Below are 94660 nucleotides of genomic sequence, written 5' to 3' on the forward strand. Positions count from 1 at the left end.
GGGCCGCGTGCGGATGCGGATGGGGTTCCACTGGAAACCTGTCTTCGTTCGGCGGCGCGCGCCTCACGGCGACGTGGCAGCGTGCCCGGATTGCGGCCACATCATCACCGACCTCGACGGCGAGCCGATCAACCCGGTCGAGCTGGAAGCCGAGGAGTCCCGCCGCAAGTGCAGCCACTGCCGTGCACCGCTGTGGACGCTGATCCGTCCCAGAGGTCTGTCCGCCAGCGACCAGTCCTCGACCGTGCTCAAGGCACTGAAGCGTATTCCAACCATCGGCGAAGTCACCGCGCAGAAGCTGATGCAGAAGTTCGGTGACGCCTTCCTCGCGTCGATGCTCGGGGACAACATCCACGAGTTCATCAACCTGATGGACGACCGCGGCGAACTGGTCTTCTCGGATCGGCAAGCCCACCGGATGGAACGCGCGATGGCCAACATGGAGTTCGGCTTCGGCGAGGGCGGCTACCAGCCGTCCGAGTTCATCAAGAGGCAGCTTCCCCAGGGCACGTTCGACCTGCTCATCGCCGACGAGGCACACGAGTACAAGAACGGCGGCTCCGCACAGGGCCAGGCCATGGGGGTGTTGGCGGCCAAGGCGCGCAAGACGCTGCTGCTCACCGGCACGCTGATGGGCGGCTACGGCGACGACCTGTTCCACCTGCTGTTCCGAGCCCTGCCGGGGCGGATGATCGAAGACGGCTACCGGCCGACGAAGAGCGGCAGCATGACGTCGGCCGCGATGGCGTTCATGCGCGATCACGGTGTCTTGAAGGACATCTACTCCGAGAGCACCGGCACGGCGCACAAGACGGCCAAGGGCACCAAGGTATCGGTACGCACGGTCAAGGCGCCGGGTTTCGGTCCCAAGGGCGTGCTGCGTTGCGTTCTGCCGTTCACGGTCTTCCTCAAGTTGAAGGACATCGGCGGCAATGTGCTGCCGCCCTACGACGAGGAGTTCCGCGAAGTCGCGATGGACACGGCGCAAGCCGCGGCCTACCGCGATCTGGCGGGTCGGCTGACCCAGGAGCTGAAGCAGGCCCTGGCGAAGCGCGACACGACACTGCTCGGCGTGGTCCTCAACGTGCTGCTGGCCTGGCCGGACTGCTGCTTCCGGTCGGAGACGGTGGTGCACCCACGCACGCGCAACACCTTGGCGTTCGTACCGGCTCAGTTCAACGAACTGGAGGTGATGCCCAAGGAACGCGAGCTGATCGAGATCTGCAAGCAGGAGAAGGCAGAGGGTCGCAAGACCCTGGTCTATTCGGTCTACACCGGCACGCGCGACACCACGTCGCGCCTGAAGGTGCTGCTGGAGCAGGAAGGCTTCAAGGTGGCGGTACTGCGCGCGAGCGTGGATGCCTCCCGCCGCGAGGACTGGATCGCCGAGCAGTTGGACCGTGGCATCGACGTGCTCATCACCAATCCCGAGCTGGTGAAAACCGGCCTGGACCTGCTGGAGTTCCCGACCATCGTGTTCCTCCAGAGCGGGTACAACGTGTATTCGCTGCAGCAGGCCGCCCGGCGCTCCTGGCGCATCGGCCAGAAGCAGCCGGTGCGCGTGATCTACCTCGGCTACGCCAACTCCTCGCAGATGACCTGCCTGGGGTTGATGGCCCGGAAGATCATGGTGTCGCAAAGCACGTCGGGCGACGTGCCGGAGTCCGGGCTCGATGTCCTGAACCAGGACGGTGATTCCGTCGAGGTGGCATTGGCACGACAGCTCGTGGCGGCATGATCCATGCCTTGCATGCCGGCGGCCCTATGGTCGCCGGCATTTTTCCTGGCAAATCGGGAGCCGACGGATTCGCTTTGTTTGCTGCGGCAGAGGGCCGGCGCGGCGATGGTGATGGCTCGTTGTTCAGGACACCGATCCATGCGCCCATCCCGCCAGCCCTTCCGTATCGCCGGACGCAGCCATCTGATCCGTTTGCCCGGCTTGCTCCTGGCCGCCATGGCCAGCGGCTGCGCGACGACGAACGCCGTGCCTCCGGCACCCGCATCCGAAGCCATCGACATCGCGCCCGAAGCCGTGACGGAGTTCGTGCCGGTGACGCGGTATGGCCGCTACACCCTGGTTGAACTCGCGCCGACGGCGGCCCAGCACGACCTGTTGCTGCAAGTGGTGGATGTGGATATCCCCGGCACGCTGGGCGCCACCGTCGGGGATGCCCTCCGGCACCTCGTCCTGCGTTCCGGCTACCGACTGTGCGACGAACAGTCCGCCGATCTGCTGGCCTTGCCGTTGCCGGCGGCTCACTACCGGCTCGGCCCGCTCCTGCTGCGCGACGCGCTCTTGACCCTGGCCGGTCCCGCCTGGGATCTGCAGGTCGACGACGGTGAGCGGAAGGTGTGCTTCATCCGCAGACTCAGGGAGGCTCGTACGCAGCACGAGCCCAAGCCACCGGAAATCAACCGTTCGGCTGAGCCCGCTCCGCTGATCCAGGAGGTTGCGCCATGACCATCCGGGACTCGGCGACGGGCCAGCGCACGACGCTACTGCGGGTCGCGGCCGCAACCTGGTTGTTGCTCGTCAGCGCGGTGGTGCTGGTGGATCACATGGCCTTGTCCGGGCTGGCTGAACAGACCCAGGCCTTCGCGCCCACCGCGCAGGTGTCCCTGCTCGAATCCCGAGTGGATGGCCTCTCGCATCGGATCGAACAACGCCATACTGAGCCCGCCGCCTTGCCGCAGGCGCGCTACGAGCAGGACACCGCGGCGTTGGACCAACGGCTGGCGGCGATCGAGCTGGCGCAGGCCCACTACGCCGCCACCGATGCGCTGCACGCATTGGAAAACCGCGTCACGCGACTGGAAGCCCGCCCGGTCTCGCGCCAGCCCAAACTGCCCGCACCACGGCCGTCCCAACCTGTGACGGCCCAACCCAAGCCTGTTGAGCCTTCATTCCGCCTGATCGGAGTGGAACTGCGTGCGGGAGAGCATTTCGTGTCGGTGATGCCTGTCGGTGGCACCGGGCTGGCCGATGTCCGCCTGCTGCGCGCCGGCGAATCGGAGGGTGGCTGGCGGCTGGACGGCATCGAGCGCGATGGCGCCGTCTTCCGGCAGGGTGACGAGATCCGCCGGCTGCCCATCCCGCCCCGATAGGGAGGCCCATGCCGATGGTCCCGCGCTACTTGATCCCGCCATTGATGGCCGTGTTGCTGGCCGCTCCCGCCATGCAGGTGGCACTTGCCCAGCCCACCGGTGCAACCACCGCGGCCAGGACGGCGCCGAGCCGTGAAGCGCCTGCGGCCATCGCTCGCAGCGACGAACAGCGGGCGCAGGACTGGGGGCTGCGCACGGACGAATGGACGCGCTACCGCGAGTTGATGCAGGGGCCGCTGGGCGTCTACTCGCCCAGCCTCGACCCGCTCACGGCCCTCGGCATCGAAGCACGTTCCGACGAGGAGCGCCGCCGCTACGCGGAACTGCAGGTTCGGGCCGAAGCCCGGCGGGTCGAGAAGACGCTGGCCTACCAGCGTGCCTACGACGCCGCCTGGCAACGGATCGCGCCGGGCATGGCGCGGGTCAACCTGCCCGGTGCCAAGCCGACCGGCGCGGGCACCGCCATCGCATCAGGCGCCGACCGAATCGCCGTCTTCGTGAAGGACGGCTGTACCGCCTGCGACCAGGCCGTGCAGCGGCTGCAGGCGTCGGGCGTCGAGTTCGATGTCTATGTCGTCGGCAGTCGCGCCGACGACGCGCGCATCCGTGAATGGGCACGCCGGGCCCGTATCGACCCGGCGAAGGTGCGCGCCCGGCACATCACCCTCAACCACGACGGTGGCCGCTGGCTGTCCCTCGGCCTGCAGGGCGAACTGCCCGCCGTCGTGCGCCAGGTCGGCGGCCAATGGCAGCGACAGTAGGCCTCGCGCGTCTCGCGCTCGCGCTGCTGGCCTGCTGGTCACTCGGCCAGGCGAAGGCGCAGGAGGTCCCGCCGCCGGCCTACCAGTTCGCGGCACAGCGTGCGGGCATTCCGGCGGCGGTGTTGTACGCGGTGGCCTTGCAGGAAAGTGGCACCCGGTACCACGGCCGCCTCGTGCCCTGGCCCTGGACGCTCAACGTGGCCGGGGCATCGCATCGGTTCGCCACCCGCACCGAGGCCTGCGCCGGTTTGCACCTGGCATTGCGCGACGTGCCGCGCACCCGCATCGACGCCGGCCTGGGCCAGATCAACCTGGGCTACCAGCGTCACCGCTACGACCACCCCTGCGAACTGCTCGATCCCTATCGGAACCTGGCGCTGGCCGCGCAGATCCTGCGCGAGCAGCACGCGCCTGGCCAGGACTGGCTGATCACGATCGGCCGCTACCACCGTCCCGCTGGTGGCGCACCCGCTGCGCGCTACCGCCAAAGCGTTGGACGCCACCTGGCCCGCGTACTGGGCGAGCCAGCGCGGGGCTCGGATAACCGGAGAACCCTGCCATGAAGCCTCGAATCTTCCGTCCGGCTGTGCCGTGGCTGATCGGCTTGCTGCCGCTCGTGTCCGTGCCAGCCGCTTTCGCACAATCGCCGCCCTTGATCGTCGTCGAGGATCGCGGCGGTGCCTCCGCGCTGCCTTACTACCAGGCCCTGGACCTGCAACCGCGCACCGGAAGCAGGCCATCTCCCAGGATCGAGATGCCACGCCTGCCCGAAGGGCCTTCTGGCGAGGCGGCCATGCTGCCGGTGCGTTCTGCCCATTTGACCCCTGGCGATGTGGCTCCCCGGGCAATCCAGGCGCCGGGGCTCACGCCGATGTTCCTGGTTGGTGATGACCAGCGCTCCCGTGCCTGGCTGCGCCAGCGTGCCCCGGCGCTGCGCGAGCTCGGGGCCGTGGGGTTGGTGGTCCAGGTCGAGTCACCGCAGGCACTGGCGTCACTGCGTGCCCTGGCGCCCGGGCTGATGCTGGCACCGGCGTCCGGGGACGAACTGGCCGGGCGCCTGGGGCTGCGCCACTACCCGGTGCTGGTGACCGCCACCGGCATCGAACAGTGAGAACTGCCCGATGGCCCAGCCGCACGCCGTCGAAGTCCTGCTGCGGCCAGCGGTGGAGCTATACACCGTTGCCGTATGCGCAGGCGCCGCGGTGGTGTGCGTGGCGGCACCGTGGTCGCTCGCGTTGAATCCGGTACTCGGCCTCGGCAGCGCGCTGGCCTTCCTGGCCTTCGGCGCGGTCCGCCTGCGCGACGCCTGGGCCATCCTGCGCTACCGCCGCCACATCCGTCGTCTGCCACGCTACGTGATGACGAGCCGTGACGTGCCAGTGAGCCAGTACCGCCTGTTCGTTGGGCGTGGCTTCCGCTGGGAGCAACGACACACCCATCGGCTGACGCAGACCTACAAGCCCGAGTTCCGGCGCTACGCCGAACCGACGACGTTCTACCGCCTGGCGCGCCGCCTGGAGGAGCGGCTGGAGTTCGCGCCGCCGCCGCTGCCCAGGCTGGCGCGGGCATTGGCCTGGGACAGCCCGCTCAACCCGGTCCGGCCGTTGCCGGCAGTGGGTGGCATGCCGCGCCTGCATGGCATCGAGCCGCACGAAACCGACGTCACCCTGCCGCTGGGCGAGCGTGTGGGCCACACCCTGGTGCTCGGCACCACGCGCGTGGGCAAGACGCGCCTGGCCGAACTGTTCATCACCCAGGACATCCGCCGCAAGGTCCATGGCGAGCACGAGGTGGTGATCGTCTTCGACCCCAAGGGCGATGCCGACCTGCTCAAGCGCATGTATGTCGAGGCCAGGCGCGCCGGACGCGAAGGCGAGATGTACGTCTTCCACCTGGGCTGGCCCGACATCTCGGCACGCTACAACGCCGTGGGCCGGTTCGGGCGCATCTCGGAAGTCGCCACCCGCATTGCGGGGCAGCTTTCCGGCGAGGGCAACAGCGCCGCGTTTCGCGAGTTCGCCTGGCGCTTCGTCAACATCATCGCGCGCGCCCTGGTGGAACTGGGGCAGCGGCCAGACTACCTGCTGATCCAGCGCCACGTCGTCAACATCGACGCGCTGTTCATCGAGTACGCCCAGCACTTCTTCGCCCGAACCGAGCCCAAGGCCTGGGAGGTGATCGTCCAGCTCGAAGGACGCCTCAACGACAAGACCATCCCGCGCCACATGGTCGGGCGAGAGAAGCGGGTGGTGGCACTGGAGCAGTACCTGTCGCAGACACGAACCTACGACGCGGTGCTCGACGGCCTGCGCTCCGCGGTGCGCTACGACCGCACCTACTTCGACAAGATCGTCGCTTCGCTGTTGCCGCTGCTGGAGAAGCTCACCACCGGCAAGATCGCGCAACTGCTCGCGCCGAACTATTCCGACCTGTCCGACCCGCGCCCGATCTTCGACTGGATGCAGATCATCAGGAAGCGGGCCGTGGTCTATGTGGGACTGGATGCGCTGTCCGACGCCGAAGTGGCGGCGGCCGTCGGCAACAGCATGTTCAGCGACCTGGTGTCGGTGGCGGGACACATCTACAAGCACGGCATCGACGATGGACTGCCGGGGGCATCGGGCAATGCCAAGGTCGCCATCAATGTCCATGCGGACGAGTTCAACGAACTGATGGGCGATGAGTTCATCCCGCTCATCAACAAGGGTGGCGGTGCAGGCATGCAGGTCACGGCCTATACGCAGACGCTCTCGGACATCGAGGCGCGCATCGGCAATCGCGCCAAGGCCGGCCAGGTCATCGGCAACTTCAACAACCTATTCATGCTGCGGGTGCGGGAGACCGCCACCGCAGAACTGCTGACACGACAACTGCCGAAGGTGGAGGTCTACACCACCACCCTGGTCAGCGGCGCCACCGACAGTTCCGACATCCACGGCCCGACCGACTTCACCAGCAACGCGCAGGACCGCATCAGCACGTCGAGCGTGCCGCTCATCGAGCCCGCGCACGTGGTCGGCCTGCCCAAGGGGCAGTGCTTCGCCCTCATCGAAGGCGGTAACCTGTGGAAGATTCGCATGCCTTTGCCGGCGCCCGATCCGGACGAAGCCATGCCCCGGGACCTGCAACAACTGGCCGGCTACATGCGCCTGCACTACGCCGAGGCGGGCGAATGGTGGGAGGGCAACCGGCAGCCCCCGTTGCACGACGACGACGCGCTGCCAGCGGATCTGGCCGAGGAAGTGCAAGAAGGCACGCCGGATAAAGAGGCCCCATCGTGAAAGAGCCCGCCGCGACCGCCGAGCGACAGCAGGCACGCCAACGCGGCCTGGTCGCCAGCGTGGTCACGCTGCCGTGGCGCCTGTTCGGCGTACTGGTCGCCTCGCTGCTGCTGTCCATCGTCATCGAATGCGTCGGCATGCACCTGTTCTGGCCCGACCAGGGCTGGCGCCACGCGCAAGGCATGCTCGACTACGAACTGAACCAGCTCTCCACCCATTTCACCCGGAGCGCCGTCGTGCAGGAGCCGGGACGCACCGCGCGCTGGCTGGTGGAGGGCACCTACGAGTGGGTTTTCGTGAAGACGGGCTTGTTGGACTGGATGCGCGACGCCTCGGCGCAGACTAGCGCCGGCAGCCATCGCCCGACCAAGGATTTCCGCTATTACATCGGCTTGGTCTACGTGAGCGTGGAGAGCTACCTGATCGCGGCGGCCTACACGACGCTGGTCTTCCTCGTGCGGCTGCTGGTGCTGTGCCTGACCCTGCCGCTGTTCCTGATGGCCGCCTTCGTCGGCCTCGTGGACGGCCTGGTGCGCCGGGACATCCGCCGCTTCGGCGCGGGACGCGAATCGGGGTTCATCTATCACCGTGCCAGAGCCAGCCTGATCCCGCTGGCCGTGCTGCCGTGGGTGACTTACCTGGCGCTGCCGGTCAGCGTGAACCCGCTGCTGATCCTGCTGCCCAGCGCCGCGTTGCTCGGCGTGGCGGTGTGCATTGCGGCGGCGACGTTCAAGAAGTACCTGTAAGAACGCGCGAATGGCGTATAGGAGTAACCTCCTTGCGGTCGTGGCCGTGATCGCTTTTCAGCGGCGCCTGCTTCGCCCCGGCCATGGCAGTTCTCCCGTCAGTTCAGCCAAGCCTCCATCGTCTTCGACACGTGCGCCGAAGCGGTTCACCTCAACCTCCGGCAAATCGTCGCTGTCGAACCATAGCAAGGAGATGGTGGTATCGGTGCGCTGGTAATGTCTTGAAAGTTCCCAGAGGTCAAGGCCCTTTTCCCAGTTGTCGAACCAGACGTCCTGTGAAACTTCCCCCGTATCAGTGGAGCTATTCCCTGAAGAGCGGATTCGGTGAGCCACGGAGCCTGCTGGAATGACCGACCTGGGAGGTATCCAGGCCCCAGCTTGCCGCAAGGCCGTTGAGCGTGCGGCATACCGCACCGCACCGCGCTCCATGGTGACGAATGCGCACGGCATGTCACTAAGACTGGCAAACCTTGACGCCGCTGCAGGGAATGATGTGCCGAACAAGTCGGCCATGTGTTGGATGAGATCCAGGGAGGGCTCTTCCTTGGGAACAGCGGAGAGCCATTGCTGATAGGGCATCAGCAGTTCAGCGGCAAACGTGTCGCAGGCGATCTCGTTCGGATGTCGCTTTGCATAGGACCATGACGGCACCTCGTCGTGACTTGATTCCAAGCCGAGCACGATATGAGCTATTTCGTGGCAGACAGTGAAGCGCTGGCGCTCTTCGGTTTCCAGCGAATTCACCGTGATGATGTGCTTCCCGTTCGGCTTGGTAACGGTATAGCCGGACTCCCCATCGCTAAGCTCATCCTTCTTGACCTTGGCGTTAGCCGCGGTCACATACGGGGACAGGTCTTCTCGGATGTTCGAAACATCGACTCTCGCGACAAACGCGCGCGCTCTCTGCCTGACATCCGCCTCGTCCATGTTCAGTCGTCCTCGTCGTCGTCGAAGGCCTTCTTGATTCGGGCGATGAGCGTCGCGGGATCAGGCCTTGCATTTCCCCGATGCCTGACTCCAGCCGCGGCCGAAAAAACATCGATGCTGATCGAGGGATCTTGTAGCACGAATTCAACAAGGCTTGGATCAGCATCTGCGTGGTCAACCAGCCACATCACGAGTGCGGCATCTCTTTCCCCCGGCTTGAGAACCTTCAATAGCTTCTCAACCAAGTCTTGGGATGGGTTTGTCTTCTCGCCTGTTTCGAGACGGTGGACATAAGCATGATCAACTGACGATAGCTGGCCGATCTCACGCAGGGAAAGGGTTCTGCGTTCGCGTAGCGTCTTGAGGGCGACGCCTAGGCCTGTTTGCGGCATGAGTTCTGATCCTTGCGGTTGCGGGAAGAAGGGCCAAGCCCTCTGTTGCCCCTCCACATCCGGTTGATGTTCAAAGGCGCACACCGCACGCCCAGTTGCACCGGCGCACGCGCTCTGATACATTGTTGTCCAGCCAGACAACAGATGTAGGCTTTACGCCTGCTCCAGGTTGGATTGGCTCGGCCTTCCTGTTGTCTGCGTGAGCAACGAATTGTGCTACAGCGGGCGGCCGTTGACAACCTAGCCGAGCGGCTGGGACTTCGATAGTTCCACTGTAGGAGAGTCATCATGGCAGGCAAGAATCAGCATGTTGTTCCTCATCAGGACGGTTGGGCCGTGAAGGGAGCCGGCAATCAGCGGGCGACCTCCGTGCACGACACGCAGCAACAGGCCATTGACGCAGCGAGGGATATCGCACGCAACCAGCAATCCGAACTCGTCATCCATCGTCCGGATGGCCGTATCCGTGACAAGGACAGCCACGGCAACGACTCCTTCCCGCCGAAGGGCTGAAGTGCCATGACGGGCATCCCTACCTACCATGTGCTCGCCCTGTCAGGGGGCGGTTATCGCGGCCTGTACACCGCCACGGTTCTCGCCGAACTCGAAACCGTGCTGGGCCGTCCGATCGCTTCGCACTTTGATCTGATTTGCGGCACATCGGCAGGAGGGATGCTGGCTTTGGGGCTGGCTGCGGAAATTCCGGCCTACGAACTCAAGGCACTGTTTGAAGAACAGGGCAGCCGCATCTTTGGCTGCCGCAGCCTGCCGCGGCGGCTTCTGGGATTCTGGCTGACTGCAAAGCATGACTCAGCGGGATTGAAAGAGGTACTGACCGAGCGCTTCCAAGGGACCACGATAGGTGACCTGAAGCATCGTGTTCTTGTGCCGGCAGTCAACTACTCGACGGGACGCGGGCAGTTCTTCAAGACACCGCACCATCCGTCCTTTGAGCTGGATCACCGCATGAAGGTCGTTGATGTGGCGTTGGCGACAGCCGCCGCGCCCGTCTACTTTCCTCTGGCGCGCAACGACCGCGGTGTCTTCGCGGATGGGGGGCTGGTGGGCAACGCCCCGGGCCTGTTCGGGTTGCACGAAGTCAAGACGTTCCTGGCGCCGAAGCAGGATGCGCTGGTTCGGGTCCTCGCCATCGGCACGATGACCATCGGTGCGACCGTTCGTGGCGGCGCCAGCCTCGACCGCGGATTCGGCAAGTGGCGCGGGGGACTCTTCGATCTCGTGATCTCCGCCCAGGAGTCGTCGGTGGACTACATGCTGCGGCAGGCGTTGGGCAACAACTACTTCCAGATCGACGACAAGGCGACGCCGGATCAAAGCAAGGACGTGAAGGCGCTGGATCGGGTTTCCATTGGCGCCACGAATACGCTCAAGGATCGCGGCAACCACGCGGCGCAGCGTGCGCTCGGCGATCCTCTTTTCCAACCATTTCGAGCGCACCAGGCCGGCGCTCCCATCTTCTATCACGGCCCCAACAAGAATGTTCCGGAGGCCGCATGCTGAACTTGAGCCCACTCTTCTTCACCACCCTTGATGACGAATCCTGCATGCACGACGAGCTGGATCTGACGCCTGGGCAGCGCGCCTGGATCGCCAGCGCACGCACTGACGTCAGGGACTGCCTGCGCACAGGCATCCCCCGCGTGCTTAGGGCAAACGGATACACGGAAGACGTGCCGCAGCCGCGCTTCTTCACGCAAGGGTCGTGGGCATACAAGACGCTGAACGCCCCGGCACAACACCCTCAGCAGGCGGATGTCGATGATGGCTGCTATCTGCCAATGAGTTTCGTCTCGCAGACGAAGCGTCCCAGCACTGCGGCGACGGTGTTCTTTGCCGCTGCGGAAGAAGCATTGAAGCCGCTGGTCGAGGAAAGGCGGTGGAAGCTTGTCACCGACAAGCCGACCTGCATCCGCATCGTCATTGCTGCGTATGCTCACATTGATATTCCTCTGTACGCCATTCCCGACGAGGAATTTGTCACGCTCGCAAAGGCTTCGATGGAGCGATATGGCTACGACTCGCTGACGGAAGCGGTGAACATGGCAGAGCGCGATGCCTGGACCGCGCTGCCGGCTGACAAGGTTCTCCTGGCCCATCGTGAATGCAACTGGATGTCCTCTGACCCGAGGCCCGTGAAGGAATGGTTCCTGGGCGAAGTGGAAGCCAAGGGGGAGCAGTTCCGCCGCGTGGTTCGTTACTTGAAGGCGTTCCGCGATTGGAAGTGGTCCAGCGGAGGACCTGCCTCGATCCTGTTGATGGCCGCCGCGGCCCCGCTCTTTGAGAAACGCGATAGGCGCGACGACCTCGCTCTGCTGGATGTCGTCGCGGCACTGCCAGCCCGGTTGCGTGGGGGAGTGAACAACCCCGTGGAAGAGTCCGAATCGCTCACGGAGCGACTTGGCCAAGCGGGTGTCGAAGATGCGGCCAAAGCATTCGAAGAGTTTGAGAAGGTGCTTCGCGGAGCAACCGGCGCCGGCAGTCCTTCACAGGCCTGCATCTGGATGCGAGGCGAATTCGGCCCGCGTTTTCCGAACGAGCCGGATCGGGTCAAGGTGGTGTCCGTTGCCGCCACCATTGCCGCGGCTCCCGCTACTGCTGGTCCTAGCGAACTCATCGGACGAACGAAAGCTGGATGAGCAGCGCCGCAGCGGTCGCAGACGTGATCGAGGCCTTCAAGCAGCGAGGCTTCGCGTTTGTTGGCAAGACGGATGACGGCTGGTTCAGGCTGCACGGGCGGTTGACCTCGCCCCAAGCGGACAAGGGTTGTCCGTGCGAAGTCCAGCTCGACCCCACGTTCTTCGACTTGCCTCGCATCCGGCTGCTGGAAATCCCTCCTGAGCTGCCCGCAGCGGTTCCTCATCTTGGCGCAGATGGCGGGCTTTGCTATCTCGCCAAGGGCACCGTCGTTCTGGACATCTACGATCCTGTCGGACAGTCGCTGGCGTGCCTGCAACGCGCGGCCGTCGTGTTCGGGCAGATCATGCAGGGGGAGATGATCGAAGACCTCGCGGAAGAGTTCTTCGCCTATTGGCACGGCTGGCATTGTTTCGTGGACATGCAAGGCGAGGATCTAGGGCGACAGAACTGCATCGTCGCGCATGCCAATGGGTGCCCCTTGTGGTTCATCACCGACAACGAAGATCGAACAACTGAAAAGCTGAAGTCGCTCGGCTACCAGGTCACCGATAGAACGGTGCTGACTTACCGAGTAAAGACCGGTGCTCAACCGCGCCCTCTGACTAGCAATTGGCCTCCTGAAACAGTCGGGGATATCCTGGCGTGGCAGAGCACTCTTGATCCCCGGTGCCGGCGCAAGATTCACGAGCGTATCAAGGAGGGGGAGAGGAAGAAGGCCAACGGAGTTCTGATCGTCATCGAGTCTCCGCTGATGACCTATGGCTTTGCGGTTCTCTACGACCGCCAAAGTCTTGTCCAAAAGAGCAAGCTCATAGATCGCAGGGATTCGAGCTATGGGTTGAAGGTGATGCCCATTTCGGTGGTCAGAATTGACGATCGGTACCTTGCCCAGCGGAACATGCCGAACTCAAAGACGCTTGCAGGGAAGAACATCGCCGTCGTTGGATGCGGCACGATTGGTGGCTATCTGTCGGACATGCTTGTCAAGGCTGGGGCGGGGACATGTGGCGGAAAACTCACATTGGTGGATTTCGATTGCCTTCTCCCGCAAAACATCGGGCGCCATCGCCTCGGATTCCCGGACCTGCTGTCGAACAAGGCCGAGGCGATGGCGAAGGAACTCAAGCGCTTGGCGCCAGGCGCCGAGATTCGCGCGCTGCCCGTGGATGTCAGGCATGCCCAACTGGGAGAGCTGGACCTGCTCATAGATGCCACCGGGGAAGAATCTCTCGGGCATTGGCTGTGCGGCCACTATCCGCCTCCGACGCCCATGCTTTCGGTCTGGATCGAGGGGCCGGGAACGGCTGTCCGTGCGCTCCTGAGGACGAAAGCATCTGATGCGTGCTATCGATGTCTTTGGCATAGCAACAGAAGAGGCGAGTTCCGTTCTATCACTGATCCTCTTCCTGCCATTCTGGCGGGGCATGGATGCGAAGGCTTGTACGTGCCATTCCCCGCTTCGGTGTCGGTGCACGCTGCCAGCCTGGGCGCTGAGATGACCCTCGATTGGGTCAACGGCGTTTATACCCCCGCGTTACGAACCAGGTTGATCGACCGCGCCCAGCAGCTTGCCACACCCGATTGCGATCCGCCGCGGGATCGGGAGTGCCCATTATGCAATTCATGAGTTCTTGGGCGGCCGACGACAACAGAACGCTGCTGCATTTTTCGAAGTCCACGCTGGAGACCTTCCGCCAGCATGTCCAGGCCAGTGATTCTGACTGCGAAGCTGGCGGGCTGCTACTCGGTTCGGTCCATGGAACTCACATGCTCATTGAGCATGCAACGGTTCCCACGGCATGGGACAAACGGTTTCGCTACCTGTTCGAGAGAATGCCATTCGGCCACGAAGCCATTGCACTGGCTCGATGGACGGCGAGCCAGGGAACCATCCGCTATTTGGGCGAATGGCACACCCATCCGGAAGACAACCCCAACCCGTCGGGCCTCGATAGATCGGAGTGGAACCGTCTGTCGGCCAAGCGTCGGGATAAGCGACCAACGCTCGCTGTCATTGTTGGCCGAAATGCCCTGTATATTGAGTTGGTGCCAGGCTCAGGCCAAGGATCAGTATTCTCCCCTGTGGAATAGCGGCACACAAACCAATGTCGTCGCAGCGTGCCGCCTTCGTCGGGCTGGTGGACGGCCTGGTGCGCCGGGACATCCGCCGCTTCGGCGCGGGCCGCGAGTCGGGGTTCATCTATCACCGCGCTAGGGCCAGCCTGATCCCGCTGGCCGTACTGCCGTGGGTGACTTACCTGGCACTGCCGGTCAGCGTGAACCCGCTGCTGATCCTGCTGCCCAGCGTCGCATTGCTCTGCGTGGCGGTGTGCATTGCGGCGGCGACATTCAAGAAGTGTCTCTAACCGATCACTGGACTGGCGCTACACACTACGAGCTTCATCGACCCCCGGGTCATGGCGACGTAGAGGTTCTGCGCACTCATGCCCTCGATATTTAGCAGCACCGCGACTTCGGCTTCCAGCCCCTTGAGCAACAGCGTGCTGCCGACGGCGCGCTTTGGTAGCGGGCGCCCCAACAGCCGGTTCTCTTCCCGCACGCGCCGGGCCGCTTCTGTTAGAGGGACGGCCCCCGACGAGGCTTCTCGGAGCGCCTTGAGCACCCCGTAGAGGATGGCCGGCCGATGCACACGCACGTTCGGCAGTGCCCGCAGCTCCGACAACAGCGCGGCGGCCGCAGCGAGAGAGGGCGCGCGCCCGAACGCCAGTGCGCGGCTTTCTGCCTCGTTCGGAGGATTCCTTGCAGTTCCCTTTGCCAACGACTCCAGGCGCCGCGTCAACTCCGCCACGCCCACATTGGTCATGACGCTCTGCGCCAGCGCCAGTAACTGCGCGAGGGCATTCGGTGCCCCCGCATCAAAGTTGCTGGCGAAGGCGATGAGGTCTTGCAGATCGACGGCCTCGACCGTCGAAGCGCCCGGCGTCTGGCTCGCAAAGTTCTGCTGTGCTGCTCGGTTGCGGCTATCGGCGATGATGAGCACGCGCCCGTCAGCGGTTGGCGATGCCGTCCTCGCAGCGGCTAGGCGCTGGGCATGGTCGTTGGGTGGTACGGCCTGCATCCAGGTCACATGCTCCGGTGGCCCACTACGCAGATCCACCGACTGCCCCACCGCCAACAACCGGCGGGCCTCCAGCAACCATTGTCCCAGCGCTTCCGCGCCGGCGTTGCGCCATCGCCAGGGCGTTGCCAGTTCCCCGACGACAGGAAAATGCGCGCACACGTGCTGGTTCCAGTCGGCCAGCGCATTGCCCCGGAACCCGAAGATCGCCTGCATGGGGTCGCCCAGCACGCAGGTCGGCAAGATCAACGAGAGGAAATAGACGATGTAGTGCTGAGGCACCGAACAATCCTGGTACTCATCCACGATCAGATGCGCATACGAGGCTTTCAGCACCTCATTGACGTGCCCGGCTTGCAGCAGCTTCCAGGCGGCGTCGCGGATTGCCGGGTAGTCCCGCGCAGGTGCTGCCAGCCGCAGAATCTCCGGATCGTGGGCGCTGCGGCCGGGAAAGGTCGAGATGAGCCGGATGGCCCAGCCATCGATCGTGCTCAATCGATAGGCGCTGGCTGGCACACCGGCGCGGTCCAGCCGGCCACGCAGGGCCGCGACCCCGGCGTTCGTGTGTGTCAGCACGAGGATGGGCTTGTTGCCCCGATGACCGGAAAGCGCGTGGGCAATCAACTGTGTTTTGCCGCAGCCGGCCGGTGCGGTGACGGTTCCGCGTTCGATTGCACGAAGGTCGATTTCAACGTGGTCCATCAGCGGCCCACCCGAATACCTGGTCCATCAGAGCACGGAAGCCCTGATCGCAAAGATGCAGGTCCGGTGCAACGATGGTCCTCGCCACGTCCTCCATCCACGAGATTTGCTTGAACCAGCCCGCCTTTCGGATGCGCGCCGCCTGACCAAGAATGGCCCTGCGTTCGGCCGACAGGTGGCCGGTGTTCTGGATCTCGTCCCAGACCTGCTGGAACGTGAGCATGTTGTTCGAGACGGTGCGCAGGTGTTCGACGATCAGGTCGCCATGCAATTCGTTGGCGTAGCCGATCAGCCTCTGGCAGGCAACCGGCGTGAGACTGCCGAACAGCTCGTCCTCCAGCGCCCGGCCCGCGCGGTAGGCGACGACGGTGCCACCGTTCTCGACAAAAGCCTGCTCGACCGCAGATGTGGGCTTCTTGTCGTCGTCGCGCAGCACCATTACCCGGTAGCCCAGAGACTGAAACGCTGCGGCCCGGGCATATGGTCGATCCGGCTCCCCGCCACCGCAGTCGACGAGGGCCACGCCCAATGCAGCCAGTGACGCATTCCCCTGGTCAAGCCTGTACAAGTCCAGGCCGCGCAGCAGGCCGATCTCGCTGGCTCCCTCGCACACGACCACGGAGCCAGCCAGGAAGGCCTCGGGGTAGAGGCGGATCGTGCTCTGGATGTCATTGTCGGCGCCGACCAGGCGAGCCTCGTGGCCGAGGGGGCCGCGGCGCAGCACGAAGAGCTGGCCGCCCGACAGTTCTCTCAGTGCCACGGGTGAGTGGGTGGTGAGAAACACCTGCAGCGGAGCAGCGGCCTCCTTGGCACCGAGGGAGCCCAGGAACCGCGCGATGCGGTGGGGCTCCAGCCCGTACTCCAGTTCGTCCGAGAGCACGATTGACGCCTGACCAGCCGCCTTGCGCTGCAGGCCGGCGACAAGCAGACGCGTGGAACCGACGCCCAGGCTGCGAAGCGGGATGCCGCTTTCGTTGTGCAGGGAGATGGTGCCGCCGCCGAACGACACCGAATGCGAATCCAGCAGCGCCTTGGCCTTGGCGCCGATGTTGACGCCCAGTTCCTGAGCAGTGGTGGTGACGATCCCTAGCGCTTCTCCCAACTGTTGTTCGGCCTGGTCTCCGAAGGCACTGCGCGCATCCCTTGCGGCCTTGACCAGAGCGGCTGAAGCGTCGGCTCGCTCCTCCGAGATGCGGTTCAATACGGAGCCGCGCTGCCATCCCAGATTGAAGTCCGCCAGTGCGCCGATGCGAGTGGGCGCCAGGGCGACGCGATCCTTCCATGCGAGCGTCTTGACGATGCCTTGCTGTGCGGCGCGGTCGGAGACAAGGGTCCACGACGGCTCCAGGTCACTGGCGACCGTCAGGTTCAGGCAGAGCACCACCTCCGCGCCGGCAGAGGGTTCGTCTTCGATGACGCCAGTGTTGGCGTGGTATCCGCGCAGGAATGCACCGAAACTCTCCAGCGTCCTCATGCTGTCATCGAGATCGCCGAGCGTCAGCGTGATGCTGATTGGGTTCGTGATGTCCAGGCCGAAGAAGTCCGCATCCGAGAACTGGGCATTGCGCCTGGCCCCCAGGCATAGGTCGATCGCGTCCAGTACCGTGGACTTGCCGCTGTCACCCGGGCCGATCAGGCAGTTGATGCCAGGCGTCGGGTACCAGGTCAGCAGCTGGATGCCGCGGAAGTTGGCGATCTCGATTTTTCTGATTCGTGCCATGCCTATCCCCGCGCATTGAAGCCGATGCCACTGCAATCGCAGCACCTCACTATCGACTCGGGCCGCCTGCCGCAGTCCAGCATCAAGCGACGCTACCTCCCAACTTATGCCTTCGCAGCCTCCACCAGCACGTCCTCCACCGAACGCGCCACGACGTACTTCGCCGGATTCTCGCCAACCGCCAGCGCCTCAAAATGCGCCTCGCCGCAGGCGATTTTTGCGCGCTCCTTGTTGCGCAGGTCGTCAGTGAACAGGCTGCCTTTGGTCTCCACCACGAAGTACAGTCGCTGCGCTCCACCTTCCTCCACCAGCACGGCCCAGTCCGGGTTGTAGGTTCCCAGCGGCGTGGGCACCTTGAACCAGCCTGGCAGCTTGGCGTAGAGCTTGATGGCGTCGTTCTTTTCCAGCGCGTCGGCGAAGTCGCGCTCGGTGGTGGAGTCGTAGACCACGTGCTCGTAGATGGACTTGCCCGTGTCCATCAGCATGTTCTTCAGGTAGCCGGTCAGCTCTTCCTGCTCGAACAGTTCCTGTGCATAGACGTGCTGATCGCCAAGCTTCTGGTACTTGATGCCGTCGACCAAGGCCAGGCGCTTGCAGCGGTTGATGGTCTCGGCGCTCAGCTCGATGAACTGCTGCGGGTTGCGCTTGAAGTCGTCCAGCCGCCCGCTGCCGCTCAGGATGGTGGCGATGCTCCGGCGGGTGAGTTGGGTGCGATCCTGGAGGTCGGTGAGCAGGTCCGGCAGTTCGATGTCCGTCTCATCCAGGACGACGGTTGCCGCGCCCGCTTTCTCCGTCGCCTCCACTCCGGCCTTGCCGATGGCGATGTCGGCCTTGCGCCATTGCAGGCGGGCCCTGGGGATGGCCGGGGCTTGGCGGAGCGAATCGATGCAGTTCTGGATCAGTTTCTCATTGTCGAACTGCACCCGGTAGGTCGTCTTGTGCTTGATGCGATCCCAAAGCTCCTTGAACTCCGGGCTGAGATAGACGCCCTTGCGCACGGCAACCTGCTTGCGCTCGTCGGCGTTCTTGATATCCAGGCGGCCCGACACCTTGCGCAGTACATCGGCGATCTGACTGCGCTGCGCGTCGAACTCCGTAGGCAGCGCCAGCGTTCCATCCTTCAGCGCCGTCTTCAGCGAGTCCTGCACCTTGCCCTTGGCGTCGATGTGTCCCGCAGCCTTCAAGTGCTCCCATAGCACCTTCGACTGTTCGACACCCAGGGGCACGGTCTGGCCATCGGCCGCCGTCACGGCGATAGCAGCGAACTGGTGTTGCTCGACGATGCCAAACCGGATGCCGGTGTCGGCCTCGATCTCCTTCTGCAGGTTCTCGGCGAATTGCTCGTAGCTCTCGGTGGCGATCACGGTCAGGGTGTTGACCTCGAAGCCGCGCACGCGCTCCCCGTCCTGGTTGACCGCGAGGCGCAGCCCCCGGCCGATGGTCTGCCGGCGTTCGCGCTCGGTCTGAATGTCGCGCAGCGTACAGATCTGGAAGACATTGGGGTTGTCCCAGCCTTCCTTGAGCGCCGAGTGGGAGAAGATGAATTTCAGCGGCGTATCGAAGGACAGCAGCTTTTCTTTCTCCTTCATGATCAGGTTGTAGGCACGCTCGGCGTTCTCGCGGTTGCTCGCGTTGTTTTCGCTGGTGTCGGTCCAGCCGCCCTTCTTGTCGATCGAGAAGTAGCCGTTGTGGACCTCCTCGGCGGCACTCGCCAGGTCGATCTCCCCGAACAGGCTCTGGTAAGCGGGGAGCTTGGCCGCACGGCGATACTCCTCCTCGAAGATGCGCGCGTAAGGCCCTTTGACGGGGTTTCCGTCCGCATCGTAGGAGCGGTACCTGGCCACCTCGTCGATGAAGAACAGCGACAGCACCTTGATCCCGAGTGGGCGCAGCCGTTTCTCCTTGTCGAGGTGCTCCTTGATGGTGCGGCGGATCATCTCGCGCTGCACGGCCAGGGCATCGACATCACCATGCGCTTGCCCCACCCTGAGAAAGGTTTCGCCGCCGGGGTAGCGCAGCTCCAGAAACTCTTCGTCCTTGGCGGTACTGATCTCGCCGACGCGAAAATCGGCGTAGATGGCGCGCTTGGCGACCTGTTCCAAGTCATCGCCGTCGGAAACGGGGACTTCTTGCCGTTTCACGCCACTGGGGGTTGCCACGTCGAGTTCCACGCGGGCGGAGATCGTCCCGCGGCGGTTGGCAACCGACACCAGCCGAACGAACGGTTTGTTGTGGGCGTCCTCAACGGTGGCCGATGCCACTTCGATCTGCTTGACTAGCCTGCGCTCGTAAGCATCCACGGCGTCGAGGCGGAACACCATGTGGTGCTTGTCCACATGGGTTGCGGAATAGCGCAGGGTGCACAGCGGATTCATTGCATCGAGTGCGGTCTTGCCAGCCCCGGTCAGACCGCCGTCCACGCTTTGCGGCTCGTCGACGATCACGACCGGGCGCGTCGCCTTGATCAGATCGATGGGCTTCTCGCCGCCGGTCTTCTCGCTGTCCTTGTAGAGGTTGTTGACGTCCTTCTTGTTGATGGCGCCAACGGTGACCACCATGATCTGGATGTTCGAGCTGGTGGCGAAGTTGCGCACCTGGCCGAGCTTGCTGGAGTCGTAGAGGAAGTAGTCGAAGGGCACGCCGGCATAGAGCCCCTTGAAGTGCTCCTCCGTGATCTGCAGGGTCTTGTAGACGCCCTCCTTGATCGCCACCGACGGCACCACGATGACGAACTTGGTAAATCCGTAGCGCTTGTTCAGCTCGAAGATGCAGCGCAGGTAGACGTAGGTCTTGCCAGTGCCGGTTTCCATCTCGACGGTGAAATCGCCCGAGACCAACGCCCCGGAAGGCGGCAATCCCCCACGCAACTGGATGTCGGCCAGGTTCTGGTACAGCTCGTCGTCCAGCAATGTGAGGCGGTTGCCGACGCCCAGGTCCGACTCGGCCACGCCGAGCGTCATTTGCTGCGGCCCTGTGCCGGTGGCTGGATCGCCCGCAACGGGTGCCTTCATGGTCACCGTGAACTCAGTACGGCACACCTCCTGGCCGCGAAACAGATCGCAGACCGCCTCAATGGCCTGAAGCTGGTAGTCGAGGTTGGGCTCGAAATGCAGTTTCATTACCACGCCCTTACAGACTGCGCACGTTCTGGATGCCGTGCTGCTCCAGGATGGCGGCGAGGTTGGTCTTGGCCACGTCGTCGGCGAAGGCGCTGTCGCGGAACACGCAGGTGGTGTCGCCCGCCGGCTGAAGCTCCTCGTGCCAGGCGACGATGCCTTGCGCCAGCGGCTCCACATCGTCGCGGGTGATGTGCTCGGCGAGGCAGGCCATGAGCACACCGGCGCCGACGGAATGCACGGTCTTGCCGGCAACCTCGCGCTGCTCGATGGGTACACACAGATCCAGGCCCAGCTTGAGCAGCAGTTCGTAGAGCAGGTCGGCCTCGCTGCGGCCTTCGAGGATGTGCTCCTGATGATCCAGCAGTGTGGCTTCCAGATCCTCGGGCTGTGGGTTCCAGGCGCGGATGTTGGAGGTGTCGAGCTTGAAGACGCGGAAGCCGGTGTCGCCCTGCCAGTCCGGGTTGTCGGCCTTGACCTTGGCGGCGGCGCGGCGCAGGCGTTCCTTGGTTAACTCGGAGATATTGCGGAGCTTGCCGAGTTTATTGCAGAAATCCCAAGCTACCTTCTGATCCGCAGTCATCGGGTCCAATGGCTCCGGGAGTTGTACCAGTACGAATCGTCTATTGCTTGAGTCAGCAGCATTTCGAAGCAAAGTCGCATGCCCAGAGGTTCCTGAACCCGCAAAAAAATCCAAGATGATGTCTTCTGCTTCCGTAGCCTGCTCGATAATGCTAGCTACAAGCCCTGTTGGCTTGGGGAAGGAAAACACTCCAGGACCCAAGAGACCATTAACGTCTCTCGTTCCATCCGCCGTGCTGAATTCTGTGATAACGGAGCTCATGTTCTTGTAAAGACTGCGCATCTCATTCAAGAACAACTTGTGACGGGGCCGCCCGTTACCATTTGAAGGGAACAATATCCGATCTTCGTTTATCTTTTCGGACATTGTCGATCTTTCGTAGCGCCACCCTTTTGGTGGGCATCCATAATTGATTCCCGTTTTGGGGTCGATCAGGTCATAGTGAAGATTTGGCCGAGACTCCTTCGTGGCGAGTCCGGTAAGGTCAGCGCTTCGCCAAGGCCCTCTAGGATCTTTGTCTGGATTGGAAAATTTATCTACATCCTTTTCAGATCCACGAAGAGCAACTTGATCACCCCGTGAGTAGCAGACGATGTACTCATGGTCTGTTGAAACACCTGTTTTTGCGCGCGTATCTTCACTCACCCGAGACTTCCATACGAGTTGCGCAACGAAATTTTCTTCTCCAAAAATCTCATCGCACGCTCTACGTAGATTCTCCACCTCACCGTCGTCAATGCTGATGAAAATAAATCCATTGTCTTTCAAAAGATTTCGGGCCAACTTCAACCGTGGATACATCATATTCAGCCAGTCCGTATGAAACCGCCCACTGGCCTCGGTGTTGCTACTGATCTTGCGTCCGCCCTCCACCTGCCCGGTCAGTTCCAGATAGTTTTTGATGTTGTCCTGGAAGTTGTCCGGGTACACGAAGTCCTTGCCCGTGTTGTAGGGCGGATCAATGTAGATCAGCTTGACCTTGCCGGCATAGCTCTTCTGCAGGAGTTTGAGCACTTCGAGGTTGTCGCCCTCGATCATCAGGTTTTGCGTGGTGTCCCAGTCCACGCTCTCCTCGGGGCAGGGGCGCAGGGTGCCGGTCGAGGGGGTGAGCGCCAGTTGCCGCGCGCGCCGCTTGCCATGCCAGTTCAGGCCGTACTTCTCGTCAGCGTCGGTAACGGTGGCATCGCCGACCAGCGCCTTGAGCACGTCCACGTTCACCGCCGTGCCATTCTGCCCCTCGGTGATGAGCTCCGGGAACAGCGCCTTGAGTTGCTCGATGTTGCTCGCCACAAGGTCTGCGGACTGGGCCTCCGGGCTGGTCGCGTCGATTTTCTGCATCTTATTCTCCGTCATTCTTTCAATCTTCATAGCTGTTCGCGTGCTGCGGCCAATTCCACCAGCACGCGCTTGAGCGCGAGGTTCAGCTCAACCTGTCGCGCCAGTTGTTTTTCCTTGCCGGCCTGTGCGCGCAATCGGGCCGCCTCGGCCTCCAGCCGCGCGCATTTCTGCAGGGCAAGGCGGCGAGCTGCAGCCTGCTCCGGGCTGTCGGCGGCCTTGAAGGCTCCGGTCGTCTTCGCCGCCAACAGGGCCTGCACAGCGTCCATCCACCCCTGATACAAGGCGAAAAGCGTGGATCGAGGTTGGCTGGTCAAGACAATAGCCTGAAGGAATGCCTTCAGCGCATCGAGAGACGGCGCATCCTCGGGGAGAGACACGACCACGAGGTTACCGTCCAGCACCACCTTGCCCGCTTCGTTCTGCGCCCAGCGCTTATGTGCGAGGGATAGAGCAAGGCACTGCTCAGAACGCAACAGCAGCAGAACCGGATAGGGGACCGCACGGTGCAACAGTTCGGCGAGGCGGGCGGCGTTCGCTGGTTTGACTTTGTCTTGCCCGGGCTGGCTGCGCAGCGTCACGGCAAGCACCGCGATCTCCAGGTACTCGCGCAACTTGTCTCGGTAGTCAGGCACGCCGATGGTGTTCGGCTTGAGCGCCGCGACCCACTGTATCTCCTCGACGGTATCGGCGATCAGTCGCTTGTCGGCGGCCGTGGGGGCTCCGTTCTCCAGCAACATCTTCTTCGGCACGCGCTGATCGACTCGGCAGCCGTCGGGCAGACCGAGCGAGGCGATGAATCCTGGTACGTCCAGCGGCATGGCTCGCATCACACCCTCGCACGAGCACGCGCCTGGACGCGAGCTTCAAGTGCGGCGCGGACATGGGCGTAAAGCTGGGCATTCGCCTGCTCGCGGTCGGCGAGCACTGCGGCAAGCGCATAGGGTTCTTCGCCATCGCGGCCGTTTGACCATGGGCTGTCCTGGCGAGTCACCACCACGAAGACCTTGTTGCCGTTCGCAAGCGCCTGTCTGAAGCTCCAGCGAGAAACCTGCAATGTGCCGTTTTTGCGTGCGTCGTTGGACAGCCAGCGACCGTTGCTGCGCTCTCCCATGCCTTGCTCACGGTTCCGACGGAAAGCCTGAGTGACCTCGTCCAGGCCACTCGCTGTAACCACGGAGAACCACAGCTTGCTCATGCGGTAGTCCAGCCGCGTGGTACGGACGGCTGGACTGTGCGCCAAGGCAACCGTTATCTCCCGCGTACGGCGGCCGCCCGCCCAGAAGCTGTCAGGCAGCGGCAGCTCGAAAAAATGGTGCTGGTCGTTGCCGATGCGCTCTTCGGTCAGCAAGGTGACGGTGTGATCCAGCGAACGAAAGAGGGCGGCATCCTCGACACACCCGTAGCCGATCAGACGCAGCAGCTTGTCGCGCCCTTCACCGTTGCCGTCGGGGTCGAGCAAGGTCTTGCAGGCTTGTGGCCAGCTGGCATGCGCGCCGATCAACGCACGCAGCAGGTTCGGGGTGGCATCCGGCAGTTCCGCCAGGATCCTCGCCGCCTTATGCGCGACGACCGGGGCAGCATAGCTCGTCCCAATGTCCTCGCTGAACCCTGACCCGCCGGCAAAGCCGCCGTTGAGCGAGACTACGCCCAGCCCTGCATGCCGCGGACGTGCAACCGCCCGCATCAGCGCGACATTGCCGGCGTGCTCGACGACATCAGGTTTGATCGCGCCATTGATCGACAAGCCGCATCGCGTAAGCGGAAACGGCTGGTCAGTTCGGGCCAATGGTTGATCCTCAAGGGTGTTCGGATGCCGCTGCGCGTCCCTCGTCGCTTCGTTCTGTGCAATGCCGCCTACCGTGAGCGCGTTCAGGGCAGTGGCCGGATCGAGCAAGCGCGCGGAGTCGGCAAGCAGATAGTCGGGATAGCGTTCTCGCGCGTCGTCTGGCAGCTCGGAAAGCTGCAGGTTGCCGGTGGGCACCACGAACAGGACACCGAGCTCTCTCGTCAGGCGATCCAGGGTGTAGGCCAGGCCGCGAACGTGGCGCCCGTCATAGACCTTGTTGAGATCGCCATAGCTCAGATTGAAGACACGACACCCGTACTGGCCGTGCAGCTCGCGCACAGCCTCCTCCACCGCCTTCTCGACGAACTCGGTCTGGTCGTTGCCGTCGTCATTGAAGACCTTCCCGGAGAACAGTCGGAGCTGCGGGACGAAGCGCCCGTCCCGGATCGCAGCCGCCACGTCCCCATACAGCGCCAAACCGGCGACAAAAGTGCCGTGCCAGGGTTGATCGTCATGCGCGGCCCGATGGGGAGAAAGGTAGCCTTGTGCATCGCCCACTGCCGGCCCCAGCAAGGGATGTCCAGGCGTCAGTCCCGAATCGAGTACCGCGACGGACGGAGCATCACCATCTGGAGGCAAGACAGCAGGAAACTGGTTGACGTCAGTGAGCAACAACTGGACGGCAATGCCGAGTCGCGGAGGAAGGTCGACCGTGCGCACGTCGCGGTGCCGCAGGACCCGATCCGCCTGCTCTCGGGTACAGCGCATCCGCACCATCAGGAGGGAAGGCTGCGTGAGGCTATCCAGCCGCTCAATGCCATGTTCTTGCAACCAGTGGGAAAACGCCTCCATAAGCGCCTGGCGTCTGTCTTGCCGCTCCTGGGGCCACAGTTCGACGTCGAGCGTGAAGGGTTCCTCGGTGGGAAACCCCTGCTCGCGCAGCGCTGCGCCGGTACGATCCTGGGGCGACCAGTGGTCGAAGTCCTCGATGACGAACAGAAGCTCCTTGCGCGTCACTACGCCGTCGCGGGCGAGTGTGCTGAGACGACTCTCGAACTCGGCGAGACCTTCTTCTGTGGCGAAGGCCAGCACGATGGACTCGTCTTCTTGGCTGACGATCTCAACACCGGGAATCGCGTCGAATGCAGGAACGCTTTTGTCACCGGCATGCAGCTGAATCTTGAGAAGCTTTCGATCGTCGAATCCACCCAAATCTTCTTCGCCGATCCGTTCCCGCGCCACGACGAGCTTTTGTGCCAGCATCGCGCCGTGGGCGCGGGGGTCGGCCGGCGGCCGAACACCGGGATGTCGTCTTGGATGCCGTTCAGTCGACGGCGCCTCTCGCTGCAGGCGCAGGTGCTCGTAAGCCACAGTCTCTTCCCCCCCCCCAACTCAGCCCTTATGGCGGTATTCGCGAGCCAGCGCGGTATCGATGTGGGCCTTCTCGAGGAACTCCCGTCCGGACAGGATCATTTCCTTCACGGCCCGGCGCAGTACGCGCTCGATATCGGCATGGGACATTCCTTTGAACTGCGAGGCAACTTGGCCGTCGTCCGCCTCGAAATTTCGTCGAATGCCGGACAGCTTCAATGACAGCAGGCGTTTGATCTGCTCCAAACTGGGCGGCTCGAAACGCAGAACCTCGTCGAAACGCCGCCACACCGCCTTGTCCAGCAGAGACTCGTAGTTGGTCGTGGCGATGAGGATGCTCTCCCCACGGTAGCCGTCCATCATCTGCAGGACTGCGTTCACGGAACGCTTCAGCTCGCCGTGATCGGCGCTGTCGCCACGATCCTTGGTCAGCGCATCGAATTCGTCGAAGAGCGCCACCACCGGCTGACTCGCCACATAGTCGAACACTTTGCGCAGATTGGCCGCCGTCTCACCCAGGAAGGACGAAATAAGCGAATCGAGCCGGACCAGAACCAGGGGCATCGACAAGCTGTGCGCGATGACCTCCGCAGCTAGCGTCTTGCCGCAACCCGGCGGCCCACAAAACAAGAGCTTCTGCGCGGGATGCATACCGAAGGATCGCAACACATCGGCACGGTTGTGCTCCATCAGGATCTCATCTAGCGCCGACTTCGTGGCGTCAGAGAGGATGATGTCCTTTTCCTCTCGAATCACTGCACGCTCTTCGAGCAGCGCCAGACCATTGTCCTTGTTCGTGGGCAGATCGGTCACGGCATGCAGCCTGCGGGAGCCAGGACCGGCTTTGGCCTGATCGCCGTAAAGCAGGTGCTCGAGATCGTTGGCGAGCAGATGATGGTTCTTCTCGCGCTCTTCTTTGATGACCGCTTCGGAGGCGGAACGGAATCTGGCGAGATCCCCTTGTACGCCGGATTTGATCAGTTGCCTGAGCAATTTTCCGCTAGCCATAAATGTTCCCTAGATTCTTCAACGCATTCTCTCGGTATGTTTCCTGTTCACTCTTGGGACAGCACTACCATGAATGCCAACACTTCAAAGTCATTGCTTCCGGCGAACTCGCCTTTGATGGCATGCGTGCCGCCCGGCGAAAACAGACTGGCCACTGCGCGTTCCTCGTTCTTGCCAACCACCGACGCTACGCTTGCTGCGAGCAGCTTTTGCGCATGGCGCATGTCTTCGCCGTGCTTGGTGGCCTTGTCGAAGCGGGCGCAGGCGCCAGCGTCGGGCAGGTCGCGACCCAGCGCCAGGCGCTTGAGCCGGTCGAGAATGCGTTTGGCCTGGGTGTAGGGCAGCAATACAGCGCCATCGTCGCCGACGTGGACGAGGTAATGGGGTGCCAAGGGGTAGTCCGATTCCTTGGCTTTGTGTGCGGCCGAGCCCTCGGCGCGCAGGCAGAAGATCACACCAGGCGGAATGTCGGCGTCGATACTGGTGGTGACCGCGTAGGCCCCCAATGGCTGGTTATCCAGCTTGCCGGGATGCGCCTTGAGGTGTTGGGCCAGATCGATGCGGAAGTTGGTGAGCGTCAGGTCGGTAATTGATACGCCGGTGGACAGGTCTTCCAGGTCGATTACCGTGTCCTGCAGCTTGAGTAGCTGCTTGCGCCGGTACTCCAGATCGTTCATCGGGTTGCCGGACTGTTGCTCGATGAGGTTTTCCTCACCGGTGGCGGAGACGTCGAGCAGCACCATGCGGCCGCTGACACGCTGTTCCAGATTGATGTATTCCTCCAGCTCCATGTTGGGCCAGAAGTTAACCAGCTGGATGCGTTCGTTGGGCGAGCCGATGCGGTCGATCCGGCCGAAGCGCTGGATGATGCGCACCGGGTTCCAGTGGATGTCGTAGTTGATCAGCCAGTCGCAGTCCTGCAGGTTCTGGCCTTCGGAAATGCAGTCGGTGGCGAAGAGCAGGTCTAGCTCGCCCTCGTCGGCCAAATCCGCCGGCCGCTCCTTGGAGCGCGGCGAGAACGCCGTAAGGATGGATGCCAGGTCCTTGCGCAGATGTGGCAGCGTGCTCTGATTTCGGCCCGCACCGGTAACGAGCGCCGACTCGATGCCAAGCGTGGCCTTCGCCCACGGCGCCAGTTGCGCGTAGAGGTATTCGGCGGTGTCCGCGAAGGCGGTGAAGACGATGAACTTGCGGTTGCCGGCATTGATCGGGTTACGGCATTTGTCCTCGATCATGTTGCGCAAGGCGGCCAGCTTGGCGTCCCGATCAGCATCGACCTGCTTGGCTGCGGCCAGCAGGGTGGCCAGACGGTTACGGTCTTCGATCAGGTCTTGTTTCCAACGGATGAGGTCGACGTCGCTGAGCAGTACCTTGACCTTGCGCCCGACAAGCAAGGTCTCGAAGGCGGGGTCATCGATGTCGACGTCGGCGATGTCGATTTCCTCGATGTCGGCAGCAGACGCCTCAATGCGTGCGAGCGTGGTCTCCACGTCGCGAAGCTGGCGCTCGACGGTCAGGGCGAACGAGGACACTGCGCTTTCCATGCGCTTGAGCACGTTGACTCGCAGCAGGTGGATCAGGCTCTCTTCGCGGTCCACCTGGCGGAAGAAGCTTTCGCCCCCGCGGATCTGGGTGCTGTACTTTGCGTCGTAGGCGGCTTGTTTGTGGGGCAGGACGTAGCGCAATGGCGCATAGCTGGCCAGATTGAGCCGCCGGATTTCGAGGTTGATGTCCCGGATGCTGCGGAACTCGCCGGCAAGGTCCACATCGGCCTTGATGTTGATCGGTGGCAGACGATCCGGGAAGCGGCCCGTCTCGCTGGTGCCGTAGTATTTCTCGATGTGTTTGCGCGAGCGGGCGATGGTGAGGTGATCCAGTAGGGTGAAGTAGTCGAAGCCCAGCATCTCGACCAGCCTCGCGGGTGTCTTCTCGGACTCGTCGAGGTTCAACCAGCGGTTGAACTGGGTCTGCGCCTTGCGCGTGGTCGCCTCGATGCTGGCGATACCGTGTTCCAACATGGCGGTGTCGTCGCCCTCCGTGACGAAGGCGATCTGGTTGCGCAGGTCGGCCAAGCGGTTATTGACGGGGGTGGCCGACAGCATCAGGACCCGCGTCTTGACGCCTTCCTTGATGATCCGTCGCATCAGACGGTCGTAGCGGGATTCCTTGCCCTTGTGCGTGGCCTTATTGCGGAAGTTGTGGGACTCATCGATCACCACCAGGTCGTAGTTGCCCCAGTTCACGTGCGACAGATCGATGTCGCCAGACGTGCCGCCGTCGCGCGAGAGATCGGTGTGGTTCAGGACATCGTAGTTGAAGCGGTCGGCTGCCAGGACGTTGCGCTTGTCGTTGGCCTTGTAGAGCGTCCAGTTGTCGCGCAAGCGCTTGGGTGCTAGTACCAGCACGCGATCGTTGCGCAGCTCGTAGTACTTGATGATCGCCAGGGCCTCGAAGGTTTTTCCGAGGCCCACGCTGTCGGCGATGATGCAACCGCCGAAGCGGTTGAGCTTGTCGATGGCACCGACCACACCATCACGCTGGAACTTGAAGAGCTTCTTCCACACCACAGTATTACGGATACCCGTGGCGGACTTGACGATGCGCTCCTCGTCCATTTCGTCGCCACTGTCGCGAAACAGGTGATGCAGAATGAGTGCATACAAGGAGAAGGGGTCGCGGTGCTCGCCAATCGTGCGCAGTGCTTCGAGCAGAGCTTCGCGCCCGCTACTGGCGTCCGTGGATTGAGTTCGCAGAGCGGACCATTGATGGTCGAACCACTTGGCGAGCTGCGCAGCTTCGTCGGCCGACTCGGAAGCCTGGATCAGGCTCAAAGGGTTTCCCGGAGTCACGCCGAGTCCATCGGTGCTGAAGGCAAAGGAACCGAGGACCGCCTGCTCCGTCAGCCCATGACCATTCCGTATGACTGCTGCCCCTTGCGGCACTGGGCCCGCAGCTCGCCGCAAGTCGACCTTGTCGCCGATCCATTTCGCACACTGGTTGGCCAGCCACCGGACCTGTAGGCGGTTGCGTGCGGCACGATCGCCTTCGACACCCAAGAGCCCCAACTCAGCGTCGCCGGAAGGCAGAACGAGCTGGACGCGTTCCAGCGCCGTGAGCGAATCTCGCAGCTCTGCAAACGCGAAGAGGGAGAACGACGGGGTCACGCAGCCGAGCTGGTTGCCTTGCTTTAGGTGGGGGCGCATCAGGTCGATCACGCGGTCTGCGCCCGTGTTGTGGATCAGTTTCATGACCGGCGCCCCCCTTTCAACAGATCATCCCCACCTTCTTGCTGATCGCCTGACGACTGCTGCCTGATCCAGCCGTCGATGTCTGCACGGGAGAAGCGCCATATCCCGCCCACCTTAAAGGCCGGAATCTTCTTGGCTGCTGCCAAGCGATAGACCGTGCGCTTGCCCACCTTGAGATAGGCAGCCACTTCATCGAGGGTCAATATCTGTCCGGGCTCGTCTTTCATTGCTTCCCCACCCGGTGGGGGTGGCACAGGCGGTAGTGACAATCCTGGCAAGTGTAGAGCAATCCGGTGCAGTTCTGAACAGCTAAATGCGCAGTTTGCCGGCGCGAGGTCATCCAGTCCGAGGGGATAGCCCCACCACGGGGGCGAGCGCCACGTCGCGTCAAGCCGCCACCGCGGTGACGACCTCGGCCAGCGGAGAGAAGTAGGAGCACCGCGCCAGCAGGGTTTCCACATAAGTGGCCGGCCCGTCTTCCTCTAGCAGCCAGGTCTTGGACTACCGGCCTTTGTCCGGAAACGACGCTGCGCCAACTATCGAGGCAAATCCGGTGCTCCGCCCGTTCCGATTCTTTGCGGCACAACCCGGCCCCACGCCGCAGCATCCCGCCATCCAGACGACTGCGAAACGGCGTGATGACACCCCTTGGCACCCCGACGACTCCCTGCCGCCGCGTGCCGGCCCTGGCCTTGGCTCTGACCATCGCGCTGGCCGGCGCATCGCCCACATCGGCCGCCGACGGCCTCGCCTCGGAGCGTGAGCAACTTGCCGCGCTCGCGCGCCAGATCGATCTGATTGACCGCCAGGCCGAGCACGCCGCCCATACCGCTCCGCAGCAGCGCGCCCGCTACCACTTCGACCATGCCCGCCTGCGCAAGGACCTCCAGCGCGTCCGGGCGGGCATCCAGGACTACCTGACGCCGCCGCGCGCCCAGCCGCGTGATCCGGTCGAGCTGTCCGGTGACTACCGCCAGTCCAGCCCGCGCTCCGGCCAGGAGGCACCTCAGTGAACGCCGCCCAGGTCAGTGCCTTCCAGGCCAATGGCGGCTTCGCCCCCGCTGCCGTGGCCACGGTGGTGCTCGGCCTGGTGTTCGCCGTCCTGCTCCTGTGGGGCGTGTGGGCGATGCGTACCGCCTACACCGGGTGGGCCGAGCAGCGCCTGTCCCAGCGTCAGTTCCTGGGTGTCGTCGTGCGCTTCGTCGCGATGTACCTGGTGCTGACCTATTTCCTCCTGTCCTGACCACCACGAGAGGCCCTACCGCCATGAAGACCCATCCGATTCCCCATCGCGTTGCCACCACCATCCTCGCGCCGCTGGCGCTGATGGGCTTGCCATTGGCGGCCCTGGCGCAGGGCCTGCCAACCATCGAGGACCCGTCGCGCGGCCAGGGCAGCGGCATCATGCAGACGCTGCAGAACTACGGCTACGACATCGTGCTGCTGATCGCGCTCCTCGTGGTCGCCTCGATGTTCGTCGGCGTGTGCTACCACGCCTATACGCGCTACTCGGAAATCCATACCGGTCGCGCCACCTGGGGCCAGTTCGGTCTCACCGTGGCCGTGGGTGCGATCCTGCTGGTGGTCGGCATCTGGCTGCTGACCAAGGCCACCGGCGTGCTCTGAGCGGCGATGGCTGCCTTGAACGATATCGCGCGCGACGGGCTGGTCACCTTCCTGCCGCACAGGCTGAACCGGCAGCCCGTGGTGGTGAGGGGCCTGACCGCCGACGAACTCTGGATCTGCGCCGGCCTGTCCGCGGTGGCGGGGTTCATCGCCGGCGTGCCGCTGGCCTGGGCCACGCACAGCGTCGCCATGGTGCCGACCCTGATCGTGGCCGGCGTGGCGGCTGGCGTGTTCGGTGGTGGCGGCTTCCTGCGCAGGCAGAAGCGCGGCCGCCCGGACACCTGGCTGTACCGGCAACTGCAGTGGCGCCTGGCGCTGCGCCATCCGCTGGCAGCGTCCTGGCTCGGTGGGCACCGTCTCATCACGCGTTCGGGGTACTGGACCACCCGGCGCACACGCGGAGCAGCCGCCTCATGAGCCGTTTCAGGAACGAAGTCCATCACCTGCAGGCCCATGTGCGCACGCTGCGCCTGGGCGCCGGTGCGTTGTTCGTGGTGGCGCTGCTGCTCGGTTTCGGCTGGTGGAGTGCGCCGAGGCAACTGACGATCCACGTGCCCCCCGATCTGCGCTCGGGCAGCACCCGCGCCTGGTGGGATGTGCCGCCCGAGAATGTCTATGCGTTCGCCTTCTACGTCTGGCAGCAGGTCCAGCGCTGGCCGACGGATGGTGAGCAGGACTACCCGCGCAACCTCCACGCGCTGTCGGCCTATTTCACACCGGCCTGCCAGGCCTTCCTGCGCCAGGACTACGAGCACCGGCGCAGCAGTGGCGAACTGCGCCAGCGGGTGCGTGGTATCTACGAGATTCCGGGGCGCGGCTTTGGCGACAACCCCACGATGCGGGTGAAGACGGTTTCAAGCCGCGACTGGATCGTCACGCTCGACGTCAGCGCTGACGAGTACTACGGCGCCGAGCAGGTCAAGCGGGCCCTGGTGCGCTATCCGCTGAAGGTGGTGCGGCTGGACGTCGATCCCCAGCACAACCCCTTCGGCCTTGCGCTGGACTGCTATGACGGCGCGCCGCAGCGGATTGAGGCACCGTCGCCGGCAGTGCCTCCGTCCGGCACGCCCGACGGCGGCCTTTCGCAGGGAAGCAACCCATGAAACACCACGTCTTCACCATCGTGGCGAGCCTGGCCCTCGGCTTCGGCCTGGTGCCGGACAGCCATGCCATCGAGATCCTGCGCTGGCAGCGGCTGCCGCTGGCCGTCCCGCTGGTCGTCGGCCAGGAGCGCGTGGTCTTCATCGACCGCAACGTGCGTGTCGGCCTGCCCCCGAGCCTGGGCGAGCGGCTGCGCGTGCAGAGCGCGGGTGGCGCCATCTACCTGCGCGCCAGCGAGGCCATCGCGCCGACGCGGCTGCAACTGCAGGACGTGGAATCCGGCGCCATCGTGCTGGTCGACATCGCAGCCACGGAGGCCCGGGAAGGCGAGCCGCCGCTGGAGCCTGTACGCATCGTCCTGCAGGACGCCGCCGAGGAAGCCAGCGGTGACACTGCCGCCGGTCCAACCCAAGCAGCGCAACCCGCCAGGCGTCGGCAAACGCCGGTAGCCGTTGTCCTGACGCGCTACGCGGCGCAGAACCTTTACGCACCGCTGCGCACCGTCGAGCCCGTGGCCGGCATCGGGCGCGTGCCGCTGCGGCGCCCGCTCGCGCTGGACACACTGCTGCCAACGCTGCCGCTCAAGGCGCGGGCGCTGGCGGCCTGGCGACTCGAAGACCAGTGGGTCACCGCGGTGCGCCTGACCAACACCTCGCCTCACCGGATCGATCTCGATCCAAGGGTGCTGCAAGGCGACTTCGTGGCCGCGACCTTCCAGCATCCCGACCTGGGGCCGGCGGGCGCTTCGACCGACACCACGGTGGTCTACCTGGTCACGCGCGGCCGTGGCCTGGCCGAGTCCCTGATGCCAGTGCTCGGCCCCATCGATGCCGGTACGAACCTGCCGCCGGCCGCCGCTGCGGGGAGGACGTCCGATGAGGAGTAATCCCCTGTTGAAGTGGCTGCTGATTCCGATGGCATTGTTGCTGGTGTTCGTCGGTGCCAGGTTGTTCTCGGGCAGCGATGCCGCACCTGGCCAGCCGGATGTCCCGGGGCAGCTCACTCCCGAGGAAATGAAGGCGCTCGGCATCGCGGGCGACACCCCGCGCGATACCGTCGCCACCCTGGTCGCGCAGGTCAAGCAGCTCCGCACCGAGTTGCAGACCGCGCTGAGCGACAACCGCCAGCACAAGGCCGAAAACGAGCGCCTGCGTACCCGCGAGGGTGCGATCGACCAGCGCATCCAGAACGCCCTCGACAGCGAACGCCGCCGCCTGGAACAGGAGCGCATCCAGGCCGCCAGCGACCGGCAGCAGACGCAAGGGCTGATGCAGGAATTGCAGCGCCGCCTGGACGGGCTGTCCGGCAAGGGCGGTGCCGCCGACCTGCCGATCGGCCTTGGACTGGACGGGCATGACGGCGGGCCGCTCAAGGAGGGCGGCATGCGCTGGATCGAACCGGATGACGCCCGGCCCGATCCGAAGGGCGGTTCGAGCAGCCTGCGCTTGCCCGCCTTTCCCTCCAGCTTCGGCCTGGCCTCGCCGGAGCTGACGGCCGCGGCGGAGACCGTCAGCGACAGGACGGCGCAGGCCGATGGCGGCACCACCCGGGCGGTCTATACGGTGCCCACCAATGCCACGCTGATGGGCTCGGTCGCCATGACGGCGCTGATCGGTCGCATCCCCATCGACGGCACCGTCAACGACCCGTTTCCCTTCAAGGTGCTGATCGGGGCAGACAACCTGGCGGCCAACGGCATCGAGATTCCCGACGTGGCCGGTGCGGTGGTCAGCGGCACGGCCTCGGGCGACTGGACGCTCTCGTGCGTGCGTGGGCAGGTCCGTTCCATCACCTTCGTGTTCAGCGACGGCACCATCCGCACGGTGCCGGAGGACGACGGCAAGCGCAGTCGAAGCCAGAACAGCACCAGCTTGCTGGATGGCCTGGGCTGGATCAGCGATCCCTACGGCATCCCGTGCGTCTCGGGCGAGCGGCGCAGCAATGCCCAGCAGTACCTGGGATCGCAGGCGTTGATCACCGCGGCCGGCGCAGGCGCCGCTTCGCTCATCAAGTCCGACAACGGCAGCGTGGCCGTGGTCGCCAGCAACAACGGTTCGCTGGGCACGGTCGGCATTTCGGGCAACGAGGCCATGGGCCGCATCCTTGCCGGTGGCGTGCGCGACATGGCCGACTGGGTCAACAAGCTCTACGGCCAGGCCTTCGCTGCGGTCTACGTGCAGCCCGGCGCCAGGGTGGCCGTGCACCTGGAGCAGCCGATCGCCATCGACCACGACGCCAAGGGGCGCCGGGTGAATCACCTCATGGGAGAAGTGCATGCGCCGGACCTGGATTGACCGCCCCCTTGTCCTGCTCGCCGCCGCCGTTCTCGCGGGTTGTGCCACCAGTTCGGAAAAGCTACTGCCCCGGGGCGAGCACACCATGCTGGACATCTGGCAGCACGAGACTGGCGGCTACAGCCGAGGCCAGGCCGGCCGCCTGCTGCTCGACGCACGCCAGGACCTGCGCCGCCCGCTGACCGACGCTGACACCCTCGCAGCGCCCGCCCGGAACGCGGCCTACACCCGCACTGCAGCGAACGAGATCCAGCGACAGTTCCATCGACTGCCGAACCCCGATCTGGTGATGTACGTCTTTCCGCACCTGGCCGGCACCGACCCAGTACCGGTGCCCGGCTACAGCACCGTCTTCCCGCTCTACCAGCGCGTGCAGTACGCGATGCCCGGCGAGCGGCTGGAGGACTACTGATGGGCTGGCGACTGCCGTGGCCGCGTCGTCCGGCCCCCAGGCCAGTCCAGGCCGACATCGAGCCGGACGCCTGGACGCGGCATGTCGACCGCCTCGCTGCGCACGGCATCGACGCACCTGGCGCCGCCCTTGGGTCGAATCATCGGCGACCCGCGACGCGGGCCGACCACGCGGCGCTCTACGACGTGGCGCCGTCTTTCGCCGACCTGCTGCCCTGGGTCGAGTACCTGCCGGCCACGAAGTGCATGCTGCTCGAAGATGGCCAATCGGTGGCGGCGTTCTTCGAGTTGCAGCCGATCGGTACCGAGGGGCGCGAGACCGCCTGGCTGTGGCAGGCCCGCGATGCCCTGGAGAACGCGCTGCAGGACTCCTTCGACGAACTGGACGAGAACCCGTGGGTGGTGCAGCTCTACGCGCAGGACGAAGCCGATTGGGACCACTACCTGCGCACCCTGGGGGCGTACCTGCATCCACGCGCGCAGGGCAGCGCGTTCAGCGAGTTCTACCTGCGCTTCTTCGGGCACCACCTGCGCGCGATCGCGAAGCCGGGCGGCCTGTTCGAGGACACCACGGTCACACGCCTGCCGTGGCGCGGCCAGACCAGGCGCGTGCGCATGGTGGTTTATCGGCGCACCCCGGACGCCGCATCGGCCCGGCGGGGGCAATCGCCCGAGCAGGCCCTGGCGACGATTTGCGACCGCCTGGCCGGCGGCCTGGCGAATGCCGGCGTCAAGGCCCGGCACCTTGGCGCGGCGGACATCCACGACTGGCTGCTGCGCTGGTTCAACCCGAATCCCGGCGCGCTGGGCAGCACGGCCGAAGACCGGGAACGCTTCTACGCGCTCGCCCGCTACCCGGAGGAACGGGAAGAAGGCGAGATCGAGCTGGCCAGCGGCGACTTCGCGCAACGCCTGTTCTTCGGCCAGCCGCGCTCGGATGTCGCGAACGGCCTGTGGTTCTTCGACGGCATGCCGCACCGGGTCATCGTCATGGACCGCCTGCGCTCGCCACCCGCGACCGGACACGTGACCGGCGAGACGCGCAAGGGCGGCGACGCGATGAACGCGCTGTTCGACCAGATGCCCGAGGACACGGTGATGTGCCTGACCCTGGTCGCCACGCCGCAGGACGTGCTGGAGGCGCACCTCAACCACCTGGCCCGCAAGGCAGTCGGCGAGACGCTCGCCAGTGAGCAGGCGCGCCAGGACGTGCAGCAGGCCCGCGGCCTCATCGGCAGCGCGCACAAGCTGTATCGGGGCACGCTGGCGTTCTACCTGCGCGGCCGCGACATGGCGCAGCTCGACGCCCGCGGCCTGCAACTGGTCAATGTCATGCTCAATGCGGGCTTGCAACCGGTGCGCGAAGAGGACGAGGTGGCCCCGCTCAACACCTACCTGCGCTGGCTGCCCTGTCTGTTCGATCCGGCGGCGGACAAGCGGCAGTGGTACACGCAACTGATGTTCGCGCAGCACGCGGCCAATCTGGCGCCGGTGTGGGGGCGCAGCCAGGGCACTGGCCATCCGGGCATCACCTTCTTCAACCGGGGCGGCGGGACGATCACCTTCGATCCACTGAACCGGCTTGACCGGCAGATGAACGCCCACCTGTTCCTCTTCGGCCCCACCGGCTCCGGCAAGAGCGCCACGCTGAACAACATCCTCAACCAAGTCACGGCGATCTACCGGCCCAGGCTGTTCATCGTCGAGGCCGGCAACAGCTTCGGCCTGTTCGGTGACTTCGCCGCTCGGCTGGGCCTGAGCGTGCATCGCGTGAAGCTGGCACCCGGCGCGGGCGTGAGCCTGGCGCCATTCGCCGATGCCTGGCGCCTGGTCGATACACCGGGTCAAGTGCAGACGCTGGACGCCGACGCCCTGGACGAGGACGGCGACGCCCATCCGGCCGACGACGGGGATGACCAGCGGGACGTGCTCGGCGAACTCGAAATCACCGCCCGGCTGATGATCACCGGCGGTGAGGACAAGGAGGAAGCACGCATGACGCGCGCCGACCGCAGCCTGATTCGCCAGTGCATCCTGGACGCCGCCCAGCGCTGCGTGGCACAGGCGCGCACGGTGCTGACCCGCGACGTGCGCGACGCGCTGCGCGAACGCGCCCGCGACGCCAACCTACCGGATGCCCGGCGCGCGCGGCTGCTGGAGATGGCCGATGCGATGGACATGCTCTGCCAGGGCGCGGACGGCGAGATGTTCGACCGTCCGGGCACGCCCTGGCCCGAGGCGGACATCACCATCGTGGACCTGGCCACCTTCGCGCGCGAGGGCTACAACGCGCAGCTCTCCATCGCCTACATCTCGCTGATCAACACGGTGAACAACATCGCCGAGCGCGACCAGTTCCTGGGTCGGCCGATCATCAACGTCACCGACGAAGGCCACATCATCACCAGGAACCCGCTGCTTGCACCCTACGTGGTCAAGATCACCAAGATGTGGCGCAAGCTCGGTGCGTGGTACTGGCTGGCGACGCAGAACATCGACGACCTGCCCAAGGCCGCCGAGCCCATGCTCAACATGATCGAGTGGTGGATCTGCCTGTCGATGCCGCCCGACGAGGTGGAGAAGATCGCCCGGTTTCGCGAACTGTCGCCCGCGCAGAAGGCGCTGATGCTGTCCGCTCGCAAGGAGGCGGGCAAGTTCAGCGAAGGCGTCATCCTGTCCAAGTCGATGGAAGTGCTGTTCCGCGCCGTGCCGCCCAGCCTCTATCTGGCCCTTGCGCAGACCGAACCGGAAGAGAAGGCCGAGCGCTACCAACTCATGCGCCAGTACGGCATCGGCGAACTGGATGCCGCCTTCAAGGTGGCCGAGAAGATCGACCAGGCGCGTGGCATCGCATCGCCGCCGCTGTCCCTGCCGAAATGACCGGAGCGCGTCATGTCCTCGAAGCGAACCACCTTGCCGGGCCGGGCCCAGGCCATTCGCAAACGCGCCGGGCGCCTGCCACGGCTGCACTGGATGGTGGCTGGCATCCTGGCTGCGGGCCTGCTGGGATGGCTCCTGTACCGCACGCCCGGTGCGCCGGCGCCGCGCACGGGTCCCGAGGTCGCGCAGGCACATCTCGCCGGCCCACCCTGGCGCCACGGGCCAGCGGATGCGCGCTTCACCTTGACGCTGTACGCCGACCTGGAGTGTCCGTTCTGCAAGGCCTACTACCCGACGCTGATGGCCTGGATCGATGCCCATCCCGAGGCCAGCCTGCGATGGCATCACCTGCCGCTGGCGATGCACGATCCCGAGGCGAGTCGGCTGGCCCGCGTGGCCGAGTGCGCAGGCGAAGCGCAAGGCCACGAGGCTTTCTTCGATGCCATCGCATGGCTCTACCAAAACACCCGGGGCGATGGCCAGGGGCTGCCGGCAGACCTGACCTGGCCAGGCATGACCACCGCCATCCAGGCATGCCTGGACAGCGAGCGCCCCGCAGCCATCGTTCGCGCGCAGGCCGACGAGGCCCTGCGCAGCGGCATCACCGCCACGCCCACCGTGCGGCTTGACGACGGCCTGACCGGGAAAACGCTGCTGCTGCACGGCCTGGTCGAGGGCGATGCGCTGCTGTCGGCGCTCGATCTGGTCGCGTCGCCGGACAGGCCGGACGCTCGTTCATTGGGGGCCGCCGACGCCGCCGGCACGGCGGTCCATGGCCGCCGTCATGGCCTCGCCGAGGCCCAGTAGTCGCGGAGCGCGCGCACGCTGTCCGATGGCGAAGGCATGTAGCCGCTCAGGTTGACGAGCCCGACGTTCATGCCGCGTTCGTCGGTGGTGCCCCTGAGCATCAGCCGTTGGAAGCGGCCGGTGTCCAGGCCATATCGATGCGGATCATCGACTTTCAGCGCCAGTAGGTGCAGGTGCGAGTTCCAGATGCGGAACTTCGCATGTTCGATGGCCCGTATCGCCTGCCAGGGAACGAAGACCCGCTGGGGGCCTTCGCGCGTGAGGCCGAGGGCATCGGCCACGAGGTCGGCGGGTGGGTCGAGGCGACGCAACCGCCGCACGAGTGTTCGCACGATCGCACGTGTGAGCGCCACGGCCAGGATGACGCCGCCCAGCGCAAGAGCGAGCACGACAGGGTCCGTCTCGTGGATGTCCTTGACGAGGGGCGGCAGCACGACGACCAGCAGAGGGAACACGATCCCCATGCCCATGACCAGCACTTCCCACCACGCGGCGCGCGCGATGGGAATGCGCAGCGTCGCCGGGAAGCGGGGCAAGGGCATGTGCCTGCCTCGCCAGCGCAGGCGGCGTCCATACTGTCGGACCAGGATCATGAGCCCCATGACGGAGGTGACGAGGAAGACGGCGGCAGCCAGTCTGGCGGGGCCAGGGTCCGCGCGCAGGGACGATAGCAACGCAAGCACCAGCGTCACGCCCGACACCAGGAGCACCGGCTCCACCACGAAGACGTAGATCCTTGTCCACCAAACGCTCCCTGCCTGCTGCTCGCTCATGGCCCTCCGTCCCGATCCCGCTTCGATGCCGCTCCCATCCTGGTCATCCACTCGCTGCGGTCGAAATACACTTCGTTGCGGCGAATCTTGCCCGCATGGTCCAGTTGTACCAGGCATACGCCGACCACGGTCAACACCTCGCCACCGACCGGGATGTCGGCACACCATTTGTTGAGGAAGCCATCCTGCATGGGGATGCCCTCGACCTGCGTCCAGACCCACGCCGGATTGCGCGCCAACAGGCGCTCGAAATAGCCCAGCAAGGCGGGCTTTCCCCGCAGCCCTTGGGGTACGGCAGGGTCGAGATAGAAGGCATCCTCCGAATAGAAGGCAGCCAGCCGCTGGGGATCGTTGCCGGTCCAGGCAGGCAGCCACGCCTGCGCAAAGCGCCGCGCCTGCTCCGCATCGAGGGCGTTCATCATGATGTGCCGGGCCGGTCGGGGACGCGCATCATCGGTGCGCCGCCTTGCGGGTACCGCTATCGATGGCCTTGAGCAGCGCAGCGCCAAGCACCGACTTGAGCACGCCGCCGAGGACGAAGGGGGCCACGCCCACGGCGATGGCTTTCTGAACGCCAACCATCGCGGCCAGCCAGGCGCCGCCGAGCAGCAGGCACAGGGCGTTGCCGATCAGCATCGCCGCGAAGGCCAGCACGACGCGCCCGCCATGCCAGCCGCGTTCGACCAGCCAGCCGGTCAGCGCGCCGGCCACGGGAAAGGCCAGCAGGTAGCCACCCGTCGGTCCCAGGAAGCGCGCCAGGCCTCCCGTGCCACCGGCGAACACCGGCAAGCCGAGCGCGCCCTGGGCCAGCCAGACGAGGATCGTCAGGCCACCCAGGCGCCAGCCATACAGTGCGCCGACCAGCGTGACGGCCAGCGTCTGCATGGTCATTGGTACCGGCACCATGGGCACGCTGACGTGGGACGACGCGGTGAGCACGAGGGTGCCGAACAGCACCGCCAGCACCTTGGTCGCGTTGGACTGTCCGCGCAGCCAGCGGGTTGTGTCGAGGGTCCCGAGGGTTGGGGTCGAGGTTGGGGTCATGGGTTCTCCTTCATGAATGGCGGAACTGGCCGCCGGGCGCATCCTTGCGCGGACACCGGAAACGTCATCGATCCTGCTTGCCCTGCAGGCAGATCAGGGTCTGCTGGCCGAGCGCCACCTGGGCTCGTCCCTGCTCGGTGACGCCGAAGACTTCGAGCTGGCAGATGGTCAGGGTGCGTCCGGAGCGCACCACCGTACCGACCGCTTCGAGGTAGTCGCCCTGCGCGGGGGCCAGCAGGTTGATCTTGAACTCGACGGTCAGCACGGAGCTGTCCGGTGGAAACAGCGTGAAGCCCGCGTAGCCGCCGGCCGAGTCGGCGATGGCGCTGGTGCCGCCGGCATGGAAGTAGCCATGCTGCTGGGTGAGGGTTTCGCGGAACGGCAACCGGATGCTGACCCGTCCGCGCGCAACCTCGTGCAGTTCGGCGCCCAGGTGGTGCATCAGGCCCTGGCGGGCGAAGCTGTCGCGGACGATTCGCTCGACCTGGGGATCGAGCGGCAAGGATGGGGCGGCTTGGGTCATGGTGCGGAGGTTCCTTCTCGCTGTGGGGACGCCTCGGGGTGGCGGCGGCCGATGAGGTTCATGGCCTTGAAGCTCGCGACGACTTCGCCCTGCTGGTTGATCCCCTCGACCAGGGTATGCACCATGCCGCGGTCGGGCTTGGAGCGCGATGGCACCGCGTCGGCGATGGTCAGCCGCAGGTGCAGTTGGTCACCCGGGCGCACCGGCTTGAACCAGCGCACTTCATCGACGCCCGGCGAGGCCAGGCTTGCCACCGACGTCAGGTAGTGGTCGACGAACAGCCGCATCATCAGGCCGATGGTGTGCCAGCCACTGGCGATCAGGCCGTGGAACGGCCCGCGGGCCGCCGCCTCGGGATCGATGTGCATGGCCTGGGGATCGAATTGCCGCGCGAACGCGATGACTTCCGGCTCTTCGACCCCGATGGGGCCGTACTCGAACGATCGGCCCTTTTCGTAGTCCTCGAAGTAGCGTCGATCCCTCGGTGTCTTGAAATCGGACAGTGGCATGGCAAGGCTCCGGTGTCAGGAATGGGGGTTGAAGCGAGGCGGCCGCTTCTCCAGGAATGCCCGCATGCCTTCCTCGCGGTCGGGCAGCGAAAGGGTGCGGTGGAAGGCGGCCCGCTCGCGGCGCAGTCCTTCGTCCATGGGCAGGCTGGCGCTGGCACGCGCGGCCTGCTTGATCAGGACCAGCACCTCGCCCGACAGCGACGCCATGTCGGCGACGAGCCGGCGGCCCTCTTCGAGCAGGTGATCGGCGGGCACGATGCGCGAGACCAGCCCGCTGCGTTCGGCCTCGCGGGCGTCCATGCGGCGCCCGGTCAGCAGCAGGTCCAGCGCCTTGGCCATGCCGAGCAGGCGCGGCAGGCGCTGCGTGCCGCCCGCGCCGGGCATGGTGCCGACGCGAACCTCCGGGTGGCCGAACACGGCGTTCTCGGCCGCCAGCACGATGTCGCACATCTCGACCAGTTCGCAGCCGCCGCCAAGCGCGAAGCCCTGCACCAGCGCCACCACGGGCTTGGGGAACGTGCCCAGCGGCGCGCAGCAACCGGCGAAGTCGGTGGCCCGTGCCTGCTCCGCGCTGATGCCCAGCATCTCCTTGAGATCGGCACCGGCCGCGAAGTGTTCGCCTTCGGCGCGTAGCAGGACCACTCGCACGGAGGCGTCGACCGCCAGCCTGTCGAGGTGCGCGGCCATCGCATCGGTCAGTGAGCGGCACAGGGCGTTGCGGGCTGCCGGCCGGTCGATGACCAATTCGGCATAGCCGTCTGGGTGCGACGCGCATCGAATGAAATCGGAAGACATGGGTTCTCCTGCGAGGAACCACCCGAAGTGCCGGGCCGTCATCGATTCGGCAGCGCCGGGCAGTAACTGCGAAGTCTGCTGCGCGATGACGCTTGCGGCCAAGCGCGAATATCTCAGGTGCGATTGAAAATTTCTCGCTGGAGCAGTTGCCGACGTCTTTGAAGAATGCCGGCCAACACATCGACAACGGAGGCGATTCCATGAAGGTTGTCCGTGGCCGGGAGGTCACCACCGGCAGGCCCTGGGGTGCTGTCCCCATTGCCGAACTGTCGGGCCTGTCCGTGAAGATTCACTGGACCGACCAGGCCTATCGCTGGCACATCAACGACGGCGGGGAGGTCTTCGTGGTCCTGGACGGCACGGTGGACATGCACCATCGAGTCGATGGGCAGGAGCAGGTGATCGAGCTGGGCGTCGGCGATGTCTTCTTCGCGGAAGCGGGATGCGAGCACCTCGCGGTCCCTCGTGGCGAGGCACGCATCCTGGTCGTCGAAAGGGTGGGCAGTCCGTAGGTGGAGCCGGACATCCACAGAAATCTCAACGCCGGCTGAAAAAAACTCGCTGGAGCCAACGCCTTGCCCGTCCCAGAATCGATTCGCGGACGGACCTCGTCTTTCCCTCAATGCTCCAGTACTCCCCGTCCCAGCGAACTCCCATGGAACATACCGCCCTCGTGGCGCTGATCGTCTACGCCTTCGTCATGTCGATCACGCCCGGCCCCAACAACGTGATGCTGATGTCCTCGGGCCTGCTGTTCGGCCTGGGCCGAACCTGGCCGCACCTGCTGGGCATCCCCGCGGGCGTGATGGTGCAGCTTGGGATTACCGGCGCCGGCCTCGGTGCGGTGTTCGCCCTCGAACCGCGCCTGCAGGTCGCATTGAAGGTCGTGGGCAGCCTCTACCTGCTCTGGCTGGCCGGCCTATCGGCTTCATGCAGGCGCTGGCCTTTCAGTTCGTCAATCCGAAGGCCTGGCTGATCTCGGTGACGGTGGTGTCCACCTTCCTGCCGCCGGGCGAAGGCTACGCACTGCGCCTGCTGGTGGTCAGCCTGGTGTTCGCCGCCATCGGACTGCCCTGCATGCTGGTCTGGGCCGCCTTCGGCGCCGGCCTGCGGCCCTGGCTGCGCGACCGCGCCGTTGCTCGCGCGATCAACCGTGCGATGGCGACCCTGGCCGCCCTGACCGTTCTTCTCTTCTGGATCTGATGCCATGACGACACTCTCCCATGATCAACTCCGGGCTCATGCGCTGGCCTGGATCGACGACTGGAACCGGCGCGACGTGTCGGCGGTGCTGGCGGCCTATGCCGACGACGCACTGTTCGTGAGCGCGCTGGCGCAGCCCTATACCGGTGGCACGCGGGTACAGGGCAAGGACGCGCTGCGCCGCTACTGGCTGGCCGCGCTCGCCGACAGGCCGGACCTGCGGTTCGAACTCATCTCGGCCATCTGCGATGTCGAGGCGCAGACCGTCGTCGTCCATTACGTGGCGCAGGCCGGCGGCAAGCGCACGCACATGTGCGAGATCATGCGCTTCGAGAGCGGGCGGCAGGTCCATGGCGAGGCCCTGCACGGCGTCCCTGCCGAGGAGGGAACGCCATGACGGCACTGCTGCGCGCCGTCCGGACCGACGACGGCAACCGCTATGACTGGGGCGGGGTCTGCCTGGGCTGGCGACTGCTGGAACTGCAACACATGCAGGTGCGCCAGGAATGGATGCCCGCCGGCGGCGCCGAGGCACCCCACTGGCACGCCAGGGCGCACCAGTTCTTCTACGTGCTCGGTGGTCACCTGCGCCTGAGCACGCCCGACCAGGACGTGCTGCTGGAAGCCGGTCAAGGCGTGCATGTCCCGGCCGGCACTCGCCACATCGCCGCCAATGGTGGCGACGAGGACGTGCAGTTCCTGGTGTTCTCCAGCCCCAGCACGCAAGGCGACCGCGTCGAATCGACCTCGGCCGCCGAACCGGATCGCCATCGCGACGAGGAGTCTTTGTCATGACCGTTTTCGCCATCGCCCAACTCACCATCCACGACCGGACCGCCTACGACCGCTACCAGGCCCGCTTCATGGAGGTGTTTCGCCACTACCGGGGACGTCTGCTGGCCGCGGACGAGCAGCCGCGCACCATCGAAGGCACCTGGCCGCACCAGAAGCTCGTGCTCATGTCCTTTCCCGACGAAGCCGCCTTCCATGACTGGGCGGAATCGGACGAGTACCAACGCATTGCCCAGGATCGCAAGGCCGGCGCACAGGCCGTGGTGCTGCTGGTCCAGGGTCTCGCTGTGAATGGCTGAGCCCATCGACATTCGCGCCGCCGACGGCTATGCCCTGGGTGGATTCGCCTGGCGCCGTCCCTGCGATCCACGACGCCCACATCCGGTCGCGGTCATCAACGCGGCCACCTCGGTGCGCTGCCGGTACTACGCGCGCTTTGCCGACTGGCTCCACAGCCACGGATGGGACGTGGTGACCTACGACTACCGCGGCATCGGCGAATCGCGACACCGTGGGCTGCGTCGGCTGCAGGCCGACTGGATCGACTGGGGGCAGCACGATTTCGAGGGTGTGCTGCAGTACCTCGCCTGGCGATTCCCCGGCCAGCCGATCGACGTGGTCGGCCACTCCGCCGGGGGCTTCGTGATCGGGCTGGCCGCGTCCGCACACCGCGTGCGGCGCATCTTCACCATGGGGGCGCAGTACGCCTACTGGCGCGACTATGCGCCCGCCGCGCGCCGCGCCATGTTCCTGCGCTGGCACGTGGCCATGCCGCTGCTGGCGCGGGTGCTTGGCTACGTGCCGGCCAAGCGCCTGGGATGGATGGAGGACACGCCCAAGGGCGTGGCGCTGGACTGGGCACGCATGGGTCCCCGCTTCGAGGGCACGGTGCGCCGAGGCCGGGAGACACTGGAAGGCGAGCCCGAAGCCGAAATGCTGGCACGGCGCTTCGGCCAGGTGCGCGCACCGATCCTGGCGCTGGGCATCGAGGACGATCCATTCGGCACGGTACCGGCGCTGGACCGCCTGCTGGATTACTACACCGGCAGCGAGCGTCATCACCTGCGCTTGGCTCCCGCGGCCATCGAGCAGGCCGAAATCGGCCATTTCGCCTTCTTCCACGAGCGCTTCCGCGAGGCGCTGTGGCCCCTGGCGCTGGACTGGTTGCGCACCGGCGAGCCACCAACCCGCCCCCTCGGCGTACTGAGGCATCGACCTGCGGACGATCCGCAAGCAGCGGGAGCCACGACATGAGCACGAACCTCGCCCCCTCGACAGCATCGGCAAACGAGCGCCGATCGCTCTGGATTCCGATCCTGGCCGGCGGACTGATCATGGGTCTGGCCCTCGGTGTGCGGCACGTGCAAGGCTTGTTTCTGCTGCCGGTGACGATGGATCGCGGTTGGTCGCGCGAAATGTTCGGCTTCGCGATGGCGGTGCAGAACCTGACCTGGGGTCTCGCTCACCCCTTCACCGGGATGATTGCCGACCGCTACGGTTCGGCCAAGGTCATCGCGGGCGGGCTCGTGTTCTATGCGCTGGGGCTTTTCTTCATGGTTCAGGCGCACAGCCACGTGGCCTTTGTTCTGGGCGCTGGCGTGTGCGTCGGCATCGCGCTGTCGGGCACGGCATTCGGTGCGATCTACGGCGCGCTCAGCCGCCTCGTGCCGGCTGAGCGCCGCAGTTGGGCACTGGGGCTGGCCGGTGCCATCGGTGGCCTCGGGCAGTTCGCCATGGTCCCGGTTGCGCAGGCCTTGATCGGTGGTTGGGCCTGGACGGGTGCGCTGCTGATTCTGTCAGTGGTCATGGCGTTGCTGCTTCCGCTGGCCTTCCCGATGCGCGACGCAAGCATCTCGAACGCGGTGGTCGGCACGGAGCTGTCGATGAAGGCGGCGATCGGTGAAGCTTTCCGCCACCGCGGCTTCTGGCTGCTGAACCTGGGCTTCCTGGCCTGTGGCTTCCAACTCGCCTTCATCGCCACGCACCTCCCAGCCTACCTGCTGGACCGGGGCATGGCCGCCACCGATGCCGTCGCCGCGCTGGCGATCATTGCGCTTACCAATGTGGCCGGCACCTACTTGCTGGGGCTTTGGGGTGGCACGCTGCGCAGGAAGTACCTACTTGCAGGCCTCTACCTGGCGCGCACGGTGGCCATGGCCCTGTTCGTTCTGCTGCCGCTCAGCACATGGGGCGTTTACCTGTTCGCTGCAGTGATGGGGTTCCTCTGGCTCGGGACGGTTCCGCTGACCAATGGCCTCGTGTCTCAGATCTTCGGCGTGCGCTACATCACCACATTGTTTGGTTTCGTCTTCTTCGGCCACCAGTTGGGATCATTCTTCGGTGTCTGGCTTGGTGGCCGCATGTTCGAGGCCACTGGGTCGTACCTGAGCATCTGGCTGCTGGCGATTGCGCTGGGCCTGCTGGCGACGGTTCTGCACTGGCCGATCGACGACAGAACCATCGTACGCGCCGATCCACGGTTGGCGACTTCATGAGGCAAGGCCGCGAATGGTTGAAACGTTGGGCGCCGCTGGCTGTGCTGCTGGCTGCGGGTGTGCTGGTGTTTCGCGCCTGGCTGTCGATGGAGCTGCTGCGGGTGTGGTTGGAGCAATGGTCCTTCTGCGGGTGAGCGGAACCTGACGGGAACTTCGCACGACCATGAGCGCTGATCGTGTCGCTGACTGGCCTAGGTCAAGTGGCTGGCTGTTGCCTCAACCACTCGACGACATCGTTGGCATTCCGGTCAGGCGGGAACACCGGATAGAACACATGCTCGATCACGCCATCGCGCGCAATCAGGGTCAGTCGCTTGAGCAGTGCCAGGCCTTGCACCTCGAAGACCGGCAGACCGAGCGCGGTTGCAAATGAAAGGCGATGGTCAGACAGCAAGGGAAAAGGCAGGTGCAGGCGCGCCACCGCCTCGCATTGGTACGCGGTGTCCTGCGTGGACACGCCGAACAACTGGGCGACGCCCAAGGACTTCAGTTCGGCGAAATGATCCCTGAAGGCGCAGGATTGCGGGGTGCAGCCCCGTGCCCCTGGGATCTCGTCCCAGCCTGGAGGCAGTGCGGCATCCGGGCGGCCCGTCATCGGGAAGAGATACAGCACCGTGCGTCCGTGCAGGCGTGAAGTATCGACACCGCCGCCATCCGTCGATGCCAGTTCAAGCGTGGGCAGGCGCATGCCCTTCAGGTGGCGAGCCCCTCCATCGTCCTCCGGCTGCGGAAGACGCGACCAATCGACCTGCTGCAGGTTGTTCATGGCTTCACCACCGCTCGTTACCGGCCAGCCAAAGCACGTAGCTCTTCCAGCCGGCGGGCTCGGCGAAGCGCGTGTAGGCCCGGATGGCATCGGGGTTGTCCTTGGGGACCAGCCAGCGCAGATGAATCCAGGTGCGTGATCGCCCGGTATCGGCGATGGCCGTGATGAGCCGCTGCGCGAGTCGTTTCCCACGCGCGGCGGGCAGGACGTACAGGTCGTCGAGCTGGCCCGAACGCCCTCCGGAGATCGCCTCGGGCAGATCGAAGAACACCGCGAAGGCGACGAGTTCGTCGCCGAGAAAGCCACCCAGCACTTCCGCGATCGGATCGGCGATCAAGGCATTAGCACGGGCCAGTGCATTCGCCCCGGCTCCTTGCCCGTGGCGCATTTCGTCGCCATAGGCGGCCAGCAGGGAGGCAAGCGCAACGGCGTCCTCGGCAACGAGCCGTCGAAGCGTCACACCGTCATCCGACAGGGCGTGCTGATCGCGCTGGTGTGCGGCTTTCATGTGTGTCATGTCGTCAAAGCCTTCGGATCGTCGGCGTCATCCACCGGTGGGCAGTGTTCGCGTAGCCAGGTGCGCAAGGCGCCGAGGCGCCGGTCCTCGCCCAGGGCGGGTGGATACACGAGGTGGAAATCCCCACCGGCCGGGACCTCATGGTCGAACAAGGGTTCCAGCAAGCCTGCCCGCACCGAGCGCTCGGCGAGTTGCGCCACCACCAGACACAGCCCCGTTCCTTCGCTGGCCGCCTGCAGCGCGAGGCCGCAGGAATCGACCTGGGTGATCAGGGCGGGGTGTTGCGGACCGGCCGGCAGCGTCTGCAGCCATTGCTCCCAGTGCAGGCCATAGCGGGAAACGAACAGGTGCGCCTGCGCCAGTTGCGCCAATCGTCCCTCGGGAGTGGCGGCCAGCGAGCCGGCCCTGGCATAGACACCCAGGGTGCCGGCAAACAACGTCTCCGAAACCAGCCCGGGCCACGGCGGCTCGCCGAACCACAGGCCCACGTCGGCGGTGCCCGCCGCGAGATCGGCATGGCCTTGGACGGTGGTGATGTCGAGCGCGGATTCGGCGGTCCCGAACGGATAGGCGGCCAGCCGCGGCGCCAGCCAGTTGATGGCGATCGCCGGCAGCGTGTGCAGCCGCAGCGGGCCGTCCAGCCGTTCGTCCCGCAGCGTCTGAACCGAGGCGGCGATGTGGGAGAAGCCCGCATTCAGCGTCGGGGCCAGGCGGCGGCCGGCGTCGGTCAGCTCCACGGCGCCACCGACACGGCGCAGCAACTCGACGCCCAGCAGGTCTTCCAGCGTGCGCAACTGGTGGCTGACCGCCGAGGGCGTGACCGCCAGTTCCAGGGCGGCGTCCTTGATCGACAGATGGCGTGCGGCGGCTTCGAAAGCGCGCAGGGCATTCAGTGGTACGGGGATGCGCATGGGCCCCTCATCTTCCGCAAGGCGTCGGCGTCATCGTTCTGTCCCGCCGCATCCGGCGACGGCGGCGGACTGCCCCGCCGGGGCCGGGTCCCGCTGTGGGCGCCGCAGGTACCAGGCCAGCGCGGCAATGATCAGCGCGCCCCCGGCCAAGGCACCACTCCCGGGCGCCTCGCCGAAGGCCAGCCACACCCAGAGCGGCCCCAGCACCACGTCCAGCAGGCTGATCAGTCCCGCTTCTCCCGCCGGAATGCGCCGGCCTCCTTCGAGGAACAGCAGGAAGGCCAGGGCCATGGCGACGATACCCAGCAGTGCCAGGCTCGACAGCGCCTTCGGGTCCGGAACCTGCCGCGACATGAAGGGCAGCGCCGCCACGGCGCAGAGCAGGCACCCCAGCGTGTTGACCTTCACGATGTCCAGCCCAGGATGGCTTTTGACGATGATCAGGAGTCCACCGAACGCAGACGTCATCAGCAAGGCAAGCACGCTGCCGAGGAAATGGCCACTGCCGGTCGGGCCCCCCACGACGATCGCCACACCTGCCAGGCAGCATGCGCCAGCGGCGAGAACGCGCGGGGAAAGTGGCTCGCCCAAGATCAACCGCGCCAGGCCGGCAGCGACCAGGGGCAGGCAGGCGTAGATCAGCAGGACGTTGGCTACCGTGGTCAGTGTCAGCGCGGCGATGTACGCCACCGTCGCCGTCGATACGAGGAGGGTGGCCCCCCATCCAACTGCACCGAACGTTCCGCCTCGTTCGCCGCGTCCGCGCAAGGCCAAGACCGCGGCCAGCGCCAGGCCCGCGAACAGGGAACGCCAGCCGACGATGGTCCATGCGTCCAGGTCCGTCAGCCGGACGAACAGCCCGGCCGAACTCCAGCAGACCGCCGAGAGCACAACCATGACGAAACCGATCCATCGACGAGACACCCCAGTTCCTCCCTGTCAGGACATTGAAGCCACCGGGCTCGTGCAGGCGGCAGCGGATCGAGGCTTCGCCGCCGGCGACGCGGTGCTTTGCGCGGGCCCGTCCTTGGCACTGCCCGTGTCGGCCGTCGTCCGTTCTTGCCCTCCGTGCCGGGCTTGCTCATCGACCTGCTCGCGCAGCCAACCGCGCAGGTTGTCCAGCCGTCGGTCCTCGGACAGCGCCTCGGGATAGACGAGCCAGAAGCCGACGCCCGCGCTCACGGGGTGGTCGAAGACCGAGGCCAGGCGTCCGAGCCGGACGGCACTCTCGGCCAGTTCGCAGACAGCGATCGACACGCCGGCCCCATCGGCGGCCGCCTGCATCGTCAGGCCGCCCGAGTCCACGCGGGTCACGACAGCCGGCTCGAACGGTCCACCGGGCAGGCTGTCCATCCAGCGCCGCCAGCTGAGGCAATGCCGTGACACGAACAGGTTGGCGCGCGCGACCTGCTTGAGGCGTTCCCGGCGCGAGCCGGTGGCAAAGCCCGGGCGCGCGTACAGGTCGATGGTGGCCTCGAACAACAGGTCAGCCCGCAGACCGGCCCACTGGCCGTCGCCATACCAGATGCCAGCATCGGCCACACCGGCGGCCAGATCCACGTCGTCCTGCGTGGTGGAGATGTCCAGCGAGAAGCCGCGCCGCTCGAACGGATACAGGCTCAGGCGGGGCGACAGCCAGTTGGTCGCGAAGGTCGGCAGCATGTTCACGCGCAGGGGCCCGTCGCGCCGCTCCTCGCGCAAGCTGCCCACGCCCTCGGCGATCAGGGCGAAACCCTCGTTGAGGCCGGGCGCCAGCCGGCGGCCGGCGCTGGTCAGTTCCAGCCGCGTGCCGATGCGGCGCAGCAGTTCGACGCCGAGCATGTCCTCCAGCGTGCGCAACTGGTGGCTGACCGCCGAGGGCGTGACCGCCAATTCCAGGGCCGCGTCCTTGATCGAGAGATGGCGTGCCGCGGCCTCGAAGGCGCGCAAGGCATTCAACGGGACAGGGATGCGCATGGGGGACTCACCCTCCTGGAAGTCATTGGTCGTTCATGGACCCATTAAACCGGAAATCGTCGTCTCCACGCTCGCCGGCGCGAGGACCAAAACTCAGCATCGTCTGAGATTTACTCACTCGTGCCGACGGCGAACCGGCCGCACACTGACGCCATCGACAACCTGTACAGCGGTGCGCACCATGCTCAATTCCCTTGACGATCGCGATGGCCTGATCTGGCTCGATGGCGAACTGCTGCCCTGGCGCGAGGCGCGCCTGCACGTGCTCACGCATGCGCTGCACATGGGCGGGGCCGTCTTCGAGGGCATGCGCGCCTATGGCGGCCATGTCTTCCTCAATGCGCCTCACCTGGAACGCTTCCAGCAGTCCGCCGCGCTGCTGGACTACCACCTGCCGTGGTCGCAAGGCGAGCTGACACAGGCCATCGAGGCGGTGCTGTGGGCCAACCAGCTCGACGACGCCTACATCCGCCCGGTGGCCTGGCGCGGCGCGGAGAGCGTTTCCATCGCTTCGCCGCGCGCCCGCATCCACGTGGCCATCGCGGCCTGGGACTGGCCCACGGCGGCGTCCCAGGGCCGCGCCGAGGAAGGCATCCGGCTGCAGCTGGCGAGTTGGCGGCGTCCCCGCCCCGACACGGCACCCACCGCGGCCAAGTGCTCGGGGCTGTACATGATCGGGACCCTTGCGCGCCATGCCGCCGCAGCGGCGGGCTGCGACGACGCACTGCTGCTCGACAGCGAAGGCCGGGTCGCCGAGACCACGGCAACCAACCTGTTGATGGTCCATGACGGGGTGCTGGCGACCCCATTGCCGACCTGCTTCCTCGACGGCATCACCAAGCGGCACGTGATGGGACTGGCGCGCCAGCGCGGGCTGCGGGTCGAGGAGCGGACCGTGACGCTGGACGAACTGCGCGCCGCCTCCGAGGTATTCACCGCCGGCACCTCGGTCGAACTGCAGCCGGTGGTGGCGCTGGTCGAGGACGCGGCGACCACCGAATGGCCCGTGGGGCCGGTGACGCGACAACTGATCCGGGACTTTCGCGCGTCCGTGACCGAGGCGAGCCAGGTCGGCCGGACGCTGCGGGAACGGGAGACCGGCTTGTCGGAACGGCGCCCGTGGCCCGCTCGCGTCGCCTCCGCCTTGCAGGCGCCGTAGCGCGCCATGGACCGGTACGCAGACGGACCCGCGAGAGGACAGGCAAGATGCCATGCAGACTGGCTTCATACACGCCCCAGACAGTCGCGCAGTTGCGCGGCAAAGCGCGCCGCGTCCCCGGGTTCGAGCGTCGAGACCGTGACTCGCAGCGCGGGGGCCGCGGGCGCGATCGCGAAGGCATCGCCGGTTCGCACGGCCCAGCCGCAGCGTGCGAGGCTTTGCGCGGTGCGGTGAACGTCACGGTCTTCCGGCAACGGAATCCACACATTGAACCCGTCGCAGGGCTGCCTGGCGGCGATGCCCACGGCGCCGAGTGCATCGATCAGGGCCTTGCGACGCATGGCGTAGGCGGTCTTGGCCGCATGCAGGCGCGCCGTGGCCGCGTCGGATCCGAGCAGGCCGCGCACGGCCGCCTGCAGCAGGTGGCTGACCCAGGTCGTGCCGGGAGCCAGTCGCATGCCGAGCCTTGCGGCGGTCCCCGCATCGGTAGCGATGAAGGCCAGCCGCAGGTCCGGGCCGAAGCCCTTGGACACGGAGCGCACCAGCGCCCGCCGCGTGGTGGCCGCGGGCGCGATGGAGAAGTACGGCGTCTCGGCCAGCAAGGCGAAGTGGTCGTCCTCGATCACCAGCACGTGCGGATGGCGGGCGAGCACGCGGCGCAGTTCGCGGGCGCGCTGCTCGCTCAGGCCGCAGCCGGTGGGGTTTTGCGCCCTTGGTGTGCACAGCACCGCCTGGGCGCCATTGGCCAGCGCCGCTTCCAGCGCCTGCGGGCGCATGCCGTGCGCATCCATGGCCACGGGCACCGCTGCCAGGCCCGTGCTGTGCAGGATGTTGAGGCTGCCGAGGAAGCACGGGTCCTCCACCGCCACCTTGTCGCCGGCGACGAGGTAGGCAGCCAACAGACGCTCGATCGCATCGACCGCACCATGCGCCAGCACCAGACCGTCACCCTCCCGGAGATCCGCTCCGAACCACTGCCGCGCCAGCCGTTCGAGTGCCGGGTCGAGTACAGGCTGGCCATACAGCGCGGGCCGGTAGCCGCTGGCTGCCAGCGCCTGCAATGGATCGGGCAGCCAGGCCGGGTCCGGATTGCCGCTGGCCAGATCCGCCAGCGCCGAGCCGGGCTGCAGGCCCTCCTGCTCACCGAGACGCGCCGCTGGCCGGATCACCGTTCCGTTGCGCCCCAGCGTCTCGGCAATGCCTGCGGCCACCAGCTTCCGGTACGCGGCGGCGACCGTGTTGCGGTTGACGCCCAGTTGATCGGCCATCTCGCGCACGGACGGCAGTGTCTGGCCCGCGGCAAGCCGGCCCGCATGTGCCTCGCGGCGAATGCGCTCAAAGATGCCCGATGCGGTCTTTTCTGCCATTCCCGTTTGTCCCGTGACAATGTATATTTTGTCCTATGACAATGTTAGCGGCACGGAGAACCCCTTGTCCATGAACGCGCAGACGCATCCCTGGCCCACCGCACACAGCGTCGAGGACTTTCGGCGCAATCTGGCGGCGGTGCATCGGCGCATCGCCGATGCCTGCTCCCGCGCGGGACGCGATCCGTCCGATGTGCGCCTGCTGCCGGTCAGCAAGACCGTGCCGGAGGAGCGCATCCGTTTGGCCTACGCCGCCGGCTGCCGCGACCTGGGTGAGAACAAGGTGCAGGAGGCGCAGCGCAAGGCCGAAGCGATGGTGGATCTCGCCGACCTGCGCTGGTCGGTCATCGGCCACCTGCAGACCAACAAGGCCAAGGTCGTGGCACGCTTCGCCAGCGAGTTCCAGGCCCTGGACAGCCTGCGTGTGGCGGAGGCGCTGGACCGTCGCCTGCAAGCCGAAGGGCGCGCACTGGATGTGTTCGTGCAGGTCAACACCTCGGGCGAGGCCAGCAAGTTCGGCTTGCCGCCTTCCGAAGTGGCCGGCTTCGTCCGGGCGCTGCCGGGCTTCTCCACCCTGCGCGTGCGAGGCCTGATGACGCTGGCACTGCTGTCGGCCGATCCTGTACGAGTCCGTCCCTGTTTCGTGCTGTTGCGCGAACTGCGTGATCGGCTGCGCCAGGAGGCGCCGGCGGGCATCGGCATGGACGAACTGTCGATGGGGATGTCCGGCGACTTCGAGCTGGCCATCGAGGAAGGCGCCACCGTCGTGCGCGTCGGCCAGGCCATCTTCGGCGCTCGCGCGACGCCGGACAGCGATTACTGGCCCGACGACGACCGGGCTGCGACATCGACCGCATCGGAGCAGACCGCATGAAGACAGCCCTGGCCCTGCGCCACATCCATTTCGAAGACCTCGGCACGCTCGAACCGCTGCTGCGCGAGCGTGGATTCGACGTGCGCTACCTCGACCCCGCGACGGACGAGCTGGCCCGTGAGGAGGCCGCGGCAAGCGATCTTCTCATTGCACTGGGTGGGCCGATCGGCGCCTTCGACGAGCGGGTCTATCCCTTTCTTGCCGACGAACTGCGTCTGCTCGAACGGCGCCTGGCCAGCGGCCGGCCGCTGCTCGGCATTTGTTTGGGCGCGCAATTGATCGCGCGCCTGCTCGGCGCCGCCGTCGCCCCCATGGGCTTCAAGGAGATCGGCTTCGGCGCGCTGACGCTGACGGATGCGGGCCGCCGCTCGGTGCTGGCACCGCTGGCCGGCGTGCCGGTGCTGCATTGGCACGGCGACCGCTTCGAGCTGCCTGAGGGCAGTGAACTGCTGGCGAGCACCGAAAGCTGCGCGCAGCAGGCCTACGCGGTCGGCGACCGCGTGCTGGGTCTGCAGTTCCACCTGGAAGCCGATGCCAGCCGAATCGAACGCTGGCTGGTCGGCCATTGCTGCGAGCTGGGCCAGGCCGGTATCGATCCGCGCACGCTGCGCGCGGATGCCGAGCGGCATGGGGCAACGCTGAAGGCTGCGGCCCACCGCACGATCGGCGCGTGGCTGGACCGACAGCAGGACACGGGGGGTGCGTCCTGAATGACAGTGACCCAACCTGTGCCCATCGATGTCATCAGCATCCAGTCCCAGGTGATCTACGGGCGGGTCGGCAACAACGCGGCGATTCCCGCGTTGGAAGCCTGCGGGCTGCTTACGATCGCGGTGCCGACCGCGCTGCTCAGCAACACGCCGCACTATCCCTCGGTCCATGGCGGCGCGGTGCCCGACGCGTGGTTCGCTGGCTGGTTGGATGACCTGGAGGCGCGCGGCATCCCCGCGTGCGCTCGCGTTGTGCAGGTCGGCTTCCTCGGCGCGCCGTCGCAGGCACGGATCCTCGCATCCTGGTGGTCGACGATGCGCGAGCGCCACCCGCAACTGCGCCTGCACCTGGATCCGGTCATTGGCGACTACGACCAGGGCGTGTATGCGGCGGCCGGCATGGCCGAGGCCTGGCGCACGCTGCTGATTCCAAAAGCCCACGGCCTCGTCCCCAATCGGTTCGAGCTGGAACAGGTCACCGGCAGAACGCTGCAGGGTCTGGCGGATTGCCGCGAGGCTGCCCGTGCGCTGTTGCGCGGCCCCACCCAATGGGTGGTAGTGACCAGTGTCCAGGATGATCCCGAAAGCGCCGTCGTCCAGACGCTGCTGGAGACGCAAGAGGGGGTATCGCGCCTCTTCGAGCATCCCCACGTGCCCTGCGTGGTGAAAGGGGCCGGCGACTACTTCGCCGCGCGCCTGACCGGCCATTGCCTGCTTGGCATAGAGATGCCTCAGGCCGTCGAGCGCGCCTGCGGCGATACTGCCGAGCAACTGATCCGCACCCGGCGCCTGGGCTGGGAGGAGATGGCGATACACGCGATGGACGGGAGTGTCCGGCCATGAACGCCTACCGCCTCGTGATTTCCCGGCATGGCCGGCTACTGGGTCAGTTCGACAGCGAAACGCCCTGGGCGGGCGACGCGATCCGCGACCTGCTACAGCGACTTCCCGAATGCGATGGCTATCGCACCGAACTGTTCATCGCGCGCGAAGAGCGCCGATTGCTCGAAAGCGGTCCTGGCGGCCTGAAGGTCCTCGGCCGCGAGCCCTTGTTCCAACCCTTGCCGATCACGGCGCTGCTGTTCGGCACGGCGCCCGAGGAGCCGCTCGCGTGAATCAAGCTCCCGGCCTCACGTACGCGTAGGTGGCGCGATGGAGCTGCGACACCTGCGCTGTTTCGTGGCAGTGGCCGAGGAACTGCACTTCACGCGTGCGGCGGTGCGGCTCCATATCGAGCAGTCTCCGCTGTCGCGCACCATCCGGGAGTTGGAGTCCGACCTCGGCGCCACGCTGTTCGAGCGCAATCGGCGCGGCACCCAGCTCACCTGGGCGGGCCAGGTGCTGCTGGAGGATGCCCGCCGCGTGTTCGCGGTGCTGGAACAGGCACGAACCAATGTCCGGGCCGCCGCCACGGGCTATCGCGGCATGCTGCGCATCGCGCTGTCGGACGGTATCGCGCAGACACGCCTCGCGGCACTCCTGGCCCTGTGCCGGGAGGAGGAGCCCGATGTGGAGATCCGCCTGTTCGAGACGCCGCTCGCGTCACAAGTCCGCGGGTTGCGCGACGACACTTTCGATGCCGGATTCGCGCAGTCCGACGAAGCTGGAGAGGGCATCCTGTGCGAGGCGATCTGGTCCGATCCCATCCTGGTGGCCATTCCGACTCGCCATCCTTTGCTGGCCTTCAGGCAGGTCCCTCTGGATGAACTGCTGCGCTATCCCCTGATCAAGTGCCACCCGGAAGCTTGCGAGGGCGCGTACCGGCAGATCAAACGGCTGCTCCGCACGGCCGCCATCCAGCCCCGGATTGCCGAGCGGGTCGCGACACTGGAATTGATGTTGACGCTGGTGGCCGCGGGCTACGGACTGGGTCTCGCCACGGCGGCGCAGATTTCGGTCTGCCGCCATCCCGAGATCATCGCGCGGCCCCTGTCGGACCCGTCGGCATGCATGACCACCTACCTGTTGCGGCCGGACAGTGAGCCATCGGAACCGCTGCAGCACTTCATCGAACGCGCCATGCTCTCGCGCGACGAAAGTCCCACCGTCGACCCGATCTAGTCCTGGGCAACTGCGTTCGTCGCAGCGCAGGCCTTCGTCGGGGACGCCGCACAGGTGCCATGGCAAGCCATGGGCGATCGAGCGGCTGAACGTGCCGCCGCGTCTACAGATGCAGGGTGCCGCTGGCGACGGTCACGGCCTGGCCACCGACGCGCACCGTCAGTTCGTCGCCGTTTCGGGTCCATTCGACGTGGATCAAGCCATCGCGTCCCATCTCGATGCCTTGCTCCGCAAGGTAGCCACCCTTGAGAGCCGATGCGTGTCGGTGCCTTGCCAAGAATGCCGCGACACACCCGTTTCCAGACCCGCAAACGGGGTCCTCGGCCACGCCTTCGCCTGGCGCGAACGTGCGCAGGCGCAAGCGTACCGGCGCGTCGGCCTCGTGTTCGGCAAAGACGGTCACGCCGACGGCACCCGATGCGCGGCAGCGTTCGGCGATGCGAGGCAGGTCGGGACGCAGCGACGCCAGGGCGGCGACGCTGCGCAGTTCGGCGATCAGCCACGGGATGCCGGTGGAGACGACTTCCACCGGCATCGCGGCCAGCATGTTCGCATCGCAGCCCAGCAGGGTCGACATTTCCCCCGGATCGATGGCCGTGTCGCGGAACTGCGGGCTGGCCTGGGTCATCCAGTAGATCGGCGAGCCCTCGGTCGGAACGACTTCGACAGGCACGATGCCGATGCCGCAGGCCTGCCGCAGCAGACTTGCATCGGCCAGGTCGCCACGGTGCGCACGCACCGCGCTCGCAGTGGCGATGGTGGGGTGCCCCGCGAACGGCAACTCGCTGGAGGGCGTGAAGATGCGCACCCGATAGTCGGTGTCGGGCGATTCCGGGGCCAGCACGAAGACCGTCTCGGACAGGTTCATCTCGCGCGCGATCCGCTGCATGGTCCGCGCATCGAGGTCGTCGGCATCGAACACGACGGCAGCCGGGTTGCCCCTGAGCGGCTGGCTCGTGAACACATCGACTTGCAGGAAGGATTTGTTCATCGCTTCTCCAGGTTCGGTCGCACCGCCTGTGCTCGGTTGCGTGCGCGTGGCCGGGGACGAATCACGCGGCCAGGGCCTTGGCGCCGCTGGACGGTCTCCACAAAAGAATCCATGCGGCGAATCCGAGGAAACCGATCCCCGCCAGGCGCGTGCAGCGCTGGCGCCAGACGGAAGTGCCCAATGCTCCCCGCACCCGGCTTGCAATGGCGGCATAGCCGGTCAAGGTGGCGCCGCTGAGGATCACGAAGATCGCGGTCAGGCCCATGAACTGAGGGATGAGAGCCTGGTCGGCCCGGATGAACTGGGGGAAGAAGGCGGTGAAGAAGAGGATCGACTTCGGATTGGATGTCGCCACCAGGAATCCTTCCTTCGCCAGCGCGAAGGCCTGCACCGGCCCTGCGTCATCGGCACCGGGGTCCGGCGGCCGTGTGTGTCTGCCCTGCACAAGCAGGCGAAGACCGAGGTACGCCAGGTAGGCGGCGCCGGCCAGCCGCAGCGCGGTCATCGCGTGGGCGGATGCAAGCAGGAACAGGCCGACGCCCCACGCGGCCGCCGCGGAAACCACGAGCAACCCCAACATGTTGCCCAGCGTCGACCACAGGCTCGCGACCACGCCCTGGCGAGCGCCATTGCGCATCGCCAGCAGGATGGCCGGACCGGGCGTAAGGATGGACAGCCAGGCCGCCAGGACGTAGGAAATCAGGAGCGGGATATCAGACATGGCGAACTCGGGGGGCTTCTTCGTCGGTTGTGAAGGAAGTGCACTTCGACGATAGCCAAGGCCATTCGAGCCGACCATTGAGCTTTTCTCGACGCTTGCTGAGACCTTCTCACTCGGCAATTCGACGCATCGGTCTTAAGGTTTCCAGCCAGACAACCTCACCCCGGATATCCGCGCACGCCACCATGAGCCACCTTCAGACCGTTCGCCTCTTGATGCTTCCCGGTATCGGCAATTCCGGGCCGGAGCATTGGCAGACGCGCTGGGCGTCGCGCCAGGAGCATGGCCGGCGATTCCAGCCTGCCGACTGGGACAGGCCGGACCTGGCCGACTGGCTGCAGGCACTCGATGCGGCTATCGACGAGTGCGGTGCGCCCGTCGTCTTGGTCGCACACAGCCTTTCGTGCCTGCTCGTCGCGCACTGGGCATCGCGGCCGGGAATCGGAGAAGACATCCAGCATCGGATCGCGCAGGTCCGGGGCGCCTTCCTCGTTGCCGTCCCTGACCCCGGCGCACCGGCGTTTCCGGGCGAGGCGAGCGAGTTCGGCCCGCCACCGACCGGACCCCTGCCGTTTCCCGCACTGGTGGTCGCCAGCAGCGACGACCCCTATGGCTCGCCGGAGCACGCCCGGCGCATGGCCATGGGTTGGGCAGCGGGATGCTTGGAAGTCGGCGCCCTCGGGCATATCAATGCCGCCAGCGGCGTGGGCGACTGGAACACCGGCTGGCATCTGCTGCAGGCATTCGGAGTGGGGCTGCGCGTCCAGATACCGGCATCGAATCGACCGGGAGCATGAGCATGCTCGCGTACCGCTACCTGACCGGCATCGACGACGCGGCGTTCTGCCACCGCGTCACCGCGGCCCTGAACAGCGGCTGGGAGCTGTATGGCGAGCCGAGCCTGACCTACGACGCGGCGCGTGGCGCCGTGATCTGCGGCCAGGCCATCGTCAAGACCATCGAATCGACGACGTACAGCGAGTCACTGGACTTGTCTGTGCTCTGACGGAGATCCCCCAATGGATGCATCGACTGCGATCCTGGGCTTCACGCTGACGGCGCTGCTGCTCACCTTGACCCCCGGCCTGGACACGGCGCTGGTACTTCGCACGGCCGCTGTGGAAGGGGGGCGCAAGGCGATGAGGGCGGGCGGCGGCATCGTGACCGGCGTGCTGATCTGGGGGCTGATCGCGGCCCTCGGGCTCGGCGCGGTGCTCGCGGTCTCCCGACTCGCCTACACCCTGCTGCAGATCGCGGGCGCGGCCTATCTGCTCTGGCTCGGCTGGAAGCTGATCTCTGGCGCGCTCAAGAGCCGGCCGGCGCTGCCCGCAGACGATCCGCCGCTCGTGCGTGGCGAGCGCTGGTTCCTGCGCGGTCTGCTGACGAATCTGCTCAATCCCAAGGTCGGGGTGTTCTACGTGAGCCTCCTGCCACAGTTCGTTCCCGCGGACGTGCCGGTGGTCGGGTTCAGCGTGCTGTTGGCCGGCATCCACGCCGCGATGGGACTGCTCTGGTTCGCCGCACTGGTGCTGGCCACGCGGACCCTGGCACGCTGGCTGCGCCGGCCCACGGTGCTGCGCTCGCTCGATGCGCTCACCGGCCTGGCGCTGATGGGGTTCGGCCTGCGTCTGGCCCTGTCCAGGCCGACGAGCTGAGGCGCGAGCGGCATGGACATCGGAACCTTCTTGCTGCTGGCTGGGGCCGGCATGATCGGCGGCATCTGCAATGCAGTGGCCGGCGGCGGCACATTCTTCACCTTTCCCGCGCTGCTGGCTGCCGGCGTACCACCCGTGGTGGCCAACGCCACCAGCGCGGTGTCGATCTGGCCGGGGCATGCGAGCAGCCTGCTCGGCTATCGCAGCGAACTCGGGCGCCACCGCGCCGCGTTGCGGCGCAGCCTGCCCGTGGTCGGTGCCGGTTCGCTGGTGGGCGCCGCACTGTTGGTGTTCACCGGAGATGCACAGTTCAGCCGTCTGGTGCCGTGGCTGATCCTCGTCGCGACCGTGCTGTTCGCCCTGGGACCCTGGCTGCGCCAGGCCATCGAGCGGCATGCTCGCGGTCAGGTGCCGCACCTGGTGGCTGCGGGGGCGGAGTTCCTGACCGCACTCTATGGCGGCTACTTCGGCGCCGGCCTGGGCATCATGCTGATGGCGATCCTGACCTTGCTGGGTGTGCGCGATGTCCAGGAGGCCAACGCCGTCAAGAATGCGATGGCTACCGTCGTGACCAGTGCCGCGGTGATGCTCTTCGTCGCCACCGGGTCCATCGCCTGGGCGCAAGGCAGTGCGGTCCTGCTGGGCGCGATCTTTGGGGGCTATGCCGGCGCGCGGTTGGCGCGCTGGATTCCGCCGCTGGCGCTGCGTTGGACGATCGTGGCGACCGGCCTGGCGCTCGCGGCGTACTTCGGGCTGGAGGCGGGCGCGTGATGGATCGCTTGCAGCGGGCGCGCGACGCCCACGCCTGTGCGAATACGGCGCTCCCCGGCATCGCCAATGGCGCGCGATGCTGCTTTCCGCGGTCCGCTGCGTTTGCGGACAACGCGGCGCCGACCCTGCCTCCCGCCTGGATCTGCCAACCCGACTCGGCCGACGGGGTAGCGTGTCGATTCAGTTGGCGAACTTTCTGTGAGGAGTCCATTCGATGAATCCACTCGATGCACTGACTGCGCTCTGGTCGCTGGGCGGGCTGCCGCCGCAGGCGCTGGCCGGGATCGCGCTGACGGGCAGCGACCCGGTGTTCCCCTCGTCCTTCGCCGTCGGCACCGCCGCGCAGACCAGCATTGCCGCGGCTGCGCTCGCCGCCTGCGAACTGGGCCATGAGCGGGGTGTTCCGCGCCAGCGTGTCGCCGTGGACATGGCCCACGCCGCCGCCGAATGCACCGGCTGGTTCACGCTCGACGGCCAGGAGCCCGAGCTGTGGGACCCGTTCGCCGGCCTGTACCGCTGCGCCGATGGTCACGTGCGTGTCCACACCAACTTCCCGCACCACCGCGATGGCGCGCTGCGCCTGCTGGGCCTGGACCCCGCAACTGCCACACGCGCCGACGCAGAGCAGGCCCTGCTGGGTTGGAAGGCGCTGGACTTCGAGCAGGCCGCGGCCGACCACGCGCTGGTGGCCACGGCGTTGCGCAGCTTCGCCGAGTGGGATGCCACGCCCCAGGGTCAGGCGGTGGCCTCGCAACCCCTGATGACCATCACCCGAATCGCCGATGCGCCACCGCGCGCACTGCCACCCCTGGCGGCCGATGAGCGGCCGCTCGCCGGCCTGCGCGTGCTCGACCTCACGCGCATCCTGGCCGGCCCCGTTGGTGGGCGGGCGATGGCCTCGTTCGGCGCGGACGTGATGCTGGTCAACTCACCGAACCTGCCCAACATCGCCGCTATTGCCGAAACCAGCCGCGGCAAGCGCTCGGCGCACATCGACCTGCGCAGCGAGGCCGGGCGCGAAGCGCTGTGGCGGCTGGTGGAAGACGCCCACGTGTTCTCGCAGGGGTACCGGCCCGGCGGCCTGGCCGCGCTCGGCTTCTCGCCCGAGGCCCTGGCCGCGCGCCGGCCCGGCATCGTCGCCGTGTCGCTGACCGCCTACGGCACGCAAGGGCCCTGGGCCGACCGGCGCGGTTTCGATTCGCTGGTGCAGACGGCAATGGGCTTCAACCACGCCGAGGGCGAGGCGGCGGGCGACGGCAAGCCGCGCGCGCTGCCGATGCAGATCCTCGACCAGGCCAGCGGCTTCCTGATGGCTTTCGGCGCCGCCGCCGCGCTGTGGCGACAGTCGCGCGAAGGGGGAAGCTGGCACGTGCAGGTGTCGCTGGCGCAGACCGGGCACTGGCTGCGCGGGCTGGGGCGCATCGAAGAGGGCCTGCGGGCCGGCAGGCCGGACCTCAGCCCCTGGCTCGCCGACGAAGTCTCCGGCTTCGGCCTGCTGCGCGCCGTGCGCCCCAGCGCGCAAATGGCGCGAACACCGGCCGGCTATGCGCGATCGTCAGTGCCGCCGGGAACGGATCGCCCGAACTGGTGAGAGCTTGTCCGCAAGCCGAGAGTTGATACGGCCGGACCCCTTGAATGAGCAATATCCCAGGTCACCCCGGCGATGCATCGCGTGCCGCACCGATGCCTGCCACGTCAGCCTTGCCCTCCCATCTGCTGTGGACCATTGCCCTGGCGGCGGGCGCATCCGTGGCCAACAGCTACTACAACCAGCCGCTTCTCGGCGAACTGAGCCGGGAGTTCGCGCTCTCTGCGGGGACCGTGACCTGGCTGCCCGTGCTCACCCAGGCGGGCAATACCCTGGGCGTGCTGTTCCTGGCACCACTGGGTGACCGCCTGGAGCGCAAGTCACTCATCATGCGAACGCTGGCGGCGCTGGTGCTCTCCTTGGTGCTGGCAGCCGCGTCCTCCGGCTTCGTTCAATTGGCACTGGCGAGCCTCGCCGTGGGCTTGTGCGCCACCGTGGCGCAGCAACTGGTTCCCTTGGCCATCCACCTGGCGCCCTCCCACCGCAAGGGGCAGGTGCTCGGCGTGGTGACGGGCGGTATCCTGATCGGCATCCTGCTGGCCCGTGTGGTGAGCGGCTGGATGACCGAGCTTTGGGGCTGGCGGTCCGTCTTCGGTTTTTCTGCGGCACTGATGCTGGTACTGGGCTTTCGGCTGGCATGGACGCTGCCGGTGGTGCCGCCGTCCTCCAATCTCGGCTATGGACGATTGCTGCTGTCGATGTGGCATTTGGTGCGCAAGCACGCTTCCTTGCGCCAAGCTGTGGCCGTCCAGTTCCTGCTGTTTGCCAGCATGATCGGCTTCTGGGCAACGTTCGCGCTCTGGCTGGAGCGGCCGCCACTGCAGCTCGGCGCGGTATCCGCCGGCCTGTTCGCGCTGGTCGGCGTGTGCGGCGCGTTGGCTGCACCGGCGGCTGGCCGTTTTGCCGACCGGCGCGGACATGACGCAGTCGTCCGTGCTGGCGCGGTGGGAACCGCAACGGCATTTGCCGTGCTGTACCTGGGTGGCTCATCGATCCCTGCACTCGTCCTCGGCATCTTCTTGCTCGACGTGACCGTGCAGTCGGCCCAGGTGGCGAACCAGACCATGGTCTATGCGTTGGACGCGGGTGCGCGCAGCCGGCTGAACACCGTGTTCATGGGCGCGATGCTGCTTGGCGGGGCCTTCGGCGCTGCTGCAGGCGGGTGGGCCTTCACCGCGCATGGATGGGCCGGGGTCTGCGCCTTTGGCATGCTCAGCGCCACCATTGCGTGGGGCCTGTCTCTTCGGCTAAACCAATGATGACAAGTGAATTTACAAACCGTCTGCTGGTCGAAGCAAACCCTGACATGACGCCGATGCCACCTCAGGTGGTCATATCGGGGTGCTCCGGCGGCGGCAAGTCGACCCTGCTCGGGGAACTGCGGCGGCGTGGTCATGCGACCGTCGCCGAACCCGGGCGGAGGATCATCGCCGAGCAGATTCGACAGGGCGGCAACGCCTTGCCATGGACCGACATGGCGGCCTTTCTGCGGGAGGCGCTGCGCGTCGCCGCCATGGATCTCGAAGGCGCGGCACGGGACGCTGGTCCGGTCTTCTTCGACCGAGGGCTGATCGACGCCGCTGCAGCGCTTCAACGACTCTGCGGCGTACCGTTGGCGCAAAGCCTGGGCGAATCTCGCCCTTATGGGCGGCTCGTGTTCCTCGCACCGCCCTGGCCGGACATCTATTGCGCCGACGAGGCGCGGCGGCACGGCTTTCCCGAGGCGGAGGCGGAGTACGCCCACCTGGATGCAACCTACCGGGCACTCGGCTACGAAGTCAGGTTGCTTCCGCGCGCCAGTGTGGCCGAGCGGGCCGACTTCGTTCTCCAAGCGATTCATCGCTGCTGAAGGCGAGACGAACGTGCGGCGGCCGTCTTGGCTGTCGATCCGAAAACGTCCTTGTCGCAGGCGCACTCGCAGGCACCGTTTGGGGTGATCACGCGATGACAGGGATGGCGAAAACGGGATGAGGCGGTCTCCGGATTGTTTGTCGTGTCGAAGCCGGATTTCGGTTCGACTGTCACCGGATTGGCTTCCCTCCGGTGTTGTCTCATGGACTCTTGCGCTGTTCCTCATGCCACTCGCACCCGCCCAGCATGGCTTGCTGCGGGCATTGCCATCCTGACGTTGGCCACCCGCGCCGCCGCGGCGGAAGTATGGGTCGTTACCGACTCGCATCATCCGGTCCTTGGCCAGGCTGACCGACACCTTATCCTGGACGCGGCCGCGGTGCTCGAAGCGGAGCTGGCCGACAACCTGCCCACCGATCCTGAGCGCGCCAGCGCCATCGTCCAGCAACGGCTGAAGCTGGGCGGTGCAGACATGCAGCGAAGGATCGGCACCGCCTACCAGGGCATTGCCGATGCCTGGAGCCTTGGCGTCACCAAGGTTCCCGCCATCGTGGTGGATCGCCGATACGTGATCTATGGCGAGACGGACGTGGCCCGTGCGGTTTCCCGCATCGACCAATACCGGAGGACGCAGCCATGACGAGGCGTCCGTTCGCACCATCCCGACGCCAGCGGTTGGCCATCGCAACGCTGTTACTGGGGTGTTCCGCATCGTCCTTTGCACTGAACACCGCCACCATCGTGGCCTCCACCCTGTCGCCGGATTGCCTGGAGTACCGCGTCACCGGCATCTGCTACTGGCTCTATTGCACCTGGACGGGATGCACCGTGCGCACCTCGGTCAAGGTGCGCCACTACATTCCGGATGCCGTGGTATCGAGCTACTCGAACACCGGCGAGAACCCTTGGGTCGAGGTGCGGGCGATGAGCCTGCCGAACCCGACCGCGAAGGCCGGTGGCGACGGCACCACCAACGAGGATCACGAGAACAACCTGGCGAAGTTCAAGAACGCCGACGTCATCGGCCATCCCGGCGGCCATGTGTTCAGCCAGTTCGCCAGCGCCTCCGGCTACACCTGCGAGGGTGCCGGTACCGCCTTCATGCCCTATCTGCTGAGCACGCTCGACACGCTGGCATGGCGCTACAGCATCCCCGAGGCGCTGTATCCGGAAGCACTGATTCCCGGCCGGCGCGAGATCGGCACGCGCACGGGCCTGAATCTCTGGGGCAACGTCTATCCGCGTGGCGGCTTCCTGCACCAGGTGGATGACCACAAGGCCGCGGCCGTGGTCGCCCAGCGCGCGGGTGACATCGTGACGCGCCGCAACCAGATTCACGTGTACCAGCCCTTGCTCGCCAGTTCGCGCGATGGCTACTGGCCGGCCGGTGCCCTGATGGAAACCGATGCCGCCACGGGCAAGTGGCAGGAGCTGACCCCCACGCTGTCCAGCAGTTGCGCCGTATTCCCCCACGGCAATGCCAAGGTGCAGGCCCGGCAGGGCGACTACGCCTGGGCATTGTGGCGCCCCTATAGCTGCTGCCAGCGCCGCGGCCAGGTGTTCCTCGGCAGCGTCGATTTCCTGTGAGGCCCGGTGCCATGACGACTCCATTTTCGAGCGCCCGTCGATTTCTGTACGCCGCATTGGCCGTTGTCGCAGCACTGAGCTACTCCAGCGCCGGGGCGCAGACCAGCGTCAACGAGTACGGCGTCCAGCATCAGGGCAGCGTGATCGGCGACGACGTGCTCTACAGCATTGGGGGCGGCCGCGCGGTGTCCATGAGCGGTGCGGCCAACATGCACTCCATCGGTGTTGGCGTCGGCTGGAACAGCAACCTGATCTGTGGCGACATGAGCATCACCACCACATTGCAGAACCAGTTGAACGGCATCACCAACGGCTTCCAGGCCATCATGTCCTCGGTGATCCAGAACGCCACCGCTGCCGTGGCGTCACTGCCCGCCTTGATCATCCAGCGCGCCGATCCAGGGCTGTACAACCTGTTGACCAATGGGGTGCTGCAAGCCAGGCTGGATTTCGATCGCAGTAAGCTGACCTGCCGTGCCATCGCCAACCGTATGGCCGACATGGCGGGTGGGCAACTCGGTTGGGACCAGCTTGCCGAAGGCATGGCGCTGAAGCAGGCCGTCGCGAGCACAGATGCGGTTTCGGCGATCGACGATGCCGAGGCGAACCGTGGCAACAATGGTGTTCCTTGGGTCGGCGGAGACAACGCCGGCGGCGCGGGCCAACGTCCGGTGCGCGTGGTCGGCGACGTGACCCGCGCCGGCTACAACCTGCTCAACGGCCGTGGCGTCGGCGACACCAGTTCGATTCCGCAAGCCAGTTGCGGCGGCAACCTGGCATGCCAGACCTGGAGTTCGCCCGATGCCGCCGCGGCCTGGGCCATTCGCGTGCTGGGGGAGCAGGAGCAGCGCACCTGCGATGCCTGCACCAAGACCGTCACCACGCCGGGCGTTGGCCTGACCCCGCTGATCCAGGAGGAATACGAGGACAAGCTGCAGGCCCTGCAGGAACTGGTCGCCGGCAGCCGTCCGACCACGGCGCAGAACCTGCAGGCTGCGAGCAGCGCGTCGCTGCCCATCACCCGTGGCGTGATCGAGGCCCTTCGCGACGAGACGGACCAGGACATCCTGGCTCGGCGCCTGGCCTCGGAGGTTGCGCTGGCCAGCGTGCTGGAGAAGGCGCTGCTGCTGCAACGCACGCTGTTGACCGGGCGCAAGGAGCCCAACGTGGCCGCCAACGAACTGGCCCAGAAGGCCGTCACCCACGAAAGCGACATCCTCGATCGCGAGATTCACAACCTGAAGGCAGAGCTGGAACTGCGCCGCGAACTGGCCAGCAACTCGCCGATGGCGATCATCCAGCGCCACAGCACCCGCGCCGCCGGTGCGCGTGGCATCTACGAGGGTGACCCGGTACGCAATCGGGTCGATGAACTGCAGCGGCCGCCGTCCGGCGCAAGCCATCCATGAATACCGTGGGGCGGTGCCTGCGCTGGCTGTCCAGCCGGCGTGCCATCCTGGTGCTGGCGTGGGCGGTGTCGCTGCTGATCGCCGCGACCGCCGTCAATGTGGTCGGCATCCGCATCGCGGGCGGCATCGAGGGCTGGCAGCGCTGGATGGCGGCGCAATCCGGGGCCTTCCTGGCCTGGCGCTTGTTGCTGTACGCCGCCACCGCCTGGGGTTGGCTCTGGATGCGCCGTCGCCTGCGCGCGCGGGAACCGGAGCGCGCTGCCGGGCTGCGGCTGCTGCGCGCGGAGGTTGCGGCCATCGTCGCCGTGATCGTGCTGGAAGCCAGCCTGCTGATGCAGGCACGGTAGCGCGAGGTTCGCCATGACGCTGTACACCACCGACTACCTGGAGTACTACCTGACGCTGGTGTCCTGGGTGGTCCACAACGGCATCTGGTCGGTGCTGGTCGCCAGCGGCATGTTCGCCATCCCGTTCCTGGCGATCGTCATCCAGGAATGGCTGAAGGCCCGCGCGGAAGGCGCCGACGAGGGCAACAAGGGCGTGCTGTCCTCGGCCCGCATCGAGAACCGCGTCTTCGTCGCCATCGTGGTGATCATGTTCGCGGGCATCCCCTTCATCGATGTCGATTTCAACACCATCAAGTACGACCGCTCGCGTTCGACCCAGTGCCAGGTGAATGTCCCGGAGCCGACCGATACAGGCTGGTCGCAATCGTTCAGCACGATCAACAACCAATCGGCCAAGGTGCCGGTGTGGTGGTTCGCCATGCACGCGATCTCGCGCGCGATCACCGGCGCCTCGGTCGCGGCCATTCCCTGCGGCACCGACCTGCGGCAGATCCGCATGGACATCGACGCGACCCGCATCGACGATCCGGTGCTGGCCCAGGAGGTCAGCGACTTCACCCGCGACTGCTACGGCCCCGCCCGCGCCAAGCTGTTCATGACCCGGCCCAGCCTGAGCGAGGAGCAGATGCACGACGTCACCTGGATCGGCTCCAGCTACTTCGTCGGCACCGCCGGCTTCTACGACAGCTACCGCTCCAGGACACCGCGCGATGCCTGGCCGTTCGACGCCACGCGCGACGCCGGCCTGGCCCAGGTGCCCGGCGGGGGCGGCTACCCGACCTGCCGGCAGTGGTGGTCCGACGCCGGCCACGGCCTGCGGACACGACTGCTGGCCCAGGTCGATCCCAACCTGCTGACGCGACTGGCCGGCTGGGCGGGCTTCCTGAGCCAGGCCGAGGTCAACGACGCGGTGATCCGTGCCGTCGCGAGCCCTCGGCAACAGAAGCTCAACCGGGGGGCGGTCTACACGGACTACGGTGGCCAGATCGACATGACACTGCCCAACATCGTCACGCGCGCCGCCAGTGACGTCGGGCTGACCGCCGGATCACTGGGCTATTTCCCGGCGATGGACGTGGTGCGGCAGGCGCTGCCGATGGTGCTGTCCCTGCTCAAGATGGCGCTGGTCATCTGCATCCCGCTGGTGCTGCTGATCGGCACCTATGACCTCAAGACCGTGGTCACGGTGAGCGTGGTGCAGTTCGCGCTGTTCTTCACCGACTTCTGGTTTCAGCTCGCCCGCTGGATCGACTCGACGATCCTGGATGCGCTCTACGGCTGGGGGTGGGGCTGGAACCGGCCGCACACGAACTTCGATCCGCTGGTTGGCCTCAACAACACCTTCGGAGACATGCTGCTGAACTTCGTGATGGCCACGATGTTCTTGGTATTGCCCACGTTCTGGGTTGCAGCACTGGCCTGGGCTGGTGTCCGTGCAGGCAATGTGCTTCAAGGATTGAGTACAGGGACACGAGATGCCGGACAAGCTGGTGGCAGGGGAGCAGGCTTGATGATCAGTGCGGCCAAGCAGAAATAGCTCCAAGTGCCGGTTCAATCGTCTTCGAATCGTGGATCTGGGTCATCGCTGTAGTTGATGGGGTCGTAGGCAAGGCTTTCGCGATGATCCAGCTCTTCGGCCTTGCGTCCGAGGAAATCATCGTCGCCTTGCGGCGCTTGCTCCGCCATCCTGGCTGCCACGACGAGAGCGACCGGCAACAGCGCCGCCCAGACCGCGATGTACAGCAACACCCCAAGGGTCGCCAGCTTGCCCCCCCAGATCAGCACCGCTGCACCGCCCGCCGGCAGTCCTTGCGCCATCAGCCATCGATGCACCCGACGCTCCGCGCGCAGCCAACCGCGCCATACGCCGCCCAGCCAGCGGCCGAGTCGCGCTGCGATGGTCATGCCTGCGGTGTGCTTCATGGTTGGCTACCTCATGGTCGTTCCACGGTCGTTGGGCATGGCGGTGCCGGTCTCCTTCATGCCTGCCGCGCCGCGAATGCTTCGGCGCTCATGATCAAGCCGGGAAAGTCCTCTCGCATGGCGAGAATGTCCGCATCGCCTGTGATCAACGCATCCGCCTTGCCGACATGCGCGAGCACCAGGAACACCTGGTCCTTCTCGTCGCGGCAGGCCGGCAGGTCGGGCCATGGCATCGGCAGTTCCACCACATCGGCGTAGGGCAGGAAGTCCGCCAGCAACTCCTGCTGTTCCAAGGTCGACAGCTTGAACTTGGGATAGGCCAGGACGCGCAGGAGTTCACTGGCCGTCTCCCGGCAGACCAGCGGCTGCAACTGCTGTTGCTGCCAGGCATGGCGTATCCAGGCCAGGCGTCCTGCATTGAAGACCAGCGCCGACAGCACGATGTTGGTGTCGAGCACGACCCTGCGCATCAGCGCCGCGCCCAGGCCACGGCATCCTCGACGTCCTGCTCGGTGATCCCGAGTTGCTCCAGCTTCTCGCGCACGGCCTGGGCCTTCTGAACCCGCACCGGCGTCAGGATGATCCGGCCGCCCTCGACGGTTACGTCGAAGTACTCCGCCGCATCCACGCCGGACACGGCCGCCTTGGGCAGCGTGATCTGATTTTTCGAAGTGAGCTTGGCAAGCATGGGAGGCCTCCGTAAGTTTCAAAGGAAATCTTACTTCCTTACTTCATTCCCGACAAGCATGCCTTCGGGCGCAGGGGTTTCAGGGCCTGCCGTGCTTTCAGCGCCGGTTGAAACTGCCTGATCCGGTGAAAACACAGTGCTTGTTCCGTCCGATCCTGGAGCGCACGGGCTCCGCATTGATTGCGGCACACGAAGCCAACTGCCCCTATACCAAAGGGCTTGTCGAAGGCCAAAGGGCTGGGGAAGGGGCAAGGGAATGGCCTCAACGGGAAAGGCCCTACCCGAAAAGGCCAAAAGGCTCCTCCGGCCAGCCCATCACCAGGATGTCGCCATGCTTTCGCTGTTCCAGCGCAAACGGGTGCCGCTGGCCAACGCCGCGGCGCCGCCTCCCGTCGAGCCTGCCAAAGGGTTGACCCGGCCGCAGTCGGCCACATCGCTGCTGGCGGAGCCGCGCCGGCAGCGATTGCTGGAACACATCTGGCAGCGCACCTCGCTGTCGCGTCGGCAGTTCCGCTCGCTGTACCTGGCGCCACTGGAGCGCTACGCCGAGCTGGTCCAGCAGTTCCCGGCCTCGGAGGCGCATCACCATGCCTGGCCGGGCGGCATGCTGGACCACGGCCTGGAGATCGTGGCCTACGCGCTCAAACTGAGGCAGTCCCACTTGCTCCCGGCCGGCGCCTCGCCCGAGGCCCAGGCCGCGCAAGCCGAGGCCTGGACCGCCGGTACCGCCTACGCCGCGCTGCTGCACGACATTGGCAAGATCGCGGTCGACCTGCACGTCGAGCAGGCCGATGGCCTGGTCTGGCACCCCTGGCACGGGCCGCTGCGGCAGCCGTACCGCTTTCGTTACCGGACGGATCGCGAGTACCGGCTGCATGGCGCCGCCACTGGGCTGCTCTACACCCGTGTGCTCGATGCCGGCATCCTCGACTGGCTGAGCGACTACCACGATCTATGGTCGGCGCTGCTCTACGTCCTGGCGGGCCAGTACGAGCATGCCGGCACGCTGGGCGAGCTGGTCGTCAAGGCCGACCAGGCATCGGTGGCCCTGGCGCTCGGCGGTGATCCGACCAGGGCCATGGCGGCGCCGAAGCATGCGCTGCAGCGCAAGCTGCTGGATGGCCTACGCTACCTGCTGCGCGAGGAGTTCAAGCTGAACCAGCCCGGCGGCCCGTCGGATGGATGGCTGACCCAGGACGCACTCTGGCTCGTCAGCAAGACGGTCAGCGACAAACTGCGCGCGCATCTCCTGTCGCAGGGCATCGAAGGCATCCCATCGAACAACACCGCCGTCTTCTCGGTGCTCCAGGACCATGGCATCGTGCAGCCCGCCCCGGATGGGAAGGCGATCTGGCGGGCGACCGTCACGAGCGGCACCGGCTGGTCGCACAGCTTTACCTTCCTGCGCCTGTCGCCGGCCTTGATCTGGGAGTCGGGCGAGCGTCCCGCACCGTTCGCCGGCACGGTCACGACTGAAGAGCCCCTCCCTGGCGATGAGGCAGCGCCGGCCTCCGCCGGCATCGCGGCCACCTCACCGCCCCCTGGGGTGGCGGATTCCCCGGCCGGGCTCGCGGACCCGGTCTCCGATCTGCTGTCGATGCTCGATGCGTCCGACGCAGCCACCGCCGGTGCATCGTCCGCCAGCGCGGAACCGCCGTCACCATCCGCCGGAGCAACTGTGACAGTGACCCATTCGGCGCTGACCGGTCCTGCCACGATGCCGGCTCCCGCGAAGGCCACGCCGTCCGGGGAAGCCTTCATCGCCTGGCTCAGGCAAGGCATCGAGTCGCGCAAGCTCATCATCAACGATGCGAAGGCACTGGTGCATACCGTCGATGGCACGGCGTACCTGGTCAGCCCCGGCGTCTTCCAGCGCTACGTGCAGGAACATCCGGAGATCCAGGCGCTGGCCCGACAGGACGATCTGCACGACTGGCAATGGGTGCAAAAGCGCTTCGAGAAGCTGGGGCTGCACCGCAAACAGGACAGCGGCCTGAACATCTGGACCTGCGATGTCACAGGACCGCGCAAGTCGCGGCGGTTGCACGGCTATCTGTTGGCGGCGCCTTCGGCATTGTTCGCGGAAGTCCCGCCGGACAACCCCTACCTGTCCCTGGCGCGCGGCTAGGAGTCTCCTCGCCACACACGGGCAGCGCACCTGCCGACCCTATGTCTTGCATCGTCGATACCCCCTCATGCTCGATGGGCGACCCAACCCTTGAAGGTGAACGCGCAATAGAAAAGGTCGATGTCCGTGAATCCAGCCTCGCGGAGCAGATCGACATCCTGCACGGGCGAAAGCACGGGCAGCCGTTCCTTGATCGCCGCGATGCTGCCTTCGGCTTGACGCACGGGTACGCCGGAAGTAGCCGCGAACGCCGCATTGCGCGAGAGCCATCTGTCCCGACCGGGATCTTCGCCGGGAAAGCTGTGGTGCGCGACGACAAGGGGCGCACCGGGCTTGAGTCGCAGGTGCATCTGCTGCAGCGTCTTCAGGCGCTCGGCTGGCGGCAGGAAATGCAATGTCAGCAGGCAGGTCGCGCCATCGAAGGGCCCCTTGGGGGCGCTGTCGATATAGCCCTCGTGCAAGCACACGCGAGACACCATCGAGCCCAGGATCTTGCGGGCGAGTTCGAGCATCTCTGCGGAGGGATCGACGCCGTCGAACTGCCAGCCGGGCTGCATTCCGGCGAGGACCTTCAGTTCCAGCCCGCCGCCGGCGCCGAGCACCAGGATGCGCGCGTCGGCCGGCGCGTGTTCGGCCAGCAGCACACCCGCCATCCGGTGCAGGTCGCGAAGGCCCGGCACGATCCTCGCGGTTCTTTCCGCATAACCGGATACAGCCGTCGGGTCGGAGAACGAGGTCATCGAGCGCGGCCTTCCGCTTGCGCTGGCTCGATGGTCTCGGGCCAAAGCAGTGATCGGTGAATCTGGGCACCGGCCATGGCACCGTTGCCCACGGCCAGCGACACCGAATGAGGTGCCCGCGCAACGTCGCCGCAGGCAAAGACCCCAGGCACCGAGGTCTTGCTCTCGGCATCGGTGCGAACCTGGATGCCCATGGGCGTTTCTTCCAGTGTACAGCCGATTGTCCCGGCCAAAGTGCTGGAGGGAGAGGTTTGTGTTGCAACAAACAGGCCCGCAAAGCTCAGTCGCCTCCCATCCACCATCGTCACGTCGGCATGTCCCTCGATCCTGTCGATGCGGGCCTCGTCGATGACCACGCCTCGGCGTTCCAAAGTGGACCTGATTTCCTCGTTGAGTTCCAATGCACCGTTGACGAGCAAGGTGACATCCCCCCAATCCGTCAGCAGCTCAGCCTGATGGATGGACATCGGGCTGGCACCGACGATGCCGATGCGTCCCTGTCCAAGTTCATAGCCATGGCAGTACGGGCAGTGAAAAACCGTCTTCCCCCAGCGTTGGGCGAGTCCGTCGATGGCTGGAAGCTGGTCGGTCACCCCCGTCGCCAACAGAATGCGTCGCCCCAGGTGCGACTCGCCATCGGCCGTCGTGACGGTGAATTCGTCCGCCTGCCCGGCGACCGCTTCCACCCGACCTTCAAGCCAGGTCAGCGTTGGATAGGCCTCGAGCTGGCGGCGTGCGTTTGCAGCGATTTCACCTGGCGGCACACCATCCTGGCCGAGAAATCCGTGTGAATGGCTGGCGAAGCGGTTGCGCCGCTGGCCCGCATCGATCACCAGCACTGACCTGCGTGCGCGCACCAATTGCAGGGTCGCGGCCATGCCTGAGTAGCTTCCGCCGACGACGATCACGTCGTGATTCATGATTTATTCCTTGAGTGTCGCAAGGCCGCATGCCGGCGTGCGAAGTCAGAGGCCAGATCGGCAAGGGTGATTTCCGAAAACCGCGTGAGCAGCAGCGCCTCGGCTTCGGCAAACGTGCCTTCGAGTGCCGCATTGACCGTCTGCTCGACCAGACACCCCGGTGTCTCGTTGCGGTTGCCGATGGCAAACGTCGCCGGCTCTCCCAGGGCTTCGTGCAACTGACGCAGGGTGACGCTGCCAAGGTCGGCGTGGATACGCCATCCTCCTGCGTGGCCTCGTTCGGAGGTGACGATTCCCGCTTGCCGCAGGTATCCCATCGTGCGTCGAACGACGACCGGGTTGGTTCCCAGGCACAGCGCCAAGGTTTCCGAGGTAACGGGTCCATCCTGCTCGGCCATGTGCAGCAGCGCATGCAGGACAGACGAGAGGCGGCTGTCTCTTTTCATGAAACAAATGATGTTACGAAAAAGGCCGAGTGTCAAATGCGAGGTGGCAATGAACACCTGACAAGTCACAGCCTTGACGTACAAGAACGTTGTTGACACCTCACCGCCATGACGGCATGGCTATTCGGTGCCGCTCTCTTCCTCGGACAGTTGCGCCTCGGTCGCGGCCATCAGCGTCGCGGCCGAGCACCCCAGCCCCTTCGCGATCCGCAGGATCAACACCAGCGTGGGCATGTGCTCGCCGCGCTCGATCTTGCCCATGTGCGACCGGGCGATGCCCGCCTGTTCCGCGAGCACCTCCTGGGCAAGCCCCTGCGCAGTCCGTGCCTCGCGCACGGCAACGCCGAAAGCGCGCGCTGGCTCGCTTTCATAGGTTCTTGTCCCTGCGGGTCTCCCGCGTTGCACCGATCGCTTCTGCATCAACAGAAGCGTCACGCGCAAAGCGAATCTAAACCACGTTAAACTTATCTCATCGACCGGTCGCGCCCGGTTTTTTCCAGTGTCGGCGTTGTGCAGGTGACACGATGATCGCTCCCGATCCCTTGAACATTGCCCTGTCGGACTGCCTGGCCTATCCCCGGTTGTCGGTACCGATGGCGGAACATCGCCGGCGCCATCCGAACCACCCCATTCGCCTTCATGAAGAACGCCTGGAGGATCTGCATCGAGGACTGCTCACGGGGGCCTTCGAGGCAGGCCTCTGCCAGTCGCCCGCAGCACCTGAAGGCATCGATGTCCGCCCCGTCTGGCGCGACACGCTGGCATTGGCCGTGTCGGCCCATCACCCCTTGCTGGCCTTCGCGTCAGTGTCCCTGGAGCAGGCGGCCGACCACCCTTGGATCGCCCTGGATGGGCGCGGCTGTGTGGGCTACTGCGGGCAGATCGACTCACTGCTGACGGCGGCCGGCGTCGTTCCCTCGGCCGTCACGACGGCCACATCGTTCGGGTTGATGATGACCTTGGTGGCCGCCGGCTACGGCGTCTGCCTCGCACCCGCCGCCCGCATCGAGGGTCATCGTTCCCTTGGCGTTGTCCAGCGTCCCTTGCAAGAGGGCGCGCTGACGCTCACCACGTACTTCCTGAGCCGTCGAAGTACGGACAGCACCCACCTGGAGCCGTTTTTCCAAGCGCTCCAGGCAAGCGCCTGACCGAACTTCGGCGCGACCCTGGCTTGATCAATCTCCGGGCGTCGCTTCGGCGGCATCGGCAGCGACGGCTTCGCGCACCAGCCGCTGCACGCTTTGCCGGACCGGCTCAGGGAACTCGGTCGTCACGACTGGCTCGCTTGCCTGCGTGCACTGTGCGGCCACCAGCCGCGCGGCAAGGTGCAGGTTCGTTGGGTTGACGGCTTCGATGGCCGGCCGTGTCCCGAGCGCCTCGTACGAGCGCAGGAGTGCGTGGTAGATGTCCCAGGTGTCGATGCCCCGTGGCAGTTGCTTCAGCACGGACTGGACCAGCCTGCGCTTGAGCGGATCGAGCTGCCAGTCCGGCACGCGCTGCCCGCGATGCCCCATGTGGATCGACAGCAGGTTGCCGGCCTGGATCTCGTAGGTGATCCAGCGGCGCGACTTGCCCGCGAGCCTGGCGTAGTCCGCCACTGAGAGGTTGTGCGGCGCCTCGAAGGTCTCCAGCACTTGCTGGCGTTCGCGCTGCACCTCCGACAGGCGCGGCCGTGCGTACTCGGGCATGCGCACGGCCGACAACCGCTGCACCGATGCCGGCGCTTCGGGTTGGCCGGGCGCCGGCGCGGTCACGATCAGTTGCGGCGCGGAGAGGTCGACCACCGGCGGCTGCGCGGCCGCCTGGCCGGCGATGGTCGGCAGGCCCTGGAGCGTGATGGTCAGATGCCGGCTGGCAACCTCGACCTGGTTCTGCTCGAACAGGTCCAGGCGATCGGCCCAGTCCTGCATCATGACGCGGCGCTGCTCGACGTATTCGGCATGGTTGTAGGTCGCGCTGATCCTGTCCGGGTCGGCATGCGAGAGCTGGGCGTCCACCCATTTCTTCGGGTACCCGAGTTCGTTCAGCGCCGTCGAGATCGTGGCACGGATGCCGTGGCCGGTCAGCTGGTCCTCGTAGCCCATGCGCTTGAGCGCCCCGTTAAACGTGTTCTCGCTGACGGGATGCTTGAGGCACCAGTCGCCCGGGATCAGGTAGACCTGGGCCGGCTTGAAGTTGTCGAGCAGGTGGCGAACGATCTCCTGCGCCTGCACCGACAGCGGCACGATGTAGGGCGGGATGTCGATGAGACGCTTGCGCTTCTTCCTGGTGAGCAGCTTGCGCTGCTTGAGCCTGGCCACCGGGATGATCCACAGGCCCCGGTCGAGGTCGAACTGATCGGGCGTGGCGAAGCGCAACTCGCCAGTGCGCACACCGGTGAGCATCAACAGCCGCAAGCCCAACTGCGTGTTCAGGCGCCCGCGGTACTTGCGCAGTGTCTGCAGCATGACTGGCAGCTCGTGCATGCGCAGGAACGGGTTGTGTTCGACCGGCGGCAATGGCAGCGCGACCACTTCCAGGTCCCTGGACGGGTTATCGCCCATGTTGGGAATCGCCACCGTGGCGTAGGTGAACAACTGGGTGAACCAGGTCCTCAGCTTCTCGGCCACCGACAGCGAGCCGCGCTTTTCCACCTTGCCGATGATGTCCAGCAGGTGTGCGCGGGTGATCTCGTAGATGGTCAGGTGCCGCAGCGAGGGGAACACATCTTTCTTGAAGACGCGGCCGATCTGTTCCAGGCTGGTCTGCCTTCCTTCCTCCAGCGAGAGCCGGCGATGGGCCAGCCATTGCTCGTAGACGGCCATGAAGGTGTGCTCGCCGGCCAGGACGATCGCGTGCCGCCTGCGCTTGCGTTCGCTGTGCGGATTGACGCCCTTGGCGAGCAGCGAGCGGGCTTCATCGCGAAGCGCACGGGCGTCCTTCAGCGAGAGCGCTGGATAGTTGCCAAGGGTGATGCGCTCTCGCTTGCCAAACCACGAATAGCGGAAGTGCCAAGCCTTGGTGCCGATGGCGGAAACGTAGAGATAGAGGCCGTCGAAGTCGGCCAGCGCGTATGGCTTGCCGGTGCACTTGGCCTGCCGGGCCATAAGGTCTGAAAGCATGATCCCAACTCCATGAAAGCGAGTTGAGTGCCATGTTTCCCATCGGGCTCCGGCTCCTCCAGCAACAATGCGGCAAGGGAAGTTCGCGCATTGTTTGGGCCACTTTTTGTACCAGTTTTGACCGGCTGTCAGTGGATTTCGCTGGACGTCACTGGATCGAAGATTCTTAAAAAATCGAACCGTGACAATGACTTGCAACACTCCATGGACGTCCTTGGAACGCCCTGGAAAGTCGAAGTGGAGCGGGTGAAGGGAATCGAACCCTCGTATGAAGCTTGGGAAGCTGCCGTTCTACCATTGAACTACACCCGCCTTGGATGCCCGGGCTGACCGCCTGGACGGAAGGCACTACCGCCAGACGCGGCAGGACTGCAATTCTAAGCCCGAATTCGAAGGCCGGCAAATAAGGGGCAAGCCCTCATATTGTAGATTGTAGTTATTCTCACTTGCCTGGACGCCCCACCACGCGGCATCCCCTGCCTGCGCCCTATCCATCCCGATGACCGCCCCGCCCTCCCCCGTCAACACCTCTACCGGCGTCCTGCTCAACGTCGCCTCCTCGGCGCTGTTCGCGCTGATGTCCGCGTACACCACCTTGCTGCGCCCCCTGGACGGTGCGGCCATCTACGGCTGGCGCATGTTGCTGACCGTTCCGGCGCTGACGCTGCTCGTCCTGGCCATGGGGCGCTGGCATGAGATCCGCCAGCTTGCCGCGCGCGTGCGCCGCGAGCGGTTCTTCTGGGCGCAGCGCGTGCTGTCGGCGACCCTGCTCGGCGCGCAGCTCTGGCTGTTCATGTGGGCGCCGGTCAACGGCCACGGGCTCGACGTGTCGCTGGGGTATTTCCTGCTGCCGATCGCGATGGTCGCGCTGGGACGGCTTGTCTTCAAGGAGCGCATCAGCCGGATGCAACTGCTGGCCGGGGGACTGGCGCTCGCGGGCATCGTCTATCAGTTGGCGATCGTCGGTACCGTTTCCTGGCCCGCGCTGCTGGTGTGCCTGGGCTACCCGGGCTATTTCTGGCTGCGCCGCGCCACCCATACCAATACCCTGGGGTCGCTGTGGCTGGACATGACGCTGGGCCTTCCCGTCAGCGTGTTCTTCGTCCTGCAGGGCGGCTATGCGCTGCCGGCGGACGCGCCGCCCGGCCTGCCATGGCTCATCCTGGGCCTGGGCATCATCAGTGCCTCGGCGCTGGGATTGCAGGCGCTGTCGGCGCCCAAGCTGAACGTGACGCTGTTCGGCCTGTTGATCTATGTGGAGCCGGTCCTGCTGGTCGTCGTCGCCGCGGGAGTGCTGGGCGAATCCATTGCTCCCGCGCAGTGGCCGACCTATCTGGCTATCTGGATGGCGGTGCTGGTCCTGGTGGCCGAGGGAGGGATCGCCTTGGCACGTCATCGTCCGTCGTCTCGACTGTCCTGAACAATCGATCAATTCATGTAAATTTTCGGATTCCCAAATGAAATCTCCTGGCATAGAGTGCGGCGGACAAGAAGGCTCCGCACCATTTCGCCGCGCGCACAAGATCGACAACGAGCGCGGCGCCACACCAAAGGAGAAGTCATGGGATACCCCCTTCCCGCACGCGCCGCATTGCCTCTCGCGCTTGCCCTGGCCGCCTCGCTCGCGGCCTGCGGTGGCGGCGACGGTGACAGCGGCGGCGGCGGAACGCCGCCCGCCCCGCCGGGGCCCGCTGCCCGCGCCTGCCAGCTGGAAAGCTTCGCCGATGTCAGGATCCCCGCGGCGCGCATCACGGCGGTATCGTCCGTTCCCGCCGGCACCTATCGCCCCTCCGACAGCCGCCAGGACCTGAATGATGTTCCCGCGTTCTGCCGCATCGACGCCGTGGCCACGCCCACGGCCAGTTCGCGGATCAATTTCCAGCTCTGGGTGCCCGAAGGCGCATCCTGGAACGGCAAGCTGGTCGCGACCGGCAATGGCGGCTACAGCCCGGCGCTGAGCTACGGCGACATGGCCTACGCCATGCGGCAAGGCTATGCCGTCCTGGGCGGCGATACCGGCCATCAGACCGAAGACATGCTGTGGGGTGTGGGCAATCCCGAGAAAATCATCGATTGGGGCTCACGGTCGATCAACGCGATCACGGTCGCCGGCAAGCAGCTGCTGACCGAGCTGCGCGGCACGGCGGCCCGTCGGGCCTATTATCTGGGATGCTCCACGGGCGGCCACCAGGGATTCGCCGAGGCGCAGCGCTACCCCGAGGATTTCGACGGCATCATCGCCGGCGCGCCGGGCAATAACCGCACGGCCCTGAACATCGAGTTCATGTGGCGCTTCCGCTCCAACCGTCCGGCCAACGACAACCTCACGCAGTTCCTGACGCCGGCCAAACTGCGGCTCATCACGGATCGCGCCGTCGCGGCGTGCGACACGCTGGATGGCGTGGCGGACGGCGTCATCGACGATCCTCGCGCGTGCACCGCGGACAAGTTCGACGTCGCCAGCCTGCTGTGCACCGCCGGCGATGCCGCGGACTGCCTGACGTCCGACCAGCTTGGCGCCGCGCGGAATATCTACCAGGGTCCGCGCAACCCCCGTACGAAGGCCCAGCTCTATCCCGGCTGGCCGGTAGGCAGCGAGTCGGGCTGGTCGGGCTACATGGGATCGACCGAACCGGTGCGGGCCGATTTCTGGCGTTACTGGGTTTTCGACGATCCGCAGTGGAACTGGTGGACGTTCGATTTCGACCGCGACGTTTCGTACGCGTATGCGAAGATCGCGCCACTGGTCGACCAGACCAGCGCCGACCTGTCGGCATTCAAGTCCAGGGGCGGCAAGCTGATGGTCTACCACGGCTGGAGCGACCCGGTGGTCAGTGCCTACGACAGCATCGGCTACTACGATCGCGTACTCGCCGCACAAGGAACCCAGGCCGCGCTCGATGAGTTCTACCGGCTCTTCCTGGTTCCCGGCATGGGCCACTGCAGCGGCGGCCCCGGCGCCACCACCTTGCGCGCGGATGGAGATGCGGCTCCGGATCCGAGCCGCGACATTCTGGCTCTCATGGACCGGTGGGTGGAACAAGGCAAGCCGCCGGACGACTTCGTCGCCTCGCGCATGGCGGAAGGATCGGTACAAAGAACCCGTCCGCTGTGCGCCTATCCCAAACAGGCGGCCTATCGGGGAACGGGCGACCCGGATGATGGGGCGAGCTACATCTGCCGCTAAGGGCCGCGCGGGGCCGCGGCCCCGGCCTTCGGAGCCCGCTAGGCGGGAACGGGTTCCGCCCGCTCCCGCCGGCGCATGAACAACACGGCCAATCCGAAGCTCAGCACCAGCGTGGGCAGGGCCGACCCCAGCGCGGTGCTGGCGAGCGGCAGCAGGTGATAGAACGCAATGCCGGCGATCCAGATCAGCACGGCCTTGACCCTTACCGCGGGCGCCCGCCGCAGCAGCCGGTTGGCGTCGGCGCCCAGGCCCAGGGTGCCCAGCATGACGCCGAACAAGGGCACGAAGCAGGAACTTAGCAGGAGCAGGAACGGCTCCAGGCTGTGCATGGGCAGCACCATCGCCAACAGGCAGCAGGCTGAAGCGATCAGCAGCCCCCAGCGGCGGATGCTCCAGCGAGGCGCGATGCCGTGCGCCGACACGGAAGCCGAATAAGTGTCGCCATAGGCGTTGTCGACTTCGTCGATCAGCACCAGGGACAGCGCGATCAGGCCGCCCTGGGCCTGCAGCAGGGCCATGATCAGGTCCTGGCTGGGCAGCGTCAGCGCGACCAGCACGCCCAGGCCGTAGCACCAGATGTTGGCCACGGCATAGCCGGTCCAGGCGCCCGTCAGCGCCGAACGGCCGCTCTTGCCGTGGCGCGCGTAGTCGGCCACCAGGGGCAGCCAGCTGATGGGCATGGCGATCACGAGATCCAGGGCGGACAGCGCGCTCATGCCGCCCGAACCGCTTCGGTTCCACAAGGCAGCCAGGCCCTGGCCGTGCGCCATGGACAGGAACTGCCAGCTCAGCCACAGCAGCGAAAGCACCACCAGCGGCAGGGCCACCCGCGAGACGATGCGGCGCACCAGGCGCACCATGGAGCCGCCGATGAGCAGCAGGATCACCGCGCCCCAGAGCAGCGTGGCCAGGTAGGGCCAGTAACCGGCGGTCATGGCGCCGCCATGGCGGCCCACGGCGACCGTGGCATCGCGCATCACCACCAGCTCGAACGCACCCCAGCCCAGCAGTTGCACGATATTCAGAAGGATGGGCAGGCGCGCGAAGCTGCGCCCGTACACAGCCACCATCAGCCCGGCGCTGGACAGGCCGCTGCGGCAGCCGATCTGCGCAACCCAGCCAAGCAGTCCCGCGCCCAGCACGGAGCCCAGCACGATGGCCAGCAAGGCTTGCGAAGGGCTCAGGGCCGGCAGCAGGTACGAGCCCATCTGCATGACCAGCAGCCCCACGCCCAGGCTGAACCAGAGGGAGGCATGGTCATGCCATTGGAAGACACGCAGTTCGCCGGGCACGGCGGCAAGCGCTTCGTTGCCGTTGCCGGCGGAGGAGGGTGACGCGTCAGTCATGAATGTTCGCTCGAATCCAGGCCACTCCGGCCATGATAGCGAACAAGCCGCTTTCCCCCTACCTGCGCCTGCGCACAGTGCTCGGGGCAGGCAACTTCTCCTTCCGACAGGCGCTATAGCCGCGCCACCGGCATCGACGGCGGCGCGGCTGGCGCCGGCCGCCGCGCCCAGGACGCCGGGGCGTGCGGCTGGCCGTCTCCCGCCACCACCTTCCCCGGATTCATGATCCCCAGCGGATCCAGCGCGGCCTTGATCGTGCGCATCAGCGCAATTTCGGTGGCGGAGCGGGAATAATGCAGGAACGGCCGCTTGTGCAGCCCGACCCCGTGCTCGGCAGCGATGGAACCGCCTCTTGCCTGCACGCAACCGTAGACCGTTTCCTCGATCTCATGCACCGGCAGCGGCCGGTCGTCCACCTGCACGATGAAGTGGACGTTGCCGTCGCCGGCATGGCCGAAGGCGATGTTGCGCAGAGATGGCCAGCGCGCGCGCAGCCGCTCGCGACAGGTCTGGACGAAGTCGCCGATCTGCCCGGTGGGCACGCTGATGTCGAACCCCACGCGCGGCCCGAGCGCGGGCAGGAAGTCGCTGCCGGATTCACGCAGCTCCCAGAAGGCCTGGGTGTCGCGCAGCGACCGGGCCAGCGCGGCATCCTCGACCAGTCCTTCCTCGACGGCCGCCTCGATCAGGGCGGTGAACTGGTCGGCGTCCTTGTCCGGCTCGAAGCCCGAGGACTCGACCAGCAGGTACAGCCCATGGCCCGGGGACAAGGGCACGGCCCCGCGCCCCTGGCGCGCGGCATGCGCCAGCGCCAGTTCGTAGAACTCCGGCCACATGACCTCGAACGCCGACAGCGCCGGACCAAGCCGCTCGCGGGCCAGGCGCAGCAGGCGGCTGGCCGCGGCGTAATCGGCCAGCGCGCACAGCGCGGTGTTCTGGCTGGCGGGCCGGGGCGCCAGGCGCAGCACCAGGCGGGTAATGACGCCCAGGGCGCCCTCGCTGCCGATGAACAGCTGCTTCAGGTCGAAGCCGGCATTGTTCTTCTGCATCTTGTTGAGCGAGGACACGACGCTACCGTCGGGCAGCACCGCCTCCAGCCCCAGGACCAGGTCGCGCATCATGCCGTAGCGCAGCACGCGGTTGCCGCCCGCGTTGGTGGCGGCGTTGCCGCCTATGCTGCACGAACCCCGCGCGCCGATGTCCAGCGGGAACAGCCAGCCGGCCGCATCGGCCGCTTCCTGCACGCGCTGCAATGGGGTGCCGGCCAGCACGGTCAGCGTGCCGGCCTGCGCATCGGTTTCCTCGATGCCCTGCATGCGCTGCAACGACAACAGCACGCAGCCGCGCACCGGCGTGGCGCCGCCGGACAGCCCGGTCAGGCCGCCCTGCGGCACGACGGGCACGCGCAGGCGGGAGCAGCAGGCCAGCAGGCGCGAGACCTCGTCGGTCGTACGCGGCAGGGCCAGCGCCAGCGGCTCGTCGCCGGCTCCCGCCGCCACGACCCAGTCGCGCAGATGGCGTTCGGGAATGTCGGCCGCGGCGCGGACGACTTCGTCGCCCAGCGCCGCCCGCAGTTCGTCCAGGGCCCGCATCAGTGGCGATGTCCGGACATCAGATGGCGACCTTGTTGGCGGACTCGTGCCAGGGGATCATCATCTTGCGCAGCGAACCGACGGCGAAATACAGCGAGAAGCCGATGGCCGCCAGCAGCAGCACCACCGCGAACAGCGTATCGACCTCCAGTTCCTGCAGCTTGATGGTGGCCAGGTAGCCCAGGCCGCGCGTGCCGGCCACGAACTCGCCCACCACCGCGCCGATGATGGCCAGCACGATGGCCATTTCCATCCCGGTCAGGATATAGGGCAGCGAACTGGGAATGACCAGCAGGCGAAAGCGCCGCGATTGCCTGGCGCGGCCCACGGTGAACACCTCGGACAGCCCGCGGTCCACCGATTTCGCGCCCAGGTAGCTGTTGGCGAACACGGGGAAGAAGGCCAGCACCGCCGAGACGATGATTTTGGACTCCAGCCCGAAGCCGAACCACAGGATGAACAGCGGGATCAGCGCGACCTTGGGCGTGACCTGCAAGGCGATCACAAAGGGCTTGAACACGGTGTCGAGAATGGCGACGCGGCCCAGGAGCTGTCCGACGATGGTGCCGAACACGATGGCGAACAGGAACCCCCCCAGGCACTCGGTCAGCGTGATGCCCAGGTGGTAATAGGTGTCGGTGGAACCGAGCAGGCGGAACAGGGCCACCACCACCAGCTCGGGCGCCGGCAGCACCAGCGGCGAGACGTCGAAGAAATGCACGTATCCCTTCCAGATCAGGAAGAAGGCCACGACGGCGGATACTTGTAGCGCGAGTCGTTTCATGTCGGGTCAGAGCTCCAGCTTTTTCCGGATGTCGCTGCACAGCTTGCCGAACTCGGGCGAGCCCAGGGCTTCGGTGCGGGGACGCGGCAGGTCGATCTTGAATTCGGCCACCACGCGGCCGGGACGGGCCGACATCACGATCACCCGGTCGGCCAGGTGCACCGCTTCGCTGATCGAATGGGTGATCAGCAACGCGGCGAATCCCTGCTCGGTCCAGATGCGTTCGGTATCGGCGGTGATCTGCTCGCGCGTGAGCGCATCCAGCGCACCGAACGGCTCGTCCAGCAACAGCAGTTCGGGATCGGTGAACAGCGCGCGCGCCACCGAGGCACGCTGCTTCATGCCGCCCGACAGCTCGGACGGACGGCGCTTCTCGAAACCGGTCAGGCCGACCAGCTTGCACAGCGCCAGCGCGCGATCGACGTCGGCGGCCGAGGCCCGGCCCTGCATGAGCCGCGGCAGCATGATGTTCTGCTCGATGCTGAGCCAGGGCAGCAGGCGATGGTCCTGGAACGCCACGCCCATGCGCGGCGCCTGGCCGTCCCGGCCCCAGTCGATCCGGCCCTCGGTGGGCTCTTCCAGGCCGCACAGGATGCGCAGCAGGGTCGACTTGCCGCAGCCCGAAGGCCCGACGATGGCGACGAACTCGCCCGCGCCGATGGATTGGCGGATGCCCTCCAGGGCCTGGACGGTACCCGACTTGGTGTCGAAGCGCTTGGACACGCCGTCCACGCGGACCACCGGTCCGCGGCCGGCGTTCAGCGCGTGCACGTTACCGGCCGGCGGTACCGCGCGCACGATGTTGTCAGCCATTGGCGGCCTCCCAGATGTCGTTGGTGTACAGCGGCTTGGTGGTCGGCTGCTTGAGCAGGCCGGCCTGGCGCAGCAGCGACTCGCCCTCGGTCCACTGCGCCTCGTTGCAGCGCAGGACCTGCTTGGGGTTCGCGGTCGCCCACAGCTCGCGGTTGGCGCGCATGTCGGCCAGCGCGATCGGCGTGTTGTCCGATCCGGGAATGTCGTACTTGCCGCGCATCAGGGCGACGGCCTTCTGCAGCGCCGCGTCGTCCATCGCGATCAGTTCCTGGGCCGAGCGATAGGCGGCGCGCAGGAAGGCGACGTAGGCGTCCTTGTTGGCGGCCAGTTCGGCTTCCTCGGCCACGTAGACTTGCCCCGGCACGCCGTCGTCCATCTGCATGGTCGAGACCGGGAAGTTCTGGGCGGTCAGCCGGATGGCGGAACTGGCGTTGCCCAGGAAGCCCTGCACGCGCTTGGACTGGATCATGCCGAAGGACGCGGCCGAATCGGCAACGCGCTCGCGGCGCACCGACTTGGGATCGATCTTGGCACGCATCAGCATCAGGTCGAGCGTGGCCTCCATCGAACCGCCCGCCGATTGCACGCCGATGACCTTGCCCGCCAGGTCCTGGGGCGTGCGGATCGGGGCGTCCTTGGACGAGATCACCGCGAACGGCGAACGCTGCGCGATGGTGGCGATGGCAATGACCGGGGCATTGCTGTTGACGCGCGCCATCATGTAGTTGGCGCCGCCGGTGCGGCCGGTCTGCACCTGCTTGGCCGCGGTCAGCTGGACGACCTGGGCCGCGCCGCGCCCGGCCTCGATCTTCAGGTCTAGGCCTTCCTTGGCGAAATAGCCGGCCACCGATGCATACAGCACCGGCGAGAAGGCCAGCGAGAACGACGACGGCGTCAGGAAGGTCAGCTTGCCCTTGCCCTGGGCGTGCACCACGGACACGAGGCCCGGCAGCGGCAACAGCGTGGCGGCAGCGGCAGCCGCGCTGCCGAGGAATTCACGACGTTTCATGAAAGGACTCCAGTTGCGGCCGCCGGCATCGCGGCGGCCAGGCCTGGCGCGGGAGGCATCCCGCCGGCAAGTGGGAGGAAAACCGGAGAGACCGGTTTGTACCATATATAAAACAATGATTTATATATGGCATAAATACATAGTAGGTCACACTTGGACACGGGTCTATGGGGTAAACCCGAATTCAATCAGTCGCATGACTGATCATCCATGACCATCAATCCGTTACCGACCTGACTCGGAGCTTGCCGCACCGCCGTCCCAGACCGACTAAAATCGCGCCATGAATATCGTATTGAACGGGGAACCGCGCACCATCGAGGCAGCCTCCTCGGTGGCCGATCTGATCCAGGCGCTGGGCTACGCGGGCAAGCGCGTCGCCATCGAGCGCAACGGCGAGATCGTCCCGCGCAGCGCGCACCAGCACACCCTTATCGCCGATGGCGACCGGCTCGAAATCGTCGTCGCCGTGGGCGGAGGCTAGGATCACGATGAACATGACCACTCCCTCTCCCGCCCTGCCGCTGCCGGCCGATCCGGCCCTGGCCGCCGGGAAACTGCCCAAGGCCGCCCGGCCGGGCACGCACATCCGCAGCTTCGTCCACCGCCGCGGCCACATCACGCTCAGCCAGAAGGAAGCGCTCGAGACACTGACGGATACCTGGTCCCTGCCCTATACGGACCGGCACATCTCGTTCGCCCAGGTCTTCGGCCGCGAGGCGCCCACGGTGCTGGAAATCGGCTTCGGGATGGGCGAAACCACGGAAAAGATCGCCTTGGCCCAGCCCGAGCGCAACTTCCTGGGCGTGGAGGTGTTCAACGCCGGCGTCGGCGCCATGCTCCGCCGCATCGAGGACTCGGCCCTGCGCAACGTGCGCATCATCCAGCACGACGCGGTCGAAGTCATGCGCGACATGATCCCGCCGGCTTCGCTGGCGGGCGTGCATATCTATTTCCCCGATCCCTGGCCCAAGAAGCGGCACCACAAGCGGCGCCTGATCCAGCCCGCCTTCGTCGAGCTGCTGGCCAGCCGTCTCGCGCCCGGCGCCTATCTGCATTGCGCGACCGACTGGCAGCCCTATGCCGAACAGATGCTGGAAGTGCTGAGCGGCGAGCCGCAGCTGTGCAATACCTGCGAAGGCTATGCCGAGCGCCCGGCCTGGCGACCCCAGACCAAGTTCGAAACCCGCGGCCTGCGGCTGGGTCACGGCGTGTGGGACCTGATCTTCGAACGGCCGCCCGTCTCCCGCTATTCTCCCCGGGCCGATGCCTGACCGCCACGCCCGGACCTGACGGGGAACGGCGCCATGATACGGTCCATAGCCCGGGGGCTGGCGGTATTGCGCGCGATGAACGGGCGCATGCACTCCACGCTGGCGGACCTGCACCGGGACACGGGCCTGCCCAAGCCCACCGTCTTCCGCATCCTGGAAACCCTGCGCGACGAAGGCTACGTGCGCGAGGTCGACGCGCGGGGCAGCTACCAGTTGACCGGCAAGGTCCGCGACCTGAGCGACGGCTGCTCGGAGCGCCTGCTCATCGTGGACGCGGCCATTCCCTGCATGATCCGGGCCACGCGCCGGATCAAGTGGCCGCTGGGCCTGTCGACCCTGGACGGCGACCGCATGGCCGTGCGCTACAGCACCATGCCCTACAGTCCCCTGGCCTACCTGCCCACCACCTACGGCCGCCGCCATCCGATGACGCAATCCTCGGTCGGCCTGGCCTACCTGGCCTTCTGTTCGGAGCCGGAACGGCGCTTCCTGCTGCCCCAGGGAGCTCCCGCCGGACTCCTGGCCGTCCTGGACGCCACGCGGACCCGCGGATACGCGGTCCGGCAGGCGACCGTGGAATGGGACAGCGCGACCTGCGCCGTGCCGGTAGCCGAGGACGGCGAACTGCTGGCCGTGCTGAGCATGACCACCTTCGGCTCCACCATGACGCAGAGCTTCCTGGACCGCCACATCCCCATCCTGCAGCAGACCGTCCTGGAGATCCTGGCCGCGCAGGCGCCCCTGCGGCACGTGGATCAGGCCGACGAAGGCCCCAGCGCGCCGCTGCCGGCCAAGGCCTCGATCTCCTCCGCCGAATAACCGGCCTCGGCCAGGATCTCGGCGCCGTGCTCGCCCAGCTTGGGCGCCGGCCTGGATGGCACGTCGTCCCGGCCGCTCATGCGCGTGGGATCGGCCAGGTCCCACATCTTTCCTTCGGTGGGATGCTCGACCTCGCGCAACAGCCCCGAGGCCACGATGTGCGGATCCGTGCGCAGGCTGTCCAGCGTGTTGTAGGGCATGGCGGGGATGTCCGCTTCCTTGAGCAGCGCCAGCCATTCGGCGGTGGTGCGCCGGGCGATCGCCTCGGCCCGGATGCTGAAATACTCCCGGCTATGGGCGGCGCGGGCCTGCTTGGTATTGAAGCGAGGATCGGTCTGCATTTCGGGATGCCCCATGACGCGCATCAGCGCGAAAGCCTGGGCATCGGTGTTGGTCGTCAGGCAGACGTAGCCGTCCGCCGTCTTGACGGGACTGGCCTGCGGGTCGATCAGGCGCAGGTCGCCGGGCGGCGAGAGCGGAGGCTCGAAAGTCGCGCCGTACAGATGCTCGCTCAGCATCAGGGCCGCCATGTTCTCGAACATGGGCACTTCCACGCACTGGCCCGCGCCGGTGCGTTCGCGCTGGAACAGCGCCATCATGACGGCGTTGAGCGCCATCAGGCCCACGGTGCGGTCGGCCACGACATAGGGCACGTAGCGCGGCTGGCCGGTCGCCATCTCGGATAGCGCGGCCACCCCCGCCCCGCCCTGGATGATGGAATCGTAGGCGGGCGTGTCGCGGTACGGGCCGGGGCCGAAGCCCACCATCGCGCAGTACACCAGCCGGGGATTCGCGCGCGCCGCGCTGTCGTAGTCCAGTCCCAGGCGCTCGACCGCTTGCGGCCGCATGTTGATCAGCAGCACGTCGGCGCGCGCGACCAGCCGCATCACGGCCTCGCGGCCCCGCGGCTGCTTCAGGTCCAGCACGATGCTGCGCTTGCCGCGGTTCAGGTGCAGGAACTTGCCCGACATGCCGGGCGTGGGGGAAGGCCCGGCGATCCAGCGGATGACGTCGCCATCGGCGGCCTCGACCTTGATCACGTCGGCCCCGTGGTCGGCCATGATCTTGGCGGCGTAGGGCCCGACCACCGCCGAGGTGAGATCGAGGACGCGAATGCCGGACAGGGCGCGCCGGGCGCCGGAAGCGGAATGATCGGACATGACGGAAGGCCGCGCTGCGCGGCCGGAAACGACGGACCTGCGCAGCATAGCCCCGCCGGACCGCGCCGTGCCGGGCTTTCTTGGGCTATTTCGGCAGACGAAACGGCGGCATCGCCGTTCCGGTCGGTTTCCCTAGTGGGCCGCCCACTGGATGGTGCTCAGGTCCACGCCGTCCTGGTACATCTCCCAGAGCGGGCTGAGTTCGCGCAGCTTGGCGACCTTGCCCTTGATCAGGTCGACGACGAAATCGACTTCCTGCTCGGTGGTGAAGCGGCCCAGCGTGAAACGGATGGAGCTGTGCGCCAGTTCGTCGCTGCGGCCCAGGGCGCGCAGCACGAAGGACGGCTCCAGCGACGCCGAGGTGCAGGCGGATCCCGACGACACGGCGACGTCCTTGATCGCCATGATGAGCGATTCGCCCTCGACGAAGTTGAAGCTCATGTTGAGGTTGTGCGGCACGCGGTGTTCGAGGCTGCCGTTCACGTAGACCTCCTGCATCTCGGACAGGCCGGCCAGCAGCCGGTCGCGCAGCTTGCCCACGCGCGCCGATTCCAGCGGCATTTCCAGCTTGGCCAGGCGGAAGGCCTCGCCCATGCCGACGATCTGGTGCGTGGCCAGCGTGCCCGAGCGCATGCCGCGCTCGTGTCCGCCGCCATGCATCTGCGCCTCGATGCGCACGCGCGGCTTGCGCCGCACGTACAGGGCGCCTATGCCCTTGGGCCCGTAGAGCTTGTGCGCGGTCACCGTCAGCAGATCGACCGGGAAGGACTGGACATCGATGGGCACCTTGCCCGCGCCCTGGACGGCATCGCAGTGGTACAGCACGCCGCGCTCGCGACAGAGCTTGCCGATGGCCTCCACGTCCTGGATCACGCCGATCTCGTTGTTGACCAGCATGACCGAGACCAGGATGGTGTCGGGGCGGATGGCGGCCTCCAGGCGCGCGAGCGGCAGCAGGCCGTCCTCGTCCACGTCCAGGTAGGTGGCCTCGAAACCCTGGCGCTCGAGCTCGCGGAAGGTGTCCAGGACCGCCTTGTGCTCGGTCTTGACGGTAATGATGTGCTTGCCGCGCTCGGCGTAGAAATGCGCCGCCCCCTTGATGGCCAGGTTGTTGCCTTCGGTGGCGCCCGAGGTCCAGACGATCTCGCGGGGGTCGGCGTTCAACAGCGCCGCGACGTGGCCGCGCGCGGTCTCGACCGCTTCCTCGGCCTCCCAGCCGTAGGCATGGCTGCGCGAGGCGGGATTGCCGAACTTCTCGTACAGATAGGGCACCATGGCGTCGACGACGCGCGGATCGACCGGCGTCGTGGCGCTGTAGTCCATGTAGACGGGAAGGCGCATGGGGGCTTGGGGCATGTTTCGCTCCTGGAACGTGCGGTATTGCGGATGGCCGCCATAGTAGCCTGCCCCTCCTTCCCATAAGGTAATACCCCGGCTGCCAGCATTGACACCCGGGCCGGCGCGCTAGCCGATGGACAACTGGGTCTTGCGGACGGCGACGAGCGGCATGAGGACTCCTGGGACGTCAGGGCATCAGGATGATCTTGCCGATGGTTTCGCCGGCATCGAGGATGCGATGGGCATCCCTGACGGCGTCCAGCGGCATGCGGGTGGCCGCAGGCGGCGTGATGCGCCCTTCGGCCATCAGGCCGATCAGGCGTTCGGTGGCTGCGCGCCGCGTGCCGCGATCGTGGTCGAAGCTATGGATGGAAAAGCAGCGCAAGGCCAGGCTGCGGCCCACCAGCTTGCGCAGCTCCCCGAAGATCTCCGGTTGCGGTGGCCCGCCCACGATGTTGTAGGACACGGCCATGCCGAAGGGGGCCAGCGCGTGCAGGCAGTCCACCAGGACGCCGGCGCCGATGTGGTCCAGGGCCAGCTCCACGCCCGCGCCATCAGTCAGCGCCATGACGCGCTCCGGGATGGATTCCCGCAGGCGATCGATTACGTGCGTGGCCCCCATGGCGGTGGCAAAGGCCGCCTTCTCGGCGGAACTGACCACGCCGATGACCTCGCTGCCTTGCTGCCGGGCCAACTGGATCACGGCCGAGGCCACACCGCCGGCGGCGCCCGTCAGCAGGACGCGCCGCGCCTGCACGCCCGGATTGCAGCGATTGAGCAGTGCATCGGCCATCAGGAAGTTGGGCAGGCTGAGCGCGGCCTCGAAAGAGATGGCCGCCGGCAGTTCGAACGGCGCATCGGCCGGCACGCAGATCGCCTCGGCATAGCAGCCACCGCGCCGGACTAGTTCCCGCGCGCTGACCAGCACGCGCCGGCCGGCCAACTCCGGCGCGACGCCTTCGCCTACCGCGTCGATCACGCCGGCCATCTCGCCTCCCGGCGTCGCCGGCAGTGGCGGCATCCATTTATAGGTGCCGTTGCGCATCAGCACGTCCGGCCGGCCCACGCCTATGGCGCGCGCCGCGACGCGGACCTGGCCCGGCCCGGGCACCGGCGCCGGCACATTGGCAATGACGAGTGCGTCGGGCCCGCCGGGCTGGTGGATCTGCACGAGTTTCACGGTTCCATGCCTTGAAGTCTGAGAGTGGGCGCAGTTTAGAGCCGGGATATGTTCTTGTCCCTCGCCACGGCCGGATAGCTCGCGACGGGTACGCCCAGGCTCCTGGATGCGCATGATGTCTGCTCCTGGTTCTTGCTGGGATGGATCGGGTGCCGGCTGCGCGGACGGCCGCACGCTAAACAAGCCCAAACACCGCTCCATGCGTTGCGCAAACGCCTCATAGAATCACGGCGCGATTGCGCATGAACCGCAGTGGGTGCATGCTCCGCGTGCTACTCGACCACTGCACGATATGGGGGATATATGAGCAAAAGGCTTTGCGCTGAATTCCTGGGTACGTTCTGGCTGGTATTGGGTGGCTGCGGCAGCGCGGTCCTGGCCGCGGCGTTTCCGGAGTTGGGCATAGGATTCGCCGGCGTCGCGCTGGCCTTCGGCCTGACGGTGGTGACCATGGCCTACGCGGTCGGACACATCTCCGGCGGGCACTTCAACCCGGCGGTCACCGTGGGCCTGGTGGCCGGCGGCCGCTTCCCCGCCAAGGACGCCATCCCCTACATCATCGCCCAGGTCGTGGGCGCCATCGCCGCCGGCGGGGTCCTGTACCTGATCGCCAGCGGCAAGGCGGGCTTCGATGCCAGCGCCGGCTTCGCTTCCAACGGCTACGGCGAACATTCCCCCGGCGGCTACACGCTGGCCGCGGCCATCGTCTGCGAACTGGTGCTGACGGCCTTCTTCCTGATCGTGATCCACGGGGCGACCGACAAGCGCGCGCCGGCCGGCATGGCGCCGCTGGCCATCGGCCTGACGCTCACGCTCATCCACCTGATCAGCATCCCGGTCACCAACACCTCGGTCAATCCCGCCCGCAGCACCGGCGTGGCCGTGTTCCAGGGCAGTTGGGCGCTGGAACAGTTGTGGGTGTTCTGGCTCGTGCCGCTGATCGGCGGCGCGATAGGCGGCCTGATCTATCGCCACCTGCTGGAAAAAGAAACCAACTGACACGGGGCGTTCTCGAAGCCCGGCGATAATGGCGGACGGGGACCTTCCCCGCCCTTCGCCTGACTCCGGACACCGATGAATCCACGCCTGACCGCCTTCGGCGGATGGAAGCCGCTATTCTGGGCGGCCGCGCTGGGGATACTCCTGCTATCCCTCCTGCCTTCCGCCACTCCCCTGCCCACCACGGGGTGGGACAAGACCAATCACCTGCTGGGCTTCGGCGTACTGGCCGCGCTGGCGCGCTTCGCCTATCCCGGCCCCGCCTGGCCGCGCCTGCTGGGCCTCCTGGCCTATGGCGCGCTGATCGAGATCCTGCAATCCCTGACACCCGACCGGTCGGCGGAATGGGCGGACCTGTTCGCGGACAGCCTGGGCATCGCGATCGGCTGGTGCGCGGCCTGGGTGGCCACGATCGGATTGCAGCGACGGGCCTGAGCCGTACCAGCGGACGTGCATCGTCCGGCGTCGCGCGGCACGAGCGAAACCGGAGAACATTGAAACGCTGCGGGGGAATTGGTGGGCGGTACTGGTTTCGAACCAGTGGACCCTGCCGTGTGAAGGCAGAAATAGTGAATCTACTAGACCTTACTTGGACATCATTTAAGGGGGCAGCAAGCCGGCGATTACGGTGGAGGATGCTTGCTCCACTTATGCCGAGCATGTCAAAGTAGAAAGCGGTGCAAGCAATGCAGATGACCTCACGGCACGCTACAGACGCTGGGTGAATCTGGATCCAATCGGAAAAGTTGAACTAGCCAAGCTGACTAAGAAGAACGTGCTCGATTGGCACCATCGCCTAGTGAATGCACCCATCAAGAGGAACGGAGCAAACACGAACCGGGAAAGTTCCAAAGACACCGTCAACCGTGACATGAGCGCCCTTCGCGCGGCATTGAAC

100 protein-coding genes, 1 tRNA gene and 2 pseudogenes are annotated in these 94660 nt (G+C 66.2%); 61 read left to right on the top strand and 42 right to left on the bottom strand.

The window, feature by feature from the left end; genetic code table 11:
• From N5K27_RS20715 to N5K27_RS20750, 8 genes are all read left to right on the top strand, one after another.
• Nucleotides 1-1738 (top strand): DEAD/DEAH box helicase (locus tag N5K27_RS20715; RefSeq protein ID WP_279818465.1); only part of this gene is annotated, 1738 nt, incomplete at its 5' end.
• 138 nt (nucleotides 1739-1876) lie between these two features.
• Nucleotides 1877-2461: a hypothetical protein gene (locus N5K27_RS20720; protein ID WP_142096577.1), complete on the top strand. Its 585-nt coding sequence runs from the start codon at nucleotides 1877-1879 to the stop codon at nucleotides 2459-2461.
• Nucleotides 2458-3105, top strand: a complete 648-nt coding sequence (locus tag N5K27_RS20725; RefSeq protein WP_279818469.1) for a hypothetical protein — start codon at nucleotides 2458-2460, stop codon at nucleotides 3103-3105. Before N5K27_RS20720 ends, N5K27_RS20725 begins: the two co-directional genes overlap by 4 nt.
• Nucleotides 3106-3119: 14 nt before the next feature.
• On the top strand, nucleotides 3120-3866 hold the full coding sequence (locus N5K27_RS20730; protein ID WP_279818590.1) for a TIGR03759 family integrating conjugative element protein: 747 nt from the start codon (nucleotides 3120-3122) through the stop codon (nucleotides 3864-3866).
• Nucleotides 3851-4429 (top strand): transglycosylase SLT domain-containing protein, encoded by a 579-nt coding sequence (locus N5K27_RS20735; RefSeq protein WP_279818471.1) that lies wholly within the window; start codon nucleotides 3851-3853, stop codon nucleotides 4427-4429. Before N5K27_RS20730 ends, N5K27_RS20735 begins: the two co-directional genes overlap by 16 nt.
• Nucleotides 4426-4977, top strand: coding sequence for an integrating conjugative element protein (locus tag N5K27_RS20740; RefSeq protein ID WP_279818473.1), 552 nt, complete (start codon nucleotides 4426-4428; stop codon nucleotides 4975-4977). The genes N5K27_RS20735 and N5K27_RS20740 overlap by 4 nt, the downstream gene beginning before the upstream one ends.
• A gap of 10 nt (nucleotides 4978-4987) precedes the next feature.
• Nucleotides 4988-7147 (top strand): type IV conjugative transfer system coupling protein TraD, encoded by a 2160-nt coding sequence (traD, locus tag N5K27_RS20745; RefSeq protein WP_279818474.1) that lies wholly within the window; start codon nucleotides 4988-4990, stop codon nucleotides 7145-7147.
• A complete protein-coding gene (locus N5K27_RS20750; RefSeq protein WP_124086369.1) occupies nucleotides 7144-7893 on the top strand; it encodes a TIGR03747 family integrating conjugative element membrane protein in 750 nt (249 codons plus the stop codon). The genes traD and N5K27_RS20750 overlap by 4 nt, the downstream gene beginning before the upstream one ends.
• Before the next feature lie 57 nt (nucleotides 7894-7950).
• Here N5K27_RS20750 and N5K27_RS20755 read toward each other — a convergent pair whose 3' ends face one another.
• Both N5K27_RS20755 and N5K27_RS20760 read right to left on the bottom strand, forming a co-directional pair.
• A complete protein-coding gene (locus tag N5K27_RS20755) occupies nucleotides 7951-8820 on the bottom strand; it encodes an ImmA/IrrE family metallo-endopeptidase (protein WP_124086371.1) in 870 nt (289 codons plus the stop codon).
• 2 nt (nucleotides 8821-8822) lie between these two features.
• Entirely contained in the window at nucleotides 8823-9212 is a 390-nt protein-coding gene (locus tag N5K27_RS20760; protein WP_017462926.1) for a helix-turn-helix transcriptional regulator, read from the bottom strand.
• A 288-nt stretch (nucleotides 9213-9500) separates the two neighbouring features.
• Between N5K27_RS20760 and N5K27_RS20765 the strand changes: the two genes are divergently transcribed.
• The 6 genes and pseudogenes from N5K27_RS20765 to N5K27_RS20790 all read left to right on the top strand — a co-directional run.
• Nucleotides 9501-9725: a DUF2188 domain-containing protein gene (locus N5K27_RS20765; RefSeq protein WP_023093135.1), complete on the top strand. Its 225-nt coding sequence runs from the start codon at nucleotides 9501-9503 to the stop codon at nucleotides 9723-9725.
• Nucleotides 9726-9731: 6 nt separating this feature from the next.
• A complete protein-coding gene (locus tag N5K27_RS20770; RefSeq protein ID WP_017462924.1) occupies nucleotides 9732-10733 on the top strand; it encodes a CBASS cGAMP-activated phospholipase in 1002 nt (333 codons plus the stop codon).
• Nucleotides 10727-11869: a cyclic GMP-AMP synthase DncV-like nucleotidyltransferase gene (locus N5K27_RS20775; RefSeq protein WP_017462923.1), complete on the top strand. Its 1143-nt coding sequence runs from the start codon at nucleotides 10727-10729 to the stop codon at nucleotides 11867-11869. Before N5K27_RS20770 ends, N5K27_RS20775 begins: the two co-directional genes overlap by 7 nt.
• On the top strand, nucleotides 11866-13497 hold the full coding sequence (locus N5K27_RS20780) for a ThiF family adenylyltransferase (RefSeq protein ID WP_279818481.1): 1632 nt from the start codon (nucleotides 11866-11868) through the stop codon (nucleotides 13495-13497). Before N5K27_RS20775 ends, N5K27_RS20780 begins: the two co-directional genes overlap by 4 nt.
• The gene (locus tag N5K27_RS20785) at nucleotides 13485-13961 is read left to right on the top strand and encodes a Mov34/MPN/PAD-1 family protein (protein ID WP_050411167.1); all 477 of its coding nucleotides are present in this window, start codon (nucleotides 13485-13487) and stop codon (nucleotides 13959-13961) included. Before N5K27_RS20780 ends, N5K27_RS20785 begins: the two co-directional genes overlap by 13 nt.
• Before the next feature lie 29 nt (nucleotides 13962-13990).
• Nucleotides 13991-14236: pseudogene (locus tag N5K27_RS20790) on the top strand (DUF4400 domain-containing protein); the annotation flags it as partial.
• Here the strand turns inward: N5K27_RS20790 and N5K27_RS20795 are convergent.
• The 9 genes from N5K27_RS20795 to N5K27_RS20835 form a co-directional block, all read right to left on the bottom strand.
• Entirely contained in the window at nucleotides 14233-15651 is a 1419-nt protein-coding gene (locus N5K27_RS20795; protein WP_279818484.1) for a UvrD-helicase domain-containing protein, read from the bottom strand. The pseudogene N5K27_RS20790 and the gene N5K27_RS20795 sit on opposite strands and share 4 nt — an antisense overlap.
• Nucleotides 15638-17371, bottom strand: coding sequence for an AAA family ATPase (locus tag N5K27_RS20800; RefSeq protein WP_279818486.1), 1734 nt, complete (start codon nucleotides 17369-17371; stop codon nucleotides 15638-15640). Before N5K27_RS20800 ends, N5K27_RS20795 begins: the two co-directional genes overlap by 14 nt.
• A 104-nt stretch (nucleotides 17372-17475) precedes the next feature.
• A complete protein-coding gene (locus N5K27_RS20805; RefSeq protein ID WP_279818488.1) occupies nucleotides 17476-20490 on the bottom strand; it encodes a DEAD/DEAH box helicase family protein in 3015 nt (1004 codons plus the stop codon).
• Nucleotides 20491-20500: 10 nt separating this feature from the next.
• Nucleotides 20501-22408, bottom strand: a complete 1908-nt coding sequence (locus tag N5K27_RS20810; protein ID WP_279818489.1) for a site-specific DNA-methyltransferase — start codon at nucleotides 22406-22408, stop codon at nucleotides 20501-20503.
• Between the two features lie 26 nt (nucleotides 22409-22434).
• Complete coding sequence (locus tag N5K27_RS20815; RefSeq protein ID WP_279818490.1) at nucleotides 22435-23226, bottom strand: DUF4391 domain-containing protein; 792 nt, start codon at nucleotides 23224-23226, stop codon at nucleotides 22435-22437.
• 8 nt (nucleotides 23227-23234) lie between these two features.
• The gene (locus tag N5K27_RS20820; protein WP_347945301.1) at nucleotides 23235-25457 is read right to left on the bottom strand and encodes a S8 family peptidase; all 2223 of its coding nucleotides are present in this window, start codon (nucleotides 25455-25457) and stop codon (nucleotides 23235-23237) included.
• 129 nt (nucleotides 25458-25586) lie between these two features.
• Nucleotides 25587-26573: an ATP-binding protein gene (locus N5K27_RS20825; protein ID WP_279818494.1), complete on the bottom strand. Its 987-nt coding sequence runs from the start codon at nucleotides 26571-26573 to the stop codon at nucleotides 25587-25589.
• A gap of 47 nt (nucleotides 26574-26620) precedes the next feature.
• On the bottom strand, nucleotides 26621-29821 hold the full coding sequence (locus tag N5K27_RS20830; protein ID WP_279818495.1) for a helicase-related protein: 3201 nt from the start codon (nucleotides 29819-29821) through the stop codon (nucleotides 26621-26623).
• Entirely contained in the window at nucleotides 29818-30048 is a 231-nt protein-coding gene (locus tag N5K27_RS20835; protein ID WP_009618159.1) for a helix-turn-helix domain-containing protein, read from the bottom strand. The genes N5K27_RS20830 and N5K27_RS20835 overlap by 4 nt, the downstream gene beginning before the upstream one ends.
• 411 nt (nucleotides 30049-30459) lie before the next feature.
• On the opposite strand from N5K27_RS20835, the gene N5K27_RS20840 reads away from it, so the two are divergent.
• From N5K27_RS20840 to N5K27_RS20885, 10 genes are read left to right on the top strand one after another with little or no spacing between them, the layout of a single operon-like run.
• Nucleotides 30460-30834 (top strand): RAQPRD family integrative conjugative element protein, encoded by a 375-nt coding sequence (locus N5K27_RS20840; protein ID WP_279818592.1) that lies wholly within the window; start codon nucleotides 30460-30462, stop codon nucleotides 30832-30834.
• On the top strand, nucleotides 30831-31064 hold the full coding sequence (locus N5K27_RS20845; protein ID WP_009463356.1) for a TIGR03758 family integrating conjugative element protein: 234 nt from the start codon (nucleotides 30831-30833) through the stop codon (nucleotides 31062-31064). The genes N5K27_RS20840 and N5K27_RS20845 overlap by 4 nt, the downstream gene beginning before the upstream one ends.
• A gap of 23 nt (nucleotides 31065-31087) precedes the next feature.
• Nucleotides 31088-31447 carry a TIGR03745 family integrating conjugative element membrane protein gene (locus N5K27_RS20850; RefSeq protein WP_279818497.1) on the top strand — a complete coding sequence of 120 codons (360 nt, stop codon included), beginning with the start codon at nucleotides 31088-31090 and terminating at the stop codon, nucleotides 31445-31447.
• A 6-nt stretch (nucleotides 31448-31453) separates the two neighbouring features.
• On the top strand, nucleotides 31454-31864 hold the full coding sequence (locus N5K27_RS20855) for a TIGR03750 family conjugal transfer protein (RefSeq protein ID WP_206111240.1): 411 nt from the start codon (nucleotides 31454-31456) through the stop codon (nucleotides 31862-31864).
• Nucleotides 31861-32550, top strand: a complete 690-nt coding sequence (locus N5K27_RS20860; RefSeq protein ID WP_024889599.1) for a PFL_4703 family integrating conjugative element protein — start codon at nucleotides 31861-31863, stop codon at nucleotides 32548-32550. Before N5K27_RS20855 ends, N5K27_RS20860 begins: the two co-directional genes overlap by 4 nt.
• Nucleotides 32547-33434 carry a TIGR03749 family integrating conjugative element protein gene (locus N5K27_RS20865; RefSeq protein ID WP_009618151.1) on the top strand — a complete coding sequence of 296 codons (888 nt, stop codon included), beginning with the start codon at nucleotides 32547-32549 and terminating at the stop codon, nucleotides 33432-33434. Before N5K27_RS20860 ends, N5K27_RS20865 begins: the two co-directional genes overlap by 4 nt.
• Nucleotides 33424-34842, top strand: a complete 1419-nt coding sequence (locus tag N5K27_RS20870) for a TIGR03752 family integrating conjugative element protein (RefSeq protein WP_279818503.1) — start codon at nucleotides 33424-33426, stop codon at nucleotides 34840-34842. Before N5K27_RS20865 ends, N5K27_RS20870 begins: the two co-directional genes overlap by 11 nt.
• On the top strand, nucleotides 34823-35254 hold the full coding sequence (locus N5K27_RS20875) for a TIGR03751 family conjugal transfer lipoprotein (RefSeq protein WP_124136570.1): 432 nt from the start codon (nucleotides 34823-34825) through the stop codon (nucleotides 35252-35254). Before N5K27_RS20870 ends, N5K27_RS20875 begins: the two co-directional genes overlap by 20 nt.
• Nucleotides 35254-38133 carry a conjugative transfer ATPase gene (locus tag N5K27_RS20880; protein WP_279818505.1) on the top strand — a complete coding sequence of 960 codons (2880 nt, stop codon included), beginning with the start codon at nucleotides 35254-35256 and terminating at the stop codon, nucleotides 38131-38133. Before N5K27_RS20875 ends, N5K27_RS20880 begins: the two co-directional genes overlap by 1 nt.
• 12 nt (nucleotides 38134-38145) lie before the next feature.
• Nucleotides 38146-38940, top strand: coding sequence for a thioredoxin domain-containing protein (locus N5K27_RS20885; RefSeq protein WP_279818507.1), 795 nt, complete (start codon nucleotides 38146-38148; stop codon nucleotides 38938-38940).
• Here the strand turns inward: N5K27_RS20885 and N5K27_RS20890 are convergent.
• The 6 genes from N5K27_RS20890 to N5K27_RS20915 form a co-directional block, all read right to left on the bottom strand.
• Nucleotides 38916-39659, bottom strand: a complete 744-nt coding sequence (locus N5K27_RS20890; protein WP_279818509.1) for a hypothetical protein — start codon at nucleotides 39657-39659, stop codon at nucleotides 38916-38918. The genes N5K27_RS20885 and N5K27_RS20890 overlap by 25 nt on opposite strands.
• Nucleotides 39660-39709: 50 nt before the next feature.
• The gene (locus N5K27_RS20895; RefSeq protein WP_245217913.1) at nucleotides 39710-40135 is read right to left on the bottom strand and encodes a nuclear transport factor 2 family protein; all 426 of its coding nucleotides are present in this window, start codon (nucleotides 40133-40135) and stop codon (nucleotides 39710-39712) included.
• A gap of 28 nt (nucleotides 40136-40163) precedes the next feature.
• Entirely contained in the window at nucleotides 40164-40757 is a 594-nt protein-coding gene (locus N5K27_RS20900) for a biotin transporter BioY (RefSeq protein WP_209210463.1), read from the bottom strand.
• Between the two features lie 64 nt (nucleotides 40758-40821).
• Complete coding sequence (locus N5K27_RS20905) at nucleotides 40822-41280, bottom strand: PaaI family thioesterase (protein WP_024889590.1); 459 nt, start codon at nucleotides 41278-41280, stop codon at nucleotides 40822-40824.
• Nucleotides 41277-41789 carry a MaoC family dehydratase gene (locus tag N5K27_RS20910; RefSeq protein ID WP_279818514.1) on the bottom strand — a complete coding sequence of 171 codons (513 nt, stop codon included), beginning with the start codon at nucleotides 41787-41789 and terminating at the stop codon, nucleotides 41277-41279. Before N5K27_RS20910 ends, N5K27_RS20905 begins: the two co-directional genes overlap by 4 nt.
• A 15-nt stretch (nucleotides 41790-41804) precedes the next feature.
• Nucleotides 41805-42584, bottom strand: a complete 780-nt coding sequence (locus tag N5K27_RS20915; protein ID WP_253102723.1) for an enoyl-CoA hydratase-related protein — start codon at nucleotides 42582-42584, stop codon at nucleotides 41805-41807.
• Nucleotides 42585-42784: 200 nt separating this feature from the next.
• On the opposite strand from N5K27_RS20915, the gene N5K27_RS20920 reads away from it, so the two are divergent.
• The 9 genes from N5K27_RS20920 (at nucleotide 42785) to N5K27_RS20960 (ending at nucleotide 47208) form a co-directional block, all read left to right on the top strand.
• Entirely contained in the window at nucleotides 42785-43096 is a 312-nt protein-coding gene (locus N5K27_RS20920; protein WP_253102722.1) for a cupin domain-containing protein, read from the top strand.
• Between the two features lie 143 nt (nucleotides 43097-43239).
• Complete coding sequence (locus N5K27_RS20925) at nucleotides 43240-43560, top strand: LysE family transporter (RefSeq protein WP_279818520.1); 321 nt, start codon at nucleotides 43240-43242, stop codon at nucleotides 43558-43560.
• Complete coding sequence (locus tag N5K27_RS20930; RefSeq protein ID WP_279818522.1) at nucleotides 43515-43787, top strand: hypothetical protein; 273 nt, start codon at nucleotides 43515-43517, stop codon at nucleotides 43785-43787. The genes N5K27_RS20925 and N5K27_RS20930 overlap by 46 nt, the downstream gene beginning before the upstream one ends.
• Nucleotides 43788-43791: 4 nt before the next feature.
• The gene (locus N5K27_RS20935) at nucleotides 43792-44184 is read left to right on the top strand and encodes a nuclear transport factor 2 family protein (protein ID WP_095377310.1); all 393 of its coding nucleotides are present in this window, start codon (nucleotides 43792-43794) and stop codon (nucleotides 44182-44184) included.
• Entirely contained in the window at nucleotides 44181-44582 is a 402-nt protein-coding gene (locus N5K27_RS20940; protein WP_095377311.1) for a cupin domain-containing protein, read from the top strand. The genes N5K27_RS20935 and N5K27_RS20940 overlap by 4 nt, the downstream gene beginning before the upstream one ends.
• Nucleotides 44579-44878, top strand: a complete 300-nt coding sequence (locus N5K27_RS20945) for a DUF1330 domain-containing protein (protein WP_121411118.1) — start codon at nucleotides 44579-44581, stop codon at nucleotides 44876-44878. Before N5K27_RS20940 ends, N5K27_RS20945 begins: the two co-directional genes overlap by 4 nt.
• A complete protein-coding gene (locus tag N5K27_RS20950; protein ID WP_121411119.1) occupies nucleotides 44871-45833 on the top strand; it encodes an alpha/beta fold hydrolase in 963 nt (320 codons plus the stop codon). Before N5K27_RS20945 ends, N5K27_RS20950 begins: the two co-directional genes overlap by 8 nt.
• Entirely contained in the window at nucleotides 45830-47074 is a 1245-nt protein-coding gene (locus N5K27_RS20955; RefSeq protein WP_279818526.1) for an MFS transporter, read from the top strand. The genes N5K27_RS20950 and N5K27_RS20955 overlap by 4 nt, the downstream gene beginning before the upstream one ends.
• Entirely contained in the window at nucleotides 47071-47208 is a 138-nt protein-coding gene (locus tag N5K27_RS20960) for a hypothetical protein (RefSeq protein ID WP_021447003.1), read from the top strand. Before N5K27_RS20955 ends, N5K27_RS20960 begins: the two co-directional genes overlap by 4 nt.
• A 62-nt stretch (nucleotides 47209-47270) precedes the next feature.
• Here the strand turns inward: N5K27_RS20960 and N5K27_RS20965 are convergent, their stop codons facing one another.
• From N5K27_RS20965 to N5K27_RS20985, 5 genes are read right to left on the bottom strand one after another with little or no spacing between them, the layout of a single operon-like run.
• The gene (locus tag N5K27_RS20965) at nucleotides 47271-47840 is read right to left on the bottom strand and encodes a peroxiredoxin (protein WP_273628315.1); all 570 of its coding nucleotides are present in this window, start codon (nucleotides 47838-47840) and stop codon (nucleotides 47271-47273) included.
• A 4-nt stretch (nucleotides 47841-47844) separates the two neighbouring features.
• Nucleotides 47845-48348 (bottom strand): GNAT family N-acetyltransferase, encoded by a 504-nt coding sequence (locus N5K27_RS20970; RefSeq protein WP_205577709.1) that lies wholly within the window; start codon nucleotides 48346-48348, stop codon nucleotides 47845-47847.
• Nucleotides 48349-48353: 5 nt separating this feature from the next.
• Nucleotides 48354-49268: a LysR substrate-binding domain-containing protein gene (locus N5K27_RS20975; protein ID WP_121411121.1), complete on the bottom strand. Its 915-nt coding sequence runs from the start codon at nucleotides 49266-49268 to the stop codon at nucleotides 48354-48356.
• 30 nt (nucleotides 49269-49298) lie between these two features.
• Nucleotides 49299-50192 (bottom strand): DMT family transporter, encoded by an 894-nt coding sequence (locus tag N5K27_RS20980; RefSeq protein WP_279818535.1) that lies wholly within the window; start codon nucleotides 50190-50192, stop codon nucleotides 49299-49301.
• A gap of 15 nt (nucleotides 50193-50207) precedes the next feature.
• Nucleotides 50208-51224 (bottom strand): LysR substrate-binding domain-containing protein, encoded by a 1017-nt coding sequence (locus N5K27_RS20985; protein ID WP_279818537.1) that lies wholly within the window; start codon nucleotides 51222-51224, stop codon nucleotides 50208-50210.
• A 181-nt stretch (nucleotides 51225-51405) separates the two neighbouring features.
• Between N5K27_RS20985 and ilvE the strand changes: the two genes are divergently transcribed.
• The gene (ilvE, locus tag N5K27_RS20990) at nucleotides 51406-52383 is read left to right on the top strand and encodes a branched-chain-amino-acid transaminase (protein ID WP_273628324.1); all 978 of its coding nucleotides are present in this window, start codon (nucleotides 51406-51408) and stop codon (nucleotides 52381-52383) included.
• Between the two features lie 65 nt (nucleotides 52384-52448).
• Here the strand turns inward: ilvE and ptsJ are convergent, their stop codons facing one another.
• Nucleotides 52449-53750 carry a transcriptional regulator PtsJ gene (gene ptsJ / locus N5K27_RS20995; RefSeq protein WP_273628326.1) on the bottom strand — a complete coding sequence of 434 codons (1302 nt, stop codon included), beginning with the start codon at nucleotides 53748-53750 and terminating at the stop codon, nucleotides 52449-52451.
• A gap of 70 nt (nucleotides 53751-53820) precedes the next feature.
• Here ptsJ and N5K27_RS21000 point away from each other — a divergent pair, with 70 nt between their 5' ends.
• From N5K27_RS21000 to N5K27_RS21020, 5 genes are read left to right on the top strand one after another with little or no spacing between them, the layout of a single operon-like run.
• Nucleotides 53821-54624 (top strand): YggS family pyridoxal phosphate-dependent enzyme, encoded by an 804-nt coding sequence (locus N5K27_RS21000; protein WP_273628329.1) that lies wholly within the window; start codon nucleotides 53821-53823, stop codon nucleotides 54622-54624.
• Nucleotides 54621-55334, top strand: a complete 714-nt coding sequence (locus tag N5K27_RS21005; protein ID WP_273628330.1) for a glutamine amidotransferase — start codon at nucleotides 54621-54623, stop codon at nucleotides 55332-55334. Before N5K27_RS21000 ends, N5K27_RS21005 begins: the two co-directional genes overlap by 4 nt.
• Nucleotides 55335-56177, top strand: a complete 843-nt coding sequence (locus tag N5K27_RS21010) for a PfkB family carbohydrate kinase (protein WP_279818542.1) — start codon at nucleotides 55335-55337, stop codon at nucleotides 56175-56177. It abuts the gene before it with no gap.
• Nucleotides 56174-56449 carry a cytoplasmic protein gene (locus N5K27_RS21015; RefSeq protein WP_279818544.1) on the top strand — a complete coding sequence of 92 codons (276 nt, stop codon included), beginning with the start codon at nucleotides 56174-56176 and terminating at the stop codon, nucleotides 56447-56449. The genes N5K27_RS21010 and N5K27_RS21015 overlap by 4 nt, the downstream gene beginning before the upstream one ends.
• A 37-nt stretch (nucleotides 56450-56486) precedes the next feature.
• The gene (locus N5K27_RS21020) at nucleotides 56487-57395 is read left to right on the top strand and encodes a LysR substrate-binding domain-containing protein (RefSeq protein ID WP_279818546.1); all 909 of its coding nucleotides are present in this window, start codon (nucleotides 56487-56489) and stop codon (nucleotides 57393-57395) included.
• A gap of 103 nt (nucleotides 57396-57498) precedes the next feature.
• Here N5K27_RS21020 and N5K27_RS21025 read toward each other — a convergent pair whose 3' ends face one another.
• Nucleotides 57499-58386 (bottom strand): PhzF family phenazine biosynthesis protein, encoded by an 888-nt coding sequence (locus tag N5K27_RS21025; RefSeq protein ID WP_279818548.1) that lies wholly within the window; start codon nucleotides 58384-58386, stop codon nucleotides 57499-57501.
• Between the two features lie 61 nt (nucleotides 58387-58447).
• Nucleotides 58448-59185, bottom strand: coding sequence for a LysE family translocator (locus N5K27_RS21030; RefSeq protein ID WP_279818550.1), 738 nt, complete (start codon nucleotides 59183-59185; stop codon nucleotides 58448-58450).
• Nucleotides 59186-59292: 107 nt separating this feature from the next.
• Here N5K27_RS21030 and N5K27_RS21035 point away from each other — a divergent pair, with 107 nt between their 5' ends.
• The 12 genes from N5K27_RS21035 to N5K27_RS21090 all read left to right on the top strand — a co-directional run bounded on the left by N5K27_RS21035 (nucleotide 59293) and on the right by N5K27_RS21090 (nucleotide 69852).
• Entirely contained in the window at nucleotides 59293-59904 is a 612-nt protein-coding gene (locus tag N5K27_RS21035) for an alpha/beta hydrolase (protein WP_279818551.1), read from the top strand.
• 2 nt (nucleotides 59905-59906) lie between these two features.
• Entirely contained in the window at nucleotides 59907-60113 is a 207-nt protein-coding gene (locus tag N5K27_RS21040; protein ID WP_347945303.1) for a DUF1737 domain-containing protein, read from the top strand.
• Between the two features lie 13 nt (nucleotides 60114-60126).
• On the top strand, nucleotides 60127-60762 hold the full coding sequence (locus tag N5K27_RS21045) for a LysE family translocator (RefSeq protein WP_279818554.1): 636 nt from the start codon (nucleotides 60127-60129) through the stop codon (nucleotides 60760-60762).
• Between the two features lie 12 nt (nucleotides 60763-60774).
• Nucleotides 60775-61533 (top strand): sulfite exporter TauE/SafE family protein, encoded by a 759-nt coding sequence (locus N5K27_RS21050; protein ID WP_279818556.1) that lies wholly within the window; start codon nucleotides 60775-60777, stop codon nucleotides 61531-61533.
• Nucleotides 61534-61747: 214 nt separating this feature from the next.
• Complete coding sequence (locus N5K27_RS21055; protein ID WP_279818558.1) at nucleotides 61748-63124, top strand: CoA transferase; 1377 nt, start codon at nucleotides 61748-61750, stop codon at nucleotides 63122-63124.
• A 44-nt stretch (nucleotides 63125-63168) separates the two neighbouring features.
• The gene (locus N5K27_RS21060; RefSeq protein ID WP_279818560.1) at nucleotides 63169-64380 is read left to right on the top strand and encodes an MFS transporter; all 1212 of its coding nucleotides are present in this window, start codon (nucleotides 63169-63171) and stop codon (nucleotides 64378-64380) included.
• Nucleotides 64377-64970, top strand: coding sequence for an AAA family ATPase (locus N5K27_RS21065; protein ID WP_279818561.1), 594 nt, complete (start codon nucleotides 64377-64379; stop codon nucleotides 64968-64970). The genes N5K27_RS21060 and N5K27_RS21065 overlap by 4 nt, the downstream gene beginning before the upstream one ends.
• A gap of 204 nt (nucleotides 64971-65174) precedes the next feature.
• A complete protein-coding gene (locus N5K27_RS21070; RefSeq protein WP_279818563.1) occupies nucleotides 65175-65612 on the top strand; it encodes a TIGR03757 family integrating conjugative element protein in 438 nt (145 codons plus the stop codon).
• Nucleotides 65609-66559, top strand: a complete 951-nt coding sequence (locus tag N5K27_RS21075; RefSeq protein WP_279818564.1) for a TIGR03756 family integrating conjugative element protein — start codon at nucleotides 65609-65611, stop codon at nucleotides 66557-66559. Before N5K27_RS21070 ends, N5K27_RS21075 begins: the two co-directional genes overlap by 4 nt.
• 11 nt (nucleotides 66560-66570) lie before the next feature.
• The gene (locus N5K27_RS21080) at nucleotides 66571-67968 is read left to right on the top strand and encodes an integrating conjugative element protein (protein WP_034036972.1); all 1398 of its coding nucleotides are present in this window, start codon (nucleotides 66571-66573) and stop codon (nucleotides 67966-67968) included.
• Nucleotides 67965-68315, top strand: a complete 351-nt coding sequence (locus tag N5K27_RS21085; RefSeq protein ID WP_034036974.1) for a hypothetical protein — start codon at nucleotides 67965-67967, stop codon at nucleotides 68313-68315. Before N5K27_RS21080 ends, N5K27_RS21085 begins: the two co-directional genes overlap by 4 nt.
• A 13-nt stretch (nucleotides 68316-68328) precedes the next feature.
• Entirely contained in the window at nucleotides 68329-69852 is a 1524-nt protein-coding gene (locus tag N5K27_RS21090; protein WP_279818566.1) for a conjugal transfer protein TraG N-terminal domain-containing protein, read from the top strand.
• A gap of 14 nt (nucleotides 69853-69866) precedes the next feature.
• On the opposite strand, the gene N5K27_RS21095 is transcribed toward N5K27_RS21090, so the two are convergent.
• Genes N5K27_RS21095 through N5K27_RS21105 form a run of 3 tightly spaced genes read right to left on the bottom strand, consistent with a single transcriptional unit; the run spans nucleotide 69867 to nucleotide 70926 of the window.
• Nucleotides 69867-70238 carry a DUF3742 family protein gene (locus N5K27_RS21095; RefSeq protein WP_150554655.1) on the bottom strand — a complete coding sequence of 124 codons (372 nt, stop codon included), beginning with the start codon at nucleotides 70236-70238 and terminating at the stop codon, nucleotides 69867-69869.
• A gap of 56 nt (nucleotides 70239-70294) precedes the next feature.
• Complete coding sequence (locus N5K27_RS21100; RefSeq protein WP_150554654.1) at nucleotides 70295-70708, bottom strand: putative toxin-antitoxin system toxin component, PIN family; 414 nt, start codon at nucleotides 70706-70708, stop codon at nucleotides 70295-70297.
• The gene (locus N5K27_RS21105) at nucleotides 70708-70926 is read right to left on the bottom strand and encodes an AbrB/MazE/SpoVT family DNA-binding domain-containing protein (RefSeq protein WP_009618101.1); all 219 of its coding nucleotides are present in this window, start codon (nucleotides 70924-70926) and stop codon (nucleotides 70708-70710) included. Before N5K27_RS21105 ends, N5K27_RS21100 begins: the two co-directional genes overlap by 1 nt.
• Nucleotides 70927-71257: 331 nt before the next feature.
• On the opposite strand from N5K27_RS21105, the gene mobH reads away from it, so the two are divergent.
• The gene (gene mobH, locus N5K27_RS21110) at nucleotides 71258-73054 is read left to right on the top strand and encodes a MobH family relaxase (RefSeq protein ID WP_279818569.1); all 1797 of its coding nucleotides are present in this window, start codon (nucleotides 71258-71260) and stop codon (nucleotides 73052-73054) included.
• Nucleotides 73055-73119: 65 nt separating this feature from the next.
• Here the strand turns inward: mobH and N5K27_RS21115 are convergent, their stop codons facing one another.
• The 4 genes from N5K27_RS21115 to N5K27_RS21130 form a co-directional block, all read right to left on the bottom strand.
• Complete coding sequence (locus tag N5K27_RS21115) at nucleotides 73120-73794, bottom strand: class I SAM-dependent methyltransferase (RefSeq protein WP_150554652.1); 675 nt, start codon at nucleotides 73792-73794, stop codon at nucleotides 73120-73122.
• A complete protein-coding gene (locus tag N5K27_RS21120; protein ID WP_279818572.1) occupies nucleotides 73791-74714 on the bottom strand; it encodes an NAD(P)/FAD-dependent oxidoreductase in 924 nt (307 codons plus the stop codon). The genes N5K27_RS21115 and N5K27_RS21120 overlap by 4 nt, the downstream gene beginning before the upstream one ends.
• The gene (locus tag N5K27_RS21125) at nucleotides 74711-75160 is read right to left on the bottom strand and encodes an Rrf2 family transcriptional regulator (protein ID WP_222821613.1); all 450 of its coding nucleotides are present in this window, start codon (nucleotides 75158-75160) and stop codon (nucleotides 74711-74713) included. Before N5K27_RS21125 ends, N5K27_RS21120 begins: the two co-directional genes overlap by 4 nt.
• A 120-nt stretch (nucleotides 75161-75280) precedes the next feature.
• Complete coding sequence (locus tag N5K27_RS21130) at nucleotides 75281-75580, bottom strand: helix-turn-helix transcriptional regulator (RefSeq protein ID WP_046741836.1); 300 nt, start codon at nucleotides 75578-75580, stop codon at nucleotides 75281-75283.
• A gap of 104 nt (nucleotides 75581-75684) precedes the next feature.
• Between N5K27_RS21130 and N5K27_RS21135 the strand changes: the two genes are divergently transcribed.
• Nucleotides 75685-76308, top strand: a complete 624-nt coding sequence (locus N5K27_RS21135) for a LysR family substrate-binding domain-containing protein (protein ID WP_279818574.1) — start codon at nucleotides 75685-75687, stop codon at nucleotides 76306-76308.
• Between the two features lie 27 nt (nucleotides 76309-76335).
• On the opposite strand, the gene N5K27_RS21140 is transcribed toward N5K27_RS21135, so the two are convergent.
• Both N5K27_RS21140 and N5K27_RS21145 read right to left on the bottom strand, forming a co-directional pair.
• Nucleotides 76336-78261 carry an integrase arm-type DNA-binding domain-containing protein gene (locus N5K27_RS21140; RefSeq protein WP_279818576.1) on the bottom strand — a complete coding sequence of 642 codons (1926 nt, stop codon included), beginning with the start codon at nucleotides 78259-78261 and terminating at the stop codon, nucleotides 76336-76338.
• 238 nt (nucleotides 78262-78499) lie between these two features.
• Nucleotides 78500-78573 (bottom strand) — tRNA-Gly (locus N5K27_RS21145).
• Nucleotides 78574-78760: 187 nt separating this feature from the next.
• On the opposite strand from N5K27_RS21145, the gene rarD reads away from it, so the two are divergent.
• Entirely contained in the window at nucleotides 78761-79681 is a 921-nt protein-coding gene (rarD, locus tag N5K27_RS21150) for an EamA family transporter RarD (protein ID WP_279818578.1), read from the top strand.
• A gap of 141 nt (nucleotides 79682-79822) precedes the next feature.
• Nucleotides 79823-81448, top strand: coding sequence for a tannase/feruloyl esterase family alpha/beta hydrolase (locus tag N5K27_RS21155; RefSeq protein WP_279818580.1), 1626 nt, complete (start codon nucleotides 79823-79825; stop codon nucleotides 81446-81448).
• A gap of 38 nt (nucleotides 81449-81486) precedes the next feature.
• Here the strand turns inward: N5K27_RS21155 and N5K27_RS21160 are convergent, their stop codons facing one another.
• From N5K27_RS21160 to N5K27_RS21180, 5 genes are all read right to left on the bottom strand, one after another.
• Nucleotides 81487-82794, bottom strand: a complete 1308-nt coding sequence (locus N5K27_RS21160) for a cytosine permease (RefSeq protein ID WP_279818582.1) — start codon at nucleotides 82792-82794, stop codon at nucleotides 81487-81489.
• A gap of 113 nt (nucleotides 82795-82907) precedes the next feature.
• Nucleotides 82908-84386 (bottom strand): FAD-binding oxidoreductase, encoded by a 1479-nt coding sequence (locus tag N5K27_RS21165; protein ID WP_279818584.1) that lies wholly within the window; start codon nucleotides 84384-84386, stop codon nucleotides 82908-82910.
• Between the two features lie 19 nt (nucleotides 84387-84405).
• On the bottom strand, nucleotides 84406-85170 hold the full coding sequence (locus N5K27_RS21170; RefSeq protein ID WP_087837884.1) for an ABC transporter permease: 765 nt from the start codon (nucleotides 85168-85170) through the stop codon (nucleotides 84406-84408).
• A gap of 6 nt (nucleotides 85171-85176) precedes the next feature.
• The gene (locus N5K27_RS21175; protein ID WP_087837885.1) at nucleotides 85177-85983 is read right to left on the bottom strand and encodes an ABC transporter ATP-binding protein; all 807 of its coding nucleotides are present in this window, start codon (nucleotides 85981-85983) and stop codon (nucleotides 85177-85179) included.
• Nucleotides 85976-86992 (bottom strand): ABC transporter substrate-binding protein, encoded by a 1017-nt coding sequence (locus N5K27_RS21180; protein ID WP_279818586.1) that lies wholly within the window; start codon nucleotides 86990-86992, stop codon nucleotides 85976-85978. The genes N5K27_RS21175 and N5K27_RS21180 overlap by 8 nt, the downstream gene beginning before the upstream one ends.
• A 283-nt stretch (nucleotides 86993-87275) precedes the next feature.
• Between N5K27_RS21180 and thiS the strand changes: the two genes are divergently transcribed.
• Genes thiS through N5K27_RS21195 form a run of 3 tightly spaced genes read left to right on the top strand, consistent with a single transcriptional unit; the run spans nucleotide 87276 to nucleotide 89085 of the window.
• The gene (thiS, locus tag N5K27_RS21185) at nucleotides 87276-87476 is read left to right on the top strand and encodes a sulfur carrier protein ThiS (RefSeq protein WP_132979851.1); all 201 of its coding nucleotides are present in this window, start codon (nucleotides 87276-87278) and stop codon (nucleotides 87474-87476) included.
• Between the two features lie 7 nt (nucleotides 87477-87483).
• Entirely contained in the window at nucleotides 87484-88266 is a 783-nt protein-coding gene (trmB, locus tag N5K27_RS21190) for a tRNA (guanosine(46)-N7)-methyltransferase TrmB (protein WP_279818587.1), read from the top strand.
• Nucleotides 88267-88299: 33 nt separating this feature from the next.
• A complete protein-coding gene (locus N5K27_RS21195) occupies nucleotides 88300-89085 on the top strand; it encodes a helix-turn-helix domain-containing protein (protein ID WP_132979849.1) in 786 nt (261 codons plus the stop codon).
• Here N5K27_RS21195 and N5K27_RS21200 read toward each other — a convergent pair.
• The 3 genes from N5K27_RS21200 to N5K27_RS21210 form a co-directional block, all read right to left on the bottom strand.
• Nucleotides 89022-90245, bottom strand: coding sequence for a CoA transferase (locus N5K27_RS21200; protein WP_087837979.1), 1224 nt, complete (start codon nucleotides 90243-90245; stop codon nucleotides 89022-89024). The two genes, N5K27_RS21195 and N5K27_RS21200, sit on opposite strands and share 64 nt — an antisense overlap.
• A gap of 132 nt (nucleotides 90246-90377) precedes the next feature.
• The gene (locus tag N5K27_RS21205) at nucleotides 90378-91601 is read right to left on the bottom strand and encodes an IscS subfamily cysteine desulfurase (protein WP_279818588.1); all 1224 of its coding nucleotides are present in this window, start codon (nucleotides 91599-91601) and stop codon (nucleotides 90378-90380) included.
• Nucleotides 91602-91770: 169 nt separating this feature from the next.
• Nucleotides 91771-92763 (bottom strand): zinc-dependent alcohol dehydrogenase family protein, encoded by a 993-nt coding sequence (locus N5K27_RS21210; protein ID WP_243724527.1) that lies wholly within the window; start codon nucleotides 92761-92763, stop codon nucleotides 91771-91773.
• Nucleotides 92764-93066: 303 nt separating this feature from the next.
• Between N5K27_RS21210 and aqpZ the strand changes: the two genes are divergently transcribed.
• From aqpZ to N5K27_RS21225, 3 genes and pseudogenes are all read left to right on the top strand, one after another.
• Nucleotides 93067-93762: an aquaporin Z gene (gene aqpZ, locus N5K27_RS21215; protein ID WP_132979847.1), complete on the top strand. Its 696-nt coding sequence runs from the start codon at nucleotides 93067-93069 to the stop codon at nucleotides 93760-93762.
• A 75-nt stretch (nucleotides 93763-93837) separates the two neighbouring features.
• Nucleotides 93838-94197 (top strand): VanZ family protein, encoded by a 360-nt coding sequence (locus N5K27_RS21220; RefSeq protein ID WP_132979846.1) that lies wholly within the window; start codon nucleotides 93838-93840, stop codon nucleotides 94195-94197.
• Between the two features lie 193 nt (nucleotides 94198-94390).
• Nucleotides 94391-94660, top strand: a pseudogene (locus N5K27_RS21225) (hypothetical protein); the annotation flags it as partial.

The sequence above is a fragment of the Pigmentiphaga sp. GD03639 genome (assembly GCF_029845405.1).
Classification (GTDB): Bacteria; Pseudomonadota; Gammaproteobacteria; order Burkholderiales; family Burkholderiaceae_B; genus Pigmentiphaga; species Pigmentiphaga daeguensis.

Bases quoted from the DNA above. Each gene is read 5' to 3' on its own strand.
- N5K27_RS20870 (WP_279818503.1), top strand. From the start codon at position 33,424: ATGAGGAGTAATCCCCTGTTGAAGTGGCTGCTGATTCCGATGGCATTG.
- N5K27_RS21135 (WP_279818574.1), top strand. From the start codon at position 75,685: ATGATCGCTCCCGATCCCTTGAACATTGCCCTGTCGGACTGCCTGGCC.
- N5K27_RS20930 (WP_279818522.1), top strand. From the start codon at position 43,515: ATGCAGGCGCTGGCCTTTCAGTTCGTCAATCCGAAGGCCTGGCTGATC.
- N5K27_RS21165 (WP_279818584.1), bottom strand. From the start codon at position 84,386: ATGCGGGCCCTGGACGAACTGCGGGCGGCGCTGGGCGACGAAGTCGTC.
- N5K27_RS21140 (WP_279818576.1), bottom strand. From the start codon at position 78,261: ATGCTTTCAGACCTTATGGCCCGGCAGGCCAAGTGCACCGGCAAGCCA.
- N5K27_RS21060 (WP_279818560.1), top strand. From the start codon at position 63,169: ATGAGCAATATCCCAGGTCACCCCGGCGATGCATCGCGTGCCGCACCG.
- N5K27_RS20875 (WP_124136570.1), top strand. From the start codon at position 34,823: ATGCGCCGGACCTGGATTGACCGCCCCCTTGTCCTGCTCGCCGCCGCC.
- thiS (WP_132979851.1), top strand. From the start codon at position 87,276: ATGAATATCGTATTGAACGGGGAACCGCGCACCATCGAGGCAGCCTCC.
- N5K27_RS20900 (WP_209210463.1), bottom strand. From the start codon at position 40,757: ATGACCCCAACCTCGACCCCAACCCTCGGGACCCTCGACACAACCCGC.
- N5K27_RS21130 (WP_046741836.1), bottom strand. From the start codon at position 75,580: ATGCAGAAGCGATCGGTGCAACGCGGGAGACCCGCAGGGACAAGAACC.
- N5K27_RS20740 (WP_279818473.1), top strand. From the start codon at position 4,426: ATGAAGCCTCGAATCTTCCGTCCGGCTGTGCCGTGGCTGATCGGCTTG.
- N5K27_RS20765 (WP_023093135.1), top strand. From the start codon at position 9,501: ATGGCAGGCAAGAATCAGCATGTTGTTCCTCATCAGGACGGTTGGGCC.
- N5K27_RS20970 (WP_205577709.1), bottom strand. From the start codon at position 48,348: ATGAAAGCCGCACACCAGCGCGATCAGCACGCCCTGTCGGATGACGGT.
- traD (WP_279818474.1), top strand. From the start codon at position 4,988: ATGGCCCAGCCGCACGCCGTCGAAGTCCTGCTGCGGCCAGCGGTGGAG.
- N5K27_RS20725 (WP_279818469.1), top strand. From the start codon at position 2,458: ATGACCATCCGGGACTCGGCGACGGGCCAGCGCACGACGCTACTGCGG.
- N5K27_RS21155 (WP_279818580.1), top strand. From the start codon at position 79,823: ATGGGATACCCCCTTCCCGCACGCGCCGCATTGCCTCTCGCGCTTGCC.
- N5K27_RS21195 (WP_132979849.1), top strand. From the start codon at position 88,300: ATGATACGGTCCATAGCCCGGGGGCTGGCGGTATTGCGCGCGATGAAC.
- N5K27_RS20975 (WP_121411121.1), bottom strand. From the start codon at position 49,268: ATGCGCATCCCCGTACCACTGAATGCCCTGCGCGCTTTCGAAGCCGCC.
- N5K27_RS21220 (WP_132979846.1), top strand. From the start codon at position 93,838: ATGAATCCACGCCTGACCGCCTTCGGCGGATGGAAGCCGCTATTCTGG.
- N5K27_RS21050 (WP_279818556.1), top strand. From the start codon at position 60,775: ATGGACATCGGAACCTTCTTGCTGCTGGCTGGGGCCGGCATGATCGGC.
- N5K27_RS20915 (WP_253102723.1), bottom strand. From the start codon at position 42,584: ATGTCTTCCGATTTCATTCGATGCGCGTCGCACCCAGACGGCTATGCC.
- aqpZ (WP_132979847.1), top strand. From the start codon at position 93,067: ATGAGCAAAAGGCTTTGCGCTGAATTCCTGGGTACGTTCTGGCTGGTA.
- N5K27_RS21065 (WP_279818561.1), top strand. From the start codon at position 64,377: ATGATGACAAGTGAATTTACAAACCGTCTGCTGGTCGAAGCAAACCCT.
- N5K27_RS21100 (WP_150554654.1), bottom strand. From the start codon at position 70,708: ATGCGCAGGGTCGTGCTCGACACCAACATCGTGCTGTCGGCGCTGGTC.
- N5K27_RS20905 (WP_024889590.1), bottom strand. From the start codon at position 41,280: ATGACCCAAGCCGCCCCATCCTTGCCGCTCGATCCCCAGGTCGAGCGA.
- N5K27_RS20965 (WP_273628315.1), bottom strand. From the start codon at position 47,840: ATGAACAACCTGCAGCAGGTCGATTGGTCGCGTCTTCCGCAGCCGGAG.
- N5K27_RS20865 (WP_009618151.1), top strand. From the start codon at position 32,547: ATGAAACACCACGTCTTCACCATCGTGGCGAGCCTGGCCCTCGGCTTC.
- N5K27_RS20860 (WP_024889599.1), top strand. From the start codon at position 31,861: ATGAGCCGTTTCAGGAACGAAGTCCATCACCTGCAGGCCCATGTGCGC.
- N5K27_RS20825 (WP_279818494.1), bottom strand. From the start codon at position 26,573: ATGGCTAGCGGAAAATTGCTCAGGCAACTGATCAAATCCGGCGTACAA.
- ilvE (WP_273628324.1), top strand. From the start codon at position 51,406: ATGCTCAATTCCCTTGACGATCGCGATGGCCTGATCTGGCTCGATGGC.
- N5K27_RS20850 (WP_279818497.1), top strand. From the start codon at position 31,088: ATGAAGACCCATCCGATTCCCCATCGCGTTGCCACCACCATCCTCGCG.
- N5K27_RS20925 (WP_279818520.1), top strand. From the start codon at position 43,240: ATGGAACATACCGCCCTCGTGGCGCTGATCGTCTACGCCTTCGTCATG.
- N5K27_RS20945 (WP_121411118.1), top strand. From the start codon at position 44,579: ATGACCGTTTTCGCCATCGCCCAACTCACCATCCACGACCGGACCGCC.
- trmB (WP_279818587.1), top strand. From the start codon at position 87,484: ATGAACATGACCACTCCCTCTCCCGCCCTGCCGCTGCCGGCCGATCCG.
- N5K27_RS21030 (WP_279818550.1), bottom strand. From the start codon at position 59,185: ATGGTCGGCTCGAATGGCCTTGGCTATCGTCGAAGTGCACTTCCTTCA.
- N5K27_RS20835 (WP_009618159.1), bottom strand. From the start codon at position 30,048: ATGAAAGACGAGCCCGGACAGATATTGACCCTCGATGAAGTGGCTGCC.
- N5K27_RS21005 (WP_273628330.1), top strand. From the start codon at position 54,621: ATGAAGACAGCCCTGGCCCTGCGCCACATCCATTTCGAAGACCTCGGC.
- N5K27_RS20785 (WP_050411167.1), top strand. From the start codon at position 13,485: ATGCAATTCATGAGTTCTTGGGCGGCCGACGACAACAGAACGCTGCTG.
- N5K27_RS21040 (WP_347945303.1), top strand. From the start codon at position 59,907: ATGCTCGCGTACCGCTACCTGACCGGCATCGACGACGCGGCGTTCTGC.
- N5K27_RS21160 (WP_279818582.1), bottom strand. From the start codon at position 82,794: ATGACTGACGCGTCACCCTCCTCCGCCGGCAACGGCAACGAAGCGCTT.
- N5K27_RS20735 (WP_279818471.1), top strand. From the start codon at position 3,851: ATGGCAGCGACAGTAGGCCTCGCGCGTCTCGCGCTCGCGCTGCTGGCC.
- mobH (WP_279818569.1), top strand. From the start codon at position 71,258: ATGCTTTCGCTGTTCCAGCGCAAACGGGTGCCGCTGGCCAACGCCGCG.
- N5K27_RS20885 (WP_279818507.1), top strand. From the start codon at position 38,146: ATGTCCTCGAAGCGAACCACCTTGCCGGGCCGGGCCCAGGCCATTCGC.
- N5K27_RS21080 (WP_034036972.1), top strand. From the start codon at position 66,571: ATGACGACTCCATTTTCGAGCGCCCGTCGATTTCTGTACGCCGCATTG.
- N5K27_RS21125 (WP_222821613.1), bottom strand. From the start codon at position 75,160: ATGAAAAGAGACAGCCGCCTCTCGTCTGTCCTGCATGCGCTGCTGCAC.
- N5K27_RS21025 (WP_279818548.1), bottom strand. From the start codon at position 58,386: ATGAACAAATCCTTCCTGCAAGTCGATGTGTTCACGAGCCAGCCGCTC.
- N5K27_RS20815 (WP_279818490.1), bottom strand. From the start codon at position 23,226: ATGCCGCTGGACGTACCAGGATTCATCGCCTCGCTCGGTCTGCCCGAC.
- N5K27_RS20755 (WP_124086371.1), bottom strand. From the start codon at position 8,820: ATGGACGAGGCGGATGTCAGGCAGAGAGCGCGCGCGTTTGTCGCGAGA.
- rarD (WP_279818578.1), top strand. From the start codon at position 78,761: ATGACCGCCCCGCCCTCCCCCGTCAACACCTCTACCGGCGTCCTGCTC.
- N5K27_RS20760 (WP_017462926.1), bottom strand. From the start codon at position 9,212: ATGCCGCAAACAGGCCTAGGCGTCGCCCTCAAGACGCTACGCGAACGC.
- N5K27_RS21090 (WP_279818566.1), top strand. From the start codon at position 68,329: ATGACGCTGTACACCACCGACTACCTGGAGTACTACCTGACGCTGGTG.
- N5K27_RS20880 (WP_279818505.1), top strand. From the start codon at position 35,254: ATGGGCTGGCGACTGCCGTGGCCGCGTCGTCCGGCCCCCAGGCCAGTC.
- N5K27_RS21180 (WP_279818586.1), bottom strand. From the start codon at position 86,992: ATGAAACGTCGTGAATTCCTCGGCAGCGCGGCTGCCGCTGCCGCCACG.
- N5K27_RS21095 (WP_150554655.1), bottom strand. From the start codon at position 70,238: ATGAAGCACACCGCAGGCATGACCATCGCAGCGCGACTCGGCCGCTGG.
- N5K27_RS21085 (WP_034036974.1), top strand. From the start codon at position 67,965: ATGAATACCGTGGGGCGGTGCCTGCGCTGGCTGTCCAGCCGGCGTGCC.
- N5K27_RS20935 (WP_095377310.1), top strand. From the start codon at position 43,792: ATGACGACACTCTCCCATGATCAACTCCGGGCTCATGCGCTGGCCTGG.
- N5K27_RS21075 (WP_279818564.1), top strand. From the start codon at position 65,609: ATGACGAGGCGTCCGTTCGCACCATCCCGACGCCAGCGGTTGGCCATC.
- N5K27_RS20810 (WP_279818489.1), bottom strand. From the start codon at position 22,408: ATGCAGAAAATCGACGCGACCAGCCCGGAGGCCCAGTCCGCAGACCTT.
- N5K27_RS20780 (WP_279818481.1), top strand. From the start codon at position 11,866: ATGAGCAGCGCCGCAGCGGTCGCAGACGTGATCGAGGCCTTCAAGCAG.
- N5K27_RS20920 (WP_253102722.1), top strand. From the start codon at position 42,785: ATGAAGGTTGTCCGTGGCCGGGAGGTCACCACCGGCAGGCCCTGGGGT.
- N5K27_RS20950 (WP_121411119.1), top strand. From the start codon at position 44,871: ATGGCTGAGCCCATCGACATTCGCGCCGCCGACGGCTATGCCCTGGGT.
- N5K27_RS21205 (WP_279818588.1), bottom strand. From the start codon at position 91,601: ATGCCCCAAGCCCCCATGCGCCTTCCCGTCTACATGGACTACAGCGCC.
- N5K27_RS20800 (WP_279818486.1), bottom strand. From the start codon at position 17,371: ATGGCACGAATCAGAAAAATCGAGATCGCCAACTTCCGCGGCATCCAG.
- N5K27_RS20960 (WP_021447003.1), top strand. From the start codon at position 47,071: ATGAGGCAAGGCCGCGAATGGTTGAAACGTTGGGCGCCGCTGGCTGTG.
- N5K27_RS21020 (WP_279818546.1), top strand. From the start codon at position 56,487: ATGGAGCTGCGACACCTGCGCTGTTTCGTGGCAGTGGCCGAGGAACTG.
- N5K27_RS20855 (WP_206111240.1), top strand. From the start codon at position 31,454: ATGGCTGCCTTGAACGATATCGCGCGCGACGGGCTGGTCACCTTCCTG.
- N5K27_RS21055 (WP_279818558.1), top strand. From the start codon at position 61,748: ATGAATCCACTCGATGCACTGACTGCGCTCTGGTCGCTGGGCGGGCTG.
- N5K27_RS20840 (WP_279818592.1), top strand. From the start codon at position 30,460: ATGACACCCCTTGGCACCCCGACGACTCCCTGCCGCCGCGTGCCGGCC.
- N5K27_RS20820 (WP_347945301.1), bottom strand. From the start codon at position 25,457: ATGCTGGCACAAAAGCTCGTCGTGGCGCGGGAACGGATCGGCGAAGAA.
- N5K27_RS20895 (WP_245217913.1), bottom strand. From the start codon at position 40,135: ATGATGAACGCCCTCGATGCGGAGCAGGCGCGGCGCTTTGCGCAGGCG.
- N5K27_RS20770 (WP_017462924.1), top strand. From the start codon at position 9,732: ATGACGGGCATCCCTACCTACCATGTGCTCGCCCTGTCAGGGGGCGGT.
- N5K27_RS21015 (WP_279818544.1), top strand. From the start codon at position 56,174: ATGAACGCCTACCGCCTCGTGATTTCCCGGCATGGCCGGCTACTGGGT.
- N5K27_RS20940 (WP_095377311.1), top strand. From the start codon at position 44,181: ATGACGGCACTGCTGCGCGCCGTCCGGACCGACGACGGCAACCGCTAT.
- N5K27_RS21200 (WP_087837979.1), bottom strand. From the start codon at position 90,245: ATGTCCGATCATTCCGCTTCCGGCGCCCGGCGCGCCCTGTCCGGCATT.
- N5K27_RS21070 (WP_279818563.1), top strand. From the start codon at position 65,175: ATGGACTCTTGCGCTGTTCCTCATGCCACTCGCACCCGCCCAGCATGG.
- N5K27_RS21045 (WP_279818554.1), top strand. From the start codon at position 60,127: ATGGATGCATCGACTGCGATCCTGGGCTTCACGCTGACGGCGCTGCTG.
- N5K27_RS21105 (WP_009618101.1), bottom strand. From the start codon at position 70,926: ATGCTTGCCAAGCTCACTTCGAAAAATCAGATCACGCTGCCCAAGGCG.
- N5K27_RS21010 (WP_279818542.1), top strand. From the start codon at position 55,335: ATGACAGTGACCCAACCTGTGCCCATCGATGTCATCAGCATCCAGTCC.
- N5K27_RS21170 (WP_087837884.1), bottom strand. From the start codon at position 85,170: ATGAAACGACTCGCGCTACAAGTATCCGCCGTCGTGGCCTTCTTCCTG.
- N5K27_RS20955 (WP_279818526.1), top strand. From the start codon at position 45,830: ATGAGCACGAACCTCGCCCCCTCGACAGCATCGGCAAACGAGCGCCGA.
- N5K27_RS20775 (WP_017462923.1), top strand. From the start codon at position 10,727: ATGCTGAACTTGAGCCCACTCTTCTTCACCACCCTTGATGACGAATCC.
- N5K27_RS20795 (WP_279818484.1), bottom strand. From the start codon at position 15,651: ATGGACCACGTTGAAATCGACCTTCGTGCAATCGAACGCGGAACCGTC.
- N5K27_RS20830 (WP_279818495.1), bottom strand. From the start codon at position 29,821: ATGAAACTGATCCACAACACGGGCGCAGACCGCGTGATCGACCTGATG.
- N5K27_RS20730 (WP_279818590.1), top strand. From the start codon at position 3,120: ATGGTCCCGCGCTACTTGATCCCGCCATTGATGGCCGTGTTGCTGGCC.
- N5K27_RS21175 (WP_087837885.1), bottom strand. From the start codon at position 85,983: ATGGCTGACAACATCGTGCGCGCGGTACCGCCGGCCGGTAACGTGCAC.
- N5K27_RS21000 (WP_273628329.1), top strand. From the start codon at position 53,821: ATGAACGCGCAGACGCATCCCTGGCCCACCGCACACAGCGTCGAGGAC.
- N5K27_RS20910 (WP_279818514.1), bottom strand. From the start codon at position 41,789: ATGCCACTGTCCGATTTCAAGACACCGAGGGATCGACGCTACTTCGAG.
- N5K27_RS21120 (WP_279818572.1), bottom strand. From the start codon at position 74,714: ATGAATCACGACGTGATCGTCGTCGGCGGAAGCTACTCAGGCATGGCC.
- N5K27_RS21035 (WP_279818551.1), top strand. From the start codon at position 59,293: ATGAGCCACCTTCAGACCGTTCGCCTCTTGATGCTTCCCGGTATCGGC.
- N5K27_RS20985 (WP_279818537.1), bottom strand. From the start codon at position 51,224: ATGCGCATCCCTGTCCCGTTGAATGCCTTGCGCGCCTTCGAGGCCGCG.
- N5K27_RS20720 (WP_142096577.1), top strand. From the start codon at position 1,877: ATGCGCCCATCCCGCCAGCCCTTCCGTATCGCCGGACGCAGCCATCTG.
- N5K27_RS21115 (WP_150554652.1), bottom strand. From the start codon at position 73,794: ATGACCTCGTTCTCCGACCCGACGGCTGTATCCGGTTATGCGGAAAGA.
- N5K27_RS20805 (WP_279818488.1), bottom strand. From the start codon at position 20,490: ATGAAACTGCATTTCGAGCCCAACCTCGACTACCAGCTTCAGGCCATT.
- ptsJ (WP_273628326.1), bottom strand. From the start codon at position 53,750: ATGGCAGAAAAGACCGCATCGGGCATCTTTGAGCGCATTCGCCGCGAG.